General features: G+C 74.1%; 91 protein-coding genes and 1 tRNA gene. 59 read left to right on the top strand and 33 right to left on the bottom strand.

The genetic code is table 11. The features are described from left to right. Positions 1-97: 97 nt before the first annotated feature. Positions 98-718 carry a DUF1349 domain-containing protein gene (locus tag ACQUFX_RS31495; protein WP_428963764.1) on the bottom strand — a complete coding sequence of 207 codons (621 nt, stop codon included), beginning with the start codon at positions 716-718 and terminating at the stop codon, positions 98-100. A gap of 127 nt (positions 719-845) precedes the next feature. Here ACQUFX_RS31495 and ACQUFX_RS31500 point away from each other — a divergent pair, with 127 nt between their 5' ends. Both ACQUFX_RS31500 and fabG read left to right on the top strand, forming a co-directional pair. Beyond that, the gene (locus tag ACQUFX_RS31500) at positions 846-2489 is read left to right on the top strand and encodes an alpha-amylase family protein (RefSeq protein ID WP_428963765.1); all 1644 of its coding nucleotides are present in this window, start codon (positions 846-848) and stop codon (positions 2487-2489) included. A gap of 35 nt (positions 2490-2524) precedes the next feature. Then, positions 2525-3283, top strand: a complete 759-nt coding sequence (gene fabG / locus ACQUFX_RS31505) for a 3-oxoacyl-ACP reductase FabG (RefSeq protein WP_428963766.1) — start codon at positions 2525-2527, stop codon at positions 3281-3283. A 32-nt stretch (positions 3284-3315) separates the two neighbouring features. On the opposite strand, the gene ACQUFX_RS31510 is transcribed toward fabG, so the two are convergent. Further along, positions 3316-3747 carry a hypothetical protein gene (locus ACQUFX_RS31510; RefSeq protein ID WP_428967137.1) on the bottom strand — a complete coding sequence of 144 codons (432 nt, stop codon included), beginning with the start codon at positions 3745-3747 and terminating at the stop codon, positions 3316-3318. A 25-nt stretch (positions 3748-3772) separates the two neighbouring features. Continuing rightward, positions 3773-4183 carry a hypothetical protein gene (locus ACQUFX_RS31515; RefSeq protein WP_428963767.1) on the bottom strand — a complete coding sequence of 137 codons (411 nt, stop codon included), beginning with the start codon at positions 4181-4183 and terminating at the stop codon, positions 3773-3775. A 213-nt stretch (positions 4184-4396) separates the two neighbouring features. Between ACQUFX_RS31515 and ACQUFX_RS31520 the strand changes: the two genes are divergently transcribed. Continuing rightward, positions 4397-5296, top strand: coding sequence for a Gfo/Idh/MocA family protein (locus tag ACQUFX_RS31520; protein WP_428963768.1), 900 nt, complete (start codon positions 4397-4399; stop codon positions 5294-5296). Positions 5297-5313: 17 nt separating this feature from the next. Here ACQUFX_RS31520 and ACQUFX_RS31525 read toward each other — a convergent pair whose 3' ends face one another. After that, positions 5314-5505 (bottom strand): DUF2795 domain-containing protein, encoded by a 192-nt coding sequence (locus tag ACQUFX_RS31525; RefSeq protein ID WP_428963769.1) that lies wholly within the window; start codon positions 5503-5505, stop codon positions 5314-5316. A 69-nt stretch (positions 5506-5574) separates the two neighbouring features. On the opposite strand from ACQUFX_RS31525, the gene ACQUFX_RS31530 reads away from it, so the two are divergent. Then, positions 5575-6831: an erythromycin esterase family protein gene (locus ACQUFX_RS31530; protein ID WP_428963770.1), complete on the top strand. Its 1257-nt coding sequence runs from the start codon at positions 5575-5577 to the stop codon at positions 6829-6831. A 109-nt stretch (positions 6832-6940) separates the two neighbouring features. Here the strand turns inward: ACQUFX_RS31530 and ACQUFX_RS31535 are convergent, their stop codons facing one another. From ACQUFX_RS31535 to ACQUFX_RS31555, 5 genes are all read right to left on the bottom strand, one after another. After that, positions 6941-9136, bottom strand: a complete 2196-nt coding sequence (locus ACQUFX_RS31535) for an MMPL family transporter (protein WP_428963771.1) — start codon at positions 9134-9136, stop codon at positions 6941-6943. A gap of 77 nt (positions 9137-9213) precedes the next feature. Next, on the bottom strand, positions 9214-9756 hold the full coding sequence (locus ACQUFX_RS31540; RefSeq protein ID WP_428963772.1) for a TetR/AcrR family transcriptional regulator: 543 nt from the start codon (positions 9754-9756) through the stop codon (positions 9214-9216). A 137-nt stretch (positions 9757-9893) separates the two neighbouring features. Beyond that, complete coding sequence (locus tag ACQUFX_RS31545) at positions 9894-11129, bottom strand: multidrug effflux MFS transporter (protein WP_428967138.1); 1236 nt, start codon at positions 11127-11129, stop codon at positions 9894-9896. A 115-nt stretch (positions 11130-11244) separates the two neighbouring features. Next, complete coding sequence (locus tag ACQUFX_RS31550) at positions 11245-12147, bottom strand: TauD/TfdA dioxygenase family protein (protein ID WP_428963773.1); 903 nt, start codon at positions 12145-12147, stop codon at positions 11245-11247. Positions 12148-12218: 71 nt separating this feature from the next. Beyond that, a complete protein-coding gene (locus ACQUFX_RS31555; RefSeq protein ID WP_428963774.1) occupies positions 12219-12959 on the bottom strand; it encodes an SDR family oxidoreductase in 741 nt (246 codons plus the stop codon). A gap of 325 nt (positions 12960-13284) precedes the next feature. On the opposite strand from ACQUFX_RS31555, the gene galE reads away from it, so the two are divergent. From galE to ACQUFX_RS31570, 3 genes are all read left to right on the top strand, one after another. Then, positions 13285-14307 carry a UDP-glucose 4-epimerase GalE gene (gene galE / locus ACQUFX_RS31560; protein WP_428963775.1) on the top strand — a complete coding sequence of 341 codons (1023 nt, stop codon included), beginning with the start codon at positions 13285-13287 and terminating at the stop codon, positions 14305-14307. A 68-nt stretch (positions 14308-14375) separates the two neighbouring features. After that, positions 14376-15626 (top strand): FAD-binding protein, encoded by a 1251-nt coding sequence (locus tag ACQUFX_RS31565; RefSeq protein WP_428963776.1) that lies wholly within the window; start codon positions 14376-14378, stop codon positions 15624-15626. A 40-nt stretch (positions 15627-15666) separates the two neighbouring features. Further along, on the top strand, positions 15667-16461 hold the full coding sequence (locus ACQUFX_RS31570) for an LLM class F420-dependent oxidoreductase (protein WP_428963777.1): 795 nt from the start codon (positions 15667-15669) through the stop codon (positions 16459-16461). A 96-nt stretch (positions 16462-16557) separates the two neighbouring features. Here ACQUFX_RS31570 and ACQUFX_RS31575 read toward each other — a convergent pair whose 3' ends face one another. Together ACQUFX_RS31575 and ACQUFX_RS31580 are read right to left on the bottom strand one after the other, a co-directional pair. Continuing rightward, on the bottom strand, positions 16558-17784 hold the full coding sequence (locus ACQUFX_RS31575; protein WP_428963778.1) for a cytochrome P450: 1227 nt from the start codon (positions 17782-17784) through the stop codon (positions 16558-16560). Beyond that, positions 17781-20870 (bottom strand): amino acid adenylation domain-containing protein, encoded by a 3090-nt coding sequence (locus ACQUFX_RS31580; RefSeq protein WP_428963779.1) that lies wholly within the window; start codon positions 20868-20870, stop codon positions 17781-17783. Before ACQUFX_RS31580 ends, ACQUFX_RS31575 begins: the two co-directional genes overlap by 4 nt. A 181-nt stretch (positions 20871-21051) precedes the next feature. On the opposite strand from ACQUFX_RS31580, the gene ACQUFX_RS31585 reads away from it, so the two are divergent. The 4 genes from ACQUFX_RS31585 to ACQUFX_RS31600 all read left to right on the top strand — a co-directional run bounded on the left by ACQUFX_RS31585 (position 21052) and on the right by ACQUFX_RS31600 (position 28105). After that, entirely contained in the window at positions 21052-24078 is a 3027-nt protein-coding gene (locus ACQUFX_RS31585) for a type I polyketide synthase (RefSeq protein ID WP_428963780.1), read from the top strand. A 201-nt stretch (positions 24079-24279) separates the two neighbouring features. Further along, positions 24280-26346: a non-ribosomal peptide synthetase gene (locus ACQUFX_RS31590; protein WP_428963781.1), complete on the top strand. Its 2067-nt coding sequence runs from the start codon at positions 24280-24282 to the stop codon at positions 26344-26346. Beyond that, positions 26346-27071, top strand: coding sequence for a thioesterase II family protein (locus ACQUFX_RS31595; protein ID WP_428963782.1), 726 nt, complete (start codon positions 26346-26348; stop codon positions 27069-27071). The genes ACQUFX_RS31590 and ACQUFX_RS31595 overlap by 1 nt, the downstream gene beginning before the upstream one ends. Next, positions 27068-28105, top strand: a complete 1038-nt coding sequence (locus ACQUFX_RS31600; protein ID WP_428963783.1) for an alpha/beta hydrolase — start codon at positions 27068-27070, stop codon at positions 28103-28105. Before ACQUFX_RS31595 ends, ACQUFX_RS31600 begins: the two co-directional genes overlap by 4 nt. A gap of 177 nt (positions 28106-28282) precedes the next feature. Here the strand turns inward: ACQUFX_RS31600 and ACQUFX_RS31605 are convergent, their stop codons facing one another. Then, positions 28283-29572: a helix-turn-helix domain-containing protein gene (locus ACQUFX_RS31605; RefSeq protein WP_428963784.1), complete on the bottom strand. Its 1290-nt coding sequence runs from the start codon at positions 29570-29572 to the stop codon at positions 28283-28285. A gap of 424 nt (positions 29573-29996) precedes the next feature. Here ACQUFX_RS31605 and ACQUFX_RS31610 point away from each other — a divergent pair, with 424 nt between their 5' ends. From ACQUFX_RS31610 to ACQUFX_RS31620, 3 genes are all read left to right on the top strand, one after another. Continuing rightward, positions 29997-31316 carry an aminotransferase family protein gene (locus tag ACQUFX_RS31610; protein WP_428963785.1) on the top strand — a complete coding sequence of 440 codons (1320 nt, stop codon included), beginning with the start codon at positions 29997-29999 and terminating at the stop codon, positions 31314-31316. Positions 31317-31332: 16 nt separating this feature from the next. Beyond that, complete coding sequence (locus ACQUFX_RS31615) at positions 31333-32379, top strand: polysaccharide deacetylase family protein (RefSeq protein WP_428963786.1); 1047 nt, start codon at positions 31333-31335, stop codon at positions 32377-32379. 89 nt (positions 32380-32468) lie between these two features. Then, on the top strand, positions 32469-33290 hold the full coding sequence (locus ACQUFX_RS31620; protein WP_428963787.1) for a phytanoyl-CoA dioxygenase family protein: 822 nt from the start codon (positions 32469-32471) through the stop codon (positions 33288-33290). 404 nt (positions 33291-33694) lie between these two features. On the opposite strand, the gene ACQUFX_RS31625 is transcribed toward ACQUFX_RS31620, so the two are convergent. After that, complete coding sequence (locus ACQUFX_RS31625) at positions 33695-34816, bottom strand: beta-L-arabinofuranosidase domain-containing protein (protein ID WP_428963788.1); 1122 nt, start codon at positions 34814-34816, stop codon at positions 33695-33697. A 158-nt stretch (positions 34817-34974) separates the two neighbouring features. On the opposite strand from ACQUFX_RS31625, the gene ACQUFX_RS31630 reads away from it, so the two are divergent. Beyond that, positions 34975-36180, top strand: coding sequence for a glycosyltransferase family 2 protein (locus ACQUFX_RS31630; protein ID WP_428963789.1), 1206 nt, complete (start codon positions 34975-34977; stop codon positions 36178-36180). A 104-nt stretch (positions 36181-36284) separates the two neighbouring features. On the opposite strand, the gene ACQUFX_RS31635 is transcribed toward ACQUFX_RS31630, so the two are convergent. Together ACQUFX_RS31635 and ACQUFX_RS31640 are read right to left on the bottom strand one after the other, a co-directional pair. Further along, complete coding sequence (locus tag ACQUFX_RS31635; RefSeq protein WP_428963790.1) at positions 36285-37115, bottom strand: glycosyltransferase family 8 protein; 831 nt, start codon at positions 37113-37115, stop codon at positions 36285-36287. Between the two features lie 80 nt (positions 37116-37195). Continuing rightward, positions 37196-38122 (bottom strand): aminoglycoside phosphotransferase family protein, encoded by a 927-nt coding sequence (locus ACQUFX_RS31640; protein WP_428963791.1) that lies wholly within the window; start codon positions 38120-38122, stop codon positions 37196-37198. A 398-nt stretch (positions 38123-38520) separates the two neighbouring features. Between ACQUFX_RS31640 and ACQUFX_RS31645 the strand changes: the two genes are divergently transcribed. From ACQUFX_RS31645 to ACQUFX_RS31675, 7 genes are all read left to right on the top strand, one after another. Then, positions 38521-40479, top strand: coding sequence for a GTP-binding protein (locus ACQUFX_RS31645; RefSeq protein ID WP_428963792.1), 1959 nt, complete (start codon positions 38521-38523; stop codon positions 40477-40479). A gap of 33 nt (positions 40480-40512) precedes the next feature. Next, positions 40513-42453: an ABC transporter ATP-binding protein gene (locus tag ACQUFX_RS31650; RefSeq protein ID WP_428963793.1), complete on the top strand. Its 1941-nt coding sequence runs from the start codon at positions 40513-40515 to the stop codon at positions 42451-42453. Next, the gene (locus tag ACQUFX_RS31655; RefSeq protein ID WP_428963794.1) at positions 42450-44234 is read left to right on the top strand and encodes an ABC transporter ATP-binding protein; all 1785 of its coding nucleotides are present in this window, start codon (positions 42450-42452) and stop codon (positions 44232-44234) included. The genes ACQUFX_RS31650 and ACQUFX_RS31655 overlap by 4 nt, the downstream gene beginning before the upstream one ends. Before the next feature lie 77 nt (positions 44235-44311). Beyond that, complete coding sequence (locus ACQUFX_RS31660; RefSeq protein ID WP_428963795.1) at positions 44312-46612, top strand: polysaccharide deacetylase family protein; 2301 nt, start codon at positions 44312-44314, stop codon at positions 46610-46612. Continuing rightward, positions 46609-47739, top strand: a complete 1131-nt coding sequence (locus ACQUFX_RS31665) for a glycosyltransferase family 2 protein (RefSeq protein ID WP_428963796.1) — start codon at positions 46609-46611, stop codon at positions 47737-47739. The genes ACQUFX_RS31660 and ACQUFX_RS31665 overlap by 4 nt, the downstream gene beginning before the upstream one ends. Then, a complete protein-coding gene (locus tag ACQUFX_RS31670) occupies positions 47663-48499 on the top strand; it encodes a glycosyltransferase family 2 protein (RefSeq protein ID WP_428963797.1) in 837 nt (278 codons plus the stop codon). The genes ACQUFX_RS31665 and ACQUFX_RS31670 overlap by 77 nt, the downstream gene beginning before the upstream one ends. Positions 48500-48528: 29 nt before the next feature. Continuing rightward, positions 48529-49260: a class I SAM-dependent DNA methyltransferase gene (locus ACQUFX_RS31675; RefSeq protein WP_428963798.1), complete on the top strand. Its 732-nt coding sequence runs from the start codon at positions 48529-48531 to the stop codon at positions 49258-49260. Between the two features lie 120 nt (positions 49261-49380). Here the strand turns inward: ACQUFX_RS31675 and ACQUFX_RS31680 are convergent, their stop codons facing one another. Together ACQUFX_RS31680 and ACQUFX_RS31685 are read right to left on the bottom strand one after the other, a co-directional pair. Next, complete coding sequence (locus tag ACQUFX_RS31680; protein ID WP_428963799.1) at positions 49381-50589, bottom strand: MFS transporter; 1209 nt, start codon at positions 50587-50589, stop codon at positions 49381-49383. 102 nt (positions 50590-50691) lie between these two features. Further along, positions 50692-51906 (bottom strand): glycosyltransferase family 2 protein, encoded by a 1215-nt coding sequence (locus tag ACQUFX_RS31685; protein ID WP_428963800.1) that lies wholly within the window; start codon positions 51904-51906, stop codon positions 50692-50694. Between the two features lie 200 nt (positions 51907-52106). Here ACQUFX_RS31685 and ligD point away from each other — a divergent pair, with 200 nt between their 5' ends. The 4 genes from ligD to ACQUFX_RS31705 all read left to right on the top strand — a co-directional run bounded on the left by ligD (position 52107) and on the right by ACQUFX_RS31705 (position 62728). Then, a complete protein-coding gene (gene ligD / locus ACQUFX_RS31690) occupies positions 52107-53081 on the top strand; it encodes a non-homologous end-joining DNA ligase (protein ID WP_428963801.1) in 975 nt (324 codons plus the stop codon). Positions 53082-53653: 572 nt separating this feature from the next. Continuing rightward, positions 53654-54499, top strand: coding sequence for a lipase family protein (locus ACQUFX_RS31695; RefSeq protein ID WP_428963802.1), 846 nt, complete (start codon positions 53654-53656; stop codon positions 54497-54499). A 4-nt stretch (positions 54500-54503) separates the two neighbouring features. After that, positions 54504-57650, top strand: coding sequence for a hypothetical protein (locus ACQUFX_RS31700; RefSeq protein ID WP_428963803.1), 3147 nt, complete (start codon positions 54504-54506; stop codon positions 57648-57650). Beyond that, positions 57650-62728: a hypothetical protein gene (locus ACQUFX_RS31705; protein WP_428963804.1), complete on the top strand. Its 5079-nt coding sequence runs from the start codon at positions 57650-57652 to the stop codon at positions 62726-62728. Before ACQUFX_RS31700 ends, ACQUFX_RS31705 begins: the two co-directional genes overlap by 1 nt. Here the strand turns inward: ACQUFX_RS31705 and ACQUFX_RS31710 are convergent. The 5 genes from ACQUFX_RS31710 to ACQUFX_RS31730 form a co-directional block, all read right to left on the bottom strand. After that, positions 62720-64180, bottom strand: coding sequence for an MFS transporter (locus ACQUFX_RS31710; protein WP_428963805.1), 1461 nt, complete (start codon positions 64178-64180; stop codon positions 62720-62722). The genes ACQUFX_RS31705 and ACQUFX_RS31710 overlap by 9 nt on opposite strands. A gap of 218 nt (positions 64181-64398) precedes the next feature. Then, positions 64399-64470: transfer RNA gene (locus ACQUFX_RS31715), tRNA-Arg, on the bottom strand. Between the two features lie 174 nt (positions 64471-64644). Then, entirely contained in the window at positions 64645-65337 is a 693-nt protein-coding gene (locus tag ACQUFX_RS31720) for a winged helix-turn-helix domain-containing protein (RefSeq protein WP_428963806.1), read from the bottom strand. A 234-nt stretch (positions 65338-65571) separates the two neighbouring features. Then, positions 65572-66240: a DUF305 domain-containing protein gene (locus ACQUFX_RS31725; protein ID WP_428963807.1), complete on the bottom strand. Its 669-nt coding sequence runs from the start codon at positions 66238-66240 to the stop codon at positions 65572-65574. Positions 66241-66256: 16 nt separating this feature from the next. Next, positions 66257-67090: a DUF3105 domain-containing protein gene (locus ACQUFX_RS31730; RefSeq protein ID WP_428963808.1), complete on the bottom strand. Its 834-nt coding sequence runs from the start codon at positions 67088-67090 to the stop codon at positions 66257-66259. 101 nt (positions 67091-67191) lie between these two features. Between ACQUFX_RS31730 and argS the strand changes: the two genes are divergently transcribed. The 4 genes from argS to thrC all read left to right on the top strand — a co-directional run bounded on the left by argS (position 67192) and on the right by thrC (position 72850). Next, positions 67192-68856, top strand: a complete 1665-nt coding sequence (gene argS / locus ACQUFX_RS31735; protein ID WP_428963809.1) for an arginine--tRNA ligase — start codon at positions 67192-67194, stop codon at positions 68854-68856. Between the two features lie 34 nt (positions 68857-68890). Further along, on the top strand, positions 68891-70303 hold the full coding sequence (lysA, locus tag ACQUFX_RS31740; protein ID WP_428963810.1) for a diaminopimelate decarboxylase: 1413 nt from the start codon (positions 68891-68893) through the stop codon (positions 70301-70303). Between the two features lie 8 nt (positions 70304-70311). Then, a complete protein-coding gene (locus ACQUFX_RS31745; protein WP_428967139.1) occupies positions 70312-71622 on the top strand; it encodes a homoserine dehydrogenase in 1311 nt (436 codons plus the stop codon). 178 nt (positions 71623-71800) lie between these two features. Beyond that, complete coding sequence (thrC, locus tag ACQUFX_RS31750) at positions 71801-72850, top strand: threonine synthase (RefSeq protein ID WP_428963811.1); 1050 nt, start codon at positions 71801-71803, stop codon at positions 72848-72850. Positions 72851-72918: 68 nt separating this feature from the next. Here the strand turns inward: thrC and ACQUFX_RS31755 are convergent, their stop codons facing one another. Beyond that, a complete protein-coding gene (locus ACQUFX_RS31755) occupies positions 72919-73515 on the bottom strand; it encodes a TetR/AcrR family transcriptional regulator (protein WP_428963812.1) in 597 nt (198 codons plus the stop codon). A 73-nt stretch (positions 73516-73588) separates the two neighbouring features. Between ACQUFX_RS31755 and ACQUFX_RS31760 the strand changes: the two genes are divergently transcribed. The 8 genes from ACQUFX_RS31760 to prfA all read left to right on the top strand — a co-directional run bounded on the left by ACQUFX_RS31760 (position 73589) and on the right by prfA (position 86414). Further along, positions 73589-75370 (top strand): ABC transporter ATP-binding protein, encoded by a 1782-nt coding sequence (locus ACQUFX_RS31760; RefSeq protein WP_428963813.1) that lies wholly within the window; start codon positions 73589-73591, stop codon positions 75368-75370. An 81-nt stretch (positions 75371-75451) separates the two neighbouring features. After that, on the top strand, positions 75452-78802 hold the full coding sequence (locus tag ACQUFX_RS31765; RefSeq protein ID WP_428963814.1) for an efflux RND transporter permease subunit: 3351 nt from the start codon (positions 75452-75454) through the stop codon (positions 78800-78802). A 181-nt stretch (positions 78803-78983) separates the two neighbouring features. Then, positions 78984-79820 (top strand): polysaccharide deacetylase family protein, encoded by an 837-nt coding sequence (locus tag ACQUFX_RS31770; RefSeq protein WP_428963815.1) that lies wholly within the window; start codon positions 78984-78986, stop codon positions 79818-79820. Between the two features lie 11 nt (positions 79821-79831). Further along, positions 79832-81079 (top strand): MFS transporter, encoded by a 1248-nt coding sequence (locus ACQUFX_RS31775; protein WP_428963816.1) that lies wholly within the window; start codon positions 79832-79834, stop codon positions 81077-81079. A 191-nt stretch (positions 81080-81270) separates the two neighbouring features. Continuing rightward, the gene (gene thrB / locus ACQUFX_RS31780) at positions 81271-82215 is read left to right on the top strand and encodes a homoserine kinase (RefSeq protein ID WP_428963817.1); all 945 of its coding nucleotides are present in this window, start codon (positions 81271-81273) and stop codon (positions 82213-82215) included. A gap of 290 nt (positions 82216-82505) precedes the next feature. Then, positions 82506-84575 (top strand): transcription termination factor Rho, encoded by a 2070-nt coding sequence (rho, locus tag ACQUFX_RS31785; protein WP_428963818.1) that lies wholly within the window; start codon positions 82506-82508, stop codon positions 84573-84575. Positions 84576-84974: 399 nt separating this feature from the next. Next, a complete protein-coding gene (gene rpmE / locus ACQUFX_RS31790; protein WP_428963819.1) occupies positions 84975-85199 on the top strand; it encodes a 50S ribosomal protein L31 in 225 nt (74 codons plus the stop codon). Positions 85200-85325: 126 nt separating this feature from the next. Further along, a complete protein-coding gene (prfA, locus tag ACQUFX_RS31795) occupies positions 85326-86414 on the top strand; it encodes a peptide chain release factor 1 (RefSeq protein WP_428963820.1) in 1089 nt (362 codons plus the stop codon). Between the two features lie 133 nt (positions 86415-86547). Here prfA and ACQUFX_RS31800 read toward each other — a convergent pair whose 3' ends face one another. After that, positions 86548-86814 carry a flavin reductase gene (locus tag ACQUFX_RS31800; protein WP_428963821.1) on the bottom strand — a complete coding sequence of 89 codons (267 nt, stop codon included), beginning with the start codon at positions 86812-86814 and terminating at the stop codon, positions 86548-86550. Between the two features lie 8 nt (positions 86815-86822). Next, positions 86823-87155: a hypothetical protein gene (locus ACQUFX_RS31805; protein WP_428963822.1), complete on the bottom strand. Its 333-nt coding sequence runs from the start codon at positions 87153-87155 to the stop codon at positions 86823-86825. A gap of 315 nt (positions 87156-87470) precedes the next feature. Between ACQUFX_RS31805 and ACQUFX_RS31810 the strand changes: the two genes are divergently transcribed. Further along, positions 87471-88082, top strand: a complete 612-nt coding sequence (locus ACQUFX_RS31810; protein ID WP_428963823.1) for an XRE family transcriptional regulator — start codon at positions 87471-87473, stop codon at positions 88080-88082. A 31-nt stretch (positions 88083-88113) separates the two neighbouring features. Here ACQUFX_RS31810 and ACQUFX_RS31815 read toward each other — a convergent pair whose 3' ends face one another. Beyond that, positions 88114-89661 (bottom strand): GGDEF domain-containing protein, encoded by a 1548-nt coding sequence (locus ACQUFX_RS31815; RefSeq protein WP_428963824.1) that lies wholly within the window; start codon positions 89659-89661, stop codon positions 88114-88116. 135 nt (positions 89662-89796) lie between these two features. On the opposite strand from ACQUFX_RS31815, the gene prmC reads away from it, so the two are divergent. From prmC to ACQUFX_RS31835, 4 genes are all read left to right on the top strand, one after another. Continuing rightward, positions 89797-90738 (top strand): peptide chain release factor N(5)-glutamine methyltransferase, encoded by a 942-nt coding sequence (prmC, locus tag ACQUFX_RS31820; RefSeq protein WP_428963825.1) that lies wholly within the window; start codon positions 89797-89799, stop codon positions 90736-90738. Then, positions 90738-91385, top strand: a complete 648-nt coding sequence (locus ACQUFX_RS31825; protein WP_067362440.1) for an L-threonylcarbamoyladenylate synthase — start codon at positions 90738-90740, stop codon at positions 91383-91385. Before prmC ends, ACQUFX_RS31825 begins: the two co-directional genes overlap by 1 nt. Beyond that, on the top strand, positions 91385-91999 hold the full coding sequence (locus ACQUFX_RS31830) for an arsenate reductase/protein-tyrosine-phosphatase family protein (RefSeq protein ID WP_428963826.1): 615 nt from the start codon (positions 91385-91387) through the stop codon (positions 91997-91999). Before ACQUFX_RS31825 ends, ACQUFX_RS31830 begins: the two co-directional genes overlap by 1 nt. Positions 92000-92134: 135 nt before the next feature. Next, positions 92135-94249, top strand: coding sequence for a transglycosylase domain-containing protein (locus ACQUFX_RS31835; RefSeq protein WP_428967140.1), 2115 nt, complete (start codon positions 92135-92137; stop codon positions 94247-94249). Between the two features lie 117 nt (positions 94250-94366). Here the strand turns inward: ACQUFX_RS31835 and ACQUFX_RS31840 are convergent, their stop codons facing one another. Continuing rightward, positions 94367-95827 carry an SDR family oxidoreductase gene (locus tag ACQUFX_RS31840; RefSeq protein WP_428963827.1) on the bottom strand — a complete coding sequence of 487 codons (1461 nt, stop codon included), beginning with the start codon at positions 95825-95827 and terminating at the stop codon, positions 94367-94369. 35 nt (positions 95828-95862) lie between these two features. On the opposite strand from ACQUFX_RS31840, the gene glyA reads away from it, so the two are divergent. The 13 genes from glyA to ACQUFX_RS31905 all read left to right on the top strand — a co-directional run bounded on the left by glyA (position 95863) and on the right by ACQUFX_RS31905 (position 107004). Further along, positions 95863-97149, top strand: coding sequence for a serine hydroxymethyltransferase (gene glyA / locus ACQUFX_RS31845; protein WP_428963828.1), 1287 nt, complete (start codon positions 95863-95865; stop codon positions 97147-97149). After that, positions 97146-97637: a hypothetical protein gene (locus ACQUFX_RS31850; RefSeq protein WP_428963829.1), complete on the top strand. Its 492-nt coding sequence runs from the start codon at positions 97146-97148 to the stop codon at positions 97635-97637. The genes glyA and ACQUFX_RS31850 overlap by 4 nt, the downstream gene beginning before the upstream one ends. 265 nt (positions 97638-97902) lie before the next feature. After that, positions 97903-98124, top strand: a complete 222-nt coding sequence (locus ACQUFX_RS31855; protein ID WP_428963830.1) for a hypothetical protein — start codon at positions 97903-97905, stop codon at positions 98122-98124. A 1-nt stretch (position 98125) separates the two neighbouring features. Next, complete coding sequence (gene atpB, locus ACQUFX_RS31860) at positions 98126-98947, top strand: F0F1 ATP synthase subunit A (RefSeq protein WP_428963831.1); 822 nt, start codon at positions 98126-98128, stop codon at positions 98945-98947. A gap of 91 nt (positions 98948-99038) precedes the next feature. Continuing rightward, on the top strand, positions 99039-99263 hold the full coding sequence (gene atpE, locus ACQUFX_RS31865; protein WP_067362325.1) for an ATP synthase F0 subunit C: 225 nt from the start codon (positions 99039-99041) through the stop codon (positions 99261-99263). Between the two features lie 29 nt (positions 99264-99292). Next, the gene (locus ACQUFX_RS31870; RefSeq protein ID WP_428963832.1) at positions 99293-99817 is read left to right on the top strand and encodes a F0F1 ATP synthase subunit B; all 525 of its coding nucleotides are present in this window, start codon (positions 99293-99295) and stop codon (positions 99815-99817) included. Beyond that, entirely contained in the window at positions 99817-100638 is an 822-nt protein-coding gene (locus tag ACQUFX_RS31875; protein ID WP_428963833.1) for a F0F1 ATP synthase subunit delta, read from the top strand. Before ACQUFX_RS31870 ends, ACQUFX_RS31875 begins: the two co-directional genes overlap by 1 nt. Before the next feature lie 94 nt (positions 100639-100732). Then, positions 100733-102379: a F0F1 ATP synthase subunit alpha gene (atpA, locus tag ACQUFX_RS31880; protein ID WP_428963834.1), complete on the top strand. Its 1647-nt coding sequence runs from the start codon at positions 100733-100735 to the stop codon at positions 102377-102379. A 9-nt stretch (positions 102380-102388) separates the two neighbouring features. After that, the gene (locus tag ACQUFX_RS31885) at positions 102389-103327 is read left to right on the top strand and encodes a F0F1 ATP synthase subunit gamma (protein WP_428963835.1); all 939 of its coding nucleotides are present in this window, start codon (positions 102389-102391) and stop codon (positions 103325-103327) included. Then, the gene (gene atpD, locus ACQUFX_RS31890; protein WP_428963836.1) at positions 103327-104781 is read left to right on the top strand and encodes a F0F1 ATP synthase subunit beta; all 1455 of its coding nucleotides are present in this window, start codon (positions 103327-103329) and stop codon (positions 104779-104781) included. Before ACQUFX_RS31885 ends, atpD begins: the two co-directional genes overlap by 1 nt. 237 nt (positions 104782-105018) lie before the next feature. Further along, positions 105019-106161, top strand: coding sequence for an LCP family protein (locus ACQUFX_RS31895; RefSeq protein WP_428967141.1), 1143 nt, complete (start codon positions 105019-105021; stop codon positions 106159-106161). Positions 106162-106251: 90 nt separating this feature from the next. Next, a complete protein-coding gene (locus ACQUFX_RS31900) occupies positions 106252-106536 on the top strand; it encodes a F0F1 ATP synthase subunit epsilon (RefSeq protein ID WP_428963837.1) in 285 nt (94 codons plus the stop codon). A 12-nt stretch (positions 106537-106548) separates the two neighbouring features. Beyond that, positions 106549-107004: a DUF2550 domain-containing protein gene (locus tag ACQUFX_RS31905; protein WP_067362346.1), complete on the top strand. Its 456-nt coding sequence runs from the start codon at positions 106549-106551 to the stop codon at positions 107002-107004. Positions 107005-107524: 520 nt separating this feature from the next. Here the strand turns inward: ACQUFX_RS31905 and ACQUFX_RS31910 are convergent. Then, entirely contained in the window at positions 107525-108097 is a 573-nt protein-coding gene (locus ACQUFX_RS31910; protein WP_428963838.1) for a cob(I)yrinic acid a,c-diamide adenosyltransferase, read from the bottom strand. On the opposite strand from ACQUFX_RS31910, the gene murA reads away from it, so the two are divergent. Then, positions 108096-109538: a UDP-N-acetylglucosamine 1-carboxyvinyltransferase gene (murA, locus tag ACQUFX_RS31915; RefSeq protein WP_428963839.1), complete on the top strand. Its 1443-nt coding sequence runs from the start codon at positions 108096-108098 to the stop codon at positions 109536-109538. The two genes, ACQUFX_RS31910 and murA, sit on opposite strands and share 2 nt — an antisense overlap. A 106-nt stretch (positions 109539-109644) precedes the next feature. Beyond that, positions 109645-110493 carry a 3-hydroxyacyl-CoA dehydrogenase family protein gene (locus ACQUFX_RS31920; RefSeq protein WP_428963840.1) on the top strand — a complete coding sequence of 283 codons (849 nt, stop codon included), beginning with the start codon at positions 109645-109647 and terminating at the stop codon, positions 110491-110493. A gap of 95 nt (positions 110494-110588) precedes the next feature. On the opposite strand, the gene ACQUFX_RS31925 is transcribed toward ACQUFX_RS31920, so the two are convergent. From ACQUFX_RS31925 to ACQUFX_RS31945, 5 genes are all read right to left on the bottom strand, one after another. After that, a complete protein-coding gene (locus ACQUFX_RS31925; RefSeq protein ID WP_428963841.1) occupies positions 110589-111434 on the bottom strand; it encodes an ABC transporter permease in 846 nt (281 codons plus the stop codon). Further along, complete coding sequence (locus ACQUFX_RS31930; RefSeq protein ID WP_428963842.1) at positions 111431-112279, bottom strand: ABC transporter ATP-binding protein; 849 nt, start codon at positions 112277-112279, stop codon at positions 111431-111433. The genes ACQUFX_RS31925 and ACQUFX_RS31930 overlap by 4 nt, the downstream gene beginning before the upstream one ends. A 156-nt stretch (positions 112280-112435) precedes the next feature. Beyond that, positions 112436-112732, bottom strand: coding sequence for a DUF1540 domain-containing protein (locus ACQUFX_RS31935; protein ID WP_067362363.1), 297 nt, complete (start codon positions 112730-112732; stop codon positions 112436-112438). Between the two features lie 121 nt (positions 112733-112853). Then, the gene (locus tag ACQUFX_RS31940) at positions 112854-113792 is read right to left on the bottom strand and encodes a polysaccharide deacetylase family protein (protein ID WP_428963843.1); all 939 of its coding nucleotides are present in this window, start codon (positions 113790-113792) and stop codon (positions 112854-112856) included. Positions 113793-113923: 131 nt separating this feature from the next. Further along, entirely contained in the window at positions 113924-114559 is a 636-nt protein-coding gene (locus tag ACQUFX_RS31945) for a DUF4126 domain-containing protein (RefSeq protein ID WP_428967142.1), read from the bottom strand. A gap of 71 nt (positions 114560-114630) precedes the next feature. On the opposite strand from ACQUFX_RS31945, the gene nucS reads away from it, so the two are divergent. Further along, complete coding sequence (gene nucS, locus ACQUFX_RS31950) at positions 114631-115290, top strand: endonuclease NucS (RefSeq protein WP_428963844.1); 660 nt, start codon at positions 114631-114633, stop codon at positions 115288-115290. The last annotated feature ends 53 nt before the right edge of the window (positions 115291-115343 follow it).

Raw genomic sequence — 115343 nt, forward strand, 5'->3', positions numbered from 1 at the left:
CACACCCCGCCGGCGGCCCCGGCCGTTAAGAACCGGCGGCCCCGGGCGTTAAGAAGGGGCCCTTCCTCTACCGAAAGGGTTAACAGGGGGCCCTTCCTTACACCTCAGTCGGCGGGTGCAGGTCGTGGTCGGCGGGGCCCTGTCGCCAGGCGGTGAAGTGGACGGTGAGCCCGTCCCGGGTCGGGGCGCAGCAGAACGGGCCGGCGAGCGCGGTCGCCTCCGGCGCCAGCGGGGCCAGCCGGACCAGGTGCCACGGCTCGCCGTCGACCCGGGCGCGGACGGTCAGCGCGTCGCCGGCCCGGCTGACCCGGACGCTGACCAGCCGGCCCGTCCACCCCGGCACCGGGGCCGTCGACCAGTCCGACATCTCCCGGGTGACCACCGCGCCGACCTGGGGCAGGCCGTCGCAGAACTCCACCCCCGTCTTGACCCAGTTCCGTTCGTCGACCCGGACCAGCACCCCGGCCTGGTCGAACTGCCCGGTGAAGTCCATCCGGAAGTCGACCTCGACGGCCTGCCCGACGGGCAGCGGGGCGAGCAGGGCCTCCCCGTTGTCGTGGACGAACCCGTAGCTGGTCTGCCGCCAGAAGTCCCCGCCCTTGCCCGGCTGCACCCGCAGGCCGCCCTCCGGGGTCGGCTCGGCGCTGACCGGAGGGTTCAGCCACACCCCCTGGGACCAGTCGACGGGGTGGGCGGCAGGTACCAGGTCCGGGCTCATGCCGCGACCGTACCGGAGCCCGCTCCCGCCCGTCCGGCCCGTTCGCGGCCCATTGACGAGGGTCAGCGGGCGGGGTTGCTGGGCGCTCGCGTTTGCCGCGCCCGGTATCAGGAAAAGTGACTGCCGCATGGGCGACAGGTGGTATCAGGAGGCGGTCGTCTACTGCCTCGACATCGACACGTTCGCGGACTCCGACGGCGACGGGGTGGGTGACATCCGGGGCCTCATCGGCCGCCTCGACTACCTGGCCAGGCTGGGCGTGACCTGCCTCTGGCTGCACCCGATCCACCCGTCGCCCAACCAGGACGACGGCTACGACGTGACCGACTTCTACGCCGTCGACCCGCGCTTCGGCACCCTCGGCGACTTCGCGGAACTGCTGCACGAGGCGGGCAACCGGGGCATCCGGGTGATCATCGACCTGGTCGTCAACCACACCTCCGACCAGCACCCGTGGTTCCAGTCCGCCCGTTCCTCGCCCGACTCGCCGTACCGGGACTGGTACGTCTGGTCCGACCACGAGCCGGCCGACCGGTACCAGGGCATGGTCTTCCCCGGCGAGCAGCACGAGACCTGGACCTACGACCGCACCGCCAAGGCCTGGTACTACCACCGGTTCTACAAGTACCAACCGGACCTGAACTTCCGGAACCCGGCGGTCCGCGCCGAGGTCAAGAAGATCATGTCGTTCTGGCTCCAGCTCGGGGTCGCCGGGTTCCGGATGGACGCGGTGCCGTTCATCATCGAGTTGACCGAGCCCGGCCACACCGACGGGACCAAGGACTTCGGGTACCTGACCGAGCTGCGCCAGCACGTGCAGTGGCGCCGGGGTGACGCCGTCCTGCTGGCCGAGGCGAACGTGGAGCCGGACGAGCTGCCGCAGTTCTTCGGCGACAGCGGCGGCTCCGGCAACCGGGTGCACATGCTCTTCGACTTCATGCTCAACGGGCGGCTGATGCTGGCCCTGGCCCGCCGCGACCCGGAACCGGTGATCGAGGCGCTGCGGGACACCCCGACCCTGCCCACCGGCGGGCAGTGGGCCACCTTCCTGCGCAACCACGACGAGATCGACCTGTCCCGGCTCACCGCCGACCAGCGCGAGCAGGTGTACGAGCAGTTCGGCCCCGAGGAGGAGATGCGGATCTACGAGCGGGGCATCCGCCGCCGGTTCGCCAGCATGCTCGGCAACGACCGGCGGCGCATCGAGTTGGCGTACTCGTTGCAGTTCTCCCTGCGGGGCACCCCGGTGCTGCGCTACGGCGAGGAGATCGGCATGGGGGAGAACCTCGACCTGCCCGGCCGGGAGGCGATCCGTACCCCGATGCAGTGGTCGTACCAGCCCAACGCCGGGTTCTCCACGGCGGAGCCGGAGAAGCTGGTCCGCCCGGTGATCGACACCGGGGAGTTCGGCTACCGCAAGGTCAACGTCACCGCCCAGCGCAAGGACCGTAACTCGCTGCTCTCCTGGTTCGAGCGGATGATCCGTACCGTCCGCGAGTGCCCGGAGATCGGCTCCGGCTCCACCACCCACATCGACATCCCGATGCCGTCCGGCGTGCTGGCGCACCGTGCCGACGGGCCGACCGGGACGATGGTCTTCCTGCACAACCTCGGCACCGACGACGCCGTGGTGGACCTGGGCATGCTGGCCGCCGAGGCGGACCTGCCGATCGACGTGCTGACCGACCGGTCCTACGAGGACGTCGGCAAGCTGGACGCCCTGCGGGTGGCCGGATACGGGTACCGGTGGATCCGGCTCGGCCGGGGTTAAGCTCCTTCGACCAGTCGTGTTACCGGGAGGTAGTCATGTCGGAGGAGCCCCGCGTCGCCATCGTCACCGGAGCCGCGCGCGGCATCGGGGCGGCCACCGCACGCCGGCTGGCCGCCGACGGCCTGACGGTCGCCGTGGTCGACATCGAGGAGTCGGCGACGAAGGAGACCGTGGACGCGATCACCGCCGCCGGTGGCCGGGGGATCGGGGTCGGGGCGGACGTGGCAGACCGGGCGCAGGTCGAGGCGGCCGTGGACCGGGTCGCGGCCGAGGTGGGCGCACCCACGGTGCTGGTCAACAACGCCGGGGTGCTGCGGGACAACCTGCTGTTCAAGATGACCGACGCCGACTGGGACACCGTCCTGGCCGTGCACCTGCGCGGCGCGTTCCTGTTCAGCCAGGCCGCCCAGCGGCACATGGTCGAGCAGCGGTGGGGCCGGATCGTCAACCTGTCCAGCACGTCGGCGCTGGGCAACCGGGGCCAGGCGAACTACGCGGCGGCCAAGGCGGGGATGCAGGGCTTCACCAAGACCCTCGCCATCGAACTGGGCCCGTTCGGGGTGACGGTGAACGCGGTCGCGCCCGGGTTCATCGTCACCGACATGACCGCCGCCACCGCCGCCCGGATGAAGATCGACTTCGCCGAGTTGCAGAAGCACGCCGAGGCGGAGATCCCGGTCCGCCGGGTCGGTCGCCCGGAGGACGTGGCGCACACCATCTCGTTCCTGGTCAGCGAGGGGGCGTCGTTCGTCTCCGGGCAGGTCGTCTACGTCGCGGGCGGCCCGAAGGACTGACCCGGCCCGCAGCGCGCCGCCGGGACCGGGCGTCAGACCGCGCGGTCCCGGGTGCGCCAGAGCCAGGCGAGGCCGAGCACCGGCAGCACCAGTGGGATGTAGCCGTAGCCGCTGCCGAACTGCGACCAGACCGTCTCGTCGGGGAAGAGCGTCGGTCGGGCCAGGCTCAGCGCGCCCACGCCCAGCACCCCGGCGAGTTCCACCAGGCAGCAGACCAGCGCCGTCCGACGTCCGCCGGTCCCGGCGCGGGCCAGCCCCACGGCGGCGACGATGTAGATCACCGCCGCCAGCCCGGAGAGCAGGTACGCCACCGGCGCCTCGGCGAGCCGCGTCGCGATCTGGAGCCCGGCCCGCGAGGTGGCCGCGATGGCGAACAGCAGGTAGACCGCGATCAGCAGCCGGCCGGGGCCCCGGTTGGTGGCCGGCGGTCCCTCCGTCGTCGCCCCGCCCGGGGGCGGCTCCACCGGACCGTCCGGGGGCCGCACCGGATCAGCCACCGGAACCCCCCGCGCCGACGAACTCCCAGGTCTGCTGCAACCGGACCACCACCACGGGGGTGACCAGGCAGATCGCGCAGACGATCGCCGAACCCCAGCGGGTCGGCTCCATCCGGGCCAGCACCGCCGCCAGCGGCGGCAGGCAGACCAGCGTCGCCACGTACCCGAAGAAGGCGCCCGGCTCGCCCGGTCGCTCCCCGCCGCCGAGCGCGACCAGCGCCACCACGGTCAGCGCGAGCAGCCCGACTTCGAGCAGGGCCAGGCCGACGAACTGCACCCGGTCCGGCGGCCGGTGGCGCAGCGTCGCCACCAGCGCCCACCCCGCGAGGACGAGTGACAGCACGATCGTCACCGTCGCCAGGACGCCGTCCACCGGCGAGCCGGTCGCGGCTGGGCTGGTCACCGGGGAACCCCGGTCGTTGCCTCGGTCACCGGCACAGCCTACTAAGCGTCGTAGTACTCGCCGACGGTGGCGGCGGTCGCCGGCCTCCGGGTGTCGGGGGTGCCGGCCTTCGGGGGGACTGTGTCGGCCCGCCGCCCCGCCGGCCGGGTCCGGGCACTAGCGTGGAGCGCGACCGCCGCGTCCGGTGGCGGACCACGACACCAGGGGGTACCCGTGCTGCGGTTCGGCGTGTTCGGCACCGGCCACTGGGCGGCGAAGACCCACGCCGCCGCGCTCGACGCGCACCCCCGCGCCGAACTCGCCGGGGTCTGGGGCCGCGACCCGGAGAAGGCCGCCGCGCTCGCCGACCGGCACGGGGTGCCGGCCTACCCCGACGCCGACGCGCTGATCGAGGCGGTCGACGCGGTCTCGGTCGCGCTGCCGCCGGACGTCCAGGCCGACATCGCCTACCGGGCCGCCACCGCCGGCCGGCACCTGCTGCTGGACAAGCCCCTCGCGTTGACGCTGGCCGACGCCGACCGGGTGGTGGCCGCCGCCGGGCAGTCGGGGGTCGCCTCGGTGGTCTTCTTCACCGGCCGGTTCCACCCGGACGTCGCCGCCTTCCTCGCCTCGACCGCCGCCGCCGGTGGCTGGCACACCGCCCACGCGGTCCGGTACGGGTCGATCCTGCAGCCCGGCAGCCCCTACCAGAACTCCGCCTGGCGGCACCAGCACGGCGCGCTCTGGGACGTCGGCCCGCACGCCCTGTCGATCCTGCTGCCGGTGCTCGGCCGGGTGACCCGGGTGGCCGCGATGGACGGGACGCGGGGCGTGGTGAACCTGCTGCTCACCCACGACGGGGGCGCGACCAGCACGGTGTCGCTCACCCTGGAGGCCCCGCCCGACGCGATCGGCAGGGACACCGTGTTCTACGGCGAGAACGGCGTGGAGACCGCCCCGCCGGGCGACGGCAGCTCGCTGACCGCGTTCGGGGTGGCGATCGACCAGTTGCTGGAGGAGATCGACGCGGGGACCCGCGACCACCGCTGCGACGTCCGGTTCGGCCGTGAGGTGGTCGCCGTGCTCACCGCCGCCGAGACCGCCCGCGCCACCGGCCGGACCGTCGACGCCTGACCCGGCCGGCCACCCCGTCAGGTGCGGGTGGCGAGGGCGTCGGCGAGGTCGGCGGGGGAGTCGAAGCTCTCCGCCGGCAACGCCTGGAGGAGTTGCAACAGCGGGGTGCTGGCCCCGTTCTCCTGGCCCCAGCGGACCAGGTCCGCCCGGGAGACCGGGTAGTCGAGCCCGGCCAGGTACTCCTGCAACTGGGCCCCGGTGACGGTCATGGGTGCCGGGTACCCGCTCCGCCGCGTCGCACACCGGTTTGCCGCCGTGGGCGCCGGGTAGCCGCGACCATGCTGGTACAGCGGCTCGGCGTGCCGAGCGACTTCGACCCGTTGCTGGCGCGGGCCCGGGACGCCCGGGTGGTCATGATCGGCGAGGCCACGCACGGCAGCCACGACTACTACCGGCTGCGGGAGCAGCTCACCCGGCGGCTGATCGCCGAGTGCGGCTTCTCCTTCGTGGCGGTGGAGGGGGACTGGCCGGACTGCGACCGGGTGCACCGCTCGGTGGTCGGCGCCGCCGGGGGCGCGGCGGACCCGCGTACCGCGTTGGAGCGGTTCGAGCGCTGGCCGACCTGGATGTGGGCGAACGCCGAGGTGGCGCGCTTCTGCCGGTGGCTGCGGGCGTGGAACCTGGAGCGACCCGAGGCGGGCCGGGCCGGCTTCCACGGGCTCGACGTGTACAGCCTCTGGGAGTCGATGCAGGCGATCTTCGACTACCTGGGCGAGGAGGATCCGGACTCGCTGGAGGCGGCCCAGGAGGCGTACCGGTGCTTCGAGCCGTACGGCAAGCGGGTCGAGGAGTACGGCCTGGCCAGCCGGTTCGTCTCGGCCCGGTGCGAGGAGGAGGTGGTGCGGCTGCTCGCCCGTACCCGGGAACACGCCTCCTCGGACGGCCCGGACAGCTTCTCCGCCTGGCAGAACGCGGAGGTGGTGGCCGGCGCGGAGCGCTACTACCGGGCGATGGTCGGCGGTGGGCCGCAGTCGTGGAACGTGCGGGACGTGCACATGGCCGACACCCTGGACCGGCTGCTGGACCGGTACGGCCCGGACGCCCGGGGCGTGGTGTGGGCGCACAACACCCACGTCGGGGACGCGCGGGCCACCGACATGGCCGCCGACGGGATGGTCAACCTGGGGCAGCTCGCCCGGGAACGGCACGGGGCCGGCGCGGTCTGCCTGGTCGGGCTGGGCGCGTACCGGGGAACGGTGGTCGCCGCGCCCCGGTGGGGGTCGGCCGCCGAGACGATGGTGGTGCCACCGGCCCGGCCGGGCTCGGTGGAGCACCGGATGCACGAGCTGCTGCCGGAGCGGGCGGTGCTGGTCTTCGGCGGCCCGGACCAGCCGGGCTGGGTGACCGACACCGTGGACCACCGGGCGATCGGGGTGGTCTACGACCCGAGCTTCGAGTCCTGGGGCAACTACGTGCCGACCCGGCTGGCGCAGCGGTACGACGGGTTCATCTGGTGCGACGAGGCCGTCGCGCTGCACCCGCTGCCCGCCCTGGTCGCCCCCGGCGAGCTGGAGACCTGGCCGGCCGGGGTGTGAGGGGGCGGCAGCCGCCGGGTCCGAGCTGACCCGGGACGCGGCCGAGGCGGACGTGGCGCGGCCCCCGTCACCACGGGGGTGACGGGGGCCGCTCGGGCCGGTGTCGCGGTTACGCCCGGACGGGGGTGTGCTCGTCGAGCTGGGCGCGCAGCTTCTCGCCCTCGATGTCGACGTTCGGCGTGATCCGGTCCAGCCAGCGCGGCAGCCACCAGGCCTTCTTGCCGAGCAGGGACATCACCGCCGGGACGATGGTCATCCGGACCACGAAGGCGTCGATCGCCACGCCGATGGCGAGGGCGAAGCCGATCGACTTGATCACCGGGTCCTCCAGGAAGAAGACGAAGCCCCCGAAGACCGCGATCATGATCAGGGCGGCGGCGGTGACCACCCGGGCGCCGTGCCCCATGCCGTTGATGGTGGCCTGCTGGGCGGTGTCCCCGTGGACGAAGTCCTCCCGCATCCGGGAGACCAGGAAGACCTCGTAGTCCATGGCCAGACCGAACAGGATGCCGATGAGCAGGATCGGTAGGAAGCTGATCAGCGGGCCGGGGGTGTCCAGCCCGACCAGCCCGGCCAGCGTGCCCTCCTGAAACACCGCCACCGTGATGCCGAAGGTCGCCGCCACGGTGAGCAGGAAGCCCAGCGCCGCCTTCACCGGGACCAGGATCGACCGGAACACCAGCATCAGCAGCAGGATCGACAGGCCGACCACGAGCACCAGGTAGACCGGCATGGCGTCGGCGAGCTTCTCGGAGACGTCGATGCCGACGGCGGTGACCCCGGTGAGCAGCACGTCGACCTGGTTGACGTCGGCCACCGCGGCGCGGATGTCGTGGACCAGGTCCTCGGTGGCCGGGTCGGTCGGCCCGGCCTGCGGGATGACCGCCAGCAGGGCGGTGTTCCCGCTCGGGCTGAACTGGGCCGGAGCCACCGCGATCACCCCGCCGGTGCCCTGGATCGCCTGGCTGACCTGCGGGATCGACGCCTGGACGGCCTGCGGCTGGTCACCGGTGACGACCACCGCGAGCCGACCGGTGAAGCCCGGTCCGAAGCCCTCCCGGATCAGGTCGTTGTTCGCCCGGGCCGGCGAGTCGACCGGTGCGGTCCGGTCGTCCGGCAGGGCCAGGCGCATGTCCTGGGCCGGCAGCGCGAGCGCCCCCAGGCCGATCAGCCCGACCAGGATCACCGGGATGCGCAGCCGGGTGATCCAGTGCGCCCACCGGAAACCGAAGGTGGTGCGGTCCTCGGCCGGGACCGCCCGCGCCGGGTCGCCGGCCTGGCCGGCGACGGCGGCCCGCTGCTTGCGGGAGAGCACCCGGTGGCCGGCGAAGCCCAGCAGGGCGGGCTGGAGGGTGATCGCGACCAGCACGGCCACCGTGACGGTGCCCGCCGCGGCCAGGCCCATCGCGCTGAGGAACGGGATCCCGACGACGGAGAGCCCGGCCAGGGCGATGACCACGGTGGCCCCGGCGAAGACCACGGCCGAGCCGGCGGTGCCGACCGCCCGACCGACCGCCTCGTCCGGTTCCAGCCCTTCGAGGAGGTTCTGCCGGTGCCGGGAGGTGATGAACAGCGAGTAGTCGATGCCGACCGCCAGGCCCAGCATCAGCGCCAGGATCGGGGTGACGTCGGTCATCTCGAAGACGTTGCTCAGGGCGTACAGGCCGGCCATGCCGACGCCGACGCCGATCAGGGCGTTGAGCATGGTCATCCCGGCGGCGACCAGGGAACCGAAGGTGATCACCAGGACGACGGCGGCCACCAGGACGCCGAGCGCCTCGGTGGAGCCGACCTCCGGTACGGCGGCGAGCACCTCACCGCCGGGGGCGACCTCCCAGCCCTGCGCCTCGGCCGCCGCGCCGACCTTGCCGTACGCCTCGCGCTGCTCGTCGGTGATGCTGTCCGCCCGGTCGGCGAACTGCACCTGCACCAAACCGTACCGGCCGTCGGGGGAGACGGCGCCCGCCTGGAGGGGGTTCACCGCCGCGACCACCCCGGGCACCTGGGACGCCTCGTCGACCAGGCCCTGCACCACCGCCTGCCCCTCCGGGCTGGCCAGTCCGCCCTCCCCCGGGGCCTTGACCGCGATGGTGCCGGTGGCGCCGCTGGCGGCCGGGAACTGCTCGGCGAGCAGGTCGATCGCGCGCTGCGACTCGGTGCCGGGCATCGAGAGGTTGCTCGACATGGGGCCGCGCAGCGTCGCCGCGGCGAGGCCGAGGCCGACGAGTACGACGAGCCAGACGGCGACGACGAGTCGCCGACGGCGCAACGATGCCCGGCCGAGCCGGTACAACAGGGTCGCCATGGAGATCCTTGTCCTCGGGGTTGGTTGGGTCGGTCGTTCGGTCCGGTGACCGGTCGGGGCCGGTCCACCGGAGGCGGTCAGTCGGGTGGTTCGACGGCCCGGCCGAGAACCGCCAGCAGGGCGGGGCGTAGTTCCTCGTCCGGCAGGTCGCCGAACTCCGGGCAGGCGTGGGCGATCCCGGCCAGCGCGACCAGCGCGGCGACCCGGGCGGCCGGCCGCGGTGAGCCGGCGAGCGCCTCGATCAGCCGGTCGGTGCCCTGGCGGACGTGGGTGAACTCGGGGTGGTGCAGCAGCTCGGGCAGGTCCCCCCGGAGCAGCGCGATCTCCCGGCGGAACCGCACCGCGAGGTCGACGAAGCCCTCGACGGCGGCCCGCTGGGCCCCGGCCCCGGTCAACCCGTCGAATCGCGTGACCATCGCGTGGAACGCCGCGATCGCGGGCGCCATCAGCTCCCCGAGGAGCGCCTCCTTGCTGGCGAAGTGGTAGAGCACCGCCGCCTTGGAGCAGCCCACCTCGCGGGCGATGTCCTGCAACGACGTGCCCTTGTACCCGGACACGGCGAACCGCCGCGCCGCCGCGGCGAGAATCTCGTCGTGGGTCTCCGGTACCGCCCGTGCCATCCGGCCACCTCCCGGCGACCAGGATGCCTGACCGATCGGTCAGACCCTGACCGATCGGTCAGAATCGTGGCGTAGGACACACCGACTTGCCCGGATTGGTACCGCCGACGGGAGTCGGGTACGACGGTCGGCGCGGCTCAGGCGGCCGGGGCGGGCCGGGGTCGGACCAGGTACAGCAGGACGGCGGCGGCGACGAAGAAGACGCTCATCGAGGCCGCCATCGGCAGCAGCGAGTCGTACCCGAAGACGCCGGTCAGCGGGGTGACCAGGGCCCCGGTGAGGAAGCTCAGGCCGCCCTGGAGCGCGGCGGCGGTGCCGGCGGAGCGGCGGCCGGCCTCCTGGGCGAGCGCCGTCGTGGCCGGCATGGTGAAGCCCATCCCGCCCACCACGACGCAGAGCAGGGCCCACGGTACGGCCAGCGGCACCGTCGCCGGGTCGGCCAGCGCGGCGCCCAGCAGGCCCAGCGCGGCCACGGTCGAGGCGACCACCCCGACGGTCCGCAGCCGGACCGCCCCGACCCGCAGCACCAGCAGCCGGAACAGCAGCCCGGCCCCGGCCATCGCGGCGGCGTTGGTGGCGAACACGACGGTGTACGTCGACGGACTGACGTCGAAGGCGGACTGGAGGACGAAGGACGAGCCGCCGATGTAGATGAAGAACCCGCCGGTGGCCAGGCAGACCAGCACCACGTGCCGCATGAACGCCCAGTCCCGGGCCAGGTCGGCCATCCGCGCGCCGGTCTGGCGCAGCCCGGCGGGCTGCCGGCGGTGCGGGGGCAGGGTCTCCCGGATGCCGAGCAGCACCGCGACGAACATCGCCACGCCGAGCCCGGCGAGGGCGGCGAAGACGGTACGCCAGGTGCCGTGGGCCAGGATCAGGCCGCCGACGGCCGGGGCGACGACCGGGCTGAGGAAGGTGATCGACGAGATCAGGCCGAAGGTGGCGGCGGCCCGGTCGCCCCGGTGCGTGTCGGTCACCGTGGCCCGGGCCAGCGCCACCCCGCCGCCCGCCACGACGCCCTGGAGCAGCCGGGCCGTCACCAGCACCGGGCCGTTCGGGGCGACGGCGCAGACCACGGAGAGGAGGGCGAACAGCGCGCAGCCGACCAGCAGCAGCCGCCGTCGCCCCCACGCGTCGCTGAGCGGGCCGAGCAGGAGCTGCCCGGCGGCCAGCCCGACGATGAACGCGGTGAGGGTGAGCTGGGCGACGGTGGCGCTGGTGGACAGCGAGCGTTGCAGTTCCGGCAGGGCGGCGATGTAGGTGTCCGTGGCGAACGGGCCGACCCCGAGCAGGAACACCAGGGCCACCAGCGAGGGGGCCCGGACGGGCGACGGCGGGCCGGCCGGGTCGGGCCGGACGGCGGACTGCTGCATCGTGCTCACGGGGGACCTCACACTCCGGGGCGGGCCGGGCGGGGACGGACGGACGCCGGTGGCGCGGGCGACGGCACGGCGGGTGCCCTCGCCCGCGCCGGGACGTCCGGCGTGGTCAGTGGTCGGGGCCCGAGTACCGGGACATGTCGCCGCGCAGCACGACGGCGGGCCGGCCGTCCACCCCGACCGGCACGTCACCGGAGACGGTGACCCGTTCGCAGCGGCGGTGCGCGGTGCCGTAGTCGTAGATGGCGTAGTGCTGGGTGGCCCGGTTGTCCCAGATCGCCAGGTCGCCGACGCGCCAGCGCCAGCGTACCGTGTGTTCCGGCCTGGTCACGTAGTCCTGGAGGGCACGCAGCACGTCCCGGGAGGCCTGCGGGCTGAGGCCGCTGATCCGGGTGGCGAAGCCGCCGAGGACCAGGGCGCGTTCCCCGGTCTCCGGGTGCACCCGGACCGCCGGGTGCTCGGTCTCGAAGATGGTGGAGACGTAGTCGAGCTTGTCGCGGACCACGGTGGCGTCGGTGTAGTCGGAGTCGTTGCTGTGCACCACCCGCAGCCGGTCGGCCAGGTCGCGCAGCTCGGTGGGGAGGGCGTGGTACGCGGCGACCGCGTTGGCCCACATGGTGTCCCCGCCCACCGGCGGGATGACCACGGCGTGCAGCAGGGCGAGGGCCGGGGGCCGGTCGACGAAGGTCAGGTCGGTGTGCCAGTGGTTGGCCCGGGTGCCCTGGGCCGAGTCGATCTCCCGCAGGTACGGCTTCTCCTGCGGCGGCGCGAAGATCGGGTGCCCCTTGGTCAGCTCGCCGAAGCGCTGGGCGAACTCCACCTGCCGGGCGTAGTCGAGGCGCTGGTCGCGCAGGAACACCACCTTGTGCTCCAGCAGCGCCGCCCGGATCCGGGCGATCACGTCGTCGCCGAGCGGGCCGGCGGCGTCCACCCCGGTGATCTCGGCGCCGATCGCGCCGGCCAGCCGGGTCACGCCGATCTCCGTCTGCGGCGGGGCGTACGAGTCGAGCATGTCGGTCTCCTCTCTGGGGGCGGGCGGCGGGGCCGGCCGGTCCACGCGCGCACCGGCCGGCGGACCCGCCGCTACCACGGGACGGGGCCCTGGTCGTCGAAGAAGCCGCCGGTCGGCCCGTCGGCCGGCAGGGTGGCGAGGTCGACGATGATCCGCGCGCCGTCGTGCACGCTGCGGGTGCCCCGGAACGCGTTCATGTCGGTGGCGGTGTACCCGGGCGTCGCCGAATTGATCTTCACGTGGGCGTGCTCCGGGTCGTCCCGGAACGCCCGCGCGTACTGGATGGTCAGCATGTTCAGCGCCGCCTTGGCGGCGGTGTACGCCATCCGGACGCCGGCGTCGCCGGGCAGGTCGGCGCCGTCGGCGGTGAGGGCGAGCGAGGCGGTCGTACTGGACACGTTGACGATGCGCGGCGCGGGGGAGCGGGCCAGCAGGGGCAGCAGCGCGTGCGTCACGGTGACCACGCCGAAGACGTTGACCTCGAAGATCTCCCGCATGGTCGGCGCGGTGGTCGCCACGGCGGTCGCCGGCCGGAACGCGCCCGCGTTGTTGACCAGGATGTCCAGCCGGCCGAGCCCGTCGGTGAGCTGCCGGGCGACCGCGGCCACGCTCGCCGGGTCGGTGACGTCCAGCGGTACCGGCACCACGTGGGCGCCCTCGGTGGCCAGTTCGGCGGCGACCGCCGCCCCGCGCCCCGGGTCACGGCTGCCGAGCAGCACGGTCACTCCCTTGTGCGCGAGTTGGCGGGCGGTCTCCCGACCCAGCCCCCGGTTTCCGCCGGTCACCAGCGCGACCTCGCCCGATCCGGTCACCACGCCTCCCTCGCCGATCCGCCCGGTCCGTGGGACGTGCCCGGTGACGCCGGGACGTCCGCTCTCTTCACCCTCGCACAGGGTTGTCTGAGTTGCCAATCGACGCGGCGATGGTTGGCAAATTTTGGCAAGAGTTGGCACACTGGGTGGGCCGCGCGCCGGGCGGGGCCCGTCCGGACGAGCCGGGCGACCGCGCCCGGCCGAGACCGTGGCCGAGCCGCCCGGACGCCTCCGTGGCGGAACCCGAGCCGGAAGGCGTACCCATGACACTGCTGCACCGACCCTGTGCCCGGCCCCGCACCGACACCGCCCACCGGGAGCCCCGGTGAGCTGGCTGGTCGTCGGCGGCGCCGGGTACATCGGCTCCCACGTCGTCCGCCGGCTGCGGGCCGACGGGCGCGACGTGGTGGTGCTCGACGACCTCTCCACCGGCGTCCGCGAGCGGATCCCGGCCGGCGTCCCGCTCGTCGTCTCCGGGCTCGACCGGGCCACCATCGCGGCGACCCTGCGCCGGTACGCCGTGACCGGCGTGGTCAACCTCGCCGCGCGCAAGTCCGCCCCCGAGTCCGTCGCCCAGCCGCTCTGGTACTACGAGCAGAACGTCGAGGGGATGCGGGCCCTGCTGGAGGCGGCGGTCGACGTCGACGTCCGGCAGGTGGTGCTTTCCTCCAGCGCCGCCGTGTACGGCCGCCCGCCGGGCGCCCGGGTCACCGAGGAGACCCCCACCGAGCCGATCAACCCGTACGGCGAGACGAAGCTGATGTGCGAGTGGATGCTCCGCGCGGCCGGGGTCGCGCACGGCGTCTCCTGGATCGCCCTGCGGTACTTCAACATCGTCGGTTCCACCGACCCGGTCTGCGCCGACACCAGCGGGGACAGCCTCTTCCCCCGGGTCTTCCAGCGGCTGGCCACCGGCCGGCCGGCGGTGGTCACCGGCCGCGACTTCCCGACCCGGGACGGCACCGGGGTCCGGGACTACGTGCACGTCGCCGACGTCGCCGACGCGCACGCGGCGGCCATCGCCCGACTGGAGTCCGGCCGGTGCGCGGACGTCTACAACGTCGGCACCGGCAGCGGGTACTCGGTGCTGGAGGTGCTGGCGGCGGTGCGCGAGGTGACCGGCCTGCCGGTCGAGGTGGAGGTGGTGCCGCCCCGCCCCGGCGACCCGCCCGAGGTGGTCGCCGCCGTCGACAAGATCGGCCGGGAGATGTCCTGGCAGGCCCGCAACGACCTGTACGACATGGTCCGCAGCACCTGGCAGGCGTGGCGGCCGATGGTCGGCGCGCCGACCCGCCCGGCCCGGCGCCGGCGCAGCCCGGCCCCCGGCCGTCGCCAGCGCGTCCGCTGACCGGTCGCCACGTGTGCCGCCCCGCCCCCGTCGCCGGCCGCCCGCCGGCCCGACCGATCGGAGTCGTCATGTCCGAGCCCCGCGCCCGCAACTGGGGCGGCAACGTCACCTTCGCCGCGGCCCGGCTGCACCGGCCCCGGACCCTCGACGAGCTGCGCCGGATCGTCGCGGCCAGCCGGCGGATCCGGGCGCTGGGCAGCGGTCACTCGTTCAGCGCCGTCGCGGACACCACCGGCGACCTGGTCCGCCTCGACCGGCTGCCGCACACGGTGGACGTCGACCCGGGCACCTCGACGGTCACCGTCGCCGCCGGGGCCACCTACGCCGAGGTCGCCACCCGGCTCCAGGCGGCCGGGTACGCCCTGGCGAACCTCGCCTCCCTGCCGCACATCTCGGTCGCCGGCTCGGTCGCCACCGGCACCCACGGCTCCGGGGAGACGCTGCCCTGCCTGGCCGCCCAGGTCCGGGCGGTACGGCTGGTCGGCCCGGAGGGCGACCTGGTCGACCTGGACCGGGACGCCGACCCGGACACCTTCCCGGGCGCGGTGGTCGCCCTCGGCGCGCTCGGCGTGGTGACCCGGCTGACCCTCGACGTGGAGCCGACCTACCGGCTCGCCCAGCACGTCCGGGTCGGGGTACCGCTCGACGAGGTGGCCGGGCGGCTCGACGACGTCTTCGGCGCGGCGTACAGCGTCAGCGTCTTCACCCACTGGATCGACGGGGAGGCGGTGGTCTGGCTCAAGCGGCGGACCGACCGGCCGGTGGCGGACTGGGCCGGCGGCCGGGCGGCGACCGTACCGCTGCACCCGGTGCCGGAGCTGCCGGCCGACAACTGCACCGAACAGCTCGACCTGCCGGGGCCGTGGCACGAGCGGCTGCCGCACTTCCGGCCGGACTACGTCCCCGGCTCCGGGCGCGAACTCCAGTCGGAGTACTACCTGCCCCGGCACCGGGCCACGGAGGCGATCGAGGCGCTGCGCCGGCTCGCGCCGGTGCTCGACCCGGTGCTCCAGATCTCCGAACTGCGCGCGGTACGCGGCGACGACCTGTGGCTCAGCCCCGCGTACCGGCGCGACAGCGTGACCGTCCACTTCACCTGGGCCGACGACCCGGTGGCGGTGCCGCCGGTGATCCGGGCCGTGGAGGAACTGCTGCTGCCGCTGGGCGCCCGCCCGCACTGGGGCAAGCTCGGCGCCGCCGACCCGGCGCGGATCGCCGCCGGGTACGAACGCGCCGAGGACTTCCGGAAGCTGGCCGCGAGCCTCGACCCGGCCGGCAGGTTCCGCAACGCCCACCTCGACGCCCTCTTCCCCGCCTGACCCCGGGCCGCCCCCTGCCGCCGTCGACGAGGAGACGACCGTGACCACCACCAGACCACTTCGTGTCGCCCTGCAACTCCAGCCCCAGCACGCCGAGTACGCCCGGATCCGCGAGACCGTGGCGCGGGCCGAGGAGCTGGGCGTGGACGTGCTCTTCACCTGGGACCACTTCTTCCCGCTCGACGGCGACCCCGCCGGGCGGCACTTCGAGTGCTGGACGATGCTGGCCGCCTGGGCCGAGGCCACCTCCCGGATGGAGCTGGGCCCGCTGGTCTCCTGCACCGGCTACCGCAACCCCGACCTGCTCGCCGACATGGCCCGGACCGTCGACCACGTCAGCGGCGGCCGGGTGATCCTCGGCCTCGGCTCCGGCTGGTACGACCGGGACTTCACCGAATACGGCTACGAGCTGACCACGCCCGCGCGACGCCTCGACGAGCTGACCCGCGCGCTGCCCCGGATCGAGGCGCGGCTGGCCGCGCTGAACCCGCCGCCGGTACGGCGGATGCCGGTGCTCATCGGCGGCAGCGGGGAACGCCGGACCCTGCGGCTGGTCGCCCGGCACGCCGACATCTGGCACTCCTTCGGCGACCCGGACACCCTGCGGCACAAGGCGGACGTGCTGCGTGAGCACTGCGCGGCGGTGGGCCGCGACCCGGCCGAGATCGAGATCTCCGGCAGCGTCGGCGGCGGCCCCTCCCCGGCAGGCGAGCCCGACGACCTCGGGCCGAAGCTGCGCGACCTCGGCGTCACCCTGTTCACCCTCGGCGTCGACGGCCCCGACTACGACCTCACCCTGCTGCGCCGCTGGCTCGCCTGGCGCGACGCCCAGTGACCCCGACCGGCGGAGTCCGCCGGTCGGGGCGGTGGCGGTTTCCCGACGCGCTCCCCGGCGTGTCGGGAAACCGCCACCGCTCACCGGTGGTGCCGGTCAGCGGGGGGTGATGTGCAGGGGGAGGTGTTCCGGGCCGGCGACCGCGATGGAGCGGACCCGGTGCACCGGGCCGGCCGGCTCGATCCGGCCGGCGGTGTCCAGCAGTTCGGTCAGCAGGATCCGGAGCTGGGTACGGGCGAGCGTGCCGCCGATGCAGACGTGCTCGCCGATGCCGAGGGCGAGGTGCCGGTTGGGGCTGCGCCCCACGTCGAACCGGTACGGGTCGGCGAAGACGGTCTCGTCCCGGTTGGCCGACGGTACCCAGAGCACCACCCGGTCCCCGGCGGCGATCCGCTGGCCGGCGACCTCGCAGTCCCGGGTGGCGGTGCGCATGCTGTGCGTGGCGCTGGACGTCCAGCGCAGGATCTCCTCGATCGCGCCGGGCAGCAGGTCCCGGTCGGCGCGCAGCCGCTCCCACTGGTCCGGGTGGGTCAGGAAGGCCTGCATCCCACCGGCGACGGCGAGCCGCCCGTTCTCCGTCGCGCCGATGATGTTCTCGCAGTTGAGCAGGATCTCCTCCTCGGTGAGGAGGTCGTCGCCGAGGGTCCCGCCGGCCATCATGCTGACCAGGTCGTCGGTCGGCTCGGCGATCCGCCGCTCCATCAGGTCGATGAAGTACCGCATCAGCTCGTGGTGCGCGGCCAGCGAGACGCCCGCCTCGAACGCCTCGTTGGTCCAGCGGAACAGGTTCTCGTGGTCGCGTTCCGGCACCCCCATGATGGTGCCGATGACGTGCATGGAGAGCCGGCCCGCCACGTCGTGCACGAAGTCGCAGCGCCCCTGCTCGTACGCGCGGGCGAGCACGTCGCGGACGCAGGTGCGGACCGTGCCCTCCAGCGAGCGCACCGCCCGGGTGGTGAACCAGTCCGCGACCACCGCGCGCAACTGCCTGTGCCGGGGCGGGTCGGTCAGCGCGAGGGTCATCCCGCCGCCCGGGTCCTCGCCGAGCGCCACCGGGCGCAGCAGCACCCCGTGCCGGGAGCTGAACGTCTCCGGGTCGCGGTAGACGGCGCGGACGTCGGCGTACCGGCTGAGCGACCAGAACGCGGGCAGCTCTCCGGCCGGGTGCCGGTGCACCGGGGCGTGCCGGCGCAGCCACCGCCAGATGCCGTGCGGGTCGCCGTGCGCGTGCAGGTCCGCGTCGACGAGCAACTCCGGACGCGGGTCCTCGGCCGGCGCGGCGGCCGGTGACGGAACCGGCCGGCCGGGAACGGTGACGATCATCGGAAGCCTCCCGGGGAGCCGGTGTGCAGCCGTTCCTCGAACCGTTTGGCCAGCTCGCGGGCGCACGAGCCGGCGACCGCGTCGCGCCGGTACCAGACGGTCAGCCGCAACCCGCCGTCCGCCTCGGGCCACAGCTCGGTGTGCAGCTCCAGCGGCAGGTCCAGGTACGGCTGGCGGACGAAGGTGGCCTCCGCCCCGTCGAGCGCCAGCGTGGGCGGGGCGTTGTCCTGGAGCGCGAAGAGGGTCTGGAACAGCGGCGGGCGGTGCCCGCCCGGCAGGTCGGCCATCCGCAGCAGGTCCTGCAACGGCACGTCCTGGGCGGCGAACGCGGCGCCGAACGCCTCGCCGACGGCCCGGGTGGCGGCCGGCCCGTCGTCGAGGGCCGCCCCGCGCAGCCGGACGCAGAGCATGGTGAGGTGGCAGCCGACGGCGAGCTCCGAGCCGGCGCCGTGCCGCTGGGCGACCGGCACGCCGACCGCGAGGTCCCGTTCCCCGGTGACCTCGGCCAGGGCCGCGCCGTGGTGGCGCAGCAGCACGACGAAGCGGCTCACCCCGGCGGCCCGCGCCTGCGCGTCGACCCCGGCCACCACCGCCGGGGACAACGGCACCTCGATCAGTCCGGGCTCGCCGCCGTCGGCCGGGCCCGGGTACCCCGGCCAGCGGATCGCCGGCACCCCGGCCAGTTCGGCGCGACGCCGTTCCCGGTGCGTGTCCAGCCCGCTGTCGGCGAGCCGGGCCAGGTGGTCGCGGTGGGTCCGGGCCAGCGACGGCGGCGCGGGCGTGTCCGGTGCCGCGGTGCCCCGCCGGGCGGCGTTGTACGCCGCCGCGAGGTCCCGCGCGAGGACCGCCTCGGACCAGCCGTCGAAGGCGATGTGGTGCACGACCACGCCGAGCACGGTCACCGGCCCGGCCGGTACGACCGCGACCCGCCACACGTCGGCCTCACCGATCAGCAGTTCGGTGCCGAACAGGGTGCGCAGGGCACCGACCGCCGCCGCGACCGACGGCTGCGCGGGCAGCGCCTCCACCGGTGGCGGGGCCAGGTCGACGACCTGGGCGACGGGCCGGGGGTCGGCCAGGTACGCGGCGCGCAGTGCCTCGTGCCGGGCGTGCACCGCGCCGACCGCCGTCGCCAGCGCCGCCTGGTCCAGGTCGCCCGCCACCACCCAGGTCAGCAGGCAGTGCGAGGTGAGGTCGGTGGGGTCGAGCAGGTGCCGGGTCAGGTACACCAACTGGAGCGGGGTGAGCGGGACGAGGCCGGGATCCGGCTCGGCCCCGGTGCGCTCCGGTGGCGGGGTGTCGTCGAGCCAGCCGGCGAGGGCGGCGACGGTGGGGTGCGCGGCGAGGCGGGCCAGCGGGACGGGGCGGTCCAGCCGGGCGGCGAGCCGGGCGCAGACCCGCCCGGCGTCCAGTGAGGTGCCGCCGAGGGCGGCGAAGGGCACGTCGGCGGGGACGGTGGCCCGTCCGAGGACGGCCGCGACCACCTCGGCGACCACCGCCGTGGTACCCGTGTACCCGCCGCCCCCGGCGGCGGCCCCGGCCCCGGCCTCGGTGGCGGGCTCGGCACGGTACCCGGCCAGCAACGCCCGCTCGTCCAGCTTGCCCTGCGGGGTGACCGGGAACGCCGCGACGGTCAGCACCTCGGCCGGGACCTGGTACCCGGGCAGCGCGGCCCGGAGCACGTCACGCGCGTCGGCGAGCCGGTCGCCCGCGCGCTGCGGCACGCACCAGGCGAGCAGCTTCGGCTCGGCGTCGGCGGGGCGGTCCACCAGCACCCGGCAGGCGCGCACCGGCAGCAGGTCGAGCAGCCGCCGCTCGATCTCGGCCGGCTCGATCCGGTGCCCGCGCAGCTTCACCTGCCGGTCGGCCCGGCCCCGGAAGTGCAGCAGCCCGTCGCTGTCGAGGACGCCCAGGTCACCGGTGCGGTACGCGCGCACGCGCCGGCCGTCGAGGCGCAGCGTGACGAACTTCCCGGCGGTCAGCGCCGGGTCGCCGACGTAGCCCAGGGCCAGCCCGTCGCCGGTCACGCAGATCTCCCCGACCTCGCCGACGGCGCACGGCCGGTCGCCGTCGAGCACGTGCACCCCGGTGCCGGGGACCGGCCGGCCCAGCGGCACGCCGTCGGGGCGCGCGCAGTCCGCCGGGGTGATCCGGTGGGTGGTGGTGAAGACCGTGCTCTCCACCGGGCCGTACCCGTTGAGCAGCAGCACCTCCGGGTGCTGCCGCAGGAAGCGCGCGACGTGGTCGGGGGAGAGGCGTTCCCCGCCGATCATGAGCTGGCGCAGCCCCCGGAACGCGGCCGGGTCCTCGTCGACCACCATGTTGAACAGGCTGCTGGTCAGCCAGGCGGTGGTCACCCCGTGCCGGGTGACGGCCTCCCGCAGCGCCCCCGCCGTCAGGTACGGCTCGGTCACCACGACCGATGTGCCGCCGTGGTAGAGGGCGGCCCAGAGTTCGAGGGAGAAGGCGTCCCACGGCACCGGCGCGGCGAGCGGGACCACGGTCTGCGCGTCGAAGGTGGCGAAGGTGTCGGGAGCGAAGAGGCGGGCGGTGGCCCGGTGCGGGGTGAGCGCGCCCTTGGGCCGGCCGGTGGTGCCGGAGGTGAAGAAGACGCAGGCGGGGGCGTCGCCGTCGACCTGCGCGGGCCGGAAGCCGGGCGGCGGGGTCACCGGGCCGGCCGGCGGGGTCCACACCGGCCGCGCGACCCCGGTCACCGGGGCGGGGGCGACCAGCAGCGGCGCGGCCAGGACGTCGGTGACCTCGGCCAGCCGGGCGGCCGGCCAGGCCGGGTCGAGCAGCGCGTACGCGGCGCCGGTCTTGAGCACCGCGAGCAGCGCGGTGACCAGGTCGGCGCCGCGGGGCAGCAGCACCGGCACCCGGTCGCCCGGCCCGACCCCGGCCGCGACCAGCGCGGCGGCCCAGGCGTCGGCGGTGCGGTCCAGGTCGGCGTAGCTGATCCGGCGGTCACCGGCCACCAGGGCGGTGGCCTCGGGCCGGTGGCGCGCGGTGTGGGCCACGCGCTGGTGCAGGCCCTCGTCGGCCGGCGTGGACGGTGGCCCGGCGGTCCACCTGGGGGCTGGCTGCACGTGTTCCCCTCCCGTCTCGCACGTGTCAGGCATCTCGTCCCATCGGCTCGGGCATCGACACCACGCATCAACATTGCCAAGTGTGCCTCACACGTTGCCAGAGTTTGCCTAATGCGGCAACCTGGAGTGACCGCTGTGCCGAGCGGCGGCCGTACCCCGGACCCGCGTCGAAGGTGAGGACATGAGCCGAGACCGATCACTCGACATCGCCGTCACCGGTGTGCACGCCCGCCTGCCCGGCGTGACCGACCTCGACGACTGGTGGGCCGCCACGCTGGCCGGCCGGGTGCTCACCACCCGCCTCGACCGCGCCGACCTGCTCGCCGCCGGGGTGCCGACGGCCCTCGCCGACGACCCGGACTACGTGCCGGCGCGGGGCCACCTCGCCGACGCCGACCGCTTCGACCACACGCTGTTCCGGGTCAGCGCCCGCGACGCCGAGCTGATGGACCCCCAGCACCGGCTGATGCTGGAGACGGCCTGGGCCGCCCTGGAGGACGCCGGCACCGCCGGCCCTGCCGCCGCCGACCGCCCCACCGGCGTGTACGCCTCCGGCAGCGGCAGCGGCTACCTGCGGGCGATGCTCGCCAACGGGCCGCTGGACCCGCTCACCCTCGACCAGGCGCTGCACGGCACCGAACCGGACTTCGTCGCCAGCCTGATCTCGTACAAGCTCGGCCTGACCGGGCCGGCGCTGGGCGTGCAGACCGCCTGCTCCTCGTCGCTGGTCGGGGTGCACCTGGCGGTGCAGGCGCTGCTGGGCGGGGAGTGCGACCAGGCCGTGGTGATCGCCGCCGGCATCGACTTCCCGCAGGCCGGGCACCTGCACGTACCCGGCGGGATCCAGTCCGTCTCCGGGAACTGCCGGCCGTTCGACGCCGCCGCCGACGGGGTGGTGGCCGGCTCCGGGGTGGTCGCCGTGGTGCTCCGCCGCCTCGCCGACGCCCTCGACGACGGCCCCGAGCCCTACGGCGTCCTGCTCGGCACGGCGGTCAACAACGACGGCGCGGCGAAGGCCGGCTACTACGCGCCCTCGGTGACCGGTCAGGAGGCGGTGATCCGGGCCGCCCTCGCCAGCGCCGACGTCGGCGGGGAGAGCATCGGCTACCTGGAGGCGCACGCCACCGGCACCCGGGTCGGCGACCCGATCGAGTGGGCCGCCGCCAGCGCCGCCCTCACCGCCGCCGGAGCCCGGCCGGGTCAGGTGGCCGTCGGCGCGCTGAAGGCCGCCATCGGTCACCTCGACTCGGCGTCCGGGCTGGCCGGGCTGGTCCGCGCGCTGCGGGTGGTGCGGGAGGGGGTGGTGCCCCCGGTCGCCGGCTTCACCGCGCTCAACCCGTTGCTGGAGGCCGACAACTCCCCGCTGTACGTGCCCACCGAGGCGGCTGCCTGGTCCGGCCCGCAGCCGCGCCGCGCCGGGGTCAGCTCGTTCGGCATCGGTGGCACCAACGCGCACGTGATCGTCGAGCAGCCGCCGGTGCCGCCGGCCGTACCGCCGCGTCCCGAACGGGAGCGCCTGGTGGTGCTATCCGCCGCCGACGGCGAGGCGCTGACCCGTACCGCCGCGCGGCTCGCCGAACACCTGCACCGGGCCGGGCCGGACCTGGCCGACGTGGCGTACACCCTGGCCGCCGGCCGGGCGGCGCTGCCCGAGCGGCTGGCCGTCACCGGGCGGACCGCCGCCGAGGTGGCCGACCGGCTCACCGGCGGCACCGGGGCGCTGCGGGGCCGCGCGCCGGTCGACGGGCCCGCCCCGGTGGTGTACCTCCTCCCCGGGCAGGGCACCCAGCAGCCGGGCATGGCCGCGCCGCTGGCCGGGGCGCTCCCCGGCTTCGCCGACCACCTCGACGAGTGCCTCGCCGCGTTCGACGCCGACCTGTCCGCCCGGCTGCGCCGGGCGCTCCACGACCCCGACGCCCCCGCCGACGAGCTGGCCGCCACCGCCCTCGCCCAGCCGGCGCTCTTCGCCGTCGGGTACGCCGCCGGCCGGGCGCTGACCGCGCTCGGCGTCGCCCCGGCCGCCCTGGTCGGGCACAGCCTCGGCGAACTCACCGCGGCCTGCCTGGCGGGGACCTTCGGGCTGACCGACGCGGCCCGATTCGTGGCCGCCCGGGGGCGGGCCATGCAGGACTGCCCACCCGGCGCCATGCTCGCCCTCGGCTGCGACCCGGACACCGCCCGCGAGCTGCTCGCCGAGACCGGCGCGGAGCTGGCGGTGGCGACCGTGAACAGCGCCGACGGCTGCACCGTCGCCGGCACCGTCGAGGAGGTACGCCGGTTCGCCGACCGGCTCGGCGACCGGGTGTTCCACCGGGTGCTGCGGACCAGCCACGCCTTCCACAGCGCCCTGGTCGAACCGGCCCTGCCGGCCCTGGACCGTGCCCTCGACGGGGTACGGGCGCAGCCGCCGGCCGTGCCGTACGCCAGCAACCTCGACGGCCGGCTGGTGCAGCCGGGGGAGCCGGTCGACGCGCGGTCGTACGTGGCGCAGGCCCGCCGGCCGGTCCGGTTCGCCGACGCGCTCGCCGACACGCTGGCCACGCTGCCCGGGTGCGTGGCCGTCGAGGTGGGACCGGGCCGGGTGCTGACCGGCCTGGCCGAGGCGGCCGGGCTGCCCGCCGTGCCGCTGTGCCCGCTGCGCACCGACCGCCCCGAGGGGGAGGTACTGGCCGCCCTGGGCACCCTCTGGACCTGGGGGCAGCCCGTCCCCGCAGTGCTGCTCGGCGGGGCCGACGGGCGGCTGGCGCACCTGCCCGGGTACGCCTTCGGTGGTCGCCGGTGGCTGGCCCCGGAGGCGACCCCGCCCGCCGCCCGTGCCGCCACCGACCGTGCCGCCACCGACCGGGCCGGCAGCGATCCTGCCGGCACCGATCCTGCCGGCACCGATCCTGCCGGCACCGAGCATGCCGTCAGGGAGCGTGCCGGGGGCGACCGGCCGCAGCGGTCCGGTGCCGGTGGGCCCGATCCGGCGGTGCTGGTGCCGAAGCTCTGGGCCGAGGTGCTCGGTCACACCGACCTGACCGACGACTCCGACTTCTTCGCCCTCGGCGGGGACTCGCTGCTCATCACGCAGCTCGCCCGCCGCGTCCACGAGGAACTGGGCCTGCGGGTGCCGCTGCGGGAGATGCTCGCCGGCCGCACCCTGGGCCGACAGACCGCCGTGGTGCGCGACGCGCTCCGGCGCGACCGCGCCCGGCCCGAATCCTGACCCTCGGCCCGCCCACCGCCCGACCACAGACCGTCAACCGCCCGACCGCCCGACCGCCGGCCACCCGACCACCGAGAACGCTGACCGCCGACCGACCGCTGACCGCCGGCCACCCGGCCCCGTTCCGCCCCGGGGCGGTCGTGCGGCCCGGTCCGGCAGCCACCGGACGCCGGACCATCCGTGACGACGTGAGGAGATGCCATGCGCTCCACCGACCAGCCGGACACCCTGCGTGCCCCGGCCCTCCCCGACCAGCCGGACACCCTGCGTGCCCCGGCCGTCCCGGAGCATCCGGGCACCCTGCGTGCCCCGGCCGTCCCGGAGCATCCGGGCACCGACCCGATCGCCCTCGGCCGGGGCGAGCCGCTGCCGGAGACCGGCCGGGAGCCGGTGCACGAGGCGGTCGCCCGGTTCGCCGTCGACCGGCCCGACCACCCCGCCCTCCAGGCCCACACCGGCCCGGTGACGTACCGCGACCTGGACGCCTGGGCCGGGCGGATCGCCGCCGACCTCACCGCCGCCGGGGTCGGGCGCGGGGCCCGGGTGGGTGTCCTCACCGAGCCCTGCCCGGCGATGGTCGCCGCCGTCGTCGGCATCCTGCGCTGCGGCGCCGCGTACGTGCCGGTCGACGCGAGCTGGCCGGACCGGCGGATCGCCGACGTGCTGACCGACGCCCGGGTCGACGCCGTGGTCACCGGGGACGACGGGGACGCCGCCCGGCTCGGCGCGCTCACCGTCCCCGTCGTCCCCGCCGGCACGGCCGCACCAGTCGGTACGGCGGCACCAGTGGGCACGGTCGCGGCCGCTGCTGCCGGCGGGCCGGTCCACGGCGACGACGCGGCGTACCTGATCTACACCTCGGGCAGCACCGGCGAGCCCAAGGGCGTCCGGGTCAACCACGCCCACCTCGCCGCCGCCACCCTGGCCCGCCGCCTGGTCTACCCCGGTGCCCCGGTCTTCCTGCTGGTCTCCCCGCTGGCCTTCGACTCGTCGGTGGCCGGGCTGTGGGGCACCCTGACCGCCGGTGGCACCCTGGTCGTCGCCGGCCGCGACGAGGTACGCGACGCGGAGCGCCTGGTCGACCTGATCCGCCGGCACGGCGTCACGCAGACGCTCTGCGTCCCGTCGCTGTACGGGGTCCTGCTCGACGCGGCCGACCGGGCCGGCGACGACGCGCTGGCCACCCTGGAGACCGTGGTGGTCGCCGGTGAGCCGTTGCCGCAGCCCCTCGTCGACCGGCACTTCGCCCGCCCCGGCGCGGTGGCGCTGGTCAACGAGTACGGCCCGACCGAGGCCACCGTCTGGTGCACGTACCACCGGCTGACCGCGCCCGGCCCGGTGTCGATCGGGCGGCCCGTCCCGGGTACCCGGATCTACCTGCTCGACGACGACGGGCGGCCGGTGCCGACGGGTGACGAGGGGGAGATCCACGTCGGCGGGGCGGGGGTCTCCGCCGGCTACGTCGGCCGGCCGGACGCCACCGCGCGGGCCTTCCTCCCCGACCCGTTCGTGGCGGACGGTTCCGCGCTGATGTACCGCACCGGCGACCGGGCCCGCTGGAACCCCGACGGCACCCTGCACTTCGTCGGCCGCCGCGACCACCAGGTCAAGATCCGGGGCCACCGGATCGAGCTGGGCGCGGTCGAGTCGGCGCTGCGCGCCGTGCCGGGGGTACGCGACGCGGTGGTGGTGCCCGACAGCGGGTACGCCACCCTCGTGGGCTTCGTCCAGGCCGACGCCGGCACCGACGCCGAGACGGTACGGCGGGAGCTGGCCGGACGGGTGCCGGGCGCGTGGGTGCCCGGCCGGATCCGCCTGCTGGCGCACTTCCCGCTCACCTTCAGCGGCAAGGTGGACCGGGAGCAGTTGCGCGCCGCCGCCGACGAGCCGGAACCCGGACCGCGACCGGCGGGCCCGGTGGCGACCGGCCCGACCGCCACGACGGCCGTGGCGTCGGCCTGGTCCGAGGTGCTCAAGGTCGGTGAGGTCCCGGCGGACGCGAACTTCTTCGACCTCGGCGGGCACTCGCTGGCCATGTTCCAGCTCCAGGACGCCCTGGAACGGCACACCGGGGTCCGGCCGTCCGTGGTGGCGCTCTTCCAGCACCCCACGGTGCAGGCGCAGGCCGACCTGGTCGGCGGTGGGAGCCCGGCCGGACGGGCCCGCCCCGACCGGTCGCAGGCGGTGGCCCGCCGGGCCCAGGCGGTCGCCCGCCGGACGCAGGCCGTCCGGGCCCGCCGCCAGGCCGCGACCCGGGAGCGTGCCTGATGACCGCCGAGCGTGACCTCTGGCTGCACCGGGCCGTCGAGTGCCCGGACGCGCACCGGCGGCTGATCGCCTTCCCGCACGCGGGCGGCTCCGCCTCGTTCTACCGGGAGTGGGGCCGGCACCTGCCCGGCACCGACGTGCTCGGCGTGCGGTACCCGGGGCGGGCGGAACGGATCGACGAGCCGGCCCCGACCGACCTGGTCCGGCTGGGCGGGCAGATCGCCGCCGCGCTGGCCGGGCTGGACGACCTGCCGCTGGTCCTGTTCGGACACAGTATGGGCGCGGTGGTCGCGCTGGAGACCGCCCGCGCCCTCCAGGCGCGCGGGGTACGGCCGGCGCACCTGGTCGCCTCCGGTTCCCGCGCCGCGCCCCTGCCGCCCCCCGCGCCGGCCGACTCCGACGGCGACGACCTCGCCCTGCGGCTGGCCGCGCTGGGCGGCACCGATCCGGAGATGCTGGCCGACCCGTTCTTCCAGGAGCTGGTCCTGCCCTACATCCGCAGCGACGGCGAGATGTTCCACGGGTACGCGCACCGCACCGGACCGGTGCTGCACTGCCCGATCACCACGATCGTCGGGGACGTCGACGGCGACGCCGACCGCCGGCCGTGGCCGGAGCTGACCGACGCGGGGTTCCGCGAGCACGTCGTCCCGGGGCACCACTTCTACCTCGTCGACCGGCCGCCGTACGGGCTGTTGACCGACCTGGCGGAGGTGGGCCGATGAGCGCACCGACCCGGCCGGCGGCACCCGCACCGGTGCCCCCGGCGACCGACCAGGCAACACCCCCGCCGGTGGACCACGAGCTGGCCGGGCCGCTGGCGCGGATCCTCGCCGGGCTGCCCGGCCCCCTCGGCCCGGACCTGGTCGCCGACCGGCGGGCCAGGACGGCGGCGGGCCGCCTGACCGACGACGAGATCCGCCGCGACGGCGCGTTCGACCTGACGGAACTCACCGTGCCCGGCCCGCCGGGCGCGCCCGACATCCGGCTGCTGGTCTGCCGGCCGACCGGGGTGCGGGGGCCGTACCCGGTCATCTACAACACCCACGGCGGCGGCATGGTCGCCGGGGGCACCCGGACCGTCGAACTCGCCGACGAACTGGACCGCGCGCAGCCGCTCGGCCTGGCCGTGGTGGCGGTGGAGTACCGGCTGGCCCCGGAGCACCCCGACCCCGCGCCGCTGGCCGACTGCTACGCCGGGCTGCTCTGGACCGCCCGCCACGCGGCCGAGCTGGGCCTTGACCCGGAGCGGATCGTGGTCAGCGGGAACAGCGCGGGCGGCTGCCTGGCCGCCGGGTTGGCGCTGCTGGCCCGGGACCGGGGCGGTCCCCGCCTGCTCGGGCAGATGCTCCAGTGCCCGATGCTCGACGACCGCTGCGCCGCCCCGTCCCAGACCCAACTCGCCCACGCCGGGCTCTGGGACGGCACCTCCAACCGGTACGGCTGGACGGCCCTGCTCGGTGCGCGCCGGGGCACCCCCGACGTCTCGCCGTACGCCGCCCCGGCGCGGGCCGAAGACCTCGGTGGCCTGCCGCCGGCCTTCGTCGACGTCGGGTCCGTGGAGGCGCTGCGGGACGAGGCGGTCGACTACGCCACCCGGATCTGGCAGGCCGGCGGCGAGGCGGAACTGCACGTCTGGTCCGGTGCCTTCCACAGCTTCGACGAGTGGGTGCCGGAGGCGGTCGTCTCCCGGACCGCCAAGCGGGCCCGGGAGGACTGGCTGCGCCGCCTGCTGGACCGCAGCGGCCGGCGGCGCTGAGCACCGCCGGTGCGACCGGACCGCTCCGGGCGCAACCCGCTCGACCAGGGCGATCGGTCCCGGGCAGCCAGCCCGGGGCCGATCGTCGGGTGACGACGGACCGGCCCCCGCGCAGCCGGGCGCCAGCCGTGACCGGGCTGCCAGCCGTGGGTGGGCGGGTGAGCGGGGTGGGTGGGGTCAGCGGGTGCGGCCGGACCGACCGCTGCTCCGCCGGGGCGCGGCCGGGGCGGCGGTCGGCGGGTACCCCTGCGCGAGGGTCTCCGCGAGGGTCCGCCAGATCTCGGCGGCCAGCTCGGCGTTGCGCGCGGCCTGGGCCTGCTCGGCGAGCTGCTGGAGGGTTTCGATGCCGCCGGCCCGGTCGCCGTCGAGGACGTGCAGCCGGGCGCAGAGGGCCCGGAACCGGGTCCGGTCGCGGAAGGAGAGCAGCAGCTCCTGCTCCTCGATCCGGGCGCAGATCTCCCGCGCCTCGTCGAGCCGGCCGCACTCGAACGCGAGGTGCGCGCGGAGGGTCAGCAACTGCTGCTGGTGCAGCTCGGTGCCGACCAGGTCGAGGGCGGGTGCCACCTCGTCGAGGTACGCCTGGGCGCGGTCGGTCAGGGGTGGGGTGCTCTGGAGGTACAGCGAGGCGGCGGCGAGCCGTAGCCGGACCCAGAGGGTCAGGTCCTGCCGGCTGTCGAGCCCGGTCAGCGCCTGCTCCAGCACCTCCTGGGCGGTGGCGTGGTCGCCCTGTCGGATGAGGACCGTCGCCGCCGCCCAGAGCCCCTCGACCCGCAGGGTGCCGGGTGCGGCGGCGGTGAGGGCGCAGAGTTCGTCGGCGTGCGCCCGGGCGTCGGCGAGCAGGCCCAGCTCCGCCTCGGCGGAGACGAGGGCGTGCAGGACGCCGGCCCGGTCGGCCACCGACAGGTCGGCGGCGAGCGGGCGGGCCTGCTGGGCGTGCTCCCGGGCGGCGGCGTTGTCGCCGAGCACCCGGGCGCAGCGGGACAGTTGGGTGCGTGCCCGGACCCGCAGCGCCGGGGTGCCGAGCTGGTCGCTGAGCTGGGTCAGCTCGGTGAGCAGGTCGTGCTCCTCCTCGTGCCGGCCCTGCCCGTCGCGGAGCTGGGCCAGCAGCCACAACGCCTGCCAGCGCAGGGCCGCGTCCCACCGGTCGTCGGTGCGCAGCGCGGCGGCGAGGCACTCGCCCAGGTCGTCGTCGGGGGTGGCGGAGATGACCGCGGCGAGGATCTGGGCCAGCGACGAGGTCTGCGCGGCGCCCGGCCCGGCCTCGGCGGGCACCTCGAACTCGGAGGTCGGCACGCCGAGGCGTTCCGCCAGGTGGGCCACGACCCGGCTGGTCGGCCGGCGGGCACCGGACTCCAGCCGGGACAGGTAGCCGGTGGACATTCCGTCGCCGGCGAGCGTGGCCTGCGACAAGCCCTGCTTCACCCGCAGCGCCCGGAGACGTTGACCGAAAGCCGGTTGTTCGAGCATGTCATCCTCTGCGAAACCAGGGGGGGGTGTACCCCTCGCGACTGTGCCGTCGGGCGAGGGCGTCACCCTCGGTCGACGGCCACCGGACACGGTGTCGTCGTGACCACAGTATGACCAACCGGTACCCCTTTTGACAAATCGTGTCATGGCCCCCAGGTGCGCCCGGGGTGCGCGTTCAGGGGTTCGCGGGGCTGGCTCCCGGTCGGCGACCCTGACGGTTCTGGCAAGTCTGGTAACATCGTAGGCACATAGTTGCCAAGATGCTGCCCGCCGGTGACCGTACCCGCGCCGTACCCCGCGCCGACGTGCCCGCAGCGCGGCGCGTCCCCGGCCGCCGCCGGTGGCCGCCCCGGCACCCGCCCCGCCGCCGGCCGTCCTGGCGCATCCCGCGGCCCCGGCCGACACCCCCACGAAGGAGCAGGAGATGGGCCCCATCGACGCGGCAGTCGCCGCTGCCCGGTACGCCGACCCGGACGTGGTCCGCGAACGCGACCGGCGACACGTCTGGCACACCTGGACCCCGGTCGGCGCCGACCGGTCCGCCGCGATGTTCACCCACGCCAGCGGGTACCGGGTGTGGGACATCGACGGCCGGGAGTACATCGAGGGATCGGCGCTGAACTCGACCTGCGGGTACGCCCATCCGGAGGTGACCCGCGCGGTCGCCGAGCAGGCCGGCCGGCTGCACCACGTGGACGTCTCGCTGACCAGCCACGACCTGGCCGGCGCGCTGGCCGAGCGGATCGCCTCGTACCTGCCCGCGCCGCTGACCCGGACGCTCTTCGTCAACAGCGGGTCGGAGGGGTTCGACGCGGCCGTGCTGATGGCCGTGGGCCACGCCGCGCACCAGGGCCGGCCACGGTCCCGCATCGTCGCCTTCGCCCGGGGGTACCAGGGCGCCACGGTGCTCGCCCGGAGCCTGTCCGACCTGCCCCGGTGTCGGCACCCGATGACCGCGCCGCTGCCGGTGACCCTGGTCGACCTGCCGCTGCCGCCCCGGGACCTGCGCCGGCCGGAGGCGCTGCCGGTGCTGCTCGACGCCTTCGAGCGGGCCATCGGGGCCGATCCGGCCGATCCACCGGCCGCCGTCGTGGTGGAGCCGTTCCTCAACGTCGGCGGCGGGGTCGTGCTGCCGCCGGGTTTCCTGGCGGGGCTGCGCGCGCTCTGCGACGCGACCGGCACCCTGCTCGTCGTCGACGAGGTCTTCACCGCGTACGGGCGGGCCGGCGCGATGTTCGCCTGCGCCCGGGACGGGGTCGCCCCCGACGTGGTGGTCTCCAGCAAGGGGCTGGCCGGCGGGTACGTGCCGATCGCCGCGGTGACCGCCGGTGAGCACGTCTACGAGGGGTTCGCCGCCGACCCGGTCATCGGCGGCCTGCGGTACGGCCACACCACCTCCGGGCACGCGGTGGCCTGCGCGGCGGCGCTCGCCACGCTCGACGTGCTGGAGAAGGAGAACCTGGTCGAGCGGGCCGAGTGGCTCGGCGGGCGGATGGCCGCCCGGGTGGCGCACCTGGCCGGCACCGGTGAGGTCGTCGACGTGCGCCGGCTGGGACTGGTGGTGGTGCTGGAGATGACCACCGAGGACGCCGCGCTCGCGGTGCTGGCCCGGGCCCGCGCCAACGGGCTGCTGCTGCGCCGGCAGGGGGCGGCGGTGCTGGCGGTCCCGCCGCTGGTCATCGACGACGCGGGCGCCGACGCGCTGGTGGACCGGCTGCTGGCCGCGCTGCCCGGACCGGCCTGAGAGGGAGGAGACCGACATGTTGTACTCGGGAGTCGCCTGGGGCGCCGACGGTTACACGGTCGACGTCCTGGACGAGGCCGGCCGACCCGCCCGCCCCACCGCCCGCTTCGGCCGGGGCCGGATCGACGACCTGGTCCGGCACCTCGGGGCCACCGGCGATGCCCAGGTCACCGTCGTGGACAGCACGAACGGCATCCTCGACGGCCGGCTGATGGCCGCCGGCCTGACCGTGTACCGGGCCGACCCGCCGGTGCTGCCGCCCCGGCCGGCGTTCGGCTCGGTGCCCGCGACCGAGCTGGCCCGCGCCGCGCAGCGGGACCTGGCCGCGCTGACCCGCCTCGACCCGCGCCGGGGCACCCAGACCGGGCGCGAGCACGACCTGGAGACGGGCATCGCGGCGAGCGCCGACGCGCTCGGCGCGCTCACCGCCGCCGGGCGGGTGCTCAGCCACGGTGACCGCGACCGGCCGGAGGTCGCCCTGACCTTCGACGACGGTCCGCAGCCGCCGTACACCGGCCGGGTCCTCGACGTGCTGGAACGCTACGGCGTGCCGGCGACCTTCTTCTGCGTCGGGTTGCACGCCGGGGGCCACCCCGACGAGCTGGCCCGGATGCGGGAACAGGGGCACGAGCTGGGCAACCACACCTGGTCGCACCCGTTCCTGCCGGAGCTGACCCGCGCGCAGCTCGTGGCGCAGGTCGAGCGGACCGCCGAGGCCGTCGAGCGGGCCGGCGGCAGCGTACCCACGCTGTTCCGGCCGCCGTACGGGTCACGGACCCCGCAGGTGATGCGCTGGCTGTCCGAGCTGGAGCCCCGGGTGGTGCTCTGGGACGTGGAGCCGTTCGACTGGGCGATGCCCGGCGCGGAGACCATCGCCCGGATCGTGCTCGACCAGACCCGCCCCGGCTCGGTGATCCTGCTGCACGACGGCGGCGGCGACCGGTCGCAGACCGTCGACGCGCTGCCGGCCGTCATCGAGGGCCTGCTCGGCCGGGGGTACCGCTTCGTGCCCGCCGGCCGGCTCGCCACCCCGACCCCTTCCGCGACCACGTCGGCCCGCTGACCCGTCCGGCGCCGGCTGCACCGATCCCTGACGAGCACCGGCGCGGGCCGCCCGTCCGCGCCGGTCACGACGAGAGCGGAGACACCACCATGGCCCTTCGCGCCCTGACCCCGGACGCGCCCGCCCGCACCGGCCCCGCGCCGCTGTCCACCGCGCAGGTCGAGCAGTTCCACCGGGACGGGTTCCTGGTCCTGCCCGGCTTCCTCCCCGACGACCTGGTCACCCGGCTGCGGCCCGAGGTGGACCGCTGGGTGGACGAGGGCCTGCGGGCCCGCTCCATCGCCTGCGCCGTCGACCCGGCCGCCAACGGCCTGCCGCCCGTGCTGGAGCTGGAACTGCCCGCGCACGGCGCGCTCATCGCGCACCCGCCGCTGCTGGAGCTCCTGGCCCGGCTGATGGGGCCGTCTTTCGTCTTCCACCACCTGCACAGCGACCGGCAGGAGCCGGACCGGCCGGGCAAGCCGTGGCACCACGACTACGAGCAGCACCCGCAAACCGACCGGACGTTCACCATGATCCACACGCTGCACTACCTGGACGGGCTCACCGAGGACACCGCCTCGCTGGTGGTGCTGCCCGGCTCGCACCGGGAGGTGGCCGCGAAGGACGCCCGCGCCGGCCGGGGCACCGACCCGCTCCCCGGCGAGCTGGTGCTGGACCGGCTGCCCGTCGGCTCCACCGTGGTCCTGCACTCCGCGCTCTTCCACGCCCGGCGGGCGCTGCCCGAGGGGCGGGGCACCCACCGGTACTTCCTCGACTCGTCGTACTGTCAGACGGGCCGGCGCTGGCCACCCGTGAAGCCGTACTGGCGGTACGCCCTCCAGCGGGCCCGGGACCTGCGGCTGGACGGCGGCCGGTGGCCGGAGCTCTTCGCCGAGCGGCACTTCACCGAGTACGAGGGGCCCGCCTGAGCCGGGTGTCAGGTCGTGGTGACCGGTCGGGGGTCGTGACCGGACGCTTCCGAATCTCTGGAACCCACCGGTCACCGCTTGTTTAGGAGTGCTCCCCCGGGGAGACAAGCATCGACGGAAGTGGTTCCGTCCGGGGGAGAGACATCGGTATGGTCACCTGGTGCGTCAGTCGGATGCTCATCCACCCCTACCTTGCCGTCACGCTTCTCGTCTCCGCCGCCTCGGCCCGGAGACGACCACGGGGAGCGACGCCGGCCACGGTGGGGGTTGCGGTCGCCGCCTGCGCCAGTTCGGACATCGACTGGCCGTGACGGCCACCGGGCCAGCAACCGGCGGCCCGTCCACCGCAGCGATCAGCTACGGCGGACGGGCCGCCCGCCTGAGAGCAGGGGAATCCGGGTCGGTCAGGGCCCGCCCGGGGTGGTGGCCGCTCGGCGGAGCCGGACGTCGGCGGCGTGTTCCAGGACGGCGTCGGCGAGGAACTTCGCCGCCCAGTTGGGGAAGGCGAGCGGCTCGAAGCCGCCGCTGAGCGGCCAGGAGCCGGCGAGCGCGCCGACCGTCGCCGGCTCCAGCGGCTGGCGTACCTGGAGCTGCGCCAACCGGTCGAGCACCGCGCCGCAGCGCTCCCGTAGCGTCTCGTCGCCGGTGCGCCGGGCCACGTCCAGCCAGATCGTGACGAGCTGGGCGTCGCCGGTGAGGCAGGCGTAGCCGACCAGCGGGGTGAAGCCGGGGCCGATCTCGCCGGGCAGCAGCGGGTGCAGGTCGGTACGGAGCGCGGCCAGGCGCACCGCGCAGGCCACCGCCGCGTCGACGCCGCGCCGTGCCGGCTCGGGCAGCTCCGTGGCGACCAGGTCCGCGCAGCGGAGCAGGCCGCGCAGCGCGTACCCGATGGTGTGCGTCCAGGCGGTGTGGTCGGCGCTGAACGCCATCGCGTCGATCCAGCCGTCCGGCCGGACCTGGTCGAGCAGCCAGTCCAGCGAGCGGCGGACCCCCGCGAGGTACGCCGGCTCCCCGGTGGCCCGCCACAGCTCGGCCAGCGCCCAGGTGACCCGGGACGAGTACGTGTTGGGGGTGTCGAAGTGGGACAGCCAGGCGCCGGTCGGCTGCTGGGCGGCGAGCAGCCAGTCCCCGGCCCCGACCGCCGTGTCCAGCAGCGGCTGCTCGCCGGTGGCCCGCCAGAGCGCCAGCAGGCCGAGCAGGATCTGACCGGTGTCGAAGACCACCGGCGGGCCGTCAACGCCCGTCCCGCCCGGGAAGCTCCCGTCCGGGCGTTGCAGGTCGAGCAGCCACTCGCCGATCTCCGCCGCCCGGTCGGCGAGTTCCGGCCGGTCCAGGGCGGTGGCCCCGCGCAGCAGGGTGGGGATCAGGTAGCCGCTGGTCTCCGGGTACGTCGGCTGCCAGCCGGTACGCAGGTCGTAGCCGGCTGAGACGCCCCGGCGGCCGGTGGCGTCGTGGGCGGCGCAGACCCAGGTCAGGGCGTCGTTGAGGACGTCGCGGTACGCCAGCGGGGCGCGTTCGTGGGACATGGTGACCGGCCTCCCGACTCTCGCGTGGCACCACGGGCCGGTGGGGTCCGGCCTCCCGACCAGCCTACGGCGGCCCGCCGCCGTCAGCCACGCGAACGAGGCACAAGTGTTGCCAGGATGTTGTCTGATTGCGCCATGATTTGCCAAGGGTTACCGTGGTGGGTGACGACGACGGTGAGGTGGTCATGAACGAGCTGAAGTGCAGTGTGGTCATCCCGTACCGGCAGCGGCTGCGCAACGTGAACATCGCGCTCGCCTCGCTCGCCGAGCAGACCATGGACCGCAGCGAGTTCGAGGTGGTCGTCGGCGCGCTCGAACACTGCTCCGAGTACGCGGCCGCCGCCCGCGCCCACGCCGACCGGCTGAACCTGGTCACCGTCATGCGCGACGGCGAGTGGAACCCCAGCCGCGCCCGCAACCTCGCGCTGCGCCACGCGACCGGCCGGGTCGTCGTCCTCCTCGACGCCGACATGGCCGCCCCGGCGGACTTCCTGGAGCACCTCTACCAGCGGTACTTCGCGCACGGGCAGCGGGTCTGCGTGGTCGGCCAGATGGCCGGCTACGACGAGATCATGGAGAAGGACCTGGGCGCGGTCGAGGTGCCGCCGTGGGCGCACTACCGGGACGTCCTCGCCGGGCTGGACACCGACGGCGAGCCCCCGCTCGACCGGCGCTGGACCGGCCGGTACGCCCCGGCGACCGTCCGGTTCCCGTGGGCCTTCGCGCGGACCGCCGTGATGGCGCTGCCCCGTTCCCTGGTCACCGAGCACGGGCTCTGGTTCGACGAGGGGTTCCAGGGGTGGGGCGCCGAGGACCAGGAGTGGGCGTTCCGGATCCACCGCACCGGTACCCCGATCCTGATGTGCCGGGACGTCTTCGCGCTGCACGTGCCGCACCCGCGCGACGCCCGCGCGGAGGAGCGCTCGGCGCAGGCCAACCGGCGCTACTACATCGGCAAGTGGCCCCGGCTCGACCTGGAGATGGCCTACGCGTACGGCTGGTTCGAGACCGCCGAACTCTACGACGACCTGCGCCGGCAGGTCGCCGGGGCGGCCGGCGACGGCCGGACGCTCGGGGTGGTCCGGGGCACCGCCGACGGCCGGACCCTGCTGGTCGTCGGGGCGGCGCTGGACGCGACCGCGCACACCCCGGCACCCGAGGTGGCCGCGCTCTTCGACCCCGGCGCCCGGCTGCGGGCGTTGCCGCTGGTCGGGGTCGGCCTGCCGGACGACGACGGCAGCGTCGACGAGTGCCGCCTCCTGCCCGCCGTGCGCCGGCTGGACCCGGTCCACCGGGAGACCATCCGACGGGAGGCGGAGCGGGTCGCGGCCACCGTCGTCGAGGTCGAACCCGCCGTCGCCTGACCGCGACCGCCGACGACGCGGACCGGGGAACGACGCGGACCGGGGCGGGGGACGGTCCCGGAAGGAACCGTCCCCCGCCCCGGTGTGTGCGGTGCGGTGCCGCGTCAGCGGGCCACCGCGAAGGCGTACTCCTCGTAGAGGCGGCGCAGCGGGTTGTCCGGGAAGGCGTCGTGCCACGGCTTCGCCTCGCCGATGTAGTGCACGATGCCCTCGGGCCGGGTCAGGTAGTCCATCCGGCCGTTGCCGAAGATCCCGTGCACCGAGTGCTCGATGAGCTTGTTCCACTTCTCCGGGAACGGCGTCCACCGGCCGGCGAAGACGTGGTTGAGGACGTCCTGGTCGATGTTGGGCAGGTCCCGGCCGTAGGTGCGGTGCAGCTCGGCCGCCCGCTCGGTGGCCCGCTCGGCCCGCCACCGGTCCATGTCGATCAGCAGCACGCCGGAGTTGAAGTGCCCCGGCGGCAGCGCGCCGGTCTGGTGCTGCTGGGCCCGGCCGCCGGAGAAGGTGAGCGAGCGCGCCGGGCCCACCTCGTTCAGCCCGGCGCCGACCGCGTTGCCCTTCAGGTCCTCGGCGAGCAGCTCGGTCAGGTCGTCGAGGACCAGGGTGTCGGCGTCGAGGTAGACGACCCGGGGGATGCCCGCCGGGATCACCGTGCCGATGTGCAGCCGGCCCAGGGCCGCGTCGGTCCACCACTTGCGGCGCACCTCCATCACCAGCGGGTCGGCCACCGTGTGCAGTTCGACCTCGCCCTCGGCGGCCAGCCCGTCGGTGACCAGCTTCCGGCCGTCGTCGGTCAGGCCCGAGTCGATGACGTGGAAGACCAGGCGGGTGCCGTCGTCGCGCAGGTTCCGGCGTACGGAGTGGCCGGTGACGACGGCCGGGCGGGCGTACCGCTCGTCGATTGCGAAGACCACGTGGACGTCCTGTCGGCGCATGAGTCGCTCCTGTCGTTCGGGCGCAGGGCGCACCGGGCCGCCCGTGGTGGGGGCGCGGCGCGGCCTGCGCGACGGTGGGCTCAGGGGTGTTGCTGGTGGTCGGCGACGATCTCGTCGAGCCGACGCCGGGCGGCGACGCCCCGGACCGGGTCGGTCAGCTCCTCGGGGCCGGGCAGGATGCCGGTCAGCCCCCAGGCGCGCCCCCGGGTCCAGGTCGCGTCGTCGACCCCGAGCGCGGCCCGGAACACCTGCCGGCTCGGCGCGTCGAAGAAGGTCCAGGCGGCGATCAGGTCACAGGCCGGGTCGCCGACCGCGACCGTGCCGAAGTCGATGACCGCGCCGAGCCGGCCGTCGCGCATCAGCATGTTCGCCGGGTCGGGGTCGCCGTGGATCCAGACCGGCGGGCCGGGCCAGGCGGGGGCGGCGACCGCCGTCTCGTACACCTCGGTCAACGCGGCGGTGTCGGCCAGGCCGGCCAGGGCCGCGATCCGCTCCCGGACCCGGGACTCCACCACCGGTGAGTCCCGCCGGTCGGCCAGCGGGACGCCACGGAACCCGTTGCTGGCCTCCGGTGGCGGGCCTCCGTCGGCGGGCACGGACTGCAACGCGGTCAGGAACCCGGCCAGCTCGACCGCCGTGCGGTGCGGGTCGGCGATCCGGTCGAGGTCGGCGTCCTCGCCCTCCAGCCAGCGGTAGACCGACCAGGGAAAGGGGTACCCCTCGCCGGGACCGCCCCGGGCGACCGGCGCCGGGATCGGCAGCGGCAGGTGCGGGGCGAGGTACGGCAGCCACCGCTGCTCCCGCTCCACCTGCCCCACCCAGCGGGGCAACCGGGGCAGCCGGACCGAGAGCGTGTCGCCCAGCCGGTAGGTGGCGTTGTCCACCCCGGACTTCGCGACCGGCTCGACGGGCAGGTCCGCCCAGTGCGGGAACTGGGTGGCGACCAGCCGGCGGACGAGCGGGGCGTCGACGGGCACCTCGCCCGGACGCAGCGCGGGAGTGGACACGCGGCGGACCTCCTCACGGTCGGGTGCCGGTCGGGTGGGCCGGGACGGCGTCGACGGCCCCGACCGGCATCGTCGCCTCACCCTCGACGGTAGGAGGGCACCCGGGCGCTGTCAAAAGGAGAGGCAACATTAGTGCCAACTGGTGACCAGCATTGGCAACGGGTTTGAACAGGTGAAACGCCCGTCACGGCAGCTCCTGGTGGGCCGGTGGGGCCGGTCGCTGGGGCAACAGATCGGGAGATCGGGATACGCATTGCCCGGGTGCCCGGCGGTTTGGTCTACTGAGGTGGACCGGCCATCGTCGATATGCCGGGTGTCCATCCGAGGAGAGGCCATGCCGCAGGCGTTCCTGTTCCGCCAGTACGCGACAGCCCCCGCCGGAGAGGACAGCACGCCCGATGAGCACGCTCAACCTCGGCATCCTCGCGCACGTCGACGCCGGTAAGACCAGCCTGACCGAACGGCTGCTGCACACCGTGGGCGTCATCGACGAACCGGGCAGCGTGGACGCCGGAGACACCCGTACCGACTCGCTGGAGCTGGAACGCCGGCGGGGCATCACGATCCGGTCGGCGGTGGTGTCGTTCACCGTCCACGACCGGACCGTCAACCTGATCGACACACCCGGGCACCCGGACTTCATCGCCGAGGTGGAACGGGCGCTGGGCGTCCTGGACGCCGCCGTGCTGGTGGTCTCCGCCGTGGAGGGGGTGCAGGCGCAGACCCGGGTGCTGTGGCGCACCCTGCACCGGCTGCGGGTGCCCACCCTGCTCTTCGTCAACAAGATCGACCGCGCCGGGGCCCGCTGCCCGCAGGTGCTGGCCGAGATCGCCGACCGGCTCACCCCGGCGGTGCTGCCGATGGGCGCGGTGACCGGCGCGGGCAGCGCCGCCGCCGGGTACCACCCGTACGGGCCCGCCGACCGGGCCTTCGTCGCACGCCTGGCCGAACTGGTCGCCGAGCACGACGACACGCTGCTGGCCGCGTACGTCGCCGACGAGCACGGCATCGGGTACGCCCGGATGCGCCGGGCGCTGACCGCCCAGACCGGGCAGGGCCGGGTGCACCCCGTCCTGTTCGGCTCGGCGATCACCGGAGCCGGGGTCGCCGACCTGGTCGACGGCCTCGCCGAGCTGCTGCCCCTCCCGGCGCGCCGGGAGACCGGACCGGCCGCCGGCACGATCTTCAAGATCGAACGGACCGCGTCCGGGGAACGGATCGCCTACCTGCGGATGGTCGCCGGCACGGTCCGGGCCCGGGACCGGCTGCGGCTGCGCCGGGACGGGCGCAGCCGGCCGGCCGGTCGGATCACCGGGCTCGGCGTGGTCGAGGGGAGCACCCTGACCCCGCGCCCCGTCGTCCGGGCCGGGGAGATCGGGGTGCTGCGGGGGCTGACCGACGTGCGGGTCGGCGACCGCGTCGGCACCGGTCCGGCCGGCGACGGCCCCCGGTTCCCCCCGCCGACCCTGGAGACCGTCGTCGTCCCGGTCGACCCGGCGCAGCGGGGCGCCCTGCACGCCGCGCTGACCCGGCTGGCCGAGCAGGACCCGCTGATCGGCCTGCACCACGACGACCTCGCGGGGGAACTCTCCCTCGCGCTCTACGGCGAGGTGCAGCAGGAGGTGCTGGCGGCCACCCTCGCCGAGGAGGCCGGGATCGCGGTGACCTTCCGGGACAGCGCCACCATCCACGTGGAACGCCTCGCCGGCACCGGCGCGGCGGTCGAGATCGTGCACACCCCGTCGAACCCGTTCGTCGGCACCGTCGGCCTGCGGATCGCACCCGGGGCCGTGGGCAGCGGCCTCCGCTTCCGGCTCGGGGTCGAGCCGGGCTCGATGCCGCCGGCCTACCTGCGGGCCGTCGAGGAGGCCGTCCGGGACACCCTGCGGCAGGGGCTGCACGGGTGGCAGGTGGTCGACTGCACGGTCACGGTGACCCACTCCGGGTACGTCAGCATGATCAGTACCGCCCGGGACTTCCGGCTGCTCACGCCGCTGGTGCTGATGGACGCGCTGCGTCGGGCCGGGACGGTGGTCCACGAGCCGGTGCACCGGTTCCGGCTGGAGCTGCCGGCCGACGCGGTGGGCCCGGTGCTGCCCGTCCTGGCCCGGCTGCGGGCGACGCCCGGCGCCCCGGTACCCGACCGGGGGTCCTGGGTCGTGACGGGAGAGCTTCCGGCGGCCGAGGCGCACGGCCTGTACCAGCAGTTGCCCGGCCTGACCCGGGGTGAGGGGGTGCTGGAGACGACCTTCGCGGGGTACCGCCCGGCTCCGCCACCGGCCCCGTACCGGCCCCGGGTCGACCACAATCCGCTCAACCGCAAGGAGTACCTGCTCCATGTCGTACGACGGGTGTGAGGCGGCGGCTGCCGCCGGGGCGGGAGGCCGGCGGTGAGCGGTACCGGACGGTTCGCCGGGGTGGCCGGCGCGGCGCGGGCCCGGTGGCACATCGCCCGGCTGATCCCGCGCGCCGGCTGGCCGCTGGCGGCCGGCGGGCTCGTCCTCAACGTGCTGCTGGGACTGCTGCCGGTGGTGTTCCTGGTCGCGACCAGCGTGCTGCTCGGCCGGGTCCCGGCGGCGCTGCGGGACGGGCTGGACTCGCCCGCCTGGGACCGGCTGGTGGAGATGCTGCTGCTGGCCGCCGTGGTGATGGTCGCCCAGCAGGTGCTGACCCCGGCCCAGGCCGCGCTGGGCGAACTGGTCACCCGGCGGGTCGACGGGCACGTCGTCGACCGGCTGATGGCCGCCTCGCTGGCCCATCCCGGCCTGGCCGCCGTGGAGGACCAGGCCGTCCGGGACGACCTCGCCGTCGCGGGGCGCGAGCTGGAGCACGGGTACCAGAGCCCGGGGCGGGCCTGCGCCGGCCTGCTCACCCTGGTCGCCCGGTACGTCCAGCTCGCCGGCTGCGTCCTGGCGGTCGGGGTGGCCCTCTCCTGGCCGGCCGCGTGCGCGGTGGCCGCCGTGACGGTGCTGTTCCGGCAGGCCCAGCGGGGCGGCCTGCGCCGGTACTCGGCGGTGTTCCGCCGGCTGGCCCCGCTGCGGCGGGAGAGCAACCAGCTCCGTGACCTGGCCACCGGGCGGCACGCCGGCAAGGAGATCCGGGTGTACGGGCTGACCGGTTGGCTCGCCGACCGGTACCAGGACCGGTACCTGGGCTGGATGCGTCCGGTGTGGGCGGAGCGCCGCCGGGTCTACCTGAAGCCGTTCCTCTGGCTGGCCCTGGCCGGTCTGCTGGTCACCGGTACCGTGCTCGCCGGCCTGGCCGCGAGCGTCGGCCCGCCGGACCTGGCCCGGTTCGCCCTGGTCACCCAGGTGGTGCTGGCGGCGGTACGGCTCGGCGACCACTACCCGGAGGCCGACGACCAGACCCAGTTCGGGATGAACGCCTTCGACGCCGTCCGGGCCGTGGAGGCGAAGGCCGCCGGGCACCGCGACCTGCCCACCGCGACCCCCGCACCGACGTCGGCCGGGCCGGTCCCCGGTGCCGTACGGGACCGGCCGCCGCAGCCGGCGGGCGGGCCGGTGGGCGGGCCGGTGGGGGAGATCCGCTTCGACCAGGTCACCTTCCGGTACCCGGGCACCGACCGGACGGTCCTGGACGGGCTGGACCTGACCCTGCCGGCCGGCCGGTGCACGGCCCTGGTCGGGCTCAACGGAGCGGGCAAGACGACGCTGGTCAAGCTCCTCGCCCGGCTCTACGACCCGACCTGCGGGGCGGTCCGGGTGGACGGGGTGGACCTGCGCGACCTCCCGGTCGAGGAGTGGCGGCGTCGGCTCGGCATCACCTTCCAGGACTACCTGCGCTACGACGCGACGGCGGCGGACAACATCGGCTTCGGGGCGGTGGAGCACCTCGACGACGAGGCGGGGATCCTCGACGCCGCCCGCCGGGCCGGGGTGGCCGACACGCTGCGCGCCCTCCCCGCCGGGTTGGGCACCGTGCTCACCCCGGAGCTGGCCGGCGGGGTCGACCTCTCCGGAGGGCAGTGGCAGCGGGTGGCCATCGCCCGGTCCCTGTTCGCGCTGCGGCACGGCGCGTCGGTGCTGGTCCTGGACGAGCCCACGGCGAGCCTCGACGTCCGGGCGGAGGCCCGCTTCTACGACGAGTTCGTCCAGCTCACCCGGGGAGTGACCACAGTGCTGATCTCACACCGGTTCGCCACCGTGCGCCGGGCCGACCACATCGTCGTGCTGGCCGACGGTCGGGTGCTGGAACAGGGCTCGCACCCGGACCTGCTCCGCCGCGACGGCCGGTACGCGCAGCTCTTCCGGTACCAGGCGGCGCGCTTCACCGGTGACGACCGCCCGCCGACCAGCCGGGTGCCGGCATGAGGCAGACGCTGGCGAGCTGCCGGGACCTGCTGGGCATCGCCTGGCGGCAGCACCGGGGCCGGACGGTCACCGCCGTCCTGCTCATGCTCGGCGGGGCGGTCGCCGCGCCGCTGGGCGCCCTGGCGCTGCGCGGGGGCACGGACGCGGTGGTGGCCGGGCGGACCGGCACGGCCGCGCTGGCCGGGCTGCTGGTCGCGGTCTGCGCGATCGCCGCGCTGACCTTCGGCCACTTCGCGCACATCGCCTACTACGAGCTGTCCGAGCTGAGCGTGCTGGACCTGGACCGGCAGCTCATCGAGCTGGCCAACGGCACCGGCGGGACCGGGCACCACGAGCGGCCGGAGTTCGTCGACGCGCTGACCGTGGTCCGGCAGGACGTGCAGCGGTTCACCACCGCGTTGCAGTCGCTGCTGTCGCTGGCCGGGCTGGCGCTGGCGATGGGGCTGACCACCGTGCTGCTGGCCCGGCTCGACCCGTGGCTGCTCCTGCTGCTCCCGCTGGCCGTCCCGCCGCTGCTGGCCGGTCGCCGCGCCGAGGAGGTGCTGGACCGGGCGAAACTGGCCACCGCCGAGCGGTCGCGGGTGGCGATGGGGCTGTTCCGGCTCACCGCCGACCCCGCGCCCGGCAAGGAACTGCGGGTGTTCCGGCTCCGCGACGAGGTGCTGCGCCGGCACCGGACGATCTGGGCCGAGGTGACCGGCCGGCTGTGGCGGGCCCACCTGCACGGTACGGCGCTGCGCGCCGGCGGCCAGGTGCTCTTCGCCGTCGGGTACCTGGGCGGGCTGCTGCTGGTGGTCCGGGAGGCGGCGGCCGGCCGGCGCACGGTCGGCGACGTGACCCTCGCCATCGCCCTCGCCGCGCAGGTCAGCCTCCAGGTCGCCACCGCCGTCACGCTGCTGACCGACCTGCACCGGATGAGCGGCACGCTGCGCCGGCTCGGTGAGCTGCGCCGGTCGGCGGACCCGGCCGACGGCCCCCCGCCGGACCGGCCCGTCCCGGACCGGCTGACCCGGGGTGTCGAGCTGGTCGGGGTGTCGTTCCGCTATCCCGGGGCGGACCGGCCGAGCCTGCGCGAGGTCGACCTGACGTTGCCGGCCGGGGCCACGGTGGCGGTGATCGGCGAGAACGGCGCGGGGAAGACGTCGCTGGTGAAGCTGCTGTGCGGGTTCCACCAGCCGGACCGGGGGCGGATCCTGGTGGACGGCACCGACCTGCGCCGGATCCCGCCGGGGCGGTGGCAGCGCCGCATCGCCGCCGGCTTCCAGGACTTCGTCCGGTTCGAGTTCACCGTCCGGGAGTCGGTCGGGGTGGGCGACCTGCCACGGATCGACTCCGCGCCGGGGGTGCTGGCCGCCCTGGACCGGGCCGGCGCCGCCGACCTGCCGGACCGGCTCGTCGCCGGGCTGGAGACCCGGCTCGGCGGCGGCCACCCGGACGGCACCGACCTGTCCGGCGGGCAGTGGCAGAAGCTGGCCCTGGGCCGGGCGTTCATGCGGGAGCAGCCGCTGCTCCAGATCCTCGACGAGCCGACGGCCGCCCTCGACCCGCAGGCCGAGCACGCCCTCTTCGAGCGGTACGCCGAGCAGGCCCGTCGGTCGGCGGGACGCGGCGGCGCGATCACCCTGCTGATCTCGCACCGGTTCTCCACCGCGCGGATGGCCGACCTGATCGTGGTGCTGGCCGACGGCGGGGTGGTCGAGGTCGGCGACCACGACACGCTGGTCGCCCGGGACGGCCTCTACGCGGAGCTGTACCGGCTCCAGGCCGCGGCGTACTCCTGACCGGCGGCCACCGGATCTCCTATTGCCAGATGTTGCCAACCCGGGCAACATGGGGTGGCGAGGGCGAGGAGTCGCATGTGGAGAAACCGACGTTCAGCATCGTGATCCCGTACCGCCAACGTCTGGCGGGGCTGCGGCGGGTGTTCGCCGCGCTGGCGGAACAGACCCTGGACCGCACCGAGTTCGAGGTGGTCGTCGGGGCGCTGGAGTACTGCCCCCGGTTCCTGGCCGCCTGCGCCGAGTTCGCCGACCGGCTGACCATCGTCTCGGTGCTCGCCACCGGGGAGTGGAACGTGTCCCGCGCCCGCAATCTCGCCCTGCGACAGGTTCGTGGCGAGATCACCGTGCTGCTCGACGCCGACATGGCGTTGCCGCCGACCGCGCTGCGCCGGCTGCGCGACCGCCACTTCGCCGCCGGGCAGCGGGCCTGCGTGCTCGGCCAGATGCACGGGTACGACGCCCGGGGCGGACTGGAGCAGCCCGACCTGCTCCCGTTCGCCGACTACCGCGCCACCCTGCGCGACCTGGAACGCCCCGACCGGACGCCGGACGACGTCCGGTGGCGGCTGCCCGAGACCCCGCTGGCCTGGACGCTGGTCTGGACCGGGCTGGTCGCGCTGCCCACCGCCGAGCTGCGCCGGCACGGCCTGTACTTCGACGAGGCGTTCCGGGGCTGGGGCTCGGAGGACCAGGAGTGGGGCCTGCGGGTCGCCGAGGCCGGCATCCCGATCGTGCGCGGCGACGAACTGGTCGGCATGCACCTGCCGCACGCCCGTGACCTCGCGGTCAACTACCGCGCGATGCGGCGGAACAAGCGGTACCTGCTCGCCAAGTGGTCCCGGCTCGACGTGGAGCTGTACCTCGCGGTCAACTTCACCGACGCGAACCGGGAGTACGCCGCCCTGGCCCGGGAGGTGACCGCGCTGGCCGGTCCCGGCCGGACCCTGGGCCTGGCCCGGGGCGCCGTCGCCGGGGTCGACGTGCTCCACCTCGGCGTGGTGCTGGACGCCACCGGCCGGGTGGCCGATCCCCGGCTGCGGGCCCGGTTCGACGGCGGTGCGCCGGCCGTGACCCTGCCCCTGCTCGGTCTCGCCCTGCCCTGGCCGGACGGGAGCGTGGCCGAGTGTCACCTGCTGCCGCCGGCCCTGGCGCTGACTCCCCGCTACCGGGACCTGGTCACCGGCGAGGCCGAGCGGGTGGCCCGCCGGGTGGTGCCGGCCGACCCGACCGGGCCGGTCCGCCCCGACCCGGCGGACCGGCACCGGGACGAGTCGGGCCGTCGCCCGGATCGGGAGGAGTCGGGCCGTCGCCCGGAACACCGGAAAGGACAGCAGATGCTCTACTCGGGAATTTCCTGGGACAAGGCCGGCTTCGAGGTCGAGGTGGTCGACGCGGCCGGCGCGACGGTGCGCCCCGCGACCCGGTTCCCCGCCCGCCGGGCCGGGGAGATCGCCGCCCACCTGCGCGGGCTCGGTCAGCCGGTGGCGACCGTCATCGACAGCACCAACGGCCTGCTCGACGGGGGGCTGACCGCCGCCGGGATCGAGGTGTACCGGGCCGACCCGCCGGTGCTGCCCGCCCGGCCCCCGTTCGGCTCGGTGCCCGCCGGTGAGCTGGCCCGCGCCGCCCACCGCGACCTCACCCGGCTGACCAGGCTGGACCTCGCCGACGGGACGCTGGGCGGGCGCGGCGACGACCTCAACGCCGGGTTCGCGGCGAGCGCCGACACGGTGGCCGAGCTGACCGCCGCCGGCCGCTGCCTGACCCACGGACCCCGGGACCGCCCGGACATCGCGCTCACCTTCGACGACGGGCCGCTGCCGCCGTACACCGGGCAGGTCCTCGACATCCTGGACCGGTACGGCGTGCGGGCGACCTTCTTCTGCGTCGGGCTGCTCGCCGACGCGTACCCGGAGACCGTGGCCGAGATCCGGCGACGCGGGCACCACCTGGGCAACCACACCTGGTCGCACCCGTTCCTGCCGGAGCTGAGCCGGGCGGAGGTCGTCGAGCAGGTGGAACGTACCGGCGAGGCGCTCGCCGCGGCCACCGGCGAGCCGCCGCCGACGCTGTTCCGCCCGCCGTACGGCGGACGCTCGCCGCAGGTGCTGACCGGCCTCGCCGAGCTGGGCCTGACCACCGTGCTCTGGGACGCCCTCGGTTGGGACTGGGCCCTGCCCGGTCAGGAGCACATCGCCCGTTCGGTGCTGGACGGGACGGGACCGGGCGGGGTGATCCTGCTGCACGACGGCGGCGGTGACCGCCGGCAGACCGTGGCGGCCCTACCGGCCGTCCTGGAGGGACTGCTCGCCCGGGACCTGCGCTTCGTCACCGTCGACGAGATGCTGGCCACCACATCCCCCCGGGAGGCACGATGACGGGAACCCCGAGCCGACGACCGCTGTGCAGCGTCGTCGTCCCCACCTACGACCGGATGGCGCTGCTGCGCCGCACCCTGGAGTCGCTGACCCGACAGGACCTCGGCGTCGACGCCTTCGAGGTGCTGGTGGTCGACGACGGCTCGACCGACGACACCCCGGCCGTGGCCCGGGAGTACGCCGACCGGCTGCGGCTGCGCTACTTCCAGCGGCCGGACGAGGGGTTCCGGGTGGCGGCGGCGCGCAACGTGGGCATCGCCCACGCCACCGGCGACGTCTGCGTCTTCGTCGACTCCGGGGTGCTGCTGCACTCCGGGGCGCTGCGGGCGCACCTGGCGTGTCACGCCGGAGCGACCCCGACCGCCGTCGTCGGGTACGTGTACTGCTTCAACCACAACAACGAGGACGCCGCGCAGATGCTGGCCACCCTCGACTTCGACGAGCCGGACGCGACCATCGCCCGGCTGATCCGGGAGGGTCGGTGGCTCGACGTCCGGGAGAGCTTCTACGACCAGTACACCGAGGCGATCCACGAGCTGCCCGCGCCGTGGCTGGTCTACTGGACCTGCAACACCTCCGCCCGCACCGACCAGCTCCGCCGGGTCGGCGGCTTCGACGAGGCGTTCCGGAGCTGGGGCGGGGAGGACATCGAGCTGGCGTACCGGCTGCACCTGGACGGGGCGCACTTCGTGGTGAGCCGGGACGCCGCCGCCATCCACCACCCGCACGAGAAGGGGCACGCGGAGAACAAGAAGTCCGGGGTCCGCAACTACCAGTACATCGCCCGGCGGTACGACACCCCGATCAGCCGGCTGCTGGAGCCGGACCCGCCGCTGGACTTCTACGGGCTGAACGCGCTGATCCGGGAGCGTGGCCTGCCCGACTGCGCCGACGTGCTGCGGCAGCGCCCCATTCCGGAGTGGCTCGGCTTCCTGCGTGACCGCCCGGCCGCCCCGCACCGCCCGGTCCTGACCGCACCCATCCACCGGCCGGTCCGCGACGGCCGGGCGACCGGAGAGGATCCGCATGCCGAACGGGACGATCGGGGTCGTGACGCTGACCCGGCACCGACCCCACCTGCTCCGCCGGGCCATGGCCTCGGTCCGCGCCCAGGACTTCCCCGGTGAGATCGAGCACGTGGTGGTCGTCGACGACGACCCCGACTCGGTACCGGTGGTCGAGGCGGCTCCGGTGCGGCCGGGGCTGCGCCGGGTCGCGCACCTGGTGTCCCGCGGTCCGGCCGAGCGCGACGAGCCGCCCGGCGACAAGCGGTACGTCTATCCCCGGCTGTCCCGGCTGTTCAACACCGGGGCCCGGCTCTCCACGGCGGACTGGATCGCCTTCCTCGACGACGACAACGAGTTCGAGCCGGATCACCTGAGCAGCCTGTACGCCTGTGCGCGGGGCGTCGGCGCGGAGGCGGTCCACTCCGGGCGGACGATCTGGTGCGCGGACGGCACGCCGTACACCGAGGAGGTCTGGCACACCGCGCCGAACCGCGGCGAGGGTGAGCGGATCTTCGAGTTGATGTGCGCCCGGGGGGTCCGGATCCGGGGCACCAACGTGCTGCTCGACCGGGCCGACCCGGTGCTTCCCGCCACGCTGCGGACCAGCACCGTCATGCAGCCGGAGGATCCGGTGCTGCTGGTCGACCAGAGCGTCTGGCTGATCCGCCGGGAGCTGCTGCTGCGGCTGCCGATCCCGGAGACGTTCACCGAGGACGACCACGCCAAGAACGCCGCCCCCGACGACAAGCTGCTGGAGGTGCTGCTGCGCGACGGGGTCCGGTTGCACACCACCGGCCGACCCACCGTCCGCTACTACCTCGGCGGGGTGTCGAACCACCACCGCCGGGACCCGACGACCACCGGCACCGCCCGGTCCTGACCGACGACCCGACGAGCCTGGGAGGACAGGTGTCCCTCTTCGACGATCCGGCCCACTTCGGCCGGGTGTGGGCCGACGACTACGACCGAGCGACGACGCTCGACCCGACCCCGGCCGTGGACTTCCTCGCCGGGTTGGCCGGCGGCGGACGCGCCCTGGAGCTGGCGATCGGCACCGGCCGGGTGGGGGTGCCGCTGGCCGCCCGGGGCGTGCCCGTGGAGGGCGTCGAGGCCAGCGAGGCGATGGTGGCGCGGATGCGCGGGAAGCCGGGCGGCGACGCCATCCCGGTGACCGTCGGCGACATGGCCGACGTCCCGGTGGACGGCCCGTACGCGCTGGTCTACCTGGTCTTCAACACGCTGTTCAACCTGCCCAGCGCCCGGCGGCAGGTGGAGTTGTTCCGCAACGTCGCCCGGGTGCTCGCCCCGGGCGGGTCCTTCGTGGTCGAGGCGTACGTGCCCGACCCGACGCACTTCGCCGACGGGCAGCGGGTCGAGGCGCTGGAGGTGACCGAGGACTCGGCGACGATCGAGGTGTACTCGTTCGACCGGGCCGCGCAGCGCTTCTTCAGCCAGAAGATCACCTTCGACCGGTCCGGGGTGCGGCTGCGCCCGCACTCCGAGCGGTACTGCTGGCCGGGCGAGCTGGACCTGATGGCGGAGCTGGCCGGGCTGCGCCTCGCCGACCGGTACGCCGACTGGGACCGGCGGCCGTTCGGCTCGGCCAGTCGCGGGCACGTCTCGGTGTACCGGCGGGACTGACCCGGCTGCGGGAACGCGGCGAGGGCCCGTGGTCGCGGTGACCACGGGCCCTCGCCGTGCCGGTGTCCCTCCGGGCGGGGTGGGCCGGCTGCCGTTCCACCCGGCGCAGCGGGACCGCCGTCAGATCCGGCGCAGCCCGGTGACGAGGGTCAGCGCCAGCAGGGCGAGCATCCCGGCCAGGGTCAGCGTGAGCCCGACCCCGCTGGCCGACCAGCCGACCAGCACCGGGCCGAGCAGCATGCCGCTGTAGGTGAGGGTGTTCACCTTGGCCAGCGCCGCCGCCGCGTTGACGTCGCCGGACTCGGCGCCGCTGTGCCCGACGGCGCTGAAGATCAGCGGTACCAGCACGGACATCCCGACGCCCAGCACGGCGAAGCCGGCGATGGCGACCGCCGGGAGCGGGCTGAGCACCACGATCGCCAGCCCGGCGACCGCGATCGCCCCGGCCCACCGGACCAGCCGGCCGGCGCCGATCCGCTGCTGGAGCCGGTCGCCGACCAGCCGACCGCCGGCCTGGAAGACGCTGAAGGCGAGGTACCCGAGGGAGGCGGTGGCCAGCGAGGAGCCCAACTCGTCGTGGAGGAAGATCCCGCCCCAGTTGCCGACCGCCCCCTCGGCCACCAGGACCACGGTGCCGGTGACGCCGAGCAGCACGATCCGGGGCGTCCACCCCTCGTGCCAGCGGATCTTCGGCTTCGCCGCGGTGGCGTACCCCTGGGTGCGGTCGGCGGCGGCCGGCAGCAGGAACCGGCCGGCGACCAGGCCGAGCACCACGAGCGCGCCGCAGAGGAGCAGGAAGTGCCGGGCGGGGGAGAGGTCGGCCTTGACGGCCAGCCCGCCCAGGGCCGCGCCGATCATCGCGCCGATGCTCCACGCGGCGTGGCAACTGTTCATGACGGGCCGGCGCAGCGCGCGTTCCACGGTGACCGCGTGCGCGTTCATCGACACGTCGATCAGGCCGTCGACGATCCCGAAGACGAGCAGGGCCAGCGCGAACTGCCAACGGGTCTCGGCGAAGCCGATGGCGGCCAGCGAGAGCGGCAGGCCCAGCATGGTGACCCGGATGATCGGGGCGCTGCCGAACCGGGCGACCAGGTTCCCGGTCGCCTGCATGGCGACCAGTCCGGTGACGACCGGCAGGACGAAGAACAGTCCCAGCTCGCCGTCCGTGAAGCCGTACTTGATCTTGAGGGACGGTACCCGGACGAAGTAGCTGCTGAGCACCAGGCCGGTGATCAGGAACGCGGCTGCCGCCGCCCAGCGCGCCCACCGGGCGGGGGCCATCGACCCCGGTCCGGCGGGCGGCGTCGTGACCTCGCTGCTCACCATCAGTCGGCTTTTCCTTCCTGTCCGTGGTCTCCGGGGCCGTCTGTGCCCAGCGGGCCCGCGGATCATGCGCGCCGACCGCCGTCGACGGCGGTCGGCGTCGGGTCACCGCCGGTCGTCGTCGGCGGCGGCCACCACCTTGCGGGCGGCCCGCTCCGCCTCCCGGCGGATCGCCTCCCGGTAGGGCGGGCTCAGCCGGCCGACCGGCGGCAGCAGCCGACACTCCTCGACGCTGGCGTCGGGGTACGGCAGGCCGAAACCGGCCAGCGGGTACGTCCGCACCGGCCGGTGGGCGTCGAAGAGGGCGGCGACCTCCGGCTCGGGTGCCCCGGTGGCGGTGTCGACGGTCGCGCCGACCAGCAGGATGTCCCGCCCGTCGGCGGTGCCCCGGCAGGTGGCGAGCGACCGGCCGGCACCGGCCGCCGCGGCCAGTTCCCGCTCCACCTCGGGGTAGCGGCGGTCGGCCTCCAGCCAGCCGAAGGCGAGCGCCAGTTCCAGGTCCAGCCGGGGCCACTTGGCCAGGTAGTACCGGTTGTTCGCCCAGGCGGTGGCCCCGTTGGCCGCCACGTCCCGGGGGTGCGGCAGGTGCACCGCGAAGAACCGGGTCGCCTGCACGATCGGGGTGCCGGTCCGGGAGATCCGGAAGGCCCACTCCTGGTCCTCCGGCCCCCAGCCCCGGAAGCCCTCGTCGAGCAGCAGGTCGTGCCGGCGGACCACGGACAGCGGCAGGGCCACCAGCCCGGTGCCGACGAACGCCCACGGGAACCGGGCGATCGCCGGGGCGTACTCCGGGGTCCACCGGACGTCGCCGTGCACCTGCCCGGAGGCCTCCATCGCGGCCATCGCGTCGCGGTACCGGTCCCAGGAGAGCACCTCGGCGTCGGCCACGTCGCTCTCCACCACGTCGTGGTAGCCGATCGCCTGCCCGGTCACGCAGATGTTCTGCCCGTGCGCGAAGTACCGGTCGTAGAGGTCGCGCAGCCCGTTGGCGGGCAACGCCATGTCGGCGTCGAGCAGCAGCAGCACCTGGCCCGAGGCGTGCCGGATGGCCAGGTTGCGGGCCCGGCTGACGTTCCACTCCTCGGCGGTGAGCACGCTGACGACCGCGATCCGGTCGCTGAACTCCCGGCACAGCGTCACGTACTCCGGGGAGTACTCCATCGCGCCGACGACCACCTCGAACTCCTCGCGGCCGAGGGTCTGCTCGGCGAGCGAGGCGAAGACCACCCGGAGCGTCTCCAGGCGCTGTTTGTGCGGGATCACGATGCTGAACTTCAGGCCGGACTGCGCCGGGCCGGACGGCTGGTCGACGTGCTCCATGTCTGCTCCTAGCGACGCGGGGAGGGCCGAGGGCGCCGGCCGTCCCGCCGTGCGCGGGACGCGCCGGATGTCATCCATATTGCCAATAGCTTGACACGATTTTGGCAACACTGGCAATGTGGAGGGTGTCCCGCCGGTCCGCCGCCTTCCACCGGCCGTGCCTCGTTGACCGCCGGGCCCGCAGCGGTCAGGGTGGGTGGATGACCGGCGCCGACGAGACCCGGGACGGGGTACCGCTGACCAACCTGGACCAGCCACTGTTCGACGGGGCCGACGCCACCAAACGGGACCTGGTCGACTACCTCGACGCCGTCCGGGACCGGATCCTGCCGCACCTGCGCGGCCGGCCGCTGTCGGTGGTCCGGGTCCGCCCCGGCCAGCCGCCCTTCATGCAGAAGAACCTGCCGAGGTACACCCCGGACTGGGTACGCCGCACGCCGGTCTGGGCCGAGGCGTCGCGCCGGGAGATCTCGTACGCGCTCTGCGACGACCGCCGTACCCTGCTCTGGTTCGCCAACCAGCGGGCGGTGGAGTACCACCCCACCCTGACCACCGTCGACGACCCGTACCGCCCCACCCACCTGGTGCTCGACCTCGACCCGCCGGAGGGGGACTCCTTCCCGGCGACGGTCGCCGCCGCCGACCTGGTCCGCCGGGCGCTGGCCGACACCGGCCTGACCGGCGCGGTCAAGACCAGCGGCGCCAAGGGCCTGCACGTCGTCGTGCCGGTCGAGGCGGGCGTCGACCCGGCGGACACGGCCGCCGCCACCCGGGCGCTGGCCGCCCGCGCCGCACGCCTGGACCCCGCGCTCGCCACCACGGCCTTCATCCGCGAGGACCGGGGCGGGCGGGTCTTCGTGGACTCCACCCGGGCCGGCGGGGCGACCGTGGTCGCCGCGTACAGCCCCCGGCTGCGGCCGGGCGTGCCGGTGTCGTACCCGGTCGCCTGGGCCGACCTGGCCGCCGTCACCCCGGCCGACTTCACCATCCGTACCGTCCCGGCGCTGCTCGGGACCGCCGACGCGTGGGTCGCCGCGCTGCCGGCGCCGCAGCGGCTCCCGGCCGACCTGGTCGCCGAGGGGCACACCATCCCGGTGGCCCGGGTGCAGGCCATGCACGAGGGCCGCCGTCGAGCCCGCGCGAAGCGCGCCGCCGCCGGGCCGGACGCCACCTGACCGACGGCGGCCCGCCGCCCGGCGGATGTCCGGTGTCGGAAATCCGCCATTGACGGGTACCGTTCGTCCCGGCCCGCCGGCGACGGTTTCCGCGACCGGCCTCCCTTTCCGGAGCGGACCGGGGCGGCGCGGCCCCGGTGGGGCGGCACCCGCCGACGCCGACTCCCGCACAGATGGCGGGCGGTTCCCCGGTCGGTCGGCGCAGTTCAGATCGGTTTCCCGGCCGCAATCCCAACGCCCGCCGTCGATGCGCCGGTCGTACTCCGGTCCATCCTGGACACCACCCGGCGCGGCACCGGTCCGGTGGGCCGCCGGCACGACCGGGAGCGTCCTGACCGGCTGGTCCCCGTGTCGGGCGGCGGGTCGTCGGGGGACCCGTCGACCCGGCGGAATCCGATTCGGAGCGGGGCTACCGGGGGTGCGCTACAGTTCGGTCCCGTCCCGAAACCTCGTGATCCGTGCCATCGGCGAAACCGACCGTGCCATCGGCAACAAAGACCGCGCCATCGGCAACAAAGACCGTGCCATCGCGGAACCGACCGTGGCATCGCTGCTGTGAAGGGGCTTGTCGCGTGACTGACATCGTGGCTGTGCACGGCATCTTCATGAACCGCCGGTCCCGGCAGCAGATGCGGGACGACTGGCGGTCGGCGATCGTGCGCGGCCTGCAGAACGTCCGCGCCGGGGGGGCCGACGAGGTCGAGGTGGAGTGCGCGTACTACGGCCATCTCTACAACGACGGGAAGGCCGGGCTCGACGCCGCGTACCGGCCCGCCGACCTCGACACCGGGCTGGAGCGGGAACTGTTCCTGGCCATCGCGGACGCCACGGCCGACGAGGAGGTCGAGCGCCCCGAGCCCGCCGCGCCGACCAAGCTCTGGGTGCCGGAGCGGGTCCAGGGGGCGGTCCGGCGGATCGAGCGCCACGGCATCTTCGACGGGGCGTCCGGCGTCGTCATCCGCCTGGTCAAGCAGGTCGGCCGGTACCTCGGCGACGCGGACTTCCGGGAGCGGGTGCTGGCGGAGCTGACCGAGGCGATGCGGGTTAAGCCCCGGGTACTGGTGGCCCACTCGCTGGGCTCGGTCGTCGCGTACGACTGGCTGTGCCGGCAGTCGACGCCGACGGTGTCGACCCTGGTCACCATCGGCTCGCCGCTCGGCTTCCGGGGCATCCGCAAGGCGCTGCACCCCGACCTCGGGGCTACCCTGCCGCCCTGGCCGGGCGTGCACACCTGGGTGAACGTGGCGGCCCGGGAGGACGCGGTGGCGACGGTGAAGACGCTGGACGGTCTCTTCGTCGGGCCGATCACCGACCGGCTGGCCAGCAACTCACGGCGGACCGCGCACAGCGCCACGGTCTACCTCCAGAACGTGCACACCTCCACCGCGATGAAGACGGCGTTACGCGAACGGGGGTGATCCGGTGCCGCGCGGCTACTTCGCCATCTCGGCGGTGTCGACGTACTCCGCCGACGGCCCCTTCCGCAACGGGGAGTTCGTCGACCTCGACCACGTACCCCGTGAGGCCCGGACGATGCGGACGACGCTGGCCGGGCTCGGCCTCGTCGAACTCTTCGGCGCGGGAACCGACCTCACCCACCGGGACCTTGTCAAGGAGCTGTGGGGGTGGGCGTCGCAGCACGACCCCGAGGCCGAGCAGAAGGAGGAGTCGACCCTCGTCCTCTACTGCACCGGCCACGGTGGACTCCCGTTCGCCGGGTCCGGGTGGCGGATGGTCCCGCCGACGCCCAACAAGGAGAGCCCGAACGAGTGGGTCAGGCCGGAGGAACTGCTGGAGCCCCTGCTCGCCCAGGGTAAGGGCGTCACACAGGTGGTGCTGATCCTCGACGCGTGCTTCGCCGGTGACGGCGCACGGGAGGCTCTCACCAGGTCGTTCAACGTGTCGCTGGAGACCGGGGCGACGACGGGGGTGTGGGTGCTGGCGTCGGCACGCCGGACGGACGAGGCCCAGCAGATGGTGTTTGCCCCCGCGTTCACCACGGCGCTGCACGATGCGGCCGGAAAGGACCTGCGCGCCGAGTACCTCGACCCGAGCACCACCATCGACGCGGCGGCGGATCTGATGTCCGGTCTCCAGCAGCGCCCCTGGGTCGCTGTCGGGCGGGAGGCCGGTGACTGCCGGGCGCTGCCGAACCCCCGGTACATGCCGGTCACGGTGCCGGACTGGATCGAGCGCCGGTGGAGCGCGCCGGCCCGGGGCGTCACCGACCCGGACGAGGGCGGCTGGTACTTCACCGGGCGGGACGAACTCCTCCAGCGGCTGGTGCGCCACCTGACCGGGGGGCCGGCGGAGCCGCCGGTGCTGCTGCTGACCGGCGCGGCCGGCACCGGCCGGACGGCCGTGCTGGCGCGGCTGCTGACCACCGCGACGCAGCGACAACGCGACGCGATGCCGGTCGTCGCCCGCCAGGGGTACCTGCCGGAGACCGACCTCGCCGTCGTCGGGCTCGACGCCGCCGGGCTGACCGTCGAGCAGGCCGCCGCCGACCTGGCCCGCCGGCTCGACCTGCCCGCCGGCACCGCGACGGACCTGGTCGGGCGGGTCGCCGCCCTCGGTCACCGGCCGGCGGTCCTGGTCGACAACCTGGACCGGGCGGCGGACCCGGCCGCCCTGACCGGTCAGCTCCTGCTGCCCCTGGCCGGGACCGTCCGGCTGGTCGTCGTTCCCGACGCCGACCCGGCGGCGTTCGAGGGCGTCGAGCGGGTGGCGGTCGCCGCCGACGACGAGGCGTCGGTGGTGGCGCGGTACGTCCTGCTGCGCCTGGAGTACGGGCTGACCGCCGCCGGTGCCACCGCCCGCCGGGAGGTGACCCGGGTGGCGACCGAGCTGGCGGGTACCTGCCTGGGCAGCTTCTCCGCCGCCGCGACGGCGGTCGACACCCTGCTCCGGGAGGTCCGCCGGGCCGGCCGGCCGCTCCGGGCGGCGCACGAGGCGGCGGATCTCGCCGCCAACCGGGTACTGGAGGCGTTGTGCCGGTCGGCGATGACCCCGGTGGCCGCCGGTGCCGCCGGCCGGCACGCCGACCACCTCGTGGAGTGCCTCGCGGCGGCCTGCGCGTACTCGGTCGAGGGCTGGCTGCCCGAGTCGGTCTGGGCCGGCGTCGCCCGCCGGGCGTACGCAACGCCCTGCTCCGGGGAACAGGTGGGTGACCTCGCCGCGCGCGCCTCGGCCTTCCTCGCGCAGCGGCGCGGAGACCAGGGCGAGCGCGCCTGGCGACCCCGGTTCGCCGCCCGCGCCGTGGACCTCACCGCGACCGGTGACCGTCTCGTGCGGGACCTGGTCGACGAGGCCCGGGACCGGTACGGGGCGGGGTGGGACGGGGTGCACCCCGGTATGGCGGCGATCCTGCTCGGCGCGGCGGCCCAGGCGCACGGCCGCTACGCCGACCTGCTCGACGACGCGAACCTGCTGCTGGCCGCGCCACCCGCCGAGGTCACCCGGAGCCTGCGTGCCGTGCGTGGCCGACCCGACGGGCAGCGACGTGTCGCCACCTGGGCGGGCGTACCGGTCCGGGCCGACCGGCCGGACCGGGCGTTCCTGCTGGGGTTGCTGGCCCGGCGGCACGGCCTGGACCGGCTGGCCGCCACGGCCGGGGCGGCGGGCGGGCCCGGCACCCCGCGGTGCCGCTGGGCGGTCCGGGTGGCGGCGGCCGGTCACCGCGCGCCGGTGACCCGGATGGCGCTCGCCGGCCCGGCCGGGGCGTACCTCGTCACCGCGCACGACGACGGGACCGTGGCCTGGTGGGACGGCAGCAGCGGGGCGCCGGTACCGCAGTGGCCGCCGGTGCCCGGGGGCGGTGCCCCGGTGACCGGCGTCTCCGCCGCGCTGAGCGTGGCCGGCCTGGTCACCGTCGCGGTCCGGGCCGACCGGGACGTGCGCTGCTGGGGGCCGGTGGCCGACGAGCCCCCGCGAGCCCTCGGCCCGGCGACCGTCGCGGTGACGCACCCGAGCGGCCTGGTCGTGTGCGTGGACGGTCAGGCCGTGCGGGTCGTCGACGTGGTCGCCGGGTCGGCCGTGCGGCACTGCGCGCTGCCCGCCGAGATCGTCGCGGCGGACCTCGCCGGGGTCGTCGAGGAACCGGTGCTGTGGCTGGTGGACATCGGCGGTCGCATCTGGCGCTGGAACCTCTCGGCGGCCGGCGGCCGGCAGCCGTCCCCGGTCGGCCCGGGGAGCGCCCCGCTGCTGCTCGCCGCCGCCCGCGACGGGGGCGCCTGCGTGGTCGTCGGCACCGACGGCGGACTGAACCTGCCGGCTGGTGGCCGGACGGTGCCCCGGCGGCAGCGGACCGGGGCCGTCCGCTGCGTCGCGGTGGACGAGCGGTGGGTGGTGGTCGGCGGCGGGTCCGACGCCCGGTCCGGCTGGATCGAGCTGCACGACGCGAGGCGGCCCGGGCCGGGCGACCGCTGGCCGCTGGACGCCGCCCCGGTCGGCAGCGGACTGGCCGGCGGAACCCTGGTGGTCGCGACGCCGGACGGGCTGGCGGCCGTCGCGCTGACCGCCGCCGACGAGGCGGGCGGCGACCCGGCCGGGAAGGGGGAGCGGACCTGATGGACCCCCGGACGACCCCCGACCAGGACCGCGACCTGGCCCTCGCGTACCTGCTGTTGTTACAGGCCACGGCCACCGGGGCGGAACCGCCGACCGGGCCGTTGCGCGAGCAGGTGCGGTTGCTGCGCGACGAGGACCTGGGCCGGATCGGCGCGGCGCTGCGGGGCCGCCGAACGGGCATCCCCGGCCGGCTGGTCGCCGAAGGGACGTCGGGACTGTCGGCGGTGCTGAACGCGGCGACCACGCCCGACGTGCCCACCACCCCCGACGTCCCCACCGACCCCGACCCCGCCGATCCCGCCGATCCCGCCGATCCCGCCGATCCCGACGGCTCCGCCGGCCCCGACCCCGACCGGTCCGCCGGCGCGGGTGGTGCGGCGGCGACCGAGGTGGCGGGCCTCCTCGGCGAGGAGACGGTGCTCGACCTGCTCGCCTTCGGCGACGACCTGCGACCGGTCGGCCGGGGTGCGCCGGGGCAGCCCGGGAACCCGACCCTGCCGCTGGTGACGGCGGACGGTGACGTCGTGGCCGGCACGCTCTGGCCGGGCGACGCGCCCGCCGCCGCGCACCCGATGTTCCGGCCGGCCGCCGAGTTGGCCCCGGACCCGGCCCCGGTGCGGGCGGCGGTGCGTCGTGCGCTGGCCGAGTTCGAGTCGCTGGCGGCCGAGGAGATCGACGGCACGCTCGACGGCGGCTTCCTGTGGCCGGCCGGGCCGGCAGCGCCGCAACGGCTCGGGCTGCTGGCGGCCCTGCGGGCGCTGGGCCGGGTCGCCGGGCTGGCCGGGCCCGCCGCGAACCTGGTGGCCGTGGGAGAGTGCGACGCCGACGGCCTCTTCCGCCCGCTGACCGACGCGGAGATCACGGCCTGCGTCGGGGCCCTGGCCCACCTGGAGTGCGACCTGCTCGTCCCGACCGGGCAGGGCTGGCTGCTGAAGCGGGCCGACGGCACGTCGTCGACCGGCCCGGAGCACGACTGCGACCTGGCCGGCGCGGCGCTGCTGGTGTGGGGCGGGGCGTGGGCGGCCTGGCAGCGCGGACAGCACAGGGCCGAGCTGCTGCGGCTGGGCTGGGTGCCGGTGGACTGGACGCAGACCCCGGCCAACCTGCTCGTCCCCGAGACGGACGTCGCCCAGGTCACCTCGCTGTACAGGATGTTCTACCAGGGACGTAACCGGGTCGCGGTGCTCGGTGGCACCCGGGGCAGCGGCAAGAGCGTCATCGTCCGCCGCCTGGCGGCCCGGCTCGCCGCCCAGCGTCGTCCCCCGCTGGTCCGGGTCGTCGCCAGCACCACCCACGAGCTGCCGAACCGGCAACTGGCCGTCCGGGTCGGCCGGCACGCGCTCGGCATGGACGAGGCGGCACCGGACCAGCGCCGCCTGCTCGTCCTCGAAGAGCTGTACCCGGTCGGCGACGGCAACGTCGACGAACTCCTGTCCCACCTCGCGCGGAACCTGAGCACGTCCGTGCTGGCCGTCCTCCAGTACGACGTCAACTCCGTCGAGGAGTGGCAGACCAACTCGGTCAACGTGGTCACCGCCGTGGTCGGCCCGCAGGCGCTACGGGAGTTCGTGGTGTGGCTCTCCGAGCGGCACCCGGACCTGCTGGACCGGGAGCGGGGCCTGGCGGAGCTGGACCGGCCCCGGCCGCCCCGGGACCTGCGCCGGCTGCTCCAGGCCATGCTCAGGACCGGCGACCCGGAGACCGGGGCGGTGGACACCGAGCCGGAGACCGGGGACGCCCCGCTGGTCGCCCGCCTCCGGGCGCTGGACGAGGCGGAGCGCCGGGCGGTCGCGGTGACGGCGGCCTGGAGCCTGGCGCGGTGGGGCGTCGCCGAGACGTCGATCGCCGGTCTCGACCCGGACACCCGGGACGCCTTCGGGATCGAGACCGACTTCACCGGTCGCCGGTTCCGGATACCCGGCCCCGAGGACTGCCGGGCGTTGTTGAAGGGGTACCGCGAGCTCCAGCCGGTGGACGGAGAGCCGGCGCGCGGGAACCGGAGGCGGTCCCTCGGCGCGCTGGACGCGCTGATGGTCGAGCTGATGCAGCCCGACCTGGCCGAGCTGCTGCGGAGCGGCTCCGCCGAGGTGGTCACCTGCCTGCGCGGCGTGCGGCTGTACCGCGGCCCGCTCTGCGCCGAGCTGGTCGACCACACCTGGCGGGACGGTTCGTTGCCGCAGTGGATCGAGCAGGTGCACTCGGCGCGGCTGGCCGAGCTGCTGACCTCGCTGCACGTCGGGCTCGGCGACCAGGTCGTCCGGCGGGTGGTGGCGCGGCTGACGGAGCGGCTGCCGCAGCGTACCGAGCGGTTCGTGATCGGCGAACTGCTCGTCGTGCTGCGCTGCCTGCGGTCGTACCTGTCCGAGATCAGGCCGCAGTGGTCGGCGATCAGCGGGTGGATCCACGACCAGGTCGCCGACGCGTTGAGCGCCGGCTCCGGCACCCCGGACGAGCGGTTCCAGTTGCTGCGCCGGGCCGAGTCCTTCCACGATCCCGAGCTGCGGCGGCTCGTCGTCGAGCGGGTGGTGGAGGTGCTGCCGGGCGTCCAGCCGTCCCGGGCCGACGACTACTACCTGATCCGGCGGGTGCGCAGTCTCCAGGCGCGGGCCGAGCGGACCCTGCGGTGGGACCAGTTGACCTTCCCCGTCGAGCAGGAGCCGGCGGTCCAGGCGGTGCTCGACGCGGAGCCACCGAACGACGTCGGGTTCCCGGTCGTGCTCGGCTGGCTCATCCTGCGCCGGTACCTGCGCCGCGACGACTGGGACCTGCTGCTCGAGACGTACGAGAACCGGTTCACCACCGCGCTGCGGCACACCACGATCGCCGACTTCACCCGGGCCGTCGACGAGTTGCGGGCCTTCGGCCCGCTCTACGCCGTCGAACTGTTCAAGCGGGTGTCCAGACAGGACGCCCGGCGTCGGACGGAGCAGCGGTACCCGTTCCTCGACGGGGTCCGCAAGATGCTCCGGGAGGCCTCGCCGATGGAGGCGGCAGACCTCGTCCGCAGCGTCAGCGCGGTGTACCTGCGCGCCGCGCACTCGCTGCTCTACTCGAGCCTGCGGTCCGAGACGCCGGACGGTGAGCTGGCCGACCTGCTCGCGCGGCGGGTGATGGAGCTGGCCGACGCCAAGGGCGCCGGGATGCTGCTCTCCGCGGCGCACGCCGTGGACGACATCTACATGGTGCACTCGCACGGGTTCGCGCGACTGTTCGGGGAGCAGCTCGGCGAGGAGAACGCCCTGCGGCTGCTCATCAAGGACCCCCGGCCCTCCGTCAAGTACTACCTGCTCAAAGGTCTGTGGGAAGCGCAGGTGCCGTTCCGCCGGTCGCTGCTCGACGCGGTGCTGGACGCCGTCGCGGAGGCCATCTCCGGCGGTCACAAGCCCTGGGGCCCCCGGCTCGCCCTCCAGGTCGGCGCCGACCCGGAGATCGGGCCGGACTTCCTCGTCCGGCTGCGGGCCCGGATCCCGGTGCGGACCGTGCTCGACGGGATGGGGCCCTTCGCGTCCCCGGAGGCGCAGGCGGAGTTCCACCGGCTCGGCCGGGCCCTGTACCCGGCCGCCGCGGCGCAGTACAGCCGCGAGTTCAACATGACCGCCTTCCTCCGCCCGATCGCGGCGGCCCCGTTGCTGGCCGCCGCCGAGTGCTGCCGCGAGGTGGCCCGGACCCTCGCCGACGCCGACCAGCACCAGGGCGGCCGGGACCTGGTCGCCGCCGCCGACCGCTCCATGGGGGAGCGCCACGCGTGGGTGAGCCGGCTGGCCCGCACCGGCAACGGCGAGCAGTTGACCCAGGCGCTGAGCATCCTGCGCGACATCGACCCGGCGCGGGTGCGGTCGATGGTGGGCGCCCTGGCGGACCGGGTCGTGCGCCGCGACGACGACGAGGAGGAGAGCCTGCTGGTCGACAAGACCCGGCGGGCGATGTTCGACTCGCCCACCGCCGGCGCCGGTCTGCTCAGCGCCCTCGAACGGGTCGAGGACGGCCTCGGCCGCGACCTGTACGACCACCTCCGGGAGGACGAGGTCCTGCGCCGGGTCTTCCTCTCCGACCTGCAGGCCCTCCAGTCGCCGGCCGTGCAGTACGCGGCGGCCCGCCACCTCGCCGCGATCGGCGTCGTCGCCACCCACCCGGACGCCTCCTGGACGTCCACGGTCTTCGACGTCCGGCTGCAACTCGTCCGCATCACCGGCAGCCCGGCGGCGCTGCGGGACATCCTGCGGACGCTGGTGATCTGGAACACGAGCTGGGCCGACCGGGCGGTGCGGGAGATCGACCGGGGGCGGTTGTCGACCCGCGTCCGGGCGGGGCTCACCCGCGACCTCGGTCCCGCCGTCGAGCTGGCCGGGACGCTGCACGACCTCGGCGACCAGGCCGGCTGCGCCGCCCTGGTGGAGGCGCTCGGCGGGTTCGAGCCCGCCCACGTGGTCCGGCACGTGGGCCTGCGCCGGGCGTGTGTCCTGCTGGAACTGGTGCTGGACCACGCGCCCCGGCACGCCGACGACCTGGCGGCGGCGATCAACACGGCCGTGGACGAGCACCTGGGCAGCTCCGTGGTCCTGGACGAACGGACCCAGTGGACGGAGATCGGGCACGTCTGCCACGTCCTGCGCGTGGCCGGCTTCGCGGTGACCGCCCGGGCGGCGCCACCGGTCGCGCCGAACCTGGCCCATGCCGCCTCGGTCGTCTGGGGGTTGCACCACCTGCCGCACAGCGACTGGCGGCGGCGTCCGCTGGCGGCGGCGACCGAGCGGTTCCTCGCGGCTCCGCAGGGCGGGGGCAGCTCGCTGTTCGAGACCCTCGCCGTCGCGTCGGTGCTGGGGCGCACCGAGGAGGTCGCGGCCACGATCGGCGGCGACACCACGGGCGCCGTCGACCGGCTCTCCTTCCGCCGGCTCCGGGTGCTGCACGAGATCGCGGAGCAGGACCGGGCCCTGGCGGCGGTGCTGGCCGGCTGGGCGGAGGGCGTCGACCGGCGGCTCGCCGACCCGCTGTCCCGCGCCGACTGGGACGCCCGGCGACTCGCCCACGCCCGGGCCCGCCTCACCGGCGTGGTCCGGCGGCTGCGGTCACAGTGAGGCGGCGGGACGTCGGCCCGGCCCGACGTCGGGTGCCGGCCCCGACCGGCGACCGCCGGGCATGACCAGGGCGACGACGCCGGCCGCCAGGACGAGGACCGCCGCGGCGGTCAGCAGGGCGGCGTCGAAACCCGCGACGGTGGCGTCGGCCCCGGTGGTCCGGTCGGGTGCCGCCCGCAGCGCCGCCGCAGCGGCGGTGGCGGCAACGGTGTTGAGCAGCGCGGTGCCGATCGAGCCGCCGAGTTGGGTCACGGCGTTGACGGCGGCCGACGCCGCGCCGGTGTCCCCACCGCCGACACCGCTGGTCGCGGCGGCGACCGCCGGCGTGATCGCGCAGCCGAGACCCAGACCGATCAGGATCTCCGCCGGCAGCATCCGGGTGAGGTAGAGCCCCGGCGTGCCGGGCGTGAGGCCGACCAGCAGCACCATCCCGGCGGCCATCACGACGAGGGCGGGGACGACCAGGGCGCGGGTCGTCAGTCGCGCCGTGAGCAGACCGGCGATCAGTGTCGATCCGACCGCGATCGCCAGGGCGAGGGGCAGGAACGCCAGCCCGGCGCGGACCGGTGAGTAGCCGAGGAGCTGCTGGAACCAGTACGTGAGCACCAGGAAGAACCCGAAGAGCGCGACCTGCGGCAGCCCGATCGCGAGCAACGCCCCGCCCCGGACCCGGTCGAGCAGCACGGTGAGCGGCAGCAGGGGCTGCGCGACCGTCCGTTGCCCGACGGCGAACAGCACCAGCATCAGCGCGCCGACCGCCAGCGGAGTGAGCACGAGTGGGTCGACCCAACCCCGGTCCGGGACCTCGGTGAGGGCGAAGACCAGGGCGGTCATGCCGGCCGCGCTGGTGGCGGCGCCCGCGAGGTCGAGCCGTACCCGGCGGCCGGGGTGTGCCGGGATCACGGTGGCGGCCCCGATCAGCGTGATGGCCGCGATCGGGACGTTGACCAGAAGGCACCAGCGCCAGTCGAGGTACTGGGTGAGCGCCCCGCCGAGGAGCAGCCCGAGCACCGCCCCCGCCCCAGTGAGCGCGCCGTAGACGCCGAACGCGATGCCCCGCGGCCGGGGCTCGGTGAACGCCGCCGAGATGATCGCCAGGGCGGCCGGTGCCAGCAGGGCGGCGCACCCGCCCTGGGCGGCCCGACCGGTGAACAGCAGCCCCGGGGTGGGGGCCAGCCCGGCGAGCGCGCTGGCCAGCGCGAATCCGACCAGCCCGGCCACGAAGGCCCGGCGCGCCCCGACCGTGTCGGCGATGCGTCCGCCGAGCAGCAGCAACCCGCCGAACGCCAACGCGTAGGCGGTGACCACCGCGCTTCGGGAGGCGTCGGCCAGGCCCAGGTCCCGCTGGACCGAGGGCAGGGCGATGGTCACGACCGTGGCATCCAGCACCACCATCAACTGCGCCGATCCCGCTGTCGCCAGGACCCACCAGTGCCGAGCGGAGGTAGCCACGCAACGCCTCCTGAACATTGAGAAGGTAACTTACCGACGTTAAGTTGCCTAAACAATGTACTGGAGTGGCGCGAGGAGGCGCGATGCGATTTCGGCGGAGTCGGCGGGGCGGCGGCTCGTGGCGGACCGGCGCGGGTCGGCTCAGCGGGGCGGTCCGCGCCGACATGCGAAAACGCCCCGGCGCGAGCGCCGGGGCGACATTCTATGGATCTGCGATGTGCCCCCGGCAGGATTCGAACCTGCGCCCCCGCCTCCGGAGGGCGGTGCTCTATCCCCTGAGCTACGGGGGCTCAGCGACGGGAGAAGACTAGCAAACCGCCCCCCGGATCGCCGAATCGGTATCCCGTGATCGACGCGTGTCGTCGGTGCCCGGCCACCCACCAGGGCGGACGGCCCCGGCTGGCGGGGCGGCGTGCTCCGGCGGGACCGGGTCCCGGCCGGGCCACGCCGGCGGATCGGTGCCCTCAGGCGGCCAGGGCCCGCCCGCAACTGGGCAGCGGGTGCAGCGCGATCCGGCGGGGCAGCCGGCGGGGCCACTCGTTGCGCGGCCAGGAGCCGTCGACGATCAGGTGCACCGGGTGCTCCTCGGCGCCGCTGAGCCGCAGCACGAAGTCGCGGGGGAGCGGCGGGTCGACCGACGGGGTCGTGATCATGAACCGGACCCGGCCCCGCGACGACACGGCGGAGAGGACGTCGGCCGCCGGCATGGTGCCGCGCAGGCGTACCCGGCCGATCCAGTAGACCTCGGCCAGGTGGTCCTGGGCGGCCCGGGTGATCGACGGGTACTCGAGACGTACCCAGCGCTCGACCGCGCCGACGCAGAGCCCGCAGGCCCGTTCCCGGGGCTCGCGTGGCCCCAGCCCCCAGGCCCGCAGGTACGCCCCGACCGCGCCGTGGTCCAACGGGAGGCCGTACCGCCGCTGGACGAGCGTGGCGAGGCTCTGCCGCGTCCACAGCTCCTCGTCGAGCCCGAACTCGTCGGGGTGGACGCCCCGCAGCATGTCGATCAGCTCGAGTTCCTGGTCGCGGCTGAGCGTGCCCGGTTCGCCCTGCCGATGTCCGCGACGGACGGCTGCCACCGTCCCGTCACCGCCGATGGTGTGCCGCCGGCACCAACTGGTCACCGACCGGCGCGCGTCTCTGAGTGCAACCCCCACGTCCTGCGCAACGAGCCCGAATCACTCCTGGTCACGATATGTAGGTAGAAAAACCCCTAACGACGACAATCCCCCGGAAGCCGCAAAGCGTCCAAAAAGCCACATACCACCACCTGGCGGGCGAATCTTGATCACCAGGGGTGCGCGGAGAAGGAGGGGACGGGGCAAAGGCAAAGGGTGGTGGCGACCCGGCTGGGTCGCCACCACCCTTGTCCGGGCGGCTGCGGGGAGGGCTCAGGCGCGCAGGCGGTCCAGGGCGTTGCGCAGGTTGACCAGATCGCTCTGCTGGGTGTTCTTCATGGTCTGGGCGGTCCGGACGACGTCCGGCTCGTCGCTGTTGCCGAGCACCCCGTCGATCATGTGGATACCGCCCGTGTGGTGCGTGATCATCAGCTCCAAAAAGAGCACGTCCAACTCGCGGCCCTGCGCGGCCTCCAGGCGGGCCATCTGCTCAGGGGTGGCCATGCCGGGCATCAGTCCGTTCTTGACCATCTCCTGCCCGCCCGCCATCCAGGCCATCCGGGGCTGCGAACCCGACGGGTCCAGCCCCCAGGAACGCAGCCAGGTCTGCATGGTGCCCATCTCACCCTGCTGCGCGAGGGCGATGTCGACGCCGATCTGGCGTACCTCCGGGTCGCTGCCCCGCTGGTAGGCGGCCAGCCCCATCTGCACGGCCTGGGCGTGGTGGGTGGTCATGTCCCGGGCGAACCCGGCCTCCACGGAGGTGTCACCCGGGCGGGTCAGGGTCGGGGTGAACAGGCCGCCGACGTACCCGAGAAGAAGCCCGACCACGACGGCGGCGGCCAGCGCCAGCGTGCCGAAGCGACGGTCGCTCGCCCGGCCGCCCTCGGTGGGGGCCGGGGCCGGTGCGTCGGCGCGGTCGGCCATCGTGGGTGCGGTCATCAGCTCGTCTCCCTGGTCAGCCCTGCGTCTGCGGCATCTGGGCACCGTCGCGCGGGGCGTTGCCGGTCGCCGTGATGCCTCCCGAGCAGAGCGCGTTCGGGCCCTCGATCGAGGCGTTCACCCGCAGCGTCTTGATGAAGTCGTCGATCCGGCTGTCGTCGGCGTTGTCGACCTTGAGCTGGTACCCCCAGGTCTGCAGCGAGATCGGCCGGTCCTGCCCCTGGAACGGGCTGAGGAAGGTCTTCTCGTTGCCGCGCACCCGCTCGGCCAGCTTCTCGATCTGGTCGGCCGGCAGGTCCGGGCGGTAGGTGATCCAGACCGCGCCGTGCTCCAGGCTGTGCACCGCGTGCTCGCTGGCGATCGGGGCGTCGTAGACGTCGCCCATGCAGTTCTGCCAGGAGCTGTTGTGCGGACCGGCGACCGGCGGGGCCTGCGCGTACTGGACCGGCCCCTCCTGGTGGTTGGCGCCCTTGACCAGCTCGGGGTCCGTCTTGCGGAAGTTGACGATGCCCTCGATGGCCTCGGCGCGCTCCTCCCAGGGCTTCGAGCCCTGGAACGACGCCCAGGCGCCGTACCCGATGATCGAGACCGCCAGGACGCCGACGGCGACGAAGAGGGCGATCGGGCCCCAGGCGCGACCCTGGCTGACCTTGACCGGGGTGATCGGCTTGCGGCCCTTGCCGCCACCGCCCGGCCGGTTGCCCGATTTGCCTGCTCCCGGCTTGGTCCCGCCGGACTTGCCCCCGGCAGTGGGCTTGGCGCCGGCGGCGGGCCGGTCGGCCGCCGGCTTCTTGCCGGTGCTGACCACGGACGGACGGCTCTGGTTGCCGCCCGGGGTGCTGATGCTCATCGTGCCTCGTCAGGTCGGTCGGTCAAGGGGGGCCGGCGGGCCGGGTCCCCGCTCCGGGTCGCCGCCGCGGGGACCGAGTCTACCCCCGATAACATGGTTCGGTGACTCCCGCAGAACTAGCCGAGGCCGTACTCTCCGCTGCCCACGCCGTATTCGACGCCCGGGGCCTGGACCGCTCCGCCCTGCCGGAGCGGACCGCGGTCGAGCGACCCCGCAACCCCGAGCACGGTGACTACGCCTCGACCCTGGCCCTCCAGCTCAGCAAGCGGGTGGGGGTGCCGCCACGGGAGTTGGCCGCCGACCTGTCCGAGCAGCTCGGCCGGACACCCGGGATCAAGTCGGTGGAGATCGCCGGTCCGGGCTTCCTGAACATCCGCCTGGACGCCGCCGCCGCCGGCCTGCTCGCCCGGTCGATCGTCGAGGCCGGCCCGGCGTACGGGCACGGCACCGCCCTCGCCGGGCAGAAGATCAACCTGGAGTTCGTCTCGGCCAACCCGACCGGCCCGGTGCACATCGGCGGGGTCCGGTGGGCGGCCGTCGGTGACGCGCTGAGCCGGCTGCTGCGGGCCAGCGGCGCCGAGGTCGGCACCGAGTACTACTTCAACGACGCCGGCTCCCAGATCGACCGGTTCGCCCGGTCCCTGCTCGCCGCCGCGAAGGGCGAGCCGGCCCCGGAGGACGGGTACGGCGGGGCGTACATCGCCGAGATCGCCGAGCAGGTCCGGGCCAAGCGTCCCGAGGTGGCGACGCTGCCCGACGACGCCGCCCAGGAGGTGTTCCGGGTCGAGGGCGTCGCGTTGATGTTCGACGAGATCAAGTCCTCGCTGCGCGGTTTCGGGGTGGACTTCGACACCTACTTCAACGAGAAGGACCTGCACGACCGGGGTGAGCTGGAGCACGCCCTGACCCGGCTGCGGGAGCAGGGGCACGTGGACGAGCGCGACGGGGCGGTCTGGCTGCGCACCACCGACTTCGGCGACGACAAGGACCGGGTCCTGCGCAAGTCCAACGGCGAGTGGACCTACTTCGCCGCCGACTGCGCGTACTACCTCGACAAGCGGGAGCGTGGCTTCGACCGGGCGGTGTACATGCTCGGCGCCGACCACCACGGCTACGTCGGCCGGATGAAGGCGATGGCCGCCTGCTTCGGCGACGACCCGCAGGTCCACCTGGAGATCCTCATCGGCCAGCTGGTCAGCCTGCTCCGCGACGGGGCTCCGGTGCGGATGAGCAAGCGGGCCGGCACCGTGGTCACCCTGGAGGACCTGGTCGACGCGATCGGGGTGGACGCCGCCCGGTACGCGCTGGCCCGCTACTCCAGCGACTCGCCGATCGACATCGACGTGGAGCTGTGGACCCGGGCCAGCCGGGACAACCCGGTCTACTACGTCCAGTACGTGGCGGCCCGGACCGCCAGCGTCGGCCGCAACGCCGCCGAGGTGGGGCTGACCCGGGGCGACGCCGACGCGTTCCGCCCCGCGCTGCTCGCCCACGAGAAGGAGAACGAGCTGCTCAAGGCGCTCGCCGAGTTCCCCGCCACGGTGGCCGCCGCCGCCGAGCTGCGCGAGCCGCACCGGGTGGCCCGGTACCTGGAGGAGCTCTCCGGGGCGTACCACCGGTTCTACGACAACTGCCGGATCCTGCCGCGCGGCGACGAGGAGGTCACCGACCTGCACCGGGCCCGGCTCTGGCTCAACGACGCCACCCGTACGGTGATCGCCAACGGGCTGCACCTGCTCGGCGTCTCCGCTCCGGAACGGATGTGAGCGCCGTGGACACCACCATGGGAGGACAGGGCTGATGCGGGCACACGAGGCCGGGGCGCTGCACGGCGACCTCGGCAGTCGGGGACCGGCGTGGTTGCGTACCCCGGTCGACGTCAACGCCCTGTTGCCGCAACTGTGGCCGCGCAACGTGGCGCGGGCCGCCGACGGCGCGCTCGCCGTCGCGGGCCTCGGCGTCCGCGAGATCGCGGCCGAGTTCGGCACCCCGGTGTACGTGCTCGACGAGGACGACCTGCGGTCCCGGTGCCGGGAGTTCCGGGCCGCCTTCCCGACCGAGGACGTCTACTACGCGGGCAAGGCGTTCCTCTGCCGCGCGGTGGTCCGGATGATCGCCGAGGAGGGCATGTTCCTGGACGTCTGCACCGGGGGTGAGCTGGCCACCGCGCTGTCGGCCGGGATGCCCCCGGAGCGGATCGGGTTCCACGGCAACAACAAGTCCGTGACCGAGCTGACCCGGGCCCTGGACGCCGGGGTGGGCCGGATCATCGTCGACTCGTTCACCGAGATCGAACGGCTCACCGCGCTGGCCCGGGAGCGGGGGGTACGCCCGGCCGTGCTGATCCGGGTCACCGTCGGCGTCGAGGCGCACACCCACGAGTTCATCGCCACCGCCCACGAGGACCAGAAGTTCGGCTTCTCGCTGGCCGGCGGGGCGGCGATCGCGGCGGCGCTGCGGATCATCGACGAGGGCGTGCTGGAGCTGCGCGGGCTGCACTCGCACATCGGCTCGCAGATCTTCGACACCAGCGGGTTCGAGGTCTCCGCCCGGCGCGTGCTCGCCCTCCAGGCGCAGATCCGCGACGCGCGCGGGGTGGAGCTGCCCGAGCTGGACCTCGGCGGCGGGTTCGGCATCGCGTACACCACCCAGGACGACCCGTCCGCCCCGGCGGACCTGGCGAAGCGGCTGCGCAAGATCGTCGACGCCGAGTGCGCGGCGGAGAAGCTCGCCGTACCGCACCTGTCGATCGAGCCCGGCCGGGCCATCGTCGGCCCCGCCGTCTTCACCCTCTACGAGGTGGGCACGGTGAAGTCCGTGCTGCTCGGCACCGACGGGGACGGCACCGACGCGCGCCGGGCGTACGTCAGCGTGGACGGCGGGATGAGCGACAACATCCGGACCGCCCTGTACGACGCCTCGTACTCGGCGACGGTGGCCTCCCGGGAGTCGACCGCCCGGCCGATCCTCGCCCGCGTGGTGGGAAAGCATTGTGAATCCGGGGACATCGTGGTGAAGGATGAATTCCTGCCCGCCGACGTGCAGCCCGGAGATCTTGTTGCCGTGCCCGGCACCGGTGCCTACTGCCGGAGCATGGCCAGCAACTACAACCACGTCCCCCGGCCCCCGGTGGTCGCGGTCCGTGAAGGCCGGGCCCGCCTCATCGTCCGGCGGGAGACCGAAGAAGACCTGCTGGCATTGGATGTTGGATGACGTCACCTGTGCGCCTGGCCCTGCTCGGCTGCGGCACCGTCGGCAGCGAGGTGGTCCGCCTGCTGCACGAGCAGTCGGCCGACCTCGCGGCGCGGATCGGCGCCCCCCTGGAGATCGCCGGCATCGCCGTGCGCCGGCACGGCCGGGACCGTGGTGACCTGCCGGTCGACCCGGCGCTGTTCACCACCGACCCGCTCGCCCTGATCAAGTCCGACGACGTGGACGTCGTGGTCGAGATGGTCGGCGGCATCGAGCCGGCCCGGACCTGGCTGGTGGAGGCGCTGCGGGCCGGCAAGAGCGTGGTGACCGCGAACAAGGCCCTGCTGGCCGAGGACGGCGGCGCGCTGCACGACGCGGCGGCCGAGGGCGGGGCCGACCTGTACTACGAGGCGTCGGTGGCGGGGGCGATCCCGCTGCTGCGCCCGCTGCGCGAGTCGCTGCACGGGGACCGGATCAACCGGGTCACCGGGATCGTCAACGGCACCACCAACTTCATCCTCAGCGCGATGGACGCCAGCGGCGCCGGCTTCGCCGAGGCGCTGGAGGAGGCGACCGAGCTGGGGTACGCCGAGGCCGACCCGACCGCCGACGTGGAGGGCTTCGACGCGGCGGCGAAGGCGGCGATCCTGGCCTCGCTGGCCTTCCACACCCGGGTCGGCGCGGCCGACGTGTACCGGGAGGGGATCACCGAGGTCACCGCCGCCGACATGGCCAGCGCCAAGGCGATGGGCTGCACCATCAAGCTGCTCTGCATCGCCGCCCGGGGCACCGACCCGCAGGGCCGGGAGACGGTCAGCGTCCGGGTGCACCCGGCGATGATCCCGCTCAGCCACCCGCTGGCCAGCGTCGGCGACGCCTTCAACGCGGTCTTCGTGGAGGCCGAGGCGGCCGGGCAGCTCATGTTCTACGGCCGGGGCGCCGGTGGTGCGCCGACCGCCAGCGCGGTCCTCGGCGACGTGGTGGCGGTGGCCCGCAACCGGCTCGCCGGGGCGCGGGCGGCCAGCGAGTCCGCGTACGCCGACCTGTCGGTGCGGCCGATGGGGGAGGCGCTCACCCGCTACCACATCAGCCTCGACGTGGCCGACCGGCCGGGCGTGCTCGCCTCGGTGGCCGGGGTGTTCGCCCGGCACGACGTGTCGATCGCCACCGTCCGGCAGGGCTCGGCGGAGGCCGGCAGCGGCCGGGGCGAGGACGCCGACCTGGTCATCGTGACCCACGTGGCGCCGGACGCGGCGCTGGCCGCCACGGTCCGGGAGCTGCGTGGCCTGGACACCGTCCGCTCGGTGACCAGCGTCCTACGGGTCGAGGGCGGGGTGTGAGCGGACCCGGCGTCGGCCGGGTACGGTCCCGTCGGGCGGGTGTCCCGCCAGATGGGTAACGCTGGGTGTGCCGCCGGCCGGTCCGGCCGGCTGGTTCACCCTGGAGACGTCCCCGGGTCAGCGGGGTGGTAGGAGCACCGCCCCCGGCCAGCGGGGTGGGAGAAGCGAGGAGAGCGACATGTGGCGGGGTCTGATCGAGGCTTACCGGGACCGGCTGCCGGTCACCGACGCCACGCCCGTCGTCACCCTGCACGAGGGGAACACCCCGCTGCTGCCGGCACCGGTCCTCTCCGCCCGGCTCGGCTGCGACGTGTACCTCAAGGTCGAGGGGGCGAACCCGACCGGGTCGTTCAAGGACCGGGGGATGACCCTGGCGGTCTCCAAGGCGGTCGGCGCCGGGGACAAGGCGATCATCTGCGCCTCGACCGGTAACACCAGCGCCTCCGCCGCCGCGTACGCGGCCCGCGCCGGGATCACCTGCGCGGTGCTGGTGCCGCAGGGCAAGATCGCGCTGGGCAAGCTGGCCCAGGCGCTCGTGCACGGGGCGAAGCTGCTCCAGGTCAACGGCAACTTCGACGACTGCCTGGCGCTGGCCGGCAAGCTCGCCCAGGACTACCCGGTGGCCCTGGTCAACTCGGTCAACATCGACCGGCTGCAGGGCCAGAAGACCGCCGCCTTCGAGATCGTCGAGGCGCTCGGCGACGCCCCCGACATCCACTGCCTGCCGGTCGGCAACGCCGGCAACATCTCCGCGTACTGGATGGGCTACTCGGAGGACCTGCGCGACGGCAACGCCACCCGGGCCCCGAAGATGTACGGCTTCCAGGCCTCCGGCGCCGCCCCGATCGTGAGCGGCCAGGTGGTGACCGAGCCGTCCACGATCGCCACCGCGATCCGGATCGGCAACCCGGCGAGCTGGACCCGGGCCGTCGACGCCCGGGACGCCTCCGGCGGGCTGATCGCCGCGGTCACCGACCGGGAGATCCTCACCGCGTACCGACTGCTCGCCCGGGAGGTCGGCGTCTTCGTCGAGCTGGGCAGCGCGGCGAGCGTGGCCGGCCTGCTCCAGCAGGCGGCGGCCGGCCTGGTGCCGGCCGGCTCGACGGTGGTCTGCACGGTCACCGGCCACGGCCTGAAGGACCCGGAGTGGGCCATCACCACCGCCCCGGCCCCGATCACCATCGCCAACGACCCGCTGGCGGCCGCCCGCTCCCTGGACCTCGCCTGATCCACTGATCCACGCCGACCCGTCACCGCTGATCCACGCCAGCCCGTCAACGACCCGACAGGCACCCCTCATGTCGGGGCGGTGAATGCACGATCGTGGGGCGGTGGGGGTGCGATGGCCTTGGTCAGGGTACGGGTGACCAGGGTGAGCACCTCGTGTCGGGAGATGTCGTGTTCGGCCAGGTAGCTCCACCCGCCGTAGAGCTGCGACCAGAGGGTGCTCTGCAACCAGTCCGCGGGTAGCGCCGGGTCGATGGTGCCGTCGGCGTGGCCGCGCGCCACCATCGCGACGAAGTCGTCGTCGCAGCCCTCCTCGGACCAGTGCGGGTCGGTGATCAGTTGCGGCTCGGCGAAGATCAGTGAGAGCAGCCCGCCGAGGTCGAAGTACTCGGTGCAGAGCCGGTGGAACGCGGCGGCGCCGGTGCCCTCGTCCAGGCGGGCGCGTTCGTCGGCCCGGCGCAGCCGGGCCGCGCCCTCGGCGGAGACGGCCGCCAGCAGGTCGGACCGTTCGGGAAAGTACCGGTGCAGGGTGGTCCGGCCGACCTGCGCCGCAGTGGCGATCTCGCCGAGGGAGGCGGCGGCGTTCTGGCCGAGCACCTCGATGGCGGCGTCGAGGATCGCCTGCCGGGTGCGGGTCCGGCTACCACTCTCCGGTGAACTGACCATGGCGACAGGTTAGCAACGCCCCTTTCTGGAATTTTTGTTGCCCGGAATGGAACGTACGTGTTCCACTCCGGGGGTGACTGCCTCCACCTCGCGACGACACCTGCTGTTCGCCCTGCTCCGCCCGCACTGGCCGGCCATGCTGCTCGGCCTGCTGCTGGGTCTGGTCGCCAACGCGGCCGGGCTGGCCACCCCGCTGGTGACCAAGTGGGTGCTCGACACCCTCGGCGCCGGGGAGCCGCTGACCCGTCCGATCCTCGTCCTGCTGGCCCTGGTCGTCGTCGGGGCCGGCATCGGCCTCTGGCAGTGGATCCTGATGGGCACCGTGGCCGAGCGGGTGGTGTACGACGCCCGGGTGTCGATCGTCCGGCGGTACTTCGCCGCCCGTATCGACCAGCTCACCCGGCGACCGGGCGGTGAGCTGGTCACCCGGGCCACCTCCGACCCGGCTCTGCTGCACGAGGCGTCCGGCAGCGTCGTCGGCCTGATCAACGGCGCGGTGGCCCTGGTCGGGACGCTGGTCCTGATGGGCGTGCTCGACCTGGTGCTGCTGGGCGCGACGCTGGTCGCGGTTGTTCTGGTGGCCGTGCTGATGGGGCTGATCATGCCCTCCATCGGGCGGGCGCAGGAGGCGGCGCAGGAGTCCGTGGGCCGGCTCGGCGGCACCCTGGAGGGTGCGCTGCGCGCCATCCGTACCGTCAAGGCCAGCCGGGCCGAGCCCCGTCAGACCGAGTTGATCACCGGGTACGCCCGGGACACCGCCCGGCACAGCGTCCGGGCCGCCCGGCGGTCCGCCGTGGTCTGGACGATCTCCTGGACCGGCATCCAGGTGGCCGTCATCGTCATCCTCGGCTTCGGGGCGGCGCGGGCCGAGCGGGGGCTGATCGAGGTCTCGACGCTGATCGCCTTCCTGCTGTACGCCTTCCAGCTCATGGGGCCGATCGGCGAACTCACCCAGAACCTGACCGCGATGCAGGCCGGGATCGCGGCGGCGAGCCGGATCCGGGAGATCGAGGCGATCGAGGTCGAGCCGGCCGCCGCGCCGGGCACCCGACCCGCCCCCGACGGCGGGCCGGCGGTCGCGCCGACGCCTCGCCGGGGCGACCCGGTGCTCGTGTTCCAGGGGGTCACCGCGCGGTACACGCCGGGCGGCGACCCCGCCGTCAGCGACATCGACCTGCGGATCCCCCGCACCGGCCACACCGCTCTCGTGGGCCCCTCCGGTGCCGGCAAGACCACCCTCTTCTCGCTGCTGCTGCGGTTCCTCGAACCGGTCGACGGCGTCCTGCTGCTCGACGGTCGTCCGTACCCCGACTTCAGCCCGGCCGAGATCCGGGGCCGGCTGGCCTACGTCGAGCAGGACGCCCCGGTGGTGCCCGGGACGATCGGGGACAACCTCCGGTTCACCCACCCGGACGCCACCGAGGAGGAACTGTGGGAGGCGCTGCGGGCGGTGCACCTGGCCGACCGGGTCGCGTCGCTCGACCTCGGCCTGGACACCCCGCTCACCGCGACGTCGGTCTCCGGCGGGGAGCGGCAGCGCATCGCGCTCGCCCGCGCCGTCCTGCGTACCCCGGACGTGCTGTTGCTCGACGAGGCGACCGCGCAGGTCGACGGGCTCACCGAGGCGGCCGTCACGCGCTGCGTGCGGGAGCGGGCGGCGGTGGGCGCCGTGGTGACCATCGCGCACCGGCTCTCCACCGTCCTCGACGCCGACCAGATCGTGGTGATGGAGCGGGGCCGGATCCGGGCCGTGGGCAGCCACCGCGACCTGCTCCGCGAGGACGCGCTCTACCGGGACCTGGTGGCCGCGCTGCGGATCGCCCCCGACCCGGTGGCGGACGCCGCCGTGCACTGAGCGCCCCGCAGCCCGTGGCGGTGGCGGGGTCGGGCACACTGCTTCTGTCGAACATCCTTCTTCCAGGAGTGAGCCACGCCGATGTCGCTGCTCGCCAGATTCAGCCTCGCCAATCGAGGGCTGGTCGCCCTCATCGCGGTGGTGACCACGCTCTTCGGGGCGCTCGCAGTGCCGTCGCTGAAGCAGCAACTCCTGCCGTCGCTGGAGTTCCCGGCCGCGTTCATCGTGGCCGGGTACCCCGGCGCCGCGCCCGAGATCGTGGAATCCCAGGTCACCGAGCCGATCGAGAACAGCCTCCAGGGGATCGAGGGGTTGGAGGAGGTCACCTCGACCTCCCGCGAGGGCTTCGCCACCGTCCAGGTGCAGTACGCGTTCGGTACCGACCTGGACGACGTGGTCAACAAGATGCAGACCGCGTTGAGCCGGATCGACTCGCAGCTTCCGGAGAACGTGGACCCGCAGGTCATCGCAGGGAGCACCGACGACCTGCCGGCCGTGGTGATCGCCGCGACCACCGGCGGCGACGAGCGGGCCCTGGCCGCCCGGCTCCGCGACACCGTCGTGCCGGAGTTGGAGGCGATCGACGGGGTCCGGTCGGTGGACGTCACCGGGGACCGCGACGACGTCGTGGTGATCACCCCGGATCCGGCCAAGCTCGCCAAGGCCAAGCTCGCCCCGACCGCGATCGGCACGGCGTTGAAGAACAACGGGGTGGCGGTGCCGGCGGGTGCGGTCACCGACGGGACCAGGGCGCTGACCGTGCAGGTCGGCACCCCGATCGCCAGCCTGGAGGACCTGCGCGGGATCGCGCTCGTCTCGACCCAGCCGAAGACCGCGCCGGTGAAGCTCGGCGACGTCGCCTCGGTCGAGCAGCAGCTCGCCCCGCCCACCGCCTTCACCCGGACCAACGGCCAGGACAGCCTCGGCCTCGCGATCACCGCCGCGCCGGACGGCAACGCCGTCGAGATCTCGCACGAGATCCGGGACCGGCTCGCCGATTTGGAGACCGCGGCCGGGGCCGACCTGACGGTGGTCTTCGACCAGGCGCCGTTCGTGGAGAAGTCGATCGAGACGCTGAGCACGGAGGGCCTGCTCGGGCTGGTGATGGCGGTCATCGTCATCCTGGTCTTCCTGCTGTCGGTGCGCTCCACCGTGGTCACCGCCGTCTCCATCCCGCTGTCCGTGCTGGTGGCGCTGCTGGCCCTGTGGATCGGGGACTACTCGCTGAACCTGCTCACCCTGGGCGCGCTGACCATCGCGGTGGGCCGGGTGGTGGACGACTCGATCGTGGTGCTGGAGAACATCAAACGCCACCTGGAGTACGGCGAGCCGAAGCGGGAGGCGATCCTCACCGGCGTCCGCGAGGTGGCCGGCGCGGTGACCGCCTCCACGCTGACCACGGTGGCGGTCTTCGCCCCGATCGCGCTGGTCGGCGGCTTCGTCGGGCAGCTCTTCGCGCCCTTCGCGATCACCGTCACGGTGGCGCTGCTGGCCTCGTTGCTGGTCTCCCTGACCGTGATCCCGGTGCTGGCGTACTGGTTCCTGAAGCCGCCGGCCAGCTCCGACGCCGAGGTTCGCCGGGCCGCCGAGGAGAAGGAGCTGCGCAACCCGTTGCAGCGGGGGTACCTGCCGGTCATCGACTTCGCCACCCGGACCCGGAAGACCCGGTGGATCACCCTGGTGGCCGGCGTGGTCGTGCTCTCCGGCACGCTCCTGCTCGCCCAGCGGCTGGAGACCAACTTCCTGGACGACTCCGGCCAGGACACCCTGAACATCACCCAGAAGCTGCCGGCGGGTACCGGCCTGGCCGCCACCGACCAGGCCGCCCGCCAGGTCGAGGCGGTGCTGGCCCGCACCGACGGGGTGGAGAGCTACCAGGTCACGGCGGGCGGCGGCGACAACCCGTTCGCCGGGGGCGGCGGCAACGCGACCGCCTCCTTCTCGCTGGCGCTGGACGGCGAGACCGACGCCGCGCAGATGCGCGAGATCCTGCGCAAGGAGTTCGACGGCCTCGGCCCCGCCGCCGGGGAGATCACCTTCGGCGGCGGGCAGGGCGGCGCCGCCGCCAACGAGATCCGGGTCATCGTCCAGGCCTCGGACCCCGACACGCTGGCGCGGGCGGCCGAGGAGGCCCGCACGGTGATGGCCGGTACGCCCGACGTCGCCGACGTCTCCAGCAGCCTGGCGGAGCGGGTGCCCCGGGTGGAGGTCGTGGTCGACCGGATCGCGGCGGCCCGTGCCGGGCTCACCGAGGCGGCGGTCGGTCAACTGGTGGCGCAGGTCTACCGGGGCACCCCGCTGGGGCAGGTGTCGGTCGACGGCGGGCAGCGTCCCGTGGTGCTCGCCACCGGGGCCATCCCGCCGACCACCGTCGAGGAGTTGCGCGAGCTTCGGGTCGGGCCGGTCACCCTGGACGACATCGCCGACATCACCCAGTCGGAGGGGCCGCAGCAGATCACCCGGATCGACGGGGAACGCAGCGTCGCGGTGACCGGCACGGCGACCGGCTCGAACCTCGGCGCGACCAGTCAGGAGCTGCGGGAGCGGCTGGACGGGCTGGACGTGCCCGGGGCGACCTTCGCCCTGGGCGGGGTCAGCGCCGACCAGGAGGAGGCCTTCGCCGACCTGGGGCTGGCGGTGCTGGCCGCGATCGCGATCGTCTTCCTGATCATGGTGGCGACGTTCCGGAGCCTGGTCCAGGCGCTGATCCTGCTGGTCTCCGTGCCGTTCGCGGCGACCGGGGCGATCGGCCTGCTGCTGGCGACCGGCACCCCGATGGGCGTACCGGCGCTGATCGGTGTGCTGATGCTCGTCGGCATCGTGGTGACCAACGCGATCGTCCTGCTGGACCTGGTCAACCAGTACCGCGAGCAGGGCATGGGGGTCCGGGAGGCGGTGGTCGAGGGCGGCCGGCGGCGGCTGCGCCCGATCCTGATGACCGCGGTCGCCACGATCTTCGCCCTGCTGCCGATGGCGTTCGGGCTCACCGGCGAGGGTGGCTTCATCTCGCAGCCGCTGGCCATCGTGGTGATCGGCGGCCTGCTCAGCTCGACGCTGCTGACCCTGGTTTTGGTGCCGACGCTGTACGCGATGGCGGAGCACACCAAGGAGTCGTTCCGGGCCCGCCGGGCGCGGCGCCGCGGCGGTGCGGCCCCGGCGGGTGCGGCCCAGGACGGTGCGGCAACCGCCGGGACCGGCCCGGAGCCGGCTGCGGGCCCGGCGACGGAGCGGCCGACCGGCGAGCGGCCGACCGGTGCGCCGGAGGCGACCGCGCCGGCCCCGGTGGGGACGCCGGCCGCGACGGCCACCGACGGCGGTGCCGAGCCGGCGGCCCGGCCGGCTCCCTCCGGGGCGCTGGTGGACGGTACCGACCAGTTCGAGGTGCTCCGGCTGCCGAAGAGCCGGCAGTCGCCGTTGCCGCCGACCGAGTAGCCCGGCGGGCAGGAGCACCGCGTGGAGTAACCCGGCGGGTGAGCCCGCCGGCCCGGACGCCCCGACGGGATCACCCCGCCGGGGCGTCCGCCGTCCGTCCGGCCGGTGTCACGTCGTCACGAAGCGGGTACGCTGGGTAGTTAACTGATTGCCGAGAGTCCTGTCCGATCGGGGTGCCCAGGTGGAGCGGGAGCGGGCCGTGTCGGGCGGTGCGGGGCGGTGGAGCCGGCGTACCGTCCTGCGGCAGGCTGCGCTGCTCGCCGGGGGCGCCACCCTCGCCACCAGCGCCACGCAGGGCCCGTCCCTGCTGCGCCGGGGCGAGCCGCTGCCGGACGGTCCGGTCAGCGCCACCCTGGGCGGCCTGCGCCAGGAGGTCGGCCGGGGAGTGCTCCCGATCACCTGGGCGGGCGGCCGGGGCGGCAACCGGGTGGCGCTGACCTTCGACGACGGTCCCCGCCCACAGTGGACCCCGATGGTGCTGGACACCCTCGACCGGTACGCCGTCCCGGCCACCTTCTTCCTGGTCGGCGAGCGGGCCCGGCGGCACGCCGACCTGGTCCGGGGCCGGTTGGGCCGGCACGAGGTGGGCAACCACAGTTGGGCCCACCACGACCTGGCCCGCCTCGACGCCCCGGCGGTGCACGAGGACCTGTGCCGCGCCCACGAGGCGGTCGCCGAGGCCGCCGGCGTCCCGCCCCGGCTGTTCCGTCCGCCGTACGGCCACCTCGGCGGGGCGGTGCTGCACGCGGCCGTCCGGCTCGACTACCGGCTGGTGCTCTGGTCGTTGCAGATGGTCGAGCGGGAGTACCCCGACGACCCGGTCGGGCACGCCCGCCGGATCGTCGCCGACGTCCGGCCCGGCACCATCCTGCTCGCCCACGACGTCGGTACGCGGCGACGCCGGGTGGCGCTGGACGGGCTGCCGTTGCTGATAACCGGGCTGCGGGACCGGGGGTACGAATTCGTCACGGTGTCGCAGATGCTGCAGAACGACGGCCCGGCGGTGGCAGCCGGGTAGGGTCGGGCCACGTGGCTTCAACCGTGTCGGTTCTCACCCGGAACCGGAGCTTCCGCAACCTCTTCCTCGCCGAACTGGTGGTCTTCGGCGCCGACTGGTTCGTCATGGTGCCCCTGCTGGTGCTGCTGCCCGCGCTGACCGGCAGCGGGGTGTGGGGCGCGCTGGTACTGGCCGTGGACACCGGTGTCGTGGCGTTGCTGCTGCCGTACACCGGGACCATCGCCGACCGGTTCGACCGCCGTACCATCATGATGGCGGCGAACGGGGCCGCCCTGCTCGGCGCGTTGCTGCTGCTCGGGGTCCGCGACGCCGGGACGGCCTGGTTGGCCCTGGTCGGCATCGGCGTGATCGGGGTGGCGAAGGCCTTCTACATGCCCGCCGCCCAGGCGGCCATGCCCAACGTGCTGGAGCCGGAGGAACTCGCCGCCGGCAACGCGGTCGCCGGCTCGGCCTGGGGCACGATGACCGTGGTCGGCGCGTCGCTGGGCGGGGTGCTCAGCGCGGCGGCCGGCCCGTACGTCTGCTTCTGGGTGGCCGTGGCGGCGCTGGCGCTGGCGGCCGGGGTGACCGCGACCATCCGCCGGCCGCTCCAGGCCGGGACGGCGGGCGCCGGGGAGCGGCAACGCACCTGGGCGGCGATCCGCGAGGCGCTGGTCTACATCGGACATCGACCCCGGGTGCTGGCGTTGGTCACGGTGAAGTCCGCGGTGGGCCTCGGCAACGGCGTGCTCACCGTCTTCCCGCTGCTGGCCGGGGTGTACGGGGTCGGCGCGATGGGCGCCGGGCTGCTCTTCGCCGTCCGGGGGGCGGGCGCGCTGGTGGGGCCGATCCTGATGCGCCGGCTGCTGACCCGGCGGGCCTGGCTGCTCACCGGCCTGGCCCTGTCCATGTCGCTGTACGGGTTGTCCTATCTGGGTGCCTCGGTCGTCGACTGGTTCCCGCTGGTGCTGGTGCTGGTCTTCCTGGCCCACTTCGCCGGTGGCAGCAACTGGGTGATGTCCAACTACGCCCTCCAGGGCGAGGTGCCCGACCGCTTGCGGGGGCGGGTCTTCGCCACCGACATGATGCTCGCCACGGTGGCCATCTCGGTGAGCCAACTCGTCGTCGCCGCCGTGGTGGACCTGGTGGACGAGCGGGTGGTGCTGGCGGGGTGCGGCCTGGTCACCCTGGTCTACGCGATCGGCTGGCGGGTCGCCACCCGGGGGTTGTCCCTCACCGAGCCGGCCGCGCCGGCCGACCCGGTGCCGAGCGCCCGGTAGGTGGCCCCGGCCCCGCCCGACGAACCCGGGCCGGTGGGCCGGGCGGCGGCCGACAGCGCCCGGGTCGGTGGGCCGGGCGGTGCCCGACGGGGCCCGGGCCCGTGGGCCGGGCGGCGGCCGGTGGGCGGGCGGCGCGTCCCAGCCGGCGGGTGGCCGGTGGCGACGTCGGCGCGGAGCCCTAGCATGAGCCCGTGCCGACGACATTCGAAACCGGTCCGGTCCGGGTCCGGGTACCCGCCACCAGCGCCAACCTGGGGCCGGGATTCGACGCGCTGGGGCTCGCCCTCGGGCTCCACGACGACGTCTCCGCCGAGGTGACCACCGGGGACGTGCGGGTGGCGGTGACCGGCCAGGGCGCCGGTGAGCTGCCCGCCGACGACCGGCACCTGGTGGTCCGGGCCATGCGGGCCACGTTCGAGGTGCTCGGCGGGCAGCCGCCGGGGCTGTCGGTGGAGTGCGTCAACCGGATCCCGCAGGCCCGGGGGCTGGGTTCCTCCTCGGCGGCGATCGTCGCCGGGGTGCAGCTCGCGCGGGCCCTGGTGGTCGACGGGACGCGGCGGATGGACGACGCGGCGGCGCTGCGGCTGGCCGCCGAGATCGAGGGCCATCCGGACAACGTCGCGCCGTGCCTGCTCGGCGGGTTCACCGTGGCCTGGACCGAGGAGTCCGGTGCCCGCGCGGTCACCCTGCCGGTCGCCGGGGGCGTCCGGCCGACGGTCTTCGTGCCCGTGGAGCGGGGGCTGACCGCCGAGGCGCGGGCGGCGCTGCCGGGCTCGGTGCCGCACGCCGACGCCGCGCTGACCGCCGGCCGGGCCGCCCTGCTGGTGCACGCGCTGACCAGCGAGCCGGCCCTGCTGCTCCCGGCGACCGTCGACCGGCTGCACCAGCACTACCGCGCGGCCGGGATGCCCGGGACGTACGCCCTGGTCACCGCCCTGCGTGCGGCGGGTGTGCCGGCTGTGGTCAGTGGGGCGGGGCCGACCGTGCTGGCCTTCACCGAGCCGCCCGAGGGCTTCGAGCCGGGAATGGATTGCCAGATCTGGCGGTTGCCGATAGACGTCAGCGGTGCGCTGGTCAGCCGGGGTAGACTAGGACACGCCGAGCGGGACCCTGTTGCCGCAGGTCGGAAGAGTTGATTACGCTCTAGGCCTAGCACAGCCGCGAAGCATGCGATCTCCTGCGGGTCGGCGCACCCCCGAAGCTGTCGGCGGTCAGCCCGTCACCCCTGCCAAAGGCCCACGCCGCACCGCAGTTTCCACAGGTCGCCGCAGGTGGCGGCACCTGCCCACCGAGGTTGGTGGGTCGGGAGACCGTCCGCTGCTGTGTCACAGACTCCCGCGACGCGTCACGCGAGGCGGGTGCACCGAGGCCGCCCGGCCACCTGGTTCGACTCCGGGCAGTCCGGCCTATCGAGGGAAGGAATCCATTGAGCGACACCACCGACGTGACGTCGGATGTTTCCAACGTCGCTGGCGATGCCACCGCCGCTGCCCCCACCCGACGGCGGCGTAGCGGTACCGGTCTGTCCGCGATGCTGCTGCCGGAGCTGCAGAGCCTGGCCGCGTCGCTCGGCATCTCCGGCACGGCTCGCATGCGCAAGGGCGAGCTGATCAGCGCGATCACCGAGCGGCAGGGTGGTGCCGCCGCCGGCACCCCTCGACCGCGGGCCGAGGTCGCGGCCGCCGGTGCGGCGGCCGCCGCCCGGGAGGAGGTCCGCGCCGAGGTGCGCGAGGCCCCGCGTGCGGAGGCCGAGCGGGCCGCCGAGCCGGCTCCGGCGGAGCCGGCCGCGACCGAGACCCGGCCGCGGACCCGCCGTAGCCGCTCCGCCGCCGCTGCCGAGCGGGCTGCCGCCGTCGAGGCGCGCACCGAGGAGGTACGGGCCGAGGAGCCGGCCGCCGCCGAGCCCGCCGAGCGGGCCGACCGCGGTGAGCGGGCCGAGCGGGCGGACCGGGCCGAGCGGGGCGACCGGGCCGAGCGGGGCGACCGGGCCGAGCGGGGCGACCGGGCCGAGCGCGGTGACCGGGCCGAGCGCGGCGAGCGCAACGAGCGCGGTGACCGGGGCGAGCGCAACGAGCGGGCCGAGCGCGGCGAGCGGGCCGAGCGCGGCGACCGCAACGAGCGCGGCGACCGGGGCGACCGTAACGACCGGGACCGGGACCGTAACGACCGCGACCGGGACCGTAACGACCGGGACCGCAACGACCGTGGGCAGCGCGCCGAGCGGGACAACGACGGCGACGACGACGGCGAGGGCGGCGGCCGGCGGGGCCGGCGCAGCCGCTTCCGCGACCGGCGGCGCGGCCGTGGCGACCGTGCCGAGGGCGTCGAGGGCGGCGGCGGCCGGGAGCCGCAGGTCAGCGAGGACGACGTGCTCGTCCCGGTGGCCGGCATCATCGACGTGCTGGACAACTACGCCTTCGTCCGGACCACCGGCTACCTGGCCGGCCCGAACGACGTGTACGTCTCGATGTCCCAGATCAAGAAGTACGGCCTGCGCCGGGGCGACGCGATCACCGGTGCGGTGCGCGCCGCCCGCGAGGGCGAGCAGCGGCGGGACAAGTACAACCCGCTGGTGCGGCTGGACACGGTCAACGGCATGGAGCCCGAGGAGGCCCGCCGCCGTCCCGAGTTCTACAAGCTCACCCCGCTGTACCCGCAGGAGCGGCTGCGGCTGGAGACCGAGCCGCACATCCTCACCACCCGGGTCATCGACCTGGTCACGCCGATCGGCAAGGGCCAGCGGGCGCTGATCATGTCGCCGCCCAAGGCCGGTAAGACGATGGTGTTGCAGGCGATCGCCAACGCGATCACCCACAACAACCCGGAGTGCCACCTGATGGTGGTCCTGATCGACGAGCGGCCCGAAGAGGTCACCGACATGCAGCGGTCGGTGAAGGGCGAGGTCGTGGCGGCCACGTTCGACCGCCCGCCGCAGGACCACACCACCGTCGCCGAGTTGGCGATCGAGCGGGCCAAGCGCCTGGTCGAGCTGGGCCACGACGTGGTCGTGCTGCTCGACTCGGTGACGCGGCTCGGTCGGTCGTACAACCTGGCGGCGCCGGCCAGCGGCCGGATCATGTCCGGTGGTATCGACTCGACGGCGCTCTACCCGCCGAAGCGGTTCCTCGGCGCGGCCCGCAACATCGAGAACGGCGGGTCGCTGACCATCCTCGCCACCGCCCTGGTGGAGACCGGTTCGGTGATGGACACGGTCATCTTCGAGGAGTTCAAGGGCACCGGTAACGCGGAGCTGAAGCTGGACCGGAAGATCGCCGACAAGCGGACCTTCCCGGCCATCGACATCCACACCTCCGGCACCCGTAAGGAGGAGATCCTGCTCGCGCCGGAGGAGTTGGCCATCACGCACAAGCTCCGCAAGGTCCTGCACTCGCTGGACTCGCAGGCGGCGCTGGATCTCCTGCTGGACCGGCTCAAGCAGACCCGGACCAACATCGAGTTCCTGATGCAGATCGCCAAGTCGGCGCCGGGCGAGTAGCCCGTCGCAGCACCCGAGGAAGGGGCCCGGCCGTTCGCGGCCGGGCCCCTTCCCGCTGCTCAGGCCCGCTGCCTGGATTCGGTCGATTCGGTCTCGGTGTCCGGGCCGGGTCCCTGGCCGGGAACTGCCCCCGGTGTCCCGTCCGACCGCCGTCGGTGCCGGCCGGCGTGGCGATGAGACGGGTCACCCCGGTCACGGTCATGGTCCGGGCCGGGCCGGGAATGCGAGTGGTCCGGAGCGTGTTGGGGGGGCTGTGCGGCCCGGTTGCCGGGTCGGCGCAAGCCCGTGGCACACTGGTCAATCGGCCACCGGTTCCGGTTCACGCCCGTCCCGACACACATTGTCGGGGGCACCTCACCCGGGCGACCCGGCGACCATCCACGAAAGGACCGAGGCGACATGAAGGCAAACATCCACCCGGAGTACGTGACGACCCAGGTCACCTGCTCCTGCGGCAACTCGTTCACGACCCGCAGCACCGCCAAGGGCGGCACGATCCACGCCGAGACCTGCAGCGCGTGCCACCCGTTCTACACGGGCAAGCAGCGCGTGCTCGACACCGCGGGCCGGGTCGCGAAGTTCCAGCAGAAGTACGCCAAGGTTCAGGCCAAGAAGGCCAAGTAACACGCGCGTCAGGCGCCCGCGTCCGGTTTCCGCCGGGCGCGGGCGCTACTTTCATGCCTGCCGGTTCCACCCCGATTTCCATGTCTGCCCGGTTCCACCCTGATCGTGGTCGAAGGAGCATCCCGCATGAGCAGCGAGCGCCTGGCCGCCCTCCTCGACGAGTACGCCGAGCTGGAGAAGCGCCTGGCCGACCCGGAGCTGCACACCGACCAGGGCACCGCCCGTCGGGTCGGCCGCCGGTACGCCGAACTGGTCCCGCTGCACAAGGCGGCCGGTGAGCTGGAGCAGGCGCGCGCCGACCTGGTCGCGGCGAGGGAACTGGCCGCCGAGGACCCCTCCTTCGCCGCCGAGGCCGAGTCCATCGCGGCGACCCTGCCGGCGCTGGAGGAACGCCTCGCGGAGCTGCTGATCCCGCGTGACCCGCACGACGCCAAGGACGTGATCGTCGAGATCAAGGCCGGCGAGGGCGGTGAGGAGTCCGCCCTGTTCGCCGGGGACCTGCTGCGGATGTACACCCGGTACGCCGAGCGGCGCGGCTGGGTCACCGAGGTGATCGACGCGCAGGACTCCGACCTCGGCGGGGTCAAGGACGTCTCGCTGGCGATCAAGTCCAAGGGGGTGCCGGAGGGCGGCAGCGGCGTCTGGTCCCGGCTCAAGTGGGAGGGCGGGGTGCACCGGGTGCAGCGCGTCCCGGTCACCGAGTCGCAGGGGCGGATCCACACCAGCGCGGCCGGCGTCCTGGTGCTGCCCGAGGCCGAGGACGTCGACGTCACCATCGACCCGAACGACCTGCGGATCGACGTGTTCCGCTCGTCCGGGCCGGGCGGTCAGTCGGTGAACACCACCGACTCGGCGGTCCGGATCACCCACGTGCCCACCGGCATCGTCGTCTCCTGCCAGAACGAGAAGTCCCAGCTCCAGAACCGGGAGCAGGCGATGCGGATCCTGCGGGCCCGGCTGCTGGCCGTCGCCCAGGAGCAGGCCGACGCCGCCGCCTCGGACGCCCGCAAGGCCCAGGTCCGGACCGTGGACCGCTCGGAGCGGATCCGCACCTACAACTTCCCGCAGAACCGGATCACCGACCACCGGATCGGCTACACCGCGTACAACCTCGACCTGTCCCTCGGCGGTGACCTGGACGGCGTCCTGGACGCCCTCGCCGAGGCCGACCGCGCCGCCCGCCTCGCCGGCTCCCCCGACCTCGCCCGCCGCTAGGGTTGTAAGGAAGGGCCCCCTGTTAACGCTTTCGGTAGAGGAAGGGCCCCTTCTTAACCACGCCGACCGGGGCGCGGTGGCGAGTGGGCGCGGTGTGCACGCCGCCCGGATCAGCGGCCGGCGGGCCGGCCCGCTACCCGGTCGGGCGGGCCCAGGCCACGAAGCGACGATCGAGCAGCGCGGGCGGGGCCGGTTGGCCCAGCCCGGTGAGGTGCACGGCGGCCTCGTCGCGCAGCGCCGCCAGGTGGTCCAGCAGCCCGGCCCGGTCCTCGCGGTACTCCCCGAGGAGCCGCAGCTTCGCCGCCGAGCAGGGCCAGGCGATGCCGCAGCCCTCGCAGCGCCAGGTCGGACGGGTCGGCAGGTGGCCCCAGCGGCGGCTGCCGTACCGGCGTTGGTTCACGCGGCGACTCACGGCTCGGCCCGCGCGGCGCGACGGCGGGTCGGCGTGTTCCCACCGGCGGGGCGGGGCACCTGCTGCGCGGTCGCGCGCCGGGCGGCGACCCGGCGGGACGCCGACGGCGGGTCGGTCTGTCGGACCATGCCGGCGGGCATGACGTACAGCTCGCGGCGGGCGACCGCGTCGCCCCGGGCGTCGAGCTGGTAGCAGTCGATCCAGGTCCAGCCGTGGTACGTGGGCCAGTCGGCGTGGTGGCGGATCACCCGGACGGTGATCGGGCGGGCGAACTGCACGCTGGCCGCCCTGGTCAGCAGGAACACGTCGCCAGGTCGGATGGACGTCATCGGGCTCCCTGATCCAGTGGTGGCGGGTGCCCGCGAACCCGGTGGGAAGCTGTCACGGTTGGACGGAAGTCCCTCTGTCGGTCGCGCCGCACGTACGGAACGTTGCCAGCGTGTCGCGGACGGTTGAACCGCCGGGATGGGATCATCGGGGGACGTCTTCGGGAGGTCCCCGCGATGCCAAGAAACGAAGCCCTCCGGCAGGCGCTCGCCGTGGCCGGTATGACCGTCGGCGACCTGGCCGCGCGCTGCGACGTCGACCCGAAGACCGTCGAGCGGTGGGTCAGCCGGGGTCGGGTCCCACACCCGCGTTCCCGGGTGCGCGCTGCCACCGTACTGAGGAAAGATGTAGATGTGTTGTGGCCCGATGTCGTCCGGCGCGCGGTCAAGCTGGGAGCCGACCGCGAGATCGTCGGTGTCTATCCCCGTCGTTCCGACCTACCGCGCTCACTCTTCGGCGACCTGATCGGCCGGGCCGGGACGCGGCTGTGGTTCGGTGGGTACACGAGTTACTTCGTCTGGCTCGAAGCTGCCGGGGCGCCCGCCATTCTGGGGGCCAAGGCCGATGCCGGGGCGGACGTCCGGTTCCTGCTGGGTGATCCGGCGAGCGTCGTCACGGCCGAGCGCGAGCGGGTCGAGGCGACGCCGTTGACCCTCTCGACGCGCATCGCGATGAGCCGGGCCGAGATCGCGAAATCACCGTCGGCCCTGCCGGTTCGGCTCTCCGACCGGCACATCGCCATGTCCGTCTGGATCTTCGACGACGAGGCGGTGGTGGCCACCCACATCGGTGCCGGTCTGGGTCAGGACTCGGTGACCCTGCACCTGCGCCGACGCGGCGCGGGCGGCCTCTTCGACCGGTACACCGAGCACTTCGAGGCGCTGTGGGCGGACGCCGCACCCGCCGACCGAGTCGACCTCGCCACGTAGCCCCGGCTGCCGTCGACGGCGGTGGGCCGGGTCAGGGGGTACGGGACGGGGGTTTGGTGCGCAGCATGGCGCGGTCGGCCTCCTCGAAGGCGGCGTGCAGGGCGCTGCGCAGTGCCGGCCCGGAGCCGCTGACCTCGGCGAAGCCGACACTGACCCCGACCGGGGTGCCGGGGACCAGGGACTCCCAGTCCTCGGTGCGCACCGCCGCGCCGATCCGGCGGCCCACCTCGGCGGCCTCGGTCATCCCCGCACCGGCCAGCACCACCACGAACTCGTCCCCGCCGTAGCGGGCGACGAAGTCGCCGCGTCGCATCACCCGGTTGATCACCCCGGCGACCCGCTGGAGGACCAGGTCACCGGAGTGGTGGCCGTGTCGGGTGTTCACCGCCTTGAAGCCGTCGAGGTCGCAGACGCCGATCACCACCCGCTCGCCCCGGCTCACCGTCGCCGCGATGTACCGCTCCAGCCGGCGCCGGTTGGGCAGCCCGGTCAGCGGGTCGGTGAGCGCCTCGCCCTCGTACCGGGCGGCCTCGCGGCGCATCTCCTCGTGGTCTATCCGGGCGGCGACGCCGTCGATGTAGACGTCGCGGAGCCGGTCGTTGCGGTGCGCGGCGAGCCGGAACGCCAGCCGGTCGGCCTGGTGCGCGGCGGCGTGGTCCCCGGCCCGGCCGAGCGCGATGCTGCGTAGCCGGGCCGGCTCGGCCGCGCCCAGCGTCTCGTTGGAGACCCGGGCCCGGTCCAGCCGGGTGACCGCCTCGATCGGCCGGCCGCCCGCGACCGCCAGGCAGGCCTGCCCGAGTTGGCGCATGTCCCGGGCGCGGGCACTGTCCCCGCCGTAGCCGAGGAGCCGGATCGGGTCGGCGTCACCCCGGGTGGCCGGGTCACCGAGGGCGGCCCGGCGGGCGGCGGCGTACCCGTACGCGGCCAGGCTGCTGGGCCGCAGCGAGTCGGCGCGGCCGGCGCCCAGGTACCGCTCCAGGTCGACGGCGATGTCGCGGAGCACCCGCAGGCAGCCGTCGCTGTCGCCGTTGTGGTCGAGGGCGAGCGCGTTGCGCAGCCGGATGCCGGGGGCGGCGAAGGTCTCCTCCGGGATGCCCACGCTGACCCCGAGTTGTCGGGCCCGCTCGATCGCGCCCAGCGCGTACCCGTGGAAGCCCAGGTACGAATAGGCCATGGCGAGGTCGTGCCAGGCCCAGGCGGTGTCCCGGTCGGCGTCCCCCACCGCGCCGAGCGCGCGGGCGGCCCGGACCAGGTGGGTGACGCAGCGGTCCAGCGCGCCCTGGTGCTGTGCGGCGAGCGCGGCCAGCGCGTCGAGGTGCCCGTGCAGGTAGGGCTCGGGGAGGTCCCGGACGGTGCCGGAGGCCTCCTCGATGGCCCGGGTGAATTCCGCCGTGCGACCGAGATTGATCAGCGCCGACAGGCGTTGCACCAGCGCGTCCGCCCGCGCGTACGGGTCGGTGGTGGTGCGGATCACCTGGTCCAGGATCGTGTACGCCTCGGCGGAGCAACTTGCTTCCTGCAAAGACCGGGCCTGCGTGAGCGCATCAACCTGGTCGGTGACCCGGTCGAGCCAGCCCACCCGCACCCCTCTCGTCGGTGTGTGCCCGCGCCCGCCGATTCGCCGCGGACGCTCCGGACCCATCATGATTATCCCGTGACGGCCGGTCTTGGACACCCCCCGAGGGGTACGGAACCGCAGCGACCCTCGGCGGCGGTGGCCGCGGCGGCCCGGGAGTTGGCCGCGGCCGGCGTCGAACCGGCCCGGGTCGAGGCGGAGTTGCTCGTCGCCCACGTGCTCGACGTGCCCCGGGGGCGGTTGGCGCTGGCCGACCCGCTCGGTCCCGACCAGCTCGCCCGGCTGCGTGAGCTGGTCCACCGCCGGGCGGCCCGGGAGCCGTTGCAGCATCTCACCGGCCGGGCCGCGTTCCGGCACCTGGAACTCGCGGTCGGTCCGGGGGTGTTCGTGCCCCGACCGGAGACGGAGCTGCTGGCCGGCTGGGGGGTCGACCGGGCCCGCGCCGCGACCGCCACCCGCCCGGCCGCCGCCCACCAGCCAGCCGGGGCCGGTGGGGGAGTGGCCGGACCCCTGGTGGTGGACCTGTGCAGCGGGTCGGGCGCGATCGCCCTCGCGGTCGCCCAGGAGGTGCCGACCGCCCGGGTGGTGGCGGTCGAGCGCTCGCCGGAGGCGCTGGTCTGGCTGCGGCGCAACGTGGCGGAGCGGGCCGCCGCCGGGGACCGGCCGGTGGAGGTGGTGGTCGGCGACGTCACCGACCCGGACCTGCTCGCCGGGCTCGCCGGCACCGTCGACGTGCTGCTCTGCAACCCGCCGTACGTGCCCCGGGCGGTGGCCGTACCCCCGGAGGTGGCCGGCCACGACCCGGACGAGGCGGTCTTCGCCGGCGCCGACGGCCTGGCGGTGATCCGGCCGCTGGTCGCGGTGGCGGCGCGGCTGCTGCGCCCCGGCGGGGGGTTGGGGGTGGAACACGACGACAGCCACGGTCGGATCGTGCCGGACCTGTTCGCCGCCGACGGGCGGTTCACCGCCGTCGGGGACCACGCGGACCTCGCCGGGCGGCCCCGGTACGCCACCGCGTCCCGCCGGTCGGACGCCAGCCACGGTGCCGGGGGCACGACGTGGCAGACTTTCTCCTCGTGATGCTCTACGACTGCCGGTCGCCCGCCGATCGGGACCGCGGCGTCGCCGCGGCCATCGAGGCGGTCAAGAACGGCGAGCTGGTCGTCCTGCCGACCGACACCGTCTACGGGATCGGGGCCGACGCCTTCGCCCCGTACGCGGTGAAGGCCCTGCTCGACGCCAAGGGGCGGGGCCGGCAGATGCCGCCGCCGGTGCTGATCGGCTCCCGGCACACCCTCGACGGGCTGGTCTTCACCCTGCCCCAGGCGGCCCGGGACCTGGTCGAGGCCTTCTGGCCGGGGCCGCTGACCATCGTGATCGAGCACTCGCCCAGCCTCCAGTGGGACCTCGGCGACAAGACCGGCACGGTGGCGGTCCGCATGCCGTTGCACCCGGTGGCGTTGGAGGTGCTGCGGGAGACCGGGCCGATGGCGGTCTCCTCGGCGAACAAGACGGGGCAGCCGGCCGCGACCACCGCCGAGCAGGCGCGTGACCAGCTCAGCTACTCCGTGCGGGCGTACCTGGAGGCCGGGCCGTGCCCGGACCCGGTGCCCAGCTCGATCGTGGATCTCACCACCGAGGAGCCGCAGCTCCTGCGGGCCGGGGCGATCCCGCTGGAGAAGCTGCGGGACGTGGTGCCGGACATCGTCGAGAGCCGGGTGGGGTAGTGCCCCCGTTCACCGTCCTGCACGTCTGCATGGGCAACATCTGCCGTTCCCCGATGGCCGAGCGGCTGCTGGCCCGCGAGGTGCAGGAACGGTTGGGCCGGCAGGGGCCGACCGACCCGGGCCGCGCCGACGAGCTGGTGCACAGCCACAGCGCGGGTACCGGCGGGTGGCACGCCGGCGAGGAGATGAACCCGCCGGCGGCCCGGCAGGTCACCGCGCGCGGCGGTGACGTCGCCGGGTTCGCCGCCCGCAAGCTGCGCTCCGACCAGATCGACGCGGCGGACCTGGTCCTCACCGCCACCGCCGACCAGCAGGAGTACGTGGTGGCGCTGCGGCCGGACGCCGCCGCGCGCACCTTCGTGCTCGGCGAGTTCGGCCGCCTCCTGGCGACGGTGGACGCCGGCGGGTTGCCGCCGGCGGCGGCGACCCCCGACGCGGTGTACGCCCGGGGGGTGGCCCTGGTCGACGCCGCGCACGCGGCCCGCGAGGGTGCCGCCCCGCTGCCCGCTGACGACCTGGACGACCCGTGGGGACGGGGCGACCAGTGCTTCCACCGGGTCGCCGACGAGATCGAGGAGACGGTACGGCCGCTCGCGGCCGTCCTGCTGCCCTGATCCGGGGATACCGTCCCCCGAAAGCGTCCTTCGTGCGAGTTTTCTCCGGGTTTGTAGCCATTCCGTCGTGAGTGCGGCTTCCTTCTGGTCATGCTGAGCAGGTCCCAGCGTGACCGGCTCCTGCGGGGGAAGCTGATGATCCGGACCCGACTCCACACACTGTTCACCGTGCTGATCGCCGGCCTGTTGGCCGGTCTGGCGCTGGCCGTGGCGGCCCTGCCGGCGGCCCTGCTGCTCGGCATCGGGGTGCGCTCCGTCATCGGCCCGTACGCCGAACTGCCCAACTCGTTGCGGACGCCACCCACCGCCCAGCGCTCCAACCTGTACGCCAACGACGGGGTGACCCTGATCACCTCGTTCTACGCCGAGAACCGCACCGACGTGCGGCTGGCCGAGATCGCGCCGGTGCTGCGGCAGGCCGTGGTGGCCGCCGAGGACCTGCGCTTCTACCAGCACCGGGGCGTCGACGTGCGGGCGGTGATCCGGGCGTTCGCCGCCAACCAGCGCGGCGGGCCCCGGCAGGGCGCCTCCACGCTGACCATGCAGTACGTCCGGAACGTGCTGCGCAGCGACCCGCGCCTGAGCGAGGAGGAGCGGCGGGCGGCCACCGAGATCAGCAACGCCCGCAAGATCCAGGAGATGCGGTACGCCCTGGCGCTGGAGCGGGAGCTGACCAAGGACGAGATCCTGACCCGGTACCTGAACATCGCGTACTTCGGCTCCGGCGCGTACGGGGTCTCCGCCGCCAGCCGCCGCTACTTCTCCAAGTCGCCCCGGCACCTGACGCTCGCCGAGGCGGCGCTGCTGGCCGGGCTGCTGCGCTCGCCCGACAACGACGACCCGATCGACGGCGACGCCGACGCGGCGCTGGCCCGCCGGGGGTACGTGCTCGACCAGTTGGTCGCCGCCGGGCAGGTCACCGCCGCCGACGCCGAGCGGGCCCGGGTCGCGCCGCTGGGCCTGCGCCCCAGCCACACCCCGAACGACTGCACGGCGGTGCCCGCCGAGCACAACGACTGGGGCTTCTTCTGCGACTGGTTCACCCGGTGGTGGAACACCCAGCCCACGTTCGGCGCCTCCGCCGAGGAACGGCAGCGCACCCTGCGCCGGGGCGGTTTCCGCATCGTCACCTCGCTCGACCCGGCCGTGCAGGCGACCGCCCAGCGCGAGGTGCTGCGGGTGTACGGCGTCGGCAACCGCCGGGCCGCGCCGACGGCGGTGGTCGAGCCGACCACCGGCCGGGTGCTCGCCATGGCGGTCAACCGCCGCTACGGCGTCGCGGCGAACCCGCCCGGCCAGCGCAACCACCCGAACACCGTCAACCAGTTGGTGGCGGGCGGTGGCGACATCGTCGGCTACCAGGCGGGGTCGACGTTCAAGCTCTTCACCATGCTCGCCGCGCTGGAGGCGGGGCTCCCGCTGCGGACCACCTTCACCGCCCCGACCCGGCTGGTCACCGAGTGGCCCGTCAGCGGGCCCAACGGGTGCGACGGCTTCTGGTGCCCGAGCAACTCGAACCCGGAGCGGCAGAACGGGCCCCGGACCATGTGGGACGCCTTCGAGCGTTCGGTCAACACGTACTTCGCCTGGCTGGCCGGGCAGGTCGGGGCCGACCGGGTGGTGGAGATGGCCGAGCGGCTCGGCATCGAGCTGCGCGCCGAGGAGGACGCCCGGCTGGCCCGGTACGGGGCGAAGGACTGGGGGCCGTTCACCCTCGGGGTGGCCGCCACCACCCCGCTGGACCTGGCCGGGGCGTACGCCACCGTGGCCGCCGAGGGCAGGCACTGCACGCCGCTGCCGGTGCTGACGATCACCGACGCCGCCGGCCGCCCGGTCCCCGCCGCCCGCCCGGACTGCCGGCAGGTGCTCGACACCGACGTGGCCCGCGCCGCCACCGACGCCGCCCGCTGCCCGGTCGGCGACCAGTCGATGTACGGCGGCTGCACCGGGGACGGCACCGCCGCCGACCTGCGGCCCCGGCTGGGCCGCCCGGTGGCGGGCAAGACCGGCAGCTCCGAGGGGTACGGCACGGAGACGGTGGTCGCCTTCACCCCGCAGCTCGCGGTCGCCACGATGGCGACGAACCCCGACGACCCGGGGGACGCGGTCGGCAGGGCGGTGCAGGCGCACCTGGTCGACGTGGTCGGTGAGGTGCTCGCCACCGGACTGGCCGGTCAGCCGGTCCGGGACTTCGTCCCGCCCAGCGAGGTGATCGCCAACCAGGTCACCGGTGCCCGTGCCGGCAACTGACCGCCGCCCGCACGCCCGCCGCCCGACTGCCCGCCGCCCGCCGCCAGCCGGGCGCGCGGGCGGCGGTGTTAAGAAGGGGCCCCTGCTCTACCGGAAGCGTTAACAGGGGGCCCTTCCTTACCGGGGGGTTTCGGCGTGGTGGGCGATGTTGCGGGCCATGCCGCCGAAGACGACCGTGTGGAACGGGGTCACCGCCGCCCAGTACGCGTGCCCGGCCAGGCCGCGCGGGAGGAAGACGGCCCGCTGCACGTACCGGCTCTGGCCGTCCCCGGCCGGTTCGGCGCGCATCTCCAGCCAGGCCCGGCCGGGCAGGCGCATCTCGGCGCGCAGCCGTAGCAGCTCGCCGGGGACGATCTCCTCGACCCGCCAGAAGTCCAGCGCCTCGCCGACGCGGAGCCGGTGCGGGTCGCGCCGCCCCCGGCGCAGCCCCACCCCGCCGACCAGCCGGTCCAGCCAGCCCCGGACCGCCCAGGCCAGCGGGAAGGAGTACCAGCCGTTTTCGCCGCCGACCCCCTCGATCACCCGCCACAACTCGGGCACGGTGGCGGCCACCCGCCGCTCCTGCACGTCGGTGTAGACCGAGCCGCCGGACCACTGCGGGTCCGTGGGCAGCGGCTCGGCCGCCGCGTCCGGCCCGCTCGCGGTCGACCAGCGGGTCTCCACGTCGGCGTCGCGGACCTTCGCCAGGGCCAGCCGGACCGCCGCGTCGAACCCGGTCAGCCCGCCGGGCGGGTCGGGGACGTACCGGGCGATGTCGTGCTCGTGCGCCACCGCCTCGTGGACCAGGCTCTCCACCAGGGGCCGGGCGATCCGGTTGGGGACCGGGGTGACCAGGCCGACCCAGTACGAGGAGAGCGTCGGGGTCAGCGGGCGTACCGGCACGACGATCCGGCGACGCAGCCCGGCCACCGCCGCGTACCGCTGCATCATGTCGGTGAAGGTGAGCACGTCCGGGCCGCCGATGTCGAAGGCCCGGTTCACCCCGGCCGGCAGGTCCAGGCAGGCGAGCAGGTACTGCAGCACGTCGCGGACCGCGATCGGCTGGATGCGGTTGCGCACCCAGCGCGGGGTGACCATGACGGGCAGCCGCTCGGTCAGGTACCGCAGCATCTCGAACGACGCCGACCCGGAGCCGATGATCACCGCCGCCCGGAGCACGGCGGTGGGCACCCCGCTGGCCAGCAGGATCCGCGCCACCTCGGCACGCGAGCGCAGGTGCGCCGAGACCGCCGCGGTGTCGGTCGGCTCCGGCCCGCCCAGGTAGACGATCCGGCGGACGCCGGCCTCCCGGGCCGCCGCCGCGACGTTGGTGGCGGCCTCGCGGTCGGCGGCCTCGAACCCGGCCTGCCCGAGCGAGTGCACCAGGTAGTAGACGACGTCCACCCCGCGCATCGCGGCCGGCAGGGTCTCCGCGCGGCGCAGGTCGCCCTCGACGATCTCGACCTGCGCGGCCCAGGGCACGTCCCGTAGCCGACCGGGCGTGCGGGCCAGGCACCGGACGGCCCGCCCCTCGGCCAGCAGCCGGGGCGCCAACCGTCCGCCGATGTATCCGGTGGCACCGGTGACCAGGCATCTCATGGTCTCCAGTGTGCGGCCCCATAGACTCGGGCGTTGTGGACATCGCAACGCCCACCTTCTGGGGGCCGGACTTCGACCAGCTCAGCGCCGTCGACCCGGAGATCGCGCAGGTGGTTCTCGGCGAGTTGGACCGGCTCCGGGGCGGCCTGCAACTGATCGCCAGCGAGAACCTGACCTCGCCGGCCGTGCTGGCCGCGCTCGGCTCGACGCTGACCAACAAGTACGCCGAGGGGTACCCGGGGCGGCGCTACTACGGCGGCTGCGCCGAGGTGGACCGGGCCGAGGAGATCGGCATCTCCCGGGCCCGGGAGCTGTTCGGGGCGGAGCACGCCAACCTCCAGCCGCACTCCGGGGCGAGCGCCAACCTGGCCGCGTACGCGGCGCTGGTGCAGCCGGGGGACACCGTGCTGGCGATGGAGCTGCCGCACGGCGGCCACCTCACCCACGGCAGCCGGGTGAACTTCTCCGGCCGCTGGTTCGGCACCGTCGGGTACCCGGTCCGCCCCGACACCGAGCTGATCGACTACGACGAGGTACGTGACCTGGCCCGCGCCCACCGGCCCAAGATGATCATCTGCGGCGCGACCGCGTACCCGCGCCTGATCGACTTCCGCCGGTTCCGGGAGATCGCCGACGAGGTATCGGCGTACCTGGTGGTGGACGCGGCGCACGTCATCGGGCTGGTCGCCGGCGGGGCGATCCCCTCCCCGGTGCCGTACGCCGACGTGGTCTGCGCGACCACGCACAAGGTGCTGCGCGGTCCCCGGGGCGGGATGATCCTCTGCCGGGAGTCGCTGGCCCAGCGGATCGACAAGGCGGTCTTCCCGTTCACCCAGGGCGGCCCGCTGATGCACGCGGTCGCGGCGAAGGCGGTGGCGCTGCGCGAGGCCGCCCAGCCGGAGTTCCGGACGTACGCCGCGCGGGTGGTCGACAACGCGCGGGCGCTCGCCGCCGGGCTGGCCGACGAGGGGATGCGCCCGGTCTCCGGGGGCACCGACACCCACCTGGCCCTGATCGACCTGCGCGGGCTGGGGGTGACCGGGGCCGAGGCCGAGGCCCGGTGCGACGCCGCCGGGATCACCCTGAACAAGAACGCCGTCCCGTACGACCCGCAGCAGCCGATGGTCGCCTCCGGCATCCGGGTGGGCACCCCCAGCGTCACCACCCAGGGCATGCGGGAGGGCGAGATGCGCCGGATCGCCGGCCTGATCGGGCGGGCGGTGCGGACCGACCCGGCGGACCCCGGCGGGGCCGACGCGACGGCCCGGATCGCGGCCGAGGTGGCCGAGCTGGTCGCCGAGTTCCCGGCGTACCCCCGATGAGCGCGCCGGAGGCGGGGCGGCCGTCGACGGACGACTCCCGGGCGGTCCGGTTCACCACGGACGCGCCCCCGGCGGGCCAGCCGGGGGCGATCCGGGCCCGGTTGCCGTTCCTGCGGTACACGCTTGTCGCCTGCGCGGTGCTGGCCCTGCTCATGGTGCCGGTGGCGGCGCTCTGGCGCGGCTCGACCAGCGCGGCCGGGGTGGCCGCCGGGATCGCCCTGGTGGTGGCCAGCTACCTGGTCTCCGGGCTCTCGGTGGCCTGGGCCGACGCGGTCAACCCGAAGATGATCATGCCGTTCGGCCTGGTCACCTACGGGATCAAGATGGTGATGCTCGGCGTGGCGATGTCGGCGGTGGCGGCCACCGGGTGGGCCGGGCTGCCCGACCTGGGGGTGGCCGTCATCGTCGCCGTGATCGTCTGGACCGGCGCCCACCTGACCTGGGCGCTGCGCACCCCGTTGCCGTACGTGCAGCCGAGCGGCGACTGAGCCGGCACGCGTAGCCGCAGGTGACGACCGGTGCCGCGCGGCGGGCCGGTCTCGGATGGTGACCGACCGCCCCGGCGTACCCGGAACCGGTCGGTCACTGGCCGTTCATGTCGGATTTTCGTCCGGCCGGTCGGGCTGCCCTGTCGTGGGGTACAGGAGTAGTCTGAGCCGCGGTTGACGCGCTCGCAGTACGCCCGCACGCTGTTCGCAGTGTGGGGGGTGCCGCACACTCCCGCGCGCCCCTGCTGATATCGTTCGCCTCGTCATGGGCGATGACCTTCACTCCAGCAAATCCGATGAGCACTCGTCGGAGGGTGTGGCCGGTGCCGTGGTTGGCTACCTGCTCGCCGGGATTCTGGCGTGGGGGTTCCTCGGATGGTTGGCGGAACGCTTCCTCGATCTGCCGACCGGTCTCGGGGTCGCCGCCGGCATGATCCTCGGCGCAGCCGGAGCGATCTACCTGATCATGAAGAGGCTCAGTGCTTGAAGTGCCGGCACGTGCGGGTCTGTCGAGTGCGGAGGAAGACACGGTGAGCAGAGAGCTGGTCGCGGCCGAGGGCCTGCCATGGCCCCCCAGCGTCGGGGACTTCTATCCGCCGGAGCTGGCCGGCCCCTGGGTGACCAAGTTCGGCATCATGGTCTGGCTGGCCGTCGCCCTGATCATCATCTTCTTCATGGCGACCTACCGGAACCCGAAGCTGGTGCCGACCAAGGGCCAGTGGATGGCCGAGTCGGTCTACGGGCTGGTGCGGGACAACATCGCCCGGGAGCAGATGGGCAAGGACGGCATCCGCTTCGCCCCCTACTTCACGGTGCTCTTCTGCTACATCGCGGTGACGAACCTCTTCGGTATCACCCCGTTCCTGCAGATCTCGCCGAACTCGCACATCGCCTTCCCCATCGTGCTCGCGGCGATCACCTACATCATGTACATCTACATCGGTGTCCGTAAGCACGGTCTGGGTCGCTACCTGAAGCAGAGCCTGATCCTGCCCGGTATCCCGTGGCCGATGCACTTCCTGCTGATTCCGATCGAGTTCCTGCAGACGTTCATCAACCGGCCGGTCACCCTGGCGGTGCGACTCTTCGCGAACATGTTCGCCGGGCACCTGATCCTGCTGGTCTTCACCGTCGGTGGCTTCGTGCTGCTGGCCTCGGACAACATCCTCATCCAGTCGACCTCGGTGTTCGCCTTCCTGATGGCGATCCTGATGGCCTTCTTCGAGGTCCTGGTCGCCCTCCTGCAGGCGTACGTCTTCGTGACCCTGAGCGCCAACTACATCGGGTCGTCGCTGGCCGACGAGCACTGATCCCCGCTCGGTGGGCCGCCCGGCCGACCAAGCTTCTGGTACCGACCGCGACGCGTGAAACCTCACGCGCCAAACAGGAGGAATACCCGCAATGGACGTTCTCGCCGCTATCAACGGTAACGTCAACACCATCGGCTACGGTCTCGCCGCCGTCGGCCCGGCGATCGGTGTTGCCCTGATCTTCGTGGCGTACATCAACTCCAGCGCCCGTCAGCCGGAGTCCGCTGGTTACAACCGGACCTGGCTGGTGCTGGGCTTCGCCCTGGTCGAGGCGCTCGCCCTGTTCGGCCTGGTGCTCGCCTTCGCCGTTAGCTGACCGTCCGCTCTTCGACCCGGAGGTCCGACATGATTCTCGCCGCCGAGGGCCACCACCCGCTCGTGCCGATCTGGCAAGAGGTCGTCATCGGGACGATCGCCTTCGCCCTGCTCTGCTTCGTCCTGATGAAGTTCGTCCTGCCGCGCATGGAGGAGATGTACCAGGCGCGGGTCGACGCGATCGAGGGCGGCATCAAGCGCGCTGAGGCGGCTCAGGCCGAGGCGAACCAGTTGCTGGAGCAGTACCGCGTCCAGCTCGCCGAGGTGCGGACCGAAGCGGCCAAGATCCGGGACGACGCCCGGGCCGACGCCGAGGCGATCCGTACCGAGATCCTCGCCAAGGCCCGCGAGGAGTCCGACCGGGTCATCGCGGCCGGCCGGGAGGCCTTGGCCGTCGAGCGGGAGACCCTGGTGCGCGAGCTGCGTGCCGAGGTCGGCGGGCTCGCGGTCGACCTGGCCAGCAAGATCGTCGGTGAGTCCCTCGCCGACGAGGCCCGCCGCAAGGGCACGGTCGAGCGGTTCCTGACCGGTCTCGAGAGCGCGGGGGCCCGCTGATGCAGGCCGCCAGCCGGGAGTCGTACCGGGCAGCGGTCGAGCGACTGGAGGCGTACGTCCGGGGCGCGCAGCCGCAGACGGTCGTCACCACCGCCGACGAGCTGCTCGCCGTGGCCGGTCTGCTGCGTCGGGAGCCCCGGCTGCGCCGGGCGCTGTCCGACCCGGCCCGACCCGGGGCGGACCGGTCCGCGCTGCTGGCCGGAATGCTCACCGGCAAGATCGGCACCGACGCGCTCGACCTGGTCGGCGTGCTGGTCGCCGGCCGCTGGTCGGCGCCGTCGGAGTTGCTGGAAGGGGCCGAGCGGCTCGGTGTGGAGGCGCTGCTGGCCGGCGCCGAGGCAGCCGGCGACCTCGGTGAGGTGGAGGACGAGCTGTTCCGCTTCGGCCAGCTCGTCGACGGGCAGCCGCAGTTGTCCAACCTGCTGACCGACCCGATCGCGCCGGTGACCCAGCGCGCCGGGCTGGTCCGGGACCTGCTGACCGGCAAGGCGCGTCCGGCCACCGTGACCCTGGTCGAGGTGGCGCTCTCCGGTTTCGGCGGGCGTTCCTTCCACGGGGCGCTCACCCGGCTGGTCGAACTGGCCGCCGAACGGCGGGACCGGCAGGTCGCGTACGTGACCGTGGCCGCCCCACTGGGTGACGACGAGGAACGCCGACTGGGCGACCGCCTGTCGCAGATATACGGTCGGCAGGTCGACGTCAAGCAGAACGTCGACCCCGCCGTGCTCGGTGGGGTGAGCGTTCAGGTCGGTGCGGACCTCTACGACGGCACCGTCCTGCGCCGCCTCAAAGAGACCCGCAACGCGCTCGCGAAGCGCTGACCGGCACAGCCACACAGCGCACCTGTTTGACAGACGCCATTCGGACCGGTCGGTACTAGGTATCCCGGGCCCCTGATACTTAAGGAAGCAGAGGATGGCCGAGCTGACCATCTCGACGGAGGAGATCCGTGGCGCCCTGGAGCGCTACGTCTCCGCCTACTCGCCCGACGTCTCCCGTGAGGAGGTCGGCACCGTCGCCGACACCGGTGACGGTATCGCCCACGTCGAGGGGCTGCCCTCGACCATGACCAACGAGCTGCTGGAGTTCGAGGACGGCACCCTCGGTCTGGCGCTGAACCTCGACGTCCGGGAGATCGGTGTCGTCGTCCTCGGCGACTACGCCGGTATCGAGGAGGGACAGCGCGTCAAGCGCACCGGCCGGGTGCTCTCGGTGCCGGTCGGCGACGGCTTCCTCGGCCGCGTGGTCGACGCGCTCGGCCAGCCGATCGACGGCCTCGGTGAGATCGCCAACGAGGGGTACCGCGAGCTGGAGCTGCAGGCTCCGAACGTGATGTCCCGCAAGTCGGTCGAGGAGCCCCTCCAGACCGGTATCAAGGCGATCGACGCGATGACCCCGATCGGTCGGGGCCAGCGGCAGCTCATCATCGGTGACCGGAAGACCGGCAAGACCACGGTCGCCCTGGACACCATCCTCAACCAGCGGGAGAACTGGGCCTCCGGGGACCCGACCAAGCAGGTCCGCTGCATCTACGTCGCCATCGGCCAGAAGGCCTCCACGATCGCCTCGATCAAGGGCATCCTGGAGGAGGCGGGGGCGATGGAGTACACCACCATCGTCGCCTCCCCGGCGTCGGACCCGGCCGGCTTCAAGTACCTGGCCCCGTACACCGGCTCCTCCATCGGGCAGCACTGGATGTACGGCGGCAAGCACGTCCTGATCGTCTTCGACGACCTGAGCAAGCAGGCCGAGGCGTACCGGGCCGTGTCGCTGCTGCTGCGCCGCCCGCCGGGCCGTGAGGCGTACCCGGGTGACGTCTTCTACCTGCACTCCCGGCTGCTGGAGCGCTGCGCGAAGCTCTCCGACGAGCTGGGCGGCGGCTCGATGACCGGTCTGCCGATCATCGAGACGAAGGCCAACGACATCTCGGCCTTCATCCCGACCAACGTCATCTCGATCACCGACGGCCAGATCTTCCTGGAGACCGACCTGTTCAACCAGGGCGTCCGGCCGGCGATCAACGTCGGTACCTCGGTCTCCCGGGTCGGTGGCGCCGCGCAGGTCAAGCCGATGAAGAAGGTCGCCGGCTCGCTGCGGCTGAACCTGGCCCAGTACCGGGAGCTGGAGGCGTTCGCCGCCTTCGCCTCGGACCTGGACAAGGCCTCCCGCGCCCAGCTGGAGCGGGGTGCCCGCCTGGTCGAGCTGCTCAAGCAGCCGAACTACTCGCCGTACCCCGTGCAGGAGCAGGTCGTCTCCGTCTGGGCCGGCACCGAGGGCAAGCTGGACGACATCCCGGTCGGCGAGGTCCGCCGCTTCGAGTCGGAGTTCCTCCAGTACCTGCGGCACAAGCACGAGGGTGTGCTGGCGACCCTGGCCGACCACAAGTGGGGCGACGATGTGATCGCCTCGCTGGACACCGCGATCGGCGAGTTCAAGCAGCTCTTCCTCGGCAAGGAGGACGAGCGCCGGATCAACGAGGTGCCGGCCGAGCCGCTGGAGGGTGAGCAGGACCGCGAGACGGTCACCCGGTACAGCGGTGGCGCCCCGGCGCAGAAGCAGTAGGGCCGGGAGATGGCCGCGCAGGTACGCGTTCTTCGTCAACGGATCCGTTCGGCGAAGGGGATGAAGAAGATCACCAAGGCGATGGAGCTCGTGGCGACGAGCCGCATCGCCAAGGCCCAGGCGCGGGTGGAGGCGTCCCTGCCGTACTCCCGGGCCATCACCGGCGTGCTCTCCGCGCTGGCGTCCAACGCGCAGCTCGACCACCCGCTGCTCACCCCCCGTCCGCAGGTGCGGCGGGCCGGCGTCCTGCTGGTCACCGCCGACCGGGGACTGGCCGGTGGCTACAGCTCCAACGCGATCAAGACCGCCGAGTCGCTGATGGCCCGGCTCCGGGACGAGGGCAAGGAGCCGGCGCTCTACGTCATCGGGCGTAAGGGTGTCGGGTTCTTCCGGTTCCGGGACCGGCCGATCGAGGCGAACTGGACCGGCTTCTCCGAGCAGCCGACCTTTGCCGACGCCCGGACCGTGGGGGAGACGCTGATCAAGGCGTTCACCGCCGGTGCGGACGACGCGGACAGCGGTCCCGGGCCGGACGGGGTGCGCGGGGTGGACGAGTTGCACATCGTCTACACCGAGTTCCACTCGCTGATGACCCAGAACCCGGTGACCCGGATCCTCGGTCCGATGCAGGTCGAGAGCCGGCCCCGGTCGGAGGCGAAGCCGGGGCAGCTCCCCGACTACGACTTCGAGCCGGACGCCGAGGAGCTGCTGGACGCGTTGCTGCCGAAGTACATCAACACGCGGATCTACGCGGCGTTGCTGGAGTCGGCGGCGAGCGAGTCGGCGGCCCGGCGGCGGGCGATGAAGAGCGCCACCGACAACGCCGAAGAGATGATCGAGAAGTACACGCGTGAGATGAACTCGGCCCGCCAGGCCGGGATCACCCAGGAGATCAGTGAGATCGTCGGCGGCGCGAACGCGCTGGCCGCGTCGGGAAGTGAAGTGTGATGACTGTTTCCGCAGTGGCTGGGGGACCAGCCCCGACCAACACGGCCACCGGTCGGGTGGTCCGGGTCATCGGCCCGGTCGTCGACGCCGAGTTCCCGCGCGACGCCATGCCGGACCTGTTCAACGCCCTGCACGTGGACGTGACCCTCTCCGGCGGCGAGAAGACGCTGACCCTGGAGGTCGCCCAGCACCTGGGTGACAACCTGGTCCGCGCCATCTCGATGCAGCCGACCGACGGCCTGGTCCGGGGTGCCGAGGTCCGGGACACCGGCGCCCCGATCCGGGTGCCGGTGGGCGACACGGTCAAGGGCCACGTGTTCAACGCGATCGGCGAGTGCCTCAACCTCACCGAGGGCGAGACGCTCAGCCCGGACGACCACTGGGGCATCCACCGCAAGGCCCCGGCCTTCGCGGACCTGGAGCCGAAGACCGAGATGCTGGAGACCGGCATCAAGGTCATCGACCTGCTCGCCCCGTACGTCAAGGGCGGCAAGATCGGTCTGTTCGGTGGTGCCGGCGTGGGCAAGACGGTGCTCATCCAGGAGATGATCACCCGGGTGGCCCGGAACTTCGGCGGTACCTCGGTCTTCGCCGGCGTGGGTGAGCGCACCCGCGAGGGCAACGACCTGATCGCCGAGATGACCGAGTCCGGCGTCATCGACAAGACCGCGCTGGTCTACGGCCAGATGGACGAGCCGCCGGGCACCCGGCTGCGGGTCGCGCTCTCCGCGCTCACCATGGCGGAGTACTTCCGCGACGTGAAGAAGCAGGAGGTGCTGCTCTTCATCGACAACATCTTCCGCTTCACCCAGGCGGGCTCGGAGGTCTCCACCCTGCTGGGCCGGATGCCGAGCGCGGTGGGGTACCAGCCCACCCTGGCCGACGAGATGGGCGAGCTCCAGGAGCGGATCACCTCCGTCCGGGGCCAGGCCATCACCTCGCTCCAGGCGATCTACGTGCCGGCGGACGACTACACCGACCCGGCCCCGGCGACCACCTTCGCCCACCTGGACGCGACCACCAACCTGGAGCGGTCGATCTCCGACAAGGGCATCTACCCGGCGGTGGACCCGCTGGCGTCCTCGTCGCGGATCCTCGCCCCGGAGTTCGTCGGCGCCGAGCACTTCGCGGTCGCCACCGAGGTGAAGCGGATCCTGCAGAAGTACAAGGACCTGCAGGACATCATCGCCATCCTCGGTATCGAGGAGCTCTCCGAGGAAGACAAGATCGTCGTCGGCCGGGCCCGGCGGATCGAGCGCTTCCTGTCGCAGAACACCTACGCGGCCGAGCAGTTCACCGGCCAGCCGGGCTCGACGGTCCCGATCAGCGAGACCATCGAGGCGTTCAAGAAGATCAGCGAGGGCGAGTACGACCACTTCCCCGAGCAGGCCTTCTTCATGTGCGGTGGCCTGGAGGACCTGGAGGCCAAGGCCGCGGAGCTGATGAAGGGCTGACCTGAGGGCCGTACCGACCGCAGCAGCGTCACCATCGACGAAGGACCGCCCCGGTTGCACCGGGGCGGTCCTCGTTCATCTTGGGGGCCTATGATCCCCCGGTCCGGTTCCTTGACGGGACGTTTCCCGTTTCGCGAGGTACCGTCGATCCGCAGCGCCCGTCGGTGGACGGGCGTTGATCCGTGCAACGAATCGGCTGCGTACGCCCCTCCCCTCCCCGTGGGCGTGACGAAGGAGATGCTCGTGGGTAAGGGCGGCAAGCGCGGTGGCAAACGCTCGATGTGGGCGGGGGTGCCCCGGTGGGCGCGGCTGTGCACGGTCTTCGGCGTCGTCCTGATGATGCTCAGCGGCACCACGCTGGTCGGCGCGGAGGCGCTGATGGCGCGCTACGAGGGTGCCGTCGGCAAGGGTGACCTCTTCGGTGACCAGGCGGCCGGGGCGGCGGAGCGCAAGGTCGACATCAAGGGGCCGGTGAACATCCTGCTGGTCGGCATCGACCCGCGCGACGACAAGACGCCACCCCTGTCGGACTCGATCATGGTGTTGCACGTGCCGGCCGAGATGGACCGGGCCTACCTCTTCTCCATGCCCCGGGACCTGTACGTGGAGATCCCGCCGTTCGAGAAGGCCAACTGGAACGGTGGGCGGGGCAAGCTCAACGGCGCGATGTCGCACGGCAGCATCGTCCCCGGCGGGAACCCCGACCCGGCGCGCGGCTTCGAACTGCTCGCCATGACCGTGCAGCAGATCACCGGGATCGAGCGCTTCGACGCGGGCGCGATCATCAACTTCACCGGCTTCCGGAAGATCGTGGACGCGATGGGCGGCGTCACGATGAACATCGAGCGAGAGGTGCGCTCCGAGCACCGGGAGCCGGACGGCACGCACCGCAAGGGCAACCCGAACGGTTCGGGCTACGTCGGCCCGCAGGCGGTCTACCCGAAGGGCGAGCAGCACCTGGAGGGCTGGCAGGCGCTGGACTACGTCCGGCAGCGGTACCCGAAGAACGGTGTGCCGGACGGCGACTACGGCCGCCAGCGGCACCAGCAGCAGTTCGTCAAGGCGATGGCCAACCAGGCGCTCAGCTCCGACGTGGTGACCAACCCGATCAAGCTGGACCGGGTGCTCCGCGCCGCCGGTGAGTCGCTGATCTTCAGTGGCCGGGGGAACACCATCGCGGACTTCGGCTTCGCGCTGAAGGACATCCGCCCCGACTCGATCACCATGGTCAAGCTGCCCGGGGAGAACATCGGCACCGGCAGCGCGTACCAGGGGGAACGACTGGTGCCGGAGGCACAGGACTTCTTCCGGTCGTTGCAGAGCGGGACGGTCGACGCGTTCCTGCTCGAACACCCCGACTTCCGCAACAAGGAACAGTGATCCCCGGCGTGGCTCTCACCACCCGCGTTGGGAGCCCGCCGGTGGCGCGACTAGACTTTCGGCAATCCGTCGCCGCAGCAAGGAGACAGCGTGGCAAAGCAGCTTCACGTCGAGCTCGTCGCCGTCGAGGAGAAGGTCTGGTCCGGCGAGGCCGAGATGGTCATGGCCCGGACGACCGAGGGTGAGCTCGGCGTGCTGCCGGGGCACGCCCCCCTGCTCGGCCAGCTCGCCGAGCCCGGCCAGGTGCGCATCAAGCTGGCCGGCGGCAAGCAGATCACGTACGAGGTGGCCGGTGGCTTCCTCTCGGTCGCCCCGGACGGGGTCACCGTGCTGGCGGAGAGCGCCACTCCGGCTTCCGCCCCGCAGAGCCGCTGAGCCGCGCCGCCGATGGAGATCGTGGAGGGGATCGGCATCGGCGTCGCCGTGCTGGTCGGCGCGGTCCTGATCCTCTTCATCCGGCGGGCGCTGGTCACCCGTAGCGGTGGCATCATCCGGCTCAGCGTCCGGGTCTCCACCATGCTCGACGGCCGGGGCTGGTCACCCGGTTTCGGCCGCTTCGTCGGCGACGAGCTCCGCTGGTACCGGATGTTCAGCTTCGCCCTCCGGCCCAAGCGGGTGCTCTCCCGCAAGGAACTGGTCGTGGAGCGGCGGCGGCTCCCGGAGGGTCAGGAACGGCTCTCCATGCCCGCCGACTGGGTGATCCTGCGATGTGCCAGTCGGCATGCCCCGGTCGAGATCGCCATGGCGAGTTCCACGGTGACCGGATTCCTCTCCTGGCTCGAGGCCGTCCCCCCGGGGCCGGTCTCGTCCCGTTTCGCCTCCGAGAACTGGCCCGCCGCCTGACCGGGCGGCGACTGTCTCCGCCTCCCGCTGGCCCGCAGCCCGCCCCGTGCCCGACCGGCGCCGTGCCCGACCGGTTCCGGCGGCAGCGGGCGGGACGTCGGCCGGCCAGCCTGTCGAGCTGCCCGCGCGAACGGGGCACCGCCGGGGCCTCCGCACCGGTCTGCCACCCCCTCCGCACAGCCGCCCCGCCCACCCCTGAGCAAGGCTCTCCTCCTGCTCGACCGGCTCTGGCCCCGACCGGCTGTGGGCCTGGCCGGCTGTGGCCCTGACCGGCTGTGGGCCTGACCGGCCGGAGGCCTGGTTGGCTGTGGGCTCGACTGGCTGTGGGCCTGGCCGGCTGGCGGGCCCGGCCGGCCGCTGGTCCGCCGGGCGGCTCGCCCGCCAGGCGGTCGTCGTCTGGGCGCATCGGCGGGGCAGGTCGACAGGCGCGCGGTGGTCACCTCCGTCCGCGCCGGCTCTGGCGGCCGGCCCGCCATCTCGACCCCGGCTCCGGACGGCCGCAGAGGTCAGCCGGCGGCGGTCAGCGCTTGCCGCCGGGTACCCATAGCACGTCGCCCGCCGGATTTGCCGTTCTTGCCAGGATAAAGAGCAGATCCGACAGCCGGTTGAGATACTTTGCCGGGAGGGTGGCGGTCCGGTCCGGATCGTGCGCGACCAGGGCCCAGGCCGCCCGCTCGGCGCGTCGGGCGATCGTCCGTGCCACGTGCAGCAGCGCCGCGCCCGCGGTGCCGCCGGGGAGGATGAAGGAGTCGAGCTTGCTCAGGCGTGCGTTGTACTCGTCGCACCAGCCTTCCAGACGCTCCACGTACGCCTCGGTGACCCGCAGCGGGGGGTACTTCGGGTCGGGCTCGACCGGGGTGGAGAGGTCGGCGCCGACGTCGAACAGGTCGTTCTGGATCGACCCGAGCACCGCCCGCAGCTCCTCGTCGAGCTGCCCGAGGGCGAGCGCCACGCCGATCGCGGCGTTGCACTCGTCGACGTCCGCGTACGCGACGAGGCGCGGATCGGTCTTCGTGACCTGCTCGTTGTTGCTCAATCTGGTCGTGCCGGCGTCGCCGGCCCTGGTGTAGATGCGCGTGAGGTGGACGGCCATGTCGCACAGCCTACGGATTCCCGACCTGTCGATCCCGACCCGACCCGAATCGGCCGCCGGCCAGCCGACCGGGGTGGGACCCGGCGACGCCGGCGACCCGGCGGTCAACGCCGTCGATGTGATCCGGGTCGAGGGGGGTGCCCGGCTCGCCGGTACGGTGCACGTCGTCGGCGCGAAGAACTCGGCGCTGAAGCTGATGGCCGCCGCGCTGCTGGCCCCCGGGCAGAGCATGATCACCAACGTTCCCCGGATCACCGACATCGCGATCATGGGTGAGGTGCTGCGTCGGCTCGGCTGTGACGTCCGCTTCGACACCGACGATCCGGTCGACCCGATGGTGGCCGGCGGCGGGGTGGCCCGGTCCCGCTCGGTCGTCATCGACGTGCCCGAGGAACCGGGCGTGGAGGCCGACTACGACCTGGTACGCCGGCTGCGCGCGTCGATCTGCGTGCTCGGCCCGCTGCTGGCCCGGCGCGGCCACGTCCGGGTGGCCCACCCCGGCGGGGACGCGATCGGCTCCCGGGGCCTGGACATGCACATCGCCGGGCTGACCCGGATGGGCGCGGAGATCTCCGGCGAGCACGGTTTCGTCATCGCCGCCGCCCCGGCCGGGCTGCACGGCGCGGAGATCATGCTGGACTTCCCGAGCGTCGGGGCCACCGAGAACCTGGTGATGGCGGCGGTGCTGGCCCGGGGCGAGACGGTCATCGACAACGCCGCGCGGGAGCCGGAGATCGTGGACATCTGCTCGATGCTGATCCGGATGGGCGCCCGGATCTCCGGGGAGGGCACCTCGACCCTGCACATCGAGGGCGTACCCGCGTTGACGCCGGTGCGGCACGCCACGGTGGGGGACCGGATCGTCGCCGGCACGTGGGCCTTCGGCGCCGCGATGACCCGGGGGGACGTCACCGTCACCGGTGCGGACCCGGCCTTCCTGGAGGTCGCGTTGGACAAGCTGGTCACCGGTGGCGCGCTGGTGGAGACCCGCCCGGACGCCTTCCGGGTACGGGTGGACGAGCGTCCCACCGCGGTGGACGTGGTCACCCTGCCGTACCCCGGGTTCGCCACCGACCTGCTGCCGATGGCGATCGGGCTGGCCGCGGTGAGCGACGGCGCGTCGCTGATCACCGAGAACATCTTCGACGGGCGGTTCATGTTCGCCAACGAGATGATGCGGCTCGGCGCCGACATCAAGACCGACGGGCACCACGCCGTGGTACGCGGCCGGGAACGGCTCTCCGGCGCGCCGGTACGGGCCACCGACATCCGGGCCGGGGCCGGCCTGATCATCGCGGGGCTCTGCGCCGACGGGGTCACCGAGGTCTCCCACGTGCACCACGTCGACCGGGGGTACCCGGACTTCGTGGCCGACCTGCGGGCGCTCGGCGTGGAGGTGGAGCGGGGCCGGACCACCGAGGAACCCGCGCTGGAGATCTGACCGCGACCGCCCGCCCCGCCCGACGTGCGGGAGTGCGGGCTTAGCGGTCGTTCAGCTCGCCGACTAGGGTGCTGACAGACATCCGTATCAGGCGAGGGAGAAGCAGATGGCGGGTCGACTCGCGGTCGTCGGTGCCGGGCTGATGGGCTCGGGTATCGCCCAGGTGGCGGCGCAGGCGGGCTGGCAGGTGACACTGCGCGACCTGGACGACGCGGCCACCGGGCGTGGCCTGGCCGGCATCCGGAAGTCGCTGGAGAAGTTCGCCGAGAAGGGCAAGATCGACGCCTCCGAGGTCGACGCGACGCTGGGCCGGATCACCCCGACCACGGAGCTGGAGGCGGTCGCCGACGCGGACATCGTCGTCGAGGCGGTCTTCGAACGGCTGGAGATCAAGCACGAGGTCTTCCGGGCGCTGGACAAGCTCTGCAGGGCCGACGCGGTGCTGGCCACCAACACCTCGGCCATCCCGGTCACCCAGATCGCGGCGGTCACCGAGCGGCCGGAGGCGGTCGTCGGCACGCACTTCTTCTCCCCGGTGCCGATGATGAAGCTCTGCGAGCTGGTCCGGGGGTACAAGACCAGCGACGCCACGCTGGCCACGGTACGGGCCTTCGCCGAGGAGATCGGCAAGACGGTCGTGGTGGTGAACCGGGACATCGCCGGGTTCGTCACCACCCGGCTGATCTCGGCGCTGGTGGTGGAGGCGGTGAAGCTGGTCGAGTCCGGCGTGGTGTCGGCGGAGGACCTGGACACCGCCTGCCGGCTCGGCTTCGGGCACGCCATGGGCCCGCTGGCCACCACCGACCTGACCGGCGTGGACGTGCTGCTGCACGCCTCGAAGAACATCTACGCCGACACCGCCGACGAGAAGTTCTTCCCGCCGGAGCTGCTCCAGCGGATGGCCGCCGCCGGCGACCTCGGCCGCAAGACCGGCAAGGGCTTCTACACGTACTGACCGGGGTGTAAGGAGGGGCCCCTTCTTAACACCCGGCTGTTAAGAAGGGGCCCCTCCTCTACCGAAAGCGTTAACAGGGGGCCCTTCCTTACACCTCAGCCGTCGCGCTTGCTGGTCCAGCGGAAGGTGGTGAGGCAGAGGACCAGGCCGATCACGCACCAGGCGGCCAGCACGAGGGCGACCCGGCCCAGCTCGAACGAGCCGCCCGGCTCCTGCGCGCCGAAGCTGTCCGGCAGGAAGACCGAGCGCAGGCCCTGGCACATCCACTTGAGCGGGAAGAGGGCGGCGACCTGCTGCATCCAGTCCGGCAGGTTGGTGAAGACGAAGAAGACCCCGGAGATGAACTGGAGCACCAGGGCGACCGGGGTGACCACGGCCGAGCCGCTGCGGGCGGTCCGGGCCAGCGACGAGATGGCGATGCCGAGCAGGGTGCAGGCGGTGACCCCGAGGACCGAGACCCAGCCGAAGGTCAGCCACTTGGCGGCGGTGGCCGGCAGCGTCAGGTCGAACAGGGCGACCGAGAAGGCGAGCAGCAGCGCGGTCTCCGCCACCCCGATCGCCACCACCATGATCACCTTGCCGGCGAAGTACACCCACTTCGGCATCGGGGTGCCCCGGTAGCGCTTGAGCACGCCCCGGTCCCGCTCGATCGGGATCCAGATGCCGAGGTTCTGGAAGCTCACCGTCATCAGGCCGGTCGCGATCATGCCGGTGATGAAGTACTGGGTGTAGCTGACCCCGGGCGCGATCTGGTCGCTGAAGATCGACGCGAAGATCAGGATCATGATGATCGGGAAGCCCATCGTGAAGACGACGGACTCCCGGCTGCGCAGGAACTGGCTGATCTCCAGCCGGCCCTGCCGCACCGCCAGCGTGGCCGGGCTGAGCGGCCGTGCGCGGGGGGCGGCGACCGGGGCGGCCGGCTTCGTGGTGGCGGTCATGCGTGTCCGATCATCCGCAGGTAGATGTCCTCCAGGGTGGGCCGGGTGACGGTCAGGCCGGGCACCTCGCCGCCGAAGCGCGCGGCCAGTTCGGCGACCAGCGCCGTCGGCGTCGCGGTCTCCGTGCTCTGCGCCGACCCGTCCGGGGTACGCCAGGAGACGGTGGCCCGTGCCTGGTGCCGGTTGCCCAGTTCATTCGGCGGGGCCACCTCGATCACCCGGCCGGCGGCGATCACCCCGACCCGGTCGGCCAGGGACTCGGCCTCGTCCAGGTAGTGGGTGGTGAGCAGGATGGTGGTACCGGCGGCGGCCAGGTCCCGGATCAGCTCCCAGAACTCCCGCCGTGCCTCCGGGTCGAAACCGGTGGTGGGCTCGTCGAGGAAGAGCAGGTCGGGGCGACCGATGATGCCCAACGCCACGTCCAGGCGGCGCTTCTGCCCGCCGGAGAGGGTGTGCGTCCGGGCCCGCTTCTTCGCGCCCAGCCCCACCCGTTCGACGACCTTGTCCGGGTCGTCGGCGTCGGCGTAGAACCCGGCGAAGTGGCGGACCACCTCGCCGACGGTCAGCTCGTCGAACTCGCCGGTGCCCTGGAGCACGATGCCGACCCGGGAGCGCCAGTCCGGGCCGGGTCGGGCCGGGTCGGCGCCGAGCACCGTCACCTCACCGGCGTCACGCTGCCGGTACCCCTCCAGGATCTCCACCGTGGTGGTCTTGCCCGCGCCGTTCGGGCCGAGCAGGGCGAACACCTCGCCGCGCCGGACCGCGAGGTCCACGCCGGCCACCGCGACGGTGTCGCCGTACGCCTTGCGCAGCCCACGTACGGAGATCGCCAGCTCGTCGTCCATGCGGTCAAGTGTGCGTCCTGGATCCCGCCCGACGGGCCCCGGGGTGCCGCCCGTCACCCGGCCCGGGTGAAAGGAAGGGCCCCCTGTTAACGCCCAACGGTGTAGAGGGGCCCCTTCCTCACACCTCAGCCCGGGGGAGCCGGGGCGGACGGGTGGTCAGCGGCTGCGGTACGTCATGCAGTCGGCGCGGTCGTTGTCCGGGCCGACCCGGATCGTCGGCGCGTGGCACTCCAGGTTCGAGTTGTGGACGCAGTCCGCCCGCTGGCACGCGCCGACCTGGGCGACCAGCGTCTCGGTCCCGCCCCGGACCGGCATCTCGACGAAGGTGTGACAGTGCGCGTGGTCGGCGCTGCCGATGGTGATGGCGAAGGCGTGGCAGTCGTTGGTGTGGTTGTAGGCGCAGGAGGCGACGACGCACTCCTGGACCCGGGGCATCTCGATCGACGCGGTCATCTCGGGCTCCTCCGGTCTGCGAAACCCGACTGTAGGCTTTTGACCCGTTCAGGGGTGCCGCGTTCGGCCCGCCGTCCCCCGACCGGGGTGGCGGGCGTCCCCGCCGGGGCGGCGGTCGTCATCAGGCGGGGGCGTCGGTGGCGAGCACCTCGGAGAGGGTGGCCGGGGTCAGCCCCCGCTCGGCCAGCCCGGCGAGGATGTGCGGCAGCGCCTCGTCGGTCATCGGCGCGTTCGCCTCGGTCACGTGCAGCACGATCACCGAGCCGGGCTGGACCTTGCTCAGCACCGCCCGCACGATCGGCCGCCACGCCTTCGCGAACGGGTCGCCGCTGATCACGTCACCGTCGACCACGGTCACCCCGAGCGGGGCCAGCGCGTCCAACGCCGCCCGGTCGTGGCAGAGGCCGGGAAACCGGAAGTACCGGGTCTGCCGGCCGCCGTACGGCGCGATGACGTCGAAGGTACGGGCCGCGTCGGCGGTCAGTTCCCGCGCCGGCAGGTGCGGAAGTCCGTAGCAGTCCGGCACGAAGGCGTGGTGCGCGTACGTGTGGTTCGCCAGTTCGAAGCGGGGGTTGCCGGCCAGCCGGCGGGTCACCTCCGGGTACTCCCGCACCCACTTGCCGGTGAGGAAGAAGGTCGCCGGCACCTGCTTCCGCTCCAGCAGGTCGACGATGGTGAGGTTGGCGTACGACCGGACCGCGCCGCTGCGGAGCTGGTACCGCATCGCGTCGGTCATGTCCGCGTCGAAGGTGAGCGCGACCAGGTTGCCCCGGCGGGGCCCGTGGTCGACCACCGGGGGCCGGCTGCCCGTACGGGTCGCGCCCGGCACTGTCCCGTCCGGCACTGTCCCGTCCGGTGCGGCCGGGCCGGAGCCGGTGGGTCCGGGTTGCGGCGAACCTGTCCGTGCGGGGTCGGCCGGGGTGCCCGAGCGGGTGGGCGGCGCGACGAACTCGGCCTGCGCGGGTTCCTGGGTCGGCACCGTCGCGACGACCAGCAGGGTGATCCCGGCCACGAGCGCGACGACCGCGCCGACGGAAAGGTGGGACTTCTTCACGGACACGGGGGAGATGATGGCAGCGCCCCGGGGGCCGCCGCTGCCCCCGGTCGGCCCGGAATCCCGGCCGGCAGGGCCTGCCGCCCGGTCGTCCGGTCAGCCGGGCAGGTCGGTGGTGTGGGCGGCGCGGCGGTCGGTCAGCCGGGCAGGCCGGCGGTGTCGGTGGTGCGGGCGGTGCGGCGGTCGCGGCGGTCGCGGCGGCGGTGCGTTCGCCGGCGCACCAGCCAGAACGCGGCGAACACCAGAGCGAGCAGGAAGACCAGGACCAGCACGGGCAGCAGGATCGCCACCAGGGACATCAGCACGCTGGTGGCGTCCTCGGCGGTGCTGGCCACCGGCGCGCCCACCCCGGCCGTGGCCGCGTTGATCACCGGACGGACGGCGGACTTGAGCAGGTGCACCCCGAGGGCGAGCACCACCCCGACGACCACCGGCACCCACTCGTTGGACGCGAAGAAGCTCCCGGGATCGCTGACGGTCACCGTCTCGGAGCCGGCCCCGGCGCCGAACGCGAGCCCCCCGGCCGTCGGCCGTACCACCGTCTGCACCACGTCGTTCACGTGGTCGACGACCGGCACCTTGTCGGCGACGAGTTCGACCGCGAGCAGCGCCACCAGGATCGCGATGACCCAGCCGTCGCCGAGCCACTGCCAGCCGGCCGGAAGCTGGATCACCTCGGTGTACCGGGCGAGCAGCCCCATCGAGAGCAGGGGGATGTAGGCGTTGAGCCCCGCCGAGGCGGCGAGGCCGGAGCCGGTCAGCACTTCGAGCACCATCTCAGGATCGCACCGGCACGCCAGTGCCGCTGATGGGCGGCGGGCCGGGGCTGGGCTACCCTCCTCGGGTGCGGTTGGTCATTGCGAAGTGCTCGGTGGACTATGTCGGACGGCTCTCGGCCCACCTGCCGCTGGCCACCCGCCTGTTGATGGTCAAGGCGGACGGGTCGGTGTCGATCCACGCCGACGACCGGGCGTACAAGCCGTTGAACTGGATGAGCCCGCCCTGTCGGCTGGAGGAGGCCCCCGGCGTCTGGCGGGTGGTGAACAAGGCCGGCGAGGAGCTGCGGATCACCCTGGACGAGATCTTCCAGGACACCTCGTACGACCTGGGGGTGGACCCGGGGCTGCGCAAGGACGGGGTCGAGGCGCACCTGCAGGAGTTGCTCGCCGCGAACCCGGAGACCCTGGGCGAGGGGTACACCCTGGTCCGGCGCGAGTACATGACCGCGATCGGGCCGGTCGACCTGCTCTGCCGGGACGCCAACCAGGGCGCGGTCGCGGTCGAGGTGAAGCGGCGCGGCGAGATCGACGGTGTGGAGCAGCTCACCCGCTACCTCGAACTGATGAACCGCGACCCGCTGCTCGCCCCGGTCACCGGCGTCTTCGCCGCCCAGGAGATCAAGCCGCAGGCCCGGGTGCTCGCCACCGACCGGGGCATCCGCTGTGTGGTGGTCGACTACGACAAGCTGCGTGGCATCGAGCGCAACGAGCTGACCCTGTTCTGACCGACGGGCCGTTCCCCGGGGCCCTGAGTGTTAAGAAGGGGCCCCTGCTCTAC

This window comes from Micromonospora fluostatini (assembly GCF_050410825.1).
Taxonomy (GTDB): Bacteria; Actinomycetota; Actinomycetes; order Mycobacteriales; family Micromonosporaceae; genus Micromonospora; species Micromonospora rosaria.

Bases quoted from the DNA above. Each gene is read 5' to 3' on its own strand.
- ACQUFX_RS31500 (WP_428963765.1), top strand. From the start codon at position 846: ATGGGCGACAGGTGGTATCAGGAGGCGGTCGTCTACTGCCTCGACATC.
- ACQUFX_RS31525 (WP_428963769.1), bottom strand. From the start codon at position 5,505: ATGACCGTCACCGGGGCCCAGTTGCAGGAGTACCTGGCCGGGCTCGAC.
- ACQUFX_RS31935 (WP_067362363.1), bottom strand. From the start codon at position 112,732: ATGACCGCGTCGATCGAGATGCCCCGGGTCCAGGAGTGCGTCGTCGCC.
- ACQUFX_RS31655 (WP_428963794.1), top strand. From the start codon at position 42,450: ATGAGGCAGACGCTGGCGAGCTGCCGGGACCTGCTGGGCATCGCCTGG.
- ACQUFX_RS31835 (WP_428967140.1), top strand. From the start codon at position 92,135: ATGATCCGGACCCGACTCCACACACTGTTCACCGTGCTGATCGCCGGC.
- ACQUFX_RS31535 (WP_428963771.1), bottom strand. From the start codon at position 9,136: ATGGCGACCCTGTTGTACCGGCTCGGCCGGGCATCGTTGCGCCGTCGG.
- ligD (WP_428963801.1), top strand. From the start codon at position 52,107: ATGACCGGCGCCGACGAGACCCGGGACGGGGTACCGCTGACCAACCTG.
- ACQUFX_RS31855 (WP_428963830.1), top strand. From the start codon at position 97,903: ATGGGCGATGACCTTCACTCCAGCAAATCCGATGAGCACTCGTCGGAG.
- ACQUFX_RS31755 (WP_428963812.1), bottom strand. From the start codon at position 73,515: ATGGTCAGTTCACCGGAGAGTGGTAGCCGGACCCGCACCCGGCAGGCG.
- ACQUFX_RS31905 (WP_067362346.1), top strand. From the start codon at position 106,549: ATGGAGATCGTGGAGGGGATCGGCATCGGCGTCGCCGTGCTGGTCGGC.
- atpD (WP_428963836.1), top strand. From the start codon at position 103,327: ATGACTGTTTCCGCAGTGGCTGGGGGACCAGCCCCGACCAACACGGCC.
- ACQUFX_RS31545 (WP_428967138.1), bottom strand. From the start codon at position 11,129: ATGCAGCAGTCCGCCGTCCGGCCCGACCCGGCCGGCCCGCCGTCGCCC.
- ACQUFX_RS31595 (WP_428963782.1), top strand. From the start codon at position 26,346: ATGACCGCCGAGCGTGACCTCTGGCTGCACCGGGCCGTCGAGTGCCCG.
- ACQUFX_RS31825 (WP_067362440.1), top strand. From the start codon at position 90,738: ATGCTCTACGACTGCCGGTCGCCCGCCGATCGGGACCGCGGCGTCGCC.
- ACQUFX_RS31885 (WP_428963835.1), top strand. From the start codon at position 102,389: ATGGCCGCGCAGGTACGCGTTCTTCGTCAACGGATCCGTTCGGCGAAG.
- rpmE (WP_428963819.1), top strand. From the start codon at position 84,975: ATGAAGGCAAACATCCACCCGGAGTACGTGACGACCCAGGTCACCTGC.
- ACQUFX_RS31850 (WP_428963829.1), top strand. From the start codon at position 97,146: ATGAGCGCGCCGGAGGCGGGGCGGCCGTCGACGGACGACTCCCGGGCG.
- ACQUFX_RS31605 (WP_428963784.1), bottom strand. From the start codon at position 29,572: ATGCTCGAACAACCGGCTTTCGGTCAACGTCTCCGGGCGCTGCGGGTG.
- ACQUFX_RS31620 (WP_428963787.1), top strand. From the start codon at position 32,469: ATGGCCCTTCGCGCCCTGACCCCGGACGCGCCCGCCCGCACCGGCCCC.
- ACQUFX_RS31920 (WP_428963840.1), top strand. From the start codon at position 109,645: ATGGCGGGTCGACTCGCGGTCGTCGGTGCCGGGCTGATGGGCTCGGGT.
- ACQUFX_RS31600 (WP_428963783.1), top strand. From the start codon at position 27,068: ATGAGCGCACCGACCCGGCCGGCGGCACCCGCACCGGTGCCCCCGGCG.
- ACQUFX_RS31495 (WP_428963764.1), bottom strand. From the start codon at position 718: ATGAGCCCGGACCTGGTACCTGCCGCCCACCCCGTCGACTGGTCCCAG.
- fabG (WP_428963766.1), top strand. From the start codon at position 2,525: ATGTCGGAGGAGCCCCGCGTCGCCATCGTCACCGGAGCCGCGCGCGGC.
- atpE (WP_067362325.1), top strand. From the start codon at position 99,039: ATGGACGTTCTCGCCGCTATCAACGGTAACGTCAACACCATCGGCTAC.
- murA (WP_428963839.1), top strand. From the start codon at position 108,096: ATGTCGCACAGCCTACGGATTCCCGACCTGTCGATCCCGACCCGACCC.
- ACQUFX_RS31765 (WP_428963814.1), top strand. From the start codon at position 75,452: ATGTCGCTGCTCGCCAGATTCAGCCTCGCCAATCGAGGGCTGGTCGCC.
- ACQUFX_RS31615 (WP_428963786.1), top strand. From the start codon at position 31,333: ATGTTGTACTCGGGAGTCGCCTGGGGCGCCGACGGTTACACGGTCGAC.
- ACQUFX_RS31910 (WP_428963838.1), bottom strand. From the start codon at position 108,097: ATGGCCGTCCACCTCACGCGCATCTACACCAGGGCCGGCGACGCCGGC.
- ACQUFX_RS31805 (WP_428963822.1), bottom strand. From the start codon at position 87,155: ATGACGTCCATCCGACCTGGCGACGTGTTCCTGCTGACCAGGGCGGCC.
- ACQUFX_RS31575 (WP_428963778.1), bottom strand. From the start codon at position 17,784: ATGATCGTCACCGTTCCCGGCCGGCCGGTTCCGTCACCGGCCGCCGCG.
- ACQUFX_RS31530 (WP_428963770.1), top strand. From the start codon at position 5,575: ATGCTGGTACAGCGGCTCGGCGTGCCGAGCGACTTCGACCCGTTGCTG.
- ACQUFX_RS31930 (WP_428963842.1), bottom strand. From the start codon at position 112,279: ATGGACGACGAGCTGGCGATCTCCGTACGTGGGCTGCGCAAGGCGTAC.
- ACQUFX_RS31625 (WP_428963788.1), bottom strand. From the start codon at position 34,816: ATGTCCCACGAACGCGCCCCGCTGGCGTACCGCGACGTCCTCAACGAC.
- ACQUFX_RS31610 (WP_428963785.1), top strand. From the start codon at position 29,997: ATGGGCCCCATCGACGCGGCAGTCGCCGCTGCCCGGTACGCCGACCCG.
- thrC (WP_428963811.1), top strand. From the start codon at position 71,801: ATGTGGCGGGGTCTGATCGAGGCTTACCGGGACCGGCTGCCGGTCACC.
- ACQUFX_RS31665 (WP_428963796.1), top strand. From the start codon at position 46,609: ATGACGGGAACCCCGAGCCGACGACCGCTGTGCAGCGTCGTCGTCCCC.
- ACQUFX_RS31550 (WP_428963773.1), bottom strand. From the start codon at position 12,147: ATGCTCGACTCGTACGCCCCGCCGCAGACGGAGATCGGCGTGACCCGG.
- ACQUFX_RS31730 (WP_428963808.1), bottom strand. From the start codon at position 67,090: ATGAGCATCAGCACCCCGGGCGGCAACCAGAGCCGTCCGTCCGTGGTC.
- ACQUFX_RS31680 (WP_428963799.1), bottom strand. From the start codon at position 50,589: ATGGTGAGCAGCGAGGTCACGACGCCGCCCGCCGGACCGGGGTCGATG.
- lysA (WP_428963810.1), top strand. From the start codon at position 68,891: ATGCGGGCACACGAGGCCGGGGCGCTGCACGGCGACCTCGGCAGTCGG.
- ACQUFX_RS31585 (WP_428963780.1), top strand. From the start codon at position 21,052: ATGAGCCGAGACCGATCACTCGACATCGCCGTCACCGGTGTGCACGCC.
- ACQUFX_RS31870 (WP_428963832.1), top strand. From the start codon at position 99,293: ATGATTCTCGCCGCCGAGGGCCACCACCCGCTCGTGCCGATCTGGCAA.
- ACQUFX_RS31840 (WP_428963827.1), bottom strand. From the start codon at position 95,827: ATGAGATGCCTGGTCACCGGTGCCACCGGATACATCGGCGGACGGTTG.
- ACQUFX_RS31685 (WP_428963800.1), bottom strand. From the start codon at position 51,906: ATGGAGCACGTCGACCAGCCGTCCGGCCCGGCGCAGTCCGGCCTGAAG.
- ACQUFX_RS31565 (WP_428963776.1), top strand. From the start codon at position 14,376: ATGTCCGAGCCCCGCGCCCGCAACTGGGGCGGCAACGTCACCTTCGCC.
- ACQUFX_RS31895 (WP_428967141.1), top strand. From the start codon at position 105,019: ATGCTCGTGGGTAAGGGCGGCAAGCGCGGTGGCAAACGCTCGATGTGG.
- ACQUFX_RS31645 (WP_428963792.1), top strand. From the start codon at position 38,521: ATGAGCACGCTCAACCTCGGCATCCTCGCGCACGTCGACGCCGGTAAG.
- ACQUFX_RS31590 (WP_428963781.1), top strand. From the start codon at position 24,280: ATGCGCTCCACCGACCAGCCGGACACCCTGCGTGCCCCGGCCCTCCCC.
- ACQUFX_RS31925 (WP_428963841.1), bottom strand. From the start codon at position 111,434: ATGACCGCCACCACGAAGCCGGCCGCCCCGGTCGCCGCCCCCCGCGCA.
- ACQUFX_RS31875 (WP_428963833.1), top strand. From the start codon at position 99,817: ATGCAGGCCGCCAGCCGGGAGTCGTACCGGGCAGCGGTCGAGCGACTG.
- ACQUFX_RS31725 (WP_428963807.1), bottom strand. From the start codon at position 66,240: ATGACCGCACCCACGATGGCCGACCGCGCCGACGCACCGGCCCCGGCC.
- ACQUFX_RS31635 (WP_428963790.1), bottom strand. From the start codon at position 37,115: ATGCGCCGACAGGACGTCCACGTGGTCTTCGCAATCGACGAGCGGTAC.
- atpA (WP_428963834.1), top strand. From the start codon at position 100,733: ATGGCCGAGCTGACCATCTCGACGGAGGAGATCCGTGGCGCCCTGGAG.
- ACQUFX_RS31540 (WP_428963772.1), bottom strand. From the start codon at position 9,756: ATGGCACGGGCGGTACCGGAGACCCACGACGAGATTCTCGCCGCGGCG.
- ACQUFX_RS31705 (WP_428963804.1), top strand. From the start codon at position 57,650: ATGGACCCCCGGACGACCCCCGACCAGGACCGCGACCTGGCCCTCGCG.
- prfA (WP_428963820.1), top strand. From the start codon at position 85,326: ATGAGCAGCGAGCGCCTGGCCGCCCTCCTCGACGAGTACGCCGAGCTG.